Origin of the sequence: Chryseobacterium candidae (assembly GCF_004916905.1) — a bacterium.
In the GTDB taxonomy this organism is placed as follows: Bacteria; Bacteroidota; Bacteroidia; order Flavobacteriales; family Weeksellaceae; genus Chryseobacterium; species Chryseobacterium candidae.
In genome coordinates this window covers 1-95,178 of record NZ_SDLV01000061.1, presented here as the reverse complement: position 1 = coordinate 95,178, position 95,178 = coordinate 1, and the positions used below count along the sequence as shown (strand labels likewise).

94 protein-coding genes and 1 tRNA gene are annotated in these 95,178 nt (G+C 36.2%); 34 read left to right on the top strand and 61 right to left on the bottom strand.

The features are described 5' to 3' along the window. Positions 1-132: 132 nt before the first annotated feature. The 7 genes from EK417_RS20935 to greA form a co-directional block, all read right to left on the bottom strand. Positions 133-206: transfer RNA gene (locus EK417_RS20935), tRNA-Met, on the bottom strand. Positions 207-250: 44 nt separating this feature from the next. After that, positions 251-1,543 (bottom strand): TlpA family protein disulfide reductase, encoded by a 1,293-nt coding sequence (locus tag EK417_RS20930; protein WP_076596843.1) that lies wholly within the window; start codon positions 1,541-1,543, stop codon positions 251-253. 61 nt (positions 1,544-1,604) lie between these two features. Next, positions 1,605-1,835 carry a signal peptidase gene (locus EK417_RS20925; protein WP_076596844.1) on the bottom strand — a complete coding sequence of 77 codons (231 nt, stop codon included), beginning with the start codon at positions 1,833-1,835 and terminating at the stop codon, positions 1,605-1,607. Between the two features lie 5 nt (positions 1,836-1,840). Then, positions 1,841-3,808, bottom strand: coding sequence for a T9SS type A sorting domain-containing protein (locus EK417_RS20920; protein WP_136523252.1), 1,968 nt, complete (start codon positions 3,806-3,808; stop codon positions 1,841-1,843). A 74-nt stretch (positions 3,809-3,882) separates the two neighbouring features. Further along, entirely contained in the window at positions 3,883-5,070 is a 1,188-nt protein-coding gene (gene clpX / locus EK417_RS20915; RefSeq protein ID WP_076596845.1) for an ATP-dependent Clp protease ATP-binding subunit ClpX, read from the bottom strand. Between the two features lie 66 nt (positions 5,071-5,136). Next, the gene (locus EK417_RS20910) at positions 5,137-5,526 is read right to left on the bottom strand and encodes an HIT family protein (protein WP_076596846.1); all 390 of its coding nucleotides are present in this window, start codon (positions 5,524-5,526) and stop codon (positions 5,137-5,139) included. Between the two features lie 57 nt (positions 5,527-5,583). Beyond that, entirely contained in the window at positions 5,584-6,054 is a 471-nt protein-coding gene (greA, locus tag EK417_RS20905; protein WP_076596847.1) for a transcription elongation factor GreA, read from the bottom strand. A gap of 109 nt (positions 6,055-6,163) precedes the next feature. Here greA and EK417_RS20900 point away from each other — a divergent pair, with 109 nt between their 5' ends. The 3 genes from EK417_RS20900 (at position 6,164) to EK417_RS20890 (ending at position 9,006) form a co-directional block, all read left to right on the top strand. Continuing rightward, a complete protein-coding gene (locus EK417_RS20900; RefSeq protein ID WP_076596848.1) occupies positions 6,164-6,619 on the top strand; it encodes a hypothetical protein in 456 nt (151 codons plus the stop codon). A gap of 9 nt (positions 6,620-6,628) precedes the next feature. After that, the gene (dtd, locus tag EK417_RS20895) at positions 6,629-7,078 is read left to right on the top strand and encodes a D-aminoacyl-tRNA deacylase (RefSeq protein WP_136523251.1); all 450 of its coding nucleotides are present in this window, start codon (positions 6,629-6,631) and stop codon (positions 7,076-7,078) included. A 269-nt stretch (positions 7,079-7,347) separates the two neighbouring features. Next, positions 7,348-9,006 carry a S8 family peptidase gene (locus tag EK417_RS20890; RefSeq protein ID WP_136523250.1) on the top strand — a complete coding sequence of 553 codons (1,659 nt, stop codon included), beginning with the start codon at positions 7,348-7,350 and terminating at the stop codon, positions 9,004-9,006. Between the two features lie 86 nt (positions 9,007-9,092). Here the strand turns inward: EK417_RS20890 and EK417_RS20885 are convergent, their stop codons facing one another. The 13 genes from EK417_RS20885 to EK417_RS20825 form a co-directional block, all read right to left on the bottom strand. After that, positions 9,093-9,605, bottom strand: a complete 513-nt coding sequence (locus tag EK417_RS20885; RefSeq protein WP_076596851.1) for a hypothetical protein — start codon at positions 9,603-9,605, stop codon at positions 9,093-9,095. A 60-nt stretch (positions 9,606-9,665) separates the two neighbouring features. Then, the gene (locus tag EK417_RS20880) at positions 9,666-10,205 is read right to left on the bottom strand and encodes a hypothetical protein (RefSeq protein WP_136523249.1); all 540 of its coding nucleotides are present in this window, start codon (positions 10,203-10,205) and stop codon (positions 9,666-9,668) included. A 53-nt stretch (positions 10,206-10,258) separates the two neighbouring features. Next, positions 10,259-10,963: a DUF1361 domain-containing protein gene (locus EK417_RS20875; protein ID WP_136523248.1), complete on the bottom strand. Its 705-nt coding sequence runs from the start codon at positions 10,961-10,963 to the stop codon at positions 10,259-10,261. Continuing rightward, entirely contained in the window at positions 10,947-12,341 is a 1,395-nt protein-coding gene (locus tag EK417_RS20870; RefSeq protein ID WP_136523247.1) for a DUF4153 domain-containing protein, read from the bottom strand. The genes EK417_RS20875 and EK417_RS20870 overlap by 17 nt, the downstream gene beginning before the upstream one ends. 20 nt (positions 12,342-12,361) lie before the next feature. Further along, positions 12,362-12,685 carry a hypothetical protein gene (locus tag EK417_RS20865; protein WP_076596855.1) on the bottom strand — a complete coding sequence of 108 codons (324 nt, stop codon included), beginning with the start codon at positions 12,683-12,685 and terminating at the stop codon, positions 12,362-12,364. A gap of 9 nt (positions 12,686-12,694) precedes the next feature. Beyond that, the gene (locus EK417_RS20860; protein ID WP_136523246.1) at positions 12,695-13,180 is read right to left on the bottom strand and encodes a Coq4 family protein; all 486 of its coding nucleotides are present in this window, start codon (positions 13,178-13,180) and stop codon (positions 12,695-12,697) included. A 6-nt stretch (positions 13,181-13,186) separates the two neighbouring features. Further along, positions 13,187-13,522, bottom strand: a complete 336-nt coding sequence (locus EK417_RS20855) for a hypothetical protein (RefSeq protein WP_136523245.1) — start codon at positions 13,520-13,522, stop codon at positions 13,187-13,189. Positions 13,523-13,527: 5 nt separating this feature from the next. Then, on the bottom strand, positions 13,528-14,367 hold the full coding sequence (locus tag EK417_RS20850) for a metallophosphoesterase (RefSeq protein WP_136523244.1): 840 nt from the start codon (positions 14,365-14,367) through the stop codon (positions 13,528-13,530). A 24-nt stretch (positions 14,368-14,391) separates the two neighbouring features. After that, a complete protein-coding gene (locus EK417_RS20845) occupies positions 14,392-14,682 on the bottom strand; it encodes a hypothetical protein (protein ID WP_136523243.1) in 291 nt (96 codons plus the stop codon). A 63-nt stretch (positions 14,683-14,745) separates the two neighbouring features. Then, the gene (locus EK417_RS20840) at positions 14,746-15,036 is read right to left on the bottom strand and encodes a winged helix-turn-helix domain-containing protein (protein ID WP_076596858.1); all 291 of its coding nucleotides are present in this window, start codon (positions 15,034-15,036) and stop codon (positions 14,746-14,748) included. A gap of 93 nt (positions 15,037-15,129) precedes the next feature. Further along, positions 15,130-15,750 (bottom strand): hypothetical protein, encoded by a 621-nt coding sequence (locus EK417_RS20835; protein ID WP_136523242.1) that lies wholly within the window; start codon positions 15,748-15,750, stop codon positions 15,130-15,132. After that, entirely contained in the window at positions 15,750-16,367 is a 618-nt protein-coding gene (locus EK417_RS20830; RefSeq protein WP_136523241.1) for a hypothetical protein, read from the bottom strand. Before EK417_RS20830 ends, EK417_RS20835 begins: the two co-directional genes overlap by 1 nt. Positions 16,368-16,604: 237 nt before the next feature. After that, a complete protein-coding gene (locus tag EK417_RS20825; RefSeq protein WP_076596861.1) occupies positions 16,605-17,369 on the bottom strand; it encodes an enoyl-CoA hydratase/isomerase family protein in 765 nt (254 codons plus the stop codon). Between the two features lie 255 nt (positions 17,370-17,624). On the opposite strand from EK417_RS20825, the gene EK417_RS20820 reads away from it, so the two are divergent. Continuing rightward, a complete protein-coding gene (locus EK417_RS20820) occupies positions 17,625-18,176 on the top strand; it encodes a phage tail protein (RefSeq protein ID WP_076596862.1) in 552 nt (183 codons plus the stop codon). Between the two features lie 36 nt (positions 18,177-18,212). After that, complete coding sequence (locus tag EK417_RS20815; RefSeq protein WP_076596863.1) at positions 18,213-19,034, top strand: T9SS type A sorting domain-containing protein; 822 nt, start codon at positions 18,213-18,215, stop codon at positions 19,032-19,034. An 84-nt stretch (positions 19,035-19,118) separates the two neighbouring features. Here the strand turns inward: EK417_RS20815 and EK417_RS20810 are convergent, their stop codons facing one another. The 18 genes from EK417_RS20810 to EK417_RS20725 all read right to left on the bottom strand — a co-directional run bounded on the left by EK417_RS20810 (position 19,119) and on the right by EK417_RS20725 (position 35,873). Then, on the bottom strand, positions 19,119-19,805 hold the full coding sequence (locus tag EK417_RS20810; protein ID WP_136523240.1) for an SMUG2 DNA glycosylase family protein: 687 nt from the start codon (positions 19,803-19,805) through the stop codon (positions 19,119-19,121). 142 nt (positions 19,806-19,947) lie between these two features. Next, positions 19,948-22,443 (bottom strand): phenylacetic acid degradation bifunctional protein PaaZ, encoded by a 2,496-nt coding sequence (gene paaZ, locus EK417_RS20805; RefSeq protein ID WP_136523239.1) that lies wholly within the window; start codon positions 22,441-22,443, stop codon positions 19,948-19,950. 104 nt (positions 22,444-22,547) lie between these two features. Continuing rightward, positions 22,548-23,375: an alpha/beta hydrolase gene (locus EK417_RS20800; RefSeq protein ID WP_136523238.1), complete on the bottom strand. Its 828-nt coding sequence runs from the start codon at positions 23,373-23,375 to the stop codon at positions 22,548-22,550. A 57-nt stretch (positions 23,376-23,432) separates the two neighbouring features. Further along, complete coding sequence (locus tag EK417_RS20795; RefSeq protein WP_136523237.1) at positions 23,433-24,011, bottom strand: transposase; 579 nt, start codon at positions 24,009-24,011, stop codon at positions 23,433-23,435. A gap of 91 nt (positions 24,012-24,102) precedes the next feature. Continuing rightward, positions 24,103-24,696, bottom strand: a complete 594-nt coding sequence (locus EK417_RS20790) for an acyltransferase (protein ID WP_047429267.1) — start codon at positions 24,694-24,696, stop codon at positions 24,103-24,105. Between the two features lie 88 nt (positions 24,697-24,784). Further along, the gene (gene pcaF, locus EK417_RS20785; protein WP_136523236.1) at positions 24,785-25,990 is read right to left on the bottom strand and encodes a 3-oxoadipyl-CoA thiolase; all 1,206 of its coding nucleotides are present in this window, start codon (positions 25,988-25,990) and stop codon (positions 24,785-24,787) included. Positions 25,991-26,079: 89 nt separating this feature from the next. After that, positions 26,080-26,493, bottom strand: a complete 414-nt coding sequence (locus tag EK417_RS20780) for a PaaI family thioesterase (protein WP_110368065.1) — start codon at positions 26,491-26,493, stop codon at positions 26,080-26,082. Positions 26,494-26,502: 9 nt separating this feature from the next. Further along, positions 26,503-26,811, bottom strand: a complete 309-nt coding sequence (locus tag EK417_RS20775; protein WP_076596872.1) for a hypothetical protein — start codon at positions 26,809-26,811, stop codon at positions 26,503-26,505. A gap of 89 nt (positions 26,812-26,900) precedes the next feature. Continuing rightward, complete coding sequence (locus tag EK417_RS20770) at positions 26,901-28,037, bottom strand: 3-hydroxyacyl-CoA dehydrogenase NAD-binding domain-containing protein (RefSeq protein ID WP_136523235.1); 1,137 nt, start codon at positions 28,035-28,037, stop codon at positions 26,901-26,903. Between the two features lie 106 nt (positions 28,038-28,143). After that, positions 28,144-28,944, bottom strand: coding sequence for an enoyl-CoA hydratase/isomerase family protein (locus tag EK417_RS20765; RefSeq protein ID WP_110368063.1), 801 nt, complete (start codon positions 28,942-28,944; stop codon positions 28,144-28,146). A gap of 142 nt (positions 28,945-29,086) precedes the next feature. Continuing rightward, a complete protein-coding gene (gene paaD / locus EK417_RS20760; protein ID WP_034695803.1) occupies positions 29,087-29,551 on the bottom strand; it encodes a 1,2-phenylacetyl-CoA epoxidase subunit PaaD in 465 nt (154 codons plus the stop codon). Between the two features lie 3 nt (positions 29,552-29,554). Next, the gene (locus EK417_RS20755) at positions 29,555-30,364 is read right to left on the bottom strand and encodes an alpha/beta hydrolase (RefSeq protein ID WP_136523234.1); all 810 of its coding nucleotides are present in this window, start codon (positions 30,362-30,364) and stop codon (positions 29,555-29,557) included. Positions 30,365-30,370: 6 nt separating this feature from the next. Continuing rightward, entirely contained in the window at positions 30,371-31,120 is a 750-nt protein-coding gene (paaC, locus tag EK417_RS20750; RefSeq protein WP_076596878.1) for a 1,2-phenylacetyl-CoA epoxidase subunit PaaC, read from the bottom strand. Positions 31,121-31,255: 135 nt separating this feature from the next. Then, positions 31,256-31,537, bottom strand: a complete 282-nt coding sequence (gene paaB, locus EK417_RS20745) for a 1,2-phenylacetyl-CoA epoxidase subunit PaaB (protein WP_027373980.1) — start codon at positions 31,535-31,537, stop codon at positions 31,256-31,258. A 111-nt stretch (positions 31,538-31,648) separates the two neighbouring features. Further along, a complete protein-coding gene (gene paaA, locus EK417_RS20740) occupies positions 31,649-32,587 on the bottom strand; it encodes a 1,2-phenylacetyl-CoA epoxidase subunit PaaA (RefSeq protein ID WP_034695794.1) in 939 nt (312 codons plus the stop codon). An 86-nt stretch (positions 32,588-32,673) separates the two neighbouring features. Next, the gene (locus EK417_RS20735; RefSeq protein ID WP_110368061.1) at positions 32,674-33,759 is read right to left on the bottom strand and encodes a 2Fe-2S iron-sulfur cluster-binding protein; all 1,086 of its coding nucleotides are present in this window, start codon (positions 33,757-33,759) and stop codon (positions 32,674-32,676) included. Then, entirely contained in the window at positions 33,759-35,075 is a 1,317-nt protein-coding gene (locus EK417_RS20730; protein ID WP_136523233.1) for a phenylacetate--CoA ligase family protein, read from the bottom strand. The genes EK417_RS20735 and EK417_RS20730 overlap by 1 nt, the downstream gene beginning before the upstream one ends. A 219-nt stretch (positions 35,076-35,294) precedes the next feature. After that, positions 35,295-35,873, bottom strand: a complete 579-nt coding sequence (locus EK417_RS20725) for a TetR/AcrR family transcriptional regulator (protein ID WP_076596881.1) — start codon at positions 35,871-35,873, stop codon at positions 35,295-35,297. Positions 35,874-36,242: 369 nt separating this feature from the next. Between EK417_RS20725 and clpB the strand changes: the two genes are divergently transcribed. From clpB to EK417_RS20685, 9 genes are all read left to right on the top strand, one after another. Next, the gene (clpB, locus tag EK417_RS20720) at positions 36,243-38,837 is read left to right on the top strand and encodes an ATP-dependent chaperone ClpB (RefSeq protein ID WP_076596882.1); all 2,595 of its coding nucleotides are present in this window, start codon (positions 36,243-36,245) and stop codon (positions 38,835-38,837) included. Positions 38,838-38,975: 138 nt separating this feature from the next. After that, on the top strand, positions 38,976-39,128 hold the full coding sequence (locus tag EK417_RS21270; protein ID WP_168802051.1) for a hypothetical protein: 153 nt from the start codon (positions 38,976-38,978) through the stop codon (positions 39,126-39,128). Positions 39,129-39,328: 200 nt separating this feature from the next. Further along, the gene (locus EK417_RS20715) at positions 39,329-39,859 is read left to right on the top strand and encodes a hypothetical protein (RefSeq protein ID WP_136523232.1); all 531 of its coding nucleotides are present in this window, start codon (positions 39,329-39,331) and stop codon (positions 39,857-39,859) included. Between the two features lie 27 nt (positions 39,860-39,886). Then, positions 39,887-40,531, top strand: coding sequence for a hypothetical protein (locus EK417_RS20710; RefSeq protein WP_136523231.1), 645 nt, complete (start codon positions 39,887-39,889; stop codon positions 40,529-40,531). Positions 40,532-40,563: 32 nt separating this feature from the next. Next, positions 40,564-41,295: a sensor histidine kinase gene (locus tag EK417_RS20705; protein WP_228402594.1), complete on the top strand. Its 732-nt coding sequence runs from the start codon at positions 40,564-40,566 to the stop codon at positions 41,293-41,295. Further along, the gene (locus EK417_RS20700; RefSeq protein ID WP_110368055.1) at positions 41,292-41,933 is read left to right on the top strand and encodes a response regulator transcription factor; all 642 of its coding nucleotides are present in this window, start codon (positions 41,292-41,294) and stop codon (positions 41,931-41,933) included. The genes EK417_RS20705 and EK417_RS20700 overlap by 4 nt, the downstream gene beginning before the upstream one ends. Positions 41,934-42,181: 248 nt before the next feature. Continuing rightward, positions 42,182-43,186, top strand: coding sequence for a zinc metalloprotease (locus EK417_RS20695; protein ID WP_136523230.1), 1,005 nt, complete (start codon positions 42,182-42,184; stop codon positions 43,184-43,186). Between the two features lie 444 nt (positions 43,187-43,630). Beyond that, the gene (locus tag EK417_RS20690) at positions 43,631-44,644 is read left to right on the top strand and encodes a zinc metalloprotease (RefSeq protein ID WP_136523229.1); all 1,014 of its coding nucleotides are present in this window, start codon (positions 43,631-43,633) and stop codon (positions 44,642-44,644) included. Positions 44,645-44,752: 108 nt separating this feature from the next. Beyond that, positions 44,753-46,138, top strand: coding sequence for a phosphatase PAP2 family protein (locus EK417_RS20685; protein ID WP_076596888.1), 1,386 nt, complete (start codon positions 44,753-44,755; stop codon positions 46,136-46,138). 147 nt (positions 46,139-46,285) lie between these two features. Here the strand turns inward: EK417_RS20685 and EK417_RS20680 are convergent, their stop codons facing one another. The 3 genes from EK417_RS20680 to EK417_RS20670 all read right to left on the bottom strand — a co-directional run bounded on the left by EK417_RS20680 (position 46,286) and on the right by EK417_RS20670 (position 51,628). After that, positions 46,286-48,151: a M1 family metallopeptidase gene (locus tag EK417_RS20680; RefSeq protein WP_136523228.1), complete on the bottom strand. Its 1,866-nt coding sequence runs from the start codon at positions 48,149-48,151 to the stop codon at positions 46,286-46,288. Positions 48,152-48,257: 106 nt separating this feature from the next. Beyond that, on the bottom strand, positions 48,258-50,627 hold the full coding sequence (locus EK417_RS20675) for an outer membrane beta-barrel family protein (RefSeq protein WP_136523227.1): 2,370 nt from the start codon (positions 50,625-50,627) through the stop codon (positions 48,258-48,260). Positions 50,628-50,797: 170 nt separating this feature from the next. Continuing rightward, on the bottom strand, positions 50,798-51,628 hold the full coding sequence (locus tag EK417_RS20670; protein WP_076596935.1) for a GLPGLI family protein: 831 nt from the start codon (positions 51,626-51,628) through the stop codon (positions 50,798-50,800). Positions 51,629-51,745: 117 nt separating this feature from the next. Between EK417_RS20670 and EK417_RS20665 the strand changes: the two genes are divergently transcribed. Then, positions 51,746-53,068 (top strand): sensor histidine kinase, encoded by a 1,323-nt coding sequence (locus EK417_RS20665; RefSeq protein WP_136523226.1) that lies wholly within the window; start codon positions 51,746-51,748, stop codon positions 53,066-53,068. Next, positions 53,058-53,744 (top strand): response regulator transcription factor, encoded by a 687-nt coding sequence (locus tag EK417_RS20660; RefSeq protein ID WP_136523225.1) that lies wholly within the window; start codon positions 53,058-53,060, stop codon positions 53,742-53,744. The genes EK417_RS20665 and EK417_RS20660 overlap by 11 nt, the downstream gene beginning before the upstream one ends. A 5-nt stretch (positions 53,745-53,749) precedes the next feature. Here the strand turns inward: EK417_RS20660 and EK417_RS20655 are convergent, their stop codons facing one another. The 9 genes from EK417_RS20655 to EK417_RS20615 all read right to left on the bottom strand — a co-directional run bounded on the left by EK417_RS20655 (position 53,750) and on the right by EK417_RS20615 (position 62,151). Further along, positions 53,750-54,577, bottom strand: a complete 828-nt coding sequence (locus EK417_RS20655; protein ID WP_136523224.1) for an endonuclease/exonuclease/phosphatase family protein — start codon at positions 54,575-54,577, stop codon at positions 53,750-53,752. A 66-nt stretch (positions 54,578-54,643) separates the two neighbouring features. Then, complete coding sequence (locus tag EK417_RS20650) at positions 54,644-54,847, bottom strand: hypothetical protein (protein WP_136523223.1); 204 nt, start codon at positions 54,845-54,847, stop codon at positions 54,644-54,646. Next, the gene (locus EK417_RS20645; RefSeq protein ID WP_136523222.1) at positions 54,844-56,106 is read right to left on the bottom strand and encodes a S8 family peptidase; all 1,263 of its coding nucleotides are present in this window, start codon (positions 56,104-56,106) and stop codon (positions 54,844-54,846) included. Before EK417_RS20645 ends, EK417_RS20650 begins: the two co-directional genes overlap by 4 nt. 12 nt (positions 56,107-56,118) lie before the next feature. After that, the gene (locus EK417_RS20640) at positions 56,119-56,697 is read right to left on the bottom strand and encodes a hypothetical protein (RefSeq protein ID WP_110368045.1); all 579 of its coding nucleotides are present in this window, start codon (positions 56,695-56,697) and stop codon (positions 56,119-56,121) included. Beyond that, complete coding sequence (locus tag EK417_RS20635) at positions 56,697-57,392, bottom strand: hypothetical protein (protein WP_076596897.1); 696 nt, start codon at positions 57,390-57,392, stop codon at positions 56,697-56,699. The genes EK417_RS20640 and EK417_RS20635 overlap by 1 nt, the downstream gene beginning before the upstream one ends. 16 nt (positions 57,393-57,408) lie before the next feature. After that, positions 57,409-58,296, bottom strand: a complete 888-nt coding sequence (locus EK417_RS20630) for a DUF2589 domain-containing protein (RefSeq protein ID WP_228408052.1) — start codon at positions 58,294-58,296, stop codon at positions 57,409-57,411. Positions 58,297-58,658: 362 nt separating this feature from the next. Next, positions 58,659-60,599 carry a M1 family metallopeptidase gene (locus tag EK417_RS20625; protein ID WP_136523221.1) on the bottom strand — a complete coding sequence of 647 codons (1,941 nt, stop codon included), beginning with the start codon at positions 60,597-60,599 and terminating at the stop codon, positions 58,659-58,661. A gap of 83 nt (positions 60,600-60,682) precedes the next feature. After that, positions 60,683-61,564, bottom strand: coding sequence for an SDR family oxidoreductase (locus EK417_RS20620; RefSeq protein WP_076596899.1), 882 nt, complete (start codon positions 61,562-61,564; stop codon positions 60,683-60,685). Between the two features lie 176 nt (positions 61,565-61,740). Beyond that, complete coding sequence (locus EK417_RS20615; protein WP_076596900.1) at positions 61,741-62,151, bottom strand: DUF1573 domain-containing protein; 411 nt, start codon at positions 62,149-62,151, stop codon at positions 61,741-61,743. Between the two features lie 148 nt (positions 62,152-62,299). Between EK417_RS20615 and EK417_RS20610 the strand changes: the two genes are divergently transcribed. The 3 genes from EK417_RS20610 to EK417_RS20600 all read left to right on the top strand — a co-directional run bounded on the left by EK417_RS20610 (position 62,300) and on the right by EK417_RS20600 (position 66,627). Beyond that, positions 62,300-63,553: a sensor histidine kinase gene (locus tag EK417_RS20610; RefSeq protein ID WP_136523220.1), complete on the top strand. Its 1,254-nt coding sequence runs from the start codon at positions 62,300-62,302 to the stop codon at positions 63,551-63,553. 15 nt (positions 63,554-63,568) lie between these two features. Next, positions 63,569-64,252 (top strand): response regulator transcription factor, encoded by a 684-nt coding sequence (locus EK417_RS20605; RefSeq protein WP_136523219.1) that lies wholly within the window; start codon positions 63,569-63,571, stop codon positions 64,250-64,252. Positions 64,253-64,329: 77 nt separating this feature from the next. After that, complete coding sequence (locus tag EK417_RS20600) at positions 64,330-66,627, top strand: GH92 family glycosyl hydrolase (protein WP_136523218.1); 2,298 nt, start codon at positions 64,330-64,332, stop codon at positions 66,625-66,627. Between the two features lie 141 nt (positions 66,628-66,768). On the opposite strand, the gene EK417_RS20595 is transcribed toward EK417_RS20600, so the two are convergent. Then, the gene (locus EK417_RS20595) at positions 66,769-68,106 is read right to left on the bottom strand and encodes a dihydroorotase (protein ID WP_136523217.1); all 1,338 of its coding nucleotides are present in this window, start codon (positions 68,104-68,106) and stop codon (positions 66,769-66,771) included. 101 nt (positions 68,107-68,207) lie between these two features. Here EK417_RS20595 and EK417_RS20590 point away from each other — a divergent pair, with 101 nt between their 5' ends. The 8 genes from EK417_RS20590 to ribA all read left to right on the top strand — a co-directional run bounded on the left by EK417_RS20590 (position 68,208) and on the right by ribA (position 75,285). Further along, on the top strand, positions 68,208-69,662 hold the full coding sequence (locus tag EK417_RS20590; RefSeq protein ID WP_136523216.1) for a lipopolysaccharide biosynthesis protein: 1,455 nt from the start codon (positions 68,208-68,210) through the stop codon (positions 69,660-69,662). Positions 69,663-69,815: 153 nt separating this feature from the next. Then, entirely contained in the window at positions 69,816-70,832 is a 1,017-nt protein-coding gene (locus EK417_RS20585; RefSeq protein WP_136523215.1) for a sugar phosphate nucleotidyltransferase, read from the top strand. 105 nt (positions 70,833-70,937) lie between these two features. Beyond that, on the top strand, positions 70,938-71,783 hold the full coding sequence (lolB1, locus tag EK417_RS20580; protein ID WP_136523214.1) for a lipoprotein insertase outer membrane protein LolB1: 846 nt from the start codon (positions 70,938-70,940) through the stop codon (positions 71,781-71,783). Beyond that, the gene (locus EK417_RS20575; protein ID WP_076596909.1) at positions 71,780-73,342 is read left to right on the top strand and encodes a murein hydrolase activator EnvC family protein; all 1,563 of its coding nucleotides are present in this window, start codon (positions 71,780-71,782) and stop codon (positions 73,340-73,342) included. The genes lolB1 and EK417_RS20575 overlap by 4 nt, the downstream gene beginning before the upstream one ends. Before the next feature lie 31 nt (positions 73,343-73,373). Continuing rightward, on the top strand, positions 73,374-73,586 hold the full coding sequence (locus EK417_RS20570; protein WP_076596910.1) for a twin-arginine translocase TatA/TatE family subunit: 213 nt from the start codon (positions 73,374-73,376) through the stop codon (positions 73,584-73,586). A 15-nt stretch (positions 73,587-73,601) separates the two neighbouring features. Next, complete coding sequence (locus EK417_RS20565; protein ID WP_076596911.1) at positions 73,602-74,216, top strand: DUF4254 domain-containing protein; 615 nt, start codon at positions 73,602-73,604, stop codon at positions 74,214-74,216. Then, a complete protein-coding gene (locus EK417_RS20560) occupies positions 74,213-74,671 on the top strand; it encodes a hypothetical protein (RefSeq protein ID WP_079240316.1) in 459 nt (152 codons plus the stop codon). The genes EK417_RS20565 and EK417_RS20560 overlap by 4 nt, the downstream gene beginning before the upstream one ends. Before the next feature lie 17 nt (positions 74,672-74,688). Beyond that, the gene (gene ribA / locus EK417_RS20555) at positions 74,689-75,285 is read left to right on the top strand and encodes a GTP cyclohydrolase II (RefSeq protein ID WP_076596913.1); all 597 of its coding nucleotides are present in this window, start codon (positions 74,689-74,691) and stop codon (positions 75,283-75,285) included. A gap of 237 nt (positions 75,286-75,522) precedes the next feature. On the opposite strand, the gene EK417_RS20550 is transcribed toward ribA, so the two are convergent. Next, the gene (locus EK417_RS20550; RefSeq protein WP_110368037.1) at positions 75,523-76,071 is read right to left on the bottom strand and encodes a hypothetical protein; all 549 of its coding nucleotides are present in this window, start codon (positions 76,069-76,071) and stop codon (positions 75,523-75,525) included. A 116-nt stretch (positions 76,072-76,187) separates the two neighbouring features. Between EK417_RS20550 and EK417_RS20545 the strand changes: the two genes are divergently transcribed. The 5 genes from EK417_RS20545 (at position 76,188) to EK417_RS20525 (ending at position 81,183) form a co-directional block, all read left to right on the top strand. After that, on the top strand, positions 76,188-77,891 hold the full coding sequence (locus tag EK417_RS20545; protein WP_136523213.1) for a glycoside hydrolase family 3 protein: 1,704 nt from the start codon (positions 76,188-76,190) through the stop codon (positions 77,889-77,891). 26 nt (positions 77,892-77,917) lie between these two features. Continuing rightward, complete coding sequence (gene bshA, locus EK417_RS20540) at positions 77,918-79,066, top strand: N-acetyl-alpha-D-glucosaminyl L-malate synthase BshA (RefSeq protein WP_076596916.1); 1,149 nt, start codon at positions 77,918-77,920, stop codon at positions 79,064-79,066. 27 nt (positions 79,067-79,093) lie between these two features. Further along, positions 79,094-80,350, top strand: coding sequence for a DUF2851 family protein (locus tag EK417_RS20535; RefSeq protein ID WP_136523212.1), 1,257 nt, complete (start codon positions 79,094-79,096; stop codon positions 80,348-80,350). A gap of 94 nt (positions 80,351-80,444) precedes the next feature. Further along, the gene (locus EK417_RS20530) at positions 80,445-80,666 is read left to right on the top strand and encodes a PspC family transcriptional regulator (protein ID WP_027373948.1); all 222 of its coding nucleotides are present in this window, start codon (positions 80,445-80,447) and stop codon (positions 80,664-80,666) included. A gap of 4 nt (positions 80,667-80,670) precedes the next feature. Continuing rightward, complete coding sequence (locus EK417_RS20525) at positions 80,671-81,183, top strand: GNAT family N-acetyltransferase (RefSeq protein ID WP_110368090.1); 513 nt, start codon at positions 80,671-80,673, stop codon at positions 81,181-81,183. 51 nt (positions 81,184-81,234) lie between these two features. On the opposite strand, the gene EK417_RS20520 is transcribed toward EK417_RS20525, so the two are convergent. From EK417_RS20520 to EK417_RS20505, 4 genes are all read right to left on the bottom strand, one after another. Continuing rightward, positions 81,235-81,969 carry an SIMPL domain-containing protein gene (locus tag EK417_RS20520; RefSeq protein WP_076596918.1) on the bottom strand — a complete coding sequence of 245 codons (735 nt, stop codon included), beginning with the start codon at positions 81,967-81,969 and terminating at the stop codon, positions 81,235-81,237. Between the two features lie 80 nt (positions 81,970-82,049). Next, complete coding sequence (locus EK417_RS20515) at positions 82,050-82,862, bottom strand: carboxypeptidase-like regulatory domain-containing protein (protein ID WP_228402598.1); 813 nt, start codon at positions 82,860-82,862, stop codon at positions 82,050-82,052. A gap of 15 nt (positions 82,863-82,877) precedes the next feature. Beyond that, positions 82,878-83,684 (bottom strand): carboxypeptidase-like regulatory domain-containing protein, encoded by an 807-nt coding sequence (locus tag EK417_RS20510; RefSeq protein ID WP_136523211.1) that lies wholly within the window; start codon positions 83,682-83,684, stop codon positions 82,878-82,880. Position 83,685: 1 nt separating this feature from the next. After that, positions 83,686-84,432 (bottom strand): hypothetical protein, encoded by a 747-nt coding sequence (locus tag EK417_RS20505; protein WP_076596920.1) that lies wholly within the window; start codon positions 84,430-84,432, stop codon positions 83,686-83,688. Positions 84,433-84,614: 182 nt separating this feature from the next. Between EK417_RS20505 and EK417_RS20500 the strand changes: the two genes are divergently transcribed. Together EK417_RS20500 and EK417_RS20495 are read left to right on the top strand one after the other, a co-directional pair. Then, positions 84,615-87,755: a UvrD-helicase domain-containing protein gene (locus tag EK417_RS20500; protein ID WP_136523210.1), complete on the top strand. Its 3,141-nt coding sequence runs from the start codon at positions 84,615-84,617 to the stop codon at positions 87,753-87,755. Positions 87,756-87,888: 133 nt separating this feature from the next. After that, positions 87,889-88,113: a hypothetical protein gene (locus tag EK417_RS20495; RefSeq protein ID WP_136523209.1), complete on the top strand. Its 225-nt coding sequence runs from the start codon at positions 87,889-87,891 to the stop codon at positions 88,111-88,113. A 71-nt stretch (positions 88,114-88,184) separates the two neighbouring features. On the opposite strand, the gene EK417_RS20490 is transcribed toward EK417_RS20495, so the two are convergent. From EK417_RS20490 to EK417_RS20470, 5 genes are all read right to left on the bottom strand, one after another. Then, positions 88,185-88,694: a ferritin gene (locus EK417_RS20490; protein ID WP_110368030.1), complete on the bottom strand. Its 510-nt coding sequence runs from the start codon at positions 88,692-88,694 to the stop codon at positions 88,185-88,187. A 127-nt stretch (positions 88,695-88,821) separates the two neighbouring features. Next, entirely contained in the window at positions 88,822-89,271 is a 450-nt protein-coding gene (locus EK417_RS20485) for a DUF4890 domain-containing protein (RefSeq protein ID WP_076596924.1), read from the bottom strand. Between the two features lie 187 nt (positions 89,272-89,458). After that, positions 89,459-90,427 carry a hypothetical protein gene (locus EK417_RS20480; RefSeq protein ID WP_136523208.1) on the bottom strand — a complete coding sequence of 323 codons (969 nt, stop codon included), beginning with the start codon at positions 90,425-90,427 and terminating at the stop codon, positions 89,459-89,461. 139 nt (positions 90,428-90,566) lie between these two features. Next, positions 90,567-93,218, bottom strand: a complete 2,652-nt coding sequence (locus EK417_RS20475) for a 4-alpha-glucanotransferase (RefSeq protein WP_136523207.1) — start codon at positions 93,216-93,218, stop codon at positions 90,567-90,569. 125 nt (positions 93,219-93,343) lie between these two features. Further along, complete coding sequence (locus EK417_RS20470; RefSeq protein WP_136523206.1) at positions 93,344-94,510, bottom strand: T9SS type A sorting domain-containing protein; 1,167 nt, start codon at positions 94,508-94,510, stop codon at positions 93,344-93,346. Positions 94,511-95,178: the final 668 nt, after the last annotated feature.

Genomic DNA, 95,178 nt, shown 5'->3' with positions numbered 1-95,178 from the left:
ATTAGCTAAACTTTTTGCCTAGTCCCCAACTTTTGCGCTTGATCCCTTTTAAGCTTGATCCTTAAAAGATAAAGTGGCAATTTTTTTAAAAGTAAAAACCGCAATCATTAAATCAATGATTGCGGTTTATTGTAGCGAAGACGGGAATTGAACCCGTGACCTCAGGGTTATGAATCCTGCGCTCTAACCAACTGAGCTACCTCGCCGTTTTGGTGGTGCAAATATAGAAAATATTTCTTTACCTCCAAAATTATTTTAGCTTAAAATATTCTAAAACATCACCAACATGATCTGGCTTACTGATTATCTTATTGTTAGCATCTAAAATAAAATACGTGGGAGTTGCATGAATATTATACAAATCTGTGTAACTACTGTTCCATCCTCTCAATTCGGAATCATTCACCCAAGGAAATGCAGCAATTTTTTGGGTATATGAGTTCTTATCCACATCTAAAGACAGCCCTATAATCTGAATATTTTTTGATTTTAGATCATTATATTTTTCCAAAAGTTTAGGAAGTTCACTTTCACAGTGTGAGCATGTAGATGACCAAAAGACAACCACCTTTTTATCTGCTTTAATATCGTGTAATGATTTTGCAGTGGTATTAACGGGTGACTGGAACTTATAATTAGGAAAAACAGCCCCCATTTCAATATTCGCATTGGATTTCAATGTGGAAGCAAGCCTATCAGTGATGGTACATTTAAGATTTTTGGCAAGAGACAGATATTTACTCTTATATTCATCCATCTGATAGACATCAAAAATATCAATCAATTCTGACAATACAGTCTGGCCTCTTGGAGTCTCTACTTTTAAACGATCTAACAACTTATCAACAGAAGCCGTAACATTGGTATTCCCCCCTGAATTCAGATATGCTACCAATACAGGTCTCAATAATGATGAGCTTTCAAGCATATCACCTGATTTATCCAGAAAGTTGATTATTTCTTCCTGATCTGCCTTTTTAGCTGAATCCGGTGAATTGGAAAGAAACTTGCTGTAATTCGTATTATAATAAGCAATAAACGGATGTTGTGCTGCATCAATAGAACCTGAAGTACCGGAAAGTCTTTCAATTTCTGTTTTCAAAGCTTTTCCAAAATCAGTATTGTCTTTGTAATATTCTTTGATCTGTGCTAAAGCCGGCAAAATAAGCTCTTTCTTTTGTGAACCTTCTTGTTGTTTACTCATCAGATTATTGGCTTCATCCAGATACGTAACATCCTTTACTTTGCTATTCTGGATATCCAGTTTAATGCTGACATTTTTATTTTCAGAAATAAAGCTTACGGTATTATTAGAACCTGGAAAATAAACTTTCATCATCCCCATATAATGGTTGGGATATTTAAAAGTCCACGTACTATTCTTACTCTGTTCTTTGGTAACAATAATATCTTTTGATCCGTTTAGTGTATATAGAATGGCATCCTGGTCTTTAAAATCTGACGGAGTCTGAATTGTAACAGTAAATTGAGCCTGCAAAGCAAATGCAGCCAAAACCGCTGATAGCGTATAAATCTTTTTCATAGAGTAAAAATAAAAAAACTCTCCGACTAATCAGAGAGTTTAATATTATTTTAATAAAATTTTATGCTTTTACGCTCTTGTACTTTTTTGTAAAGTAAACAATAAATCCTATTGCCATGATACCCAGTACATATACATACATATCGATTGAGGATGCTGGTGCTCCCGGACCTCCACCTCCGGTTCCTGCCCTAGCTGCTGTTGCACCAGGTGTAGGCGGTATTTTCTCTGCATATGCAAATGATATCACAAAAAGCAAAAGAGCCGATACTAGTTTATTAATAGTTTTCATAGTTGTTATTTTAAGATTTTAGTGTTAATAATTACTCCTTTTTCAGAAACCACTTTTACAACATATGAACTTTTCACTGAACTATCAAGTTCAAGTACAAAATCCGTAGATGTATTTACTGCTTTCTTAGAGATAATAAGCTTACCACTCATATCATAAACTTCAATATCTGCTTTTTTCCAGCTTGGATCAAATCTAACTATATAATTGCTAATTGTAGGATTATAAACAACCATTGTTTTAGACAATGTATTATTAGTATCTTTAGTTATTAGCGTACCTCTGTTAGGCTCTCCATAGTATAAGTTATAAATCTTAGAACCTACAGGAACTACAGCTCCTTGTTTAGCTTCTTGCGGGGTTCCGTTAGCAGATTTATAGTAGAAACCAATTCCTGAAGATAACTGATGTACTCCTGCAGGAATCAATTCAGCATTTTCTCTGATTTCAAATTTATAAGATGTAATTTTCTGACCTGCAGTACCATAATCAAAATTATCCATTACGATATCCTTTCCTAAAAAGTTATTTTCATTAGCTTCGTTAATGTATAACTTATATTGGCCAGAGTAATTAGGATCTTGTCCGCCATTTAAGGCTTCTTCATATGTAACAAGACTATTGCTGTTATCTGTAGCCGCCTGTATTGATGTTGCATTAGAAACCTGGTGACCTGTTGTAGCGTTTGGAGTAACTACGTAATATACTCTTGCTACTTCTTTACCATTAGCATCTAAACCAATTACACCTAATTGTTTTACAGTACCGCTATTAGTTTTAAATGCCGATTTACTTGCATTTACATTATAATCCGTACCAGCTGCTCTAGCGGTATTACTAAATCTTCTGAGAGTGTTAAAATTTAAGGTTTGAGGAGTATTATCTCTTAATTTCATAATGAAAACCCCCATCGGTTTTACGATCAAATTATTAACATCTCCTACCGGAATATGTGTACTCACATCAAAGGTCATCGTAAGAGGATTCGTAAATGTACTTCCCACACCGGCAACATACTGAACAGTTCCGGGAGAATACTGAATTCCCCAAATATTACTGATAGCATTACCATCAGTAACTCCCCCATTTTCAACATATCCGATTCTTGACAAATCTAAATTCGTTAAAAAAGGATTTCCAAATTCGTAAATGTTCTTACCAAAGGTTCCAGCCCATAGACTGTTAGTTTCTTCAAACTGATCCCAAAGATAAGTATTGTACTTCTCATTGTATGAGTTGGTGAAATTACCGTTTGTACCAAAGTTAACTCCATTACCTGCGTTAACTAGGTTGGCAGTCGCTAAAGTAGAATACGGCTTACCATTAATTGTGTAGACTCCACTTGCTGCAGGAGGATTACTAAGATCTAAATTATTGTTTTTTGATCCCAGCATATAATAACCATGAGCAGTAGCTACATTAGTAGTTGTTGCAACAGGTTTTGTATCTGATACAACTGTAGCATTATTCCACATAAAAATAGCATTACCAGAATATCTTACCCCACTGAAAGTTTTGTTTAATTCCGGAGAAAGAGATGATAATACTTTATCATTAAAAGGCAAAGCCATTTGCTGGTAAAAATCACCATTACCATGCTTAGCATTTCTATACTCTTTACTAACAATACCTGTAACATTAGATTGGGATAATCCGTCAACGTATAGCTGACCATACGTAGAAGTAGCAAAGGAAGCAGGGGTATTAAGTCTTAAGATTATATTTCCGCCATCAGTCTTATCAGCACCACTGGCATCAATTGTTTTTAAGAGATCCGTACCAGATCCTACAACCATGATATTTCCATGTACGTCCAAAAGACCATTACCTTTTGTTTGTACACCTCCACCACTATAAACTAGGGTGCCTTCGCTCACATACATATTAGCATTAGTGTCAACATGACATAATATCTGCGCCTGAACAGAATAACCAATTGCTAAAAGACCTATAGCAAATAAACTTTTTCTCATTGTATAAATTATTTGTGTGTTAATACAATCTTCACCCGCAAAGGTATTATTATTTTTCTTAAAAAAAAAATTTTTTATCTATTAATCAAAACATTATCTTCAGTTAGGATAATTTCTTTCTCCTCTCCTATTGAAAACATATAGTCTTCTAGAACTTTTTCGGTGGTACCTCTAAGGCCTCTAGCACCTAATCCTTTTTCAATAGTTTCCTCTACGATTCTTTCAATTGCTCCGTCTGTAATTACCAAATCTGTGCCATCCATTTTAAAAAGTTCCACAAATTGATTCACGATAGAGTTTTTAGGTTCCTTCATAATTCTTACCAACGTCTCTTTCGTGAGTTTATCAAGGTAAGTAATGATTGGAAATCTTCCTAAAAGTTCCGGAATTAATCCGAAAGTACGAAGATCAATCGCATTAATATTTGTTAATATATATTCGTCCTCGTCAGTTTTATTGATTTTTTCAGAGCTGAAACCAATTGCCTGCTTGTTCATTCTTCTTTCGATGATCTCCTTGATCCCGTCAAAAGCTCCTCCTGCAATAAATAAGATGTTCTGAGTATTGACCTGGATATATTTCTGATCCGGATGTTTTCTTCCTCCTTGTGGCGGAACATTCACAATACTTCCTTCCAGCAGTTTCAGTAATCCCTGCTGTACGCCTTCTCCTGAAACGTCTCTTGTAATACTTGGATTGTCTGATTTTCTGGCAATCTTATCAATCTCATCAATGAAAACAATTCCTTTTTCAGCTTTTTCCACATCATAATCTGCTACCATCAGAAGTCTTGAAAGGATACTTTCGACATCTTCTCCTACATATCCTGCTTCTGTTAAAATAGTAGCATCCACAATACAGAAAGGAACATTAAGTTCTCTGGCAATTGTCTTTGCCAAAAGAGTTTTACCTGTTCCCGTCTCTCCTATCATGATAATATTTGACTTTTCAAGCTCCACTTCTCTGTTTTCGTCCTGAGCATGAAGCAATCTTTTATAGTGGTTATAAACAGCAATTGAAAGCTGCTTTTTCGCCTGATCCTGTCCAATCACATACTGATCAAGGAATTCTTTGATCTCTTTCGGCTTTTTAAGCTCATCCATGCTGTTTGCAGGTGAATATCCTGTTTTTGATGCACCATCTTTTACAATAGCATGTGCCTGCTCTATACAATTTTCACAAATAAAACCATTCTGCCCAGAAATCAGCATCTGTACTTCATTTCTTTTTCTGCCACAGAAAGAACATTGGTTCGAATTCATATGATATAATATATGTATATGTTAAAGAAAATCGTAAAAAATTACTTTTTTACGATTTTCTGGTTGTTAAGAATTAATTATTGAGTGTTGAATCTCTGTATATTCTTCGTTCGTTAATTTTAATCTTTCATTTCTGAAATTCATGTCTTCCATCTTATTTAAAGGAATCAGATGGATGTGTGCATGAGGAACTTCAAGCCCAACCACTGCTACTCCTACTCTCACACATGGAACTGCAGTTTTGATCTTCTTGGCTACCTCTTGAGCAAATCCCCAAAGGTTTTTGTATTCTTCACTTTCAAGATCAAAAATCAAATCCACTTCTTTTTTAGGTACTACTAAAGTATGTCCCTTCACCAAAGGCATTGCGTCTAAGAATGCAATGAAGTCTTCATTTTCTGCAATCTTATAAGAGGGAATTTCGCCATTGATGATTTTTGTGAATATAGTGCTCATTTTATCAGAAGTTTGGGTTAGATATTTAGAAGGTTAGAAATAAAAGGGAATATCAGACTATAATGAGATGTCTAATACTTCAAAAGACAGTTTGTTTCCGTTTGGTAAAGTAATTTCAGCAACTTCGCCAATAGCTTTTCCTAACAGCCCCTTTGCAATAGGTGTGTTCACAGAAATCTTTCCTGTCTTCAGATCGCTTTCGTTATCTGGTACCAATGTAAATACCTGCTCTTGCTTGGTAGCATTGTTTTTAAGTTTCACTGTCGTTAAGATGGAAACTTTTGAAGTATCTAATTGGCTTTCGTCTATAATTTTAGAAGTAGAAATTACGTCTTTCAGCTTGGAAATTCTCATTTCAAGCATCCCCTGAGCCTCTTTAGCCGCATCGTATTCTGCATTTTCAGACAAATCTCCTTTATCTCTTGCTTCTGCGATCTGCTGAGTAATTTTTGGTCTCTCTACAGTTTCCAACTGTTCCAGCTCAGCTTTCATTTTCTCCAGGCCCTCCTTAGTTACATAGCTTGCCATAATTTTCAAAATTTAGTTTTAGTATAAAAAAATAATCCGACATTTGCCGGACAATGTTTTCGTGTTGTAATCGTTTAACTTTTACAAATATATAAAAATTTAAATTGAAATGAAAAAAACTTTCTCAATCTTATCCATTTTCATTTTATTGATTTTCAGTAATTTAACCATAAACTCTTGTGGAAGCAGAGAAGATACGGTGAACTGCTTCCCCAATGTTCCTATCAATGTATCACTTAATCTAAACCTTCCTGCTTACTACGTTTTGAACAATATCAACGGCTGGATTTATGTGAATGAACAGCAATCTGGCACGAGAGGACTTATTATTGTTCGAACCGCAAACGGATTTAAAGTCTATGACAGGAATGCTCCACATATATGTCCTGATAATAACACCACTCTTGAGGTAAAAGACAATATTGCCATCATATGTCCGCAGGATGATACAAGATGGATCTTAAGTACGGGACAGCCGGAATCGGGAGCCAAAACTTCTCTGCCGCCTAAAACTTATCCTTACAGTTACGATGCCGCAAGTAAAATCTTAAATGTTTATTATTAAAAATATAAGATGAAGATCGTTATACAAAGAGTTTCTGAAGCCACTGTAAGAGTAGAAGGAAAAATTGTTGGAGAAATCGGAAAAGGACTAATGCTGCTTGTAGGCATAGATGAAAATGATGAAAAGACAGATGCTGACTGGCTTGTACAAAAAGTTTTAAACCTGAGAATCTTTGGAGATGAAGATGACAAGCTTAATCTTTCTGTGAAAGATATTTCAGGAGAAATCCTTTGCATCAGTCAGTTTACATTGATTGCAGATTATAAAAAAGGCAACAGACCTTCTTTCATAAAGGCAGCAAAACCGGATAAAGCTGTACCGCTTTTTGATTATTTTAAGGAAGAAACAGCTAAATCGGGATTAAGAACCGAAAGCGGAATCTTCGGAGCTGATATGAAGGTTTCTCTTATCAATGACGGACCGGTTACCATTGTAATGGATTCCATTACCAAAAGCTAAGCGGAGAAGATAAAGGGGCAAAACATACGCAATACGTTTCAATTTATTGAGCGTATTTTTTTTGGTTAGTAAGCAGAAAAATATCTGTCATTACACCTCACAGGTTTTGAAAACCTGTGAGGTGTACCATTCATGAACAAAGAAATCCTTTATAGAAAAGGAAGGAGTAAAAATTTAAAAAATAAATTCACAAAAATGTGATTTGTTTTTGTTTTATTATTATTTTTGATGCAAATAAAAACTGATTTACAACCATTTAACAAAATTATATGAAAACAAAAACCAACCTTTTCGCATTATTTGCGTTCTGTTCTACGCTGTCTTTCGGGCAGGACAGCCAGTCTAAAATGGCTGATGATCAAAATTCAATTATTTATGTATGTTTTTCAAAAGGCATCAATTCAGAAAAAACAGCTTTCAGCAGAAATGCTGATCTGGAAAGATTTTCAAGAGAAAACCACATCACATTTAAGTATGATCTGGACTTTACAGACAGCAAACTTGATGAAATGGCCAGAAGCAGCAAAGCCATCGGTAATTCCGGAGAGTCTGTGGAAAAGCTGAAAAGAATCTATAAGGCTGATATTCCTCTTCAGAATAAAGAAGCTTCAGAAAAAATCATTCATGCTCTTGAGAGATTTCCTGAAATAGAATATGTTTCCGTAATGAGTGCCGAACCTATCGAACCACCTTTGGTAAACGCTTTTGTGTCAACTCCTGATCTGGAAAGCCTGCAGACCTATCTGAATGACAATCCGGGAATCAATGCTAAATATGCATGGTCAAGAGGAATCACAGGACAGAATATCCGTGTGCGTGATGTAGAATATGGCTTCTATAAAACTCATGAGATGCTGTCTAACCAAAATTCAATACAACTTGAGTCCGGTTATTCTCCTAATGCAGGATTAGCCAATAATAATTACCGTGATCATGGAACTGCTGTGGTAAGTATTTTAGGTTCAGTAAAAGATAATACAGGACTTACCGGAGCTGCTTACAGTGCTTCTGAAATAAAAGGTTATATGGAATGGACCACTGTGGGATACAACCGGGCTTCTGCAGTGAGCAGATCTATTAATGCATCTCAGGCCGGAGATATTATTTTATATGAAATGCAGACTGGCGGAAAAGACGGTCAGTATTGTCCTGCGGAATATGATAAAGTAATCTGGGATCTTACCAAAGCCGCTACTGATTCTGGAATTATTATCATTGCAGCAGCAGGTAATGGAAACCAGAATCTGGATGATCCGTTTTATGCAGCCTATCTTGCAAGAGGAAACAGTGGTGCTATTATTGTAGGAGCAGGATCTCCTAATACTACCCATTCGAAATTAAGCTTCAGTACTTTTGGAAACAGAGTGGATGTTCAGGGTTGGGGAAGCAGTGTGATGGCGGCAGGTTATGGATATTATGCGAAATATGACAATGACAACAACAGAACTTATAATTATTTCAGCGGTACAAGTTCTGCAACACCGGTAGTTTCTTCTGCAGCTATTTTAATCCAGTCTTTTTATCGTCAGACTACAGGTCAGTATTTAACGCCTTCGGCAATGAAAAACCTTTTAATTTCAACGGGAATTCCTCAGGGAGGAACTGTAACGGGTCAAAAGATTGGCCCACTTCCTAATGTGAAGAATGCCATTCTTCAGCTGGAAAGTAAATTTGCAGCACCTGTTAAAACTTTATCTGCCTTAGAGGTTAAAATTTATCCTAATCCGTCCAGCAGTTCTATCGCTCTTAAAAGCAGTGAAAATAAAAAACTGGATGTAGAGATTATTAACCTTCAGGGGCGCACTGTTATCAAAAATTCAGTTTTGCCAAATGAGAAAATTGACATCTCACAGCTGCCAGCAGGTCAGTATATTATTAACATCAATGAAGGCCAGAGAAGAGTTGTTGAGAAACTGACAAAACTCTAAATAAAATATTTTTTTACCTATTTTACTTCATATCAAACCCTCTTCCAGAATACTGAAAGAGGGTTTTTAATAGTATTTTTATGTACTTATTTTGCAGGGACGCTGCTGAAATTAAGCGCCACTTTGATGTTCATATCTGAAGAAGTCTGATTCTTCAGCTCATACACTGTTCTTACAGTTAATCCTGAACTTTTTACAATTTCATCCAGGAATCCTGTATCATTAAGATCAAGATTTAAGCTGGAAGAATTGCTAGAGATATTGGAACGTGAAGCCACCAATCTTTCTCCTGTTCCGCTAGAAGAAACGTATATTTTTACAGTTTTAAAGGCACTCAGATTCCCTCCTGAAGGAGATGCAACAGAGATTTTCGCGTCTGAAATTCTTACGTCTTTAATCTTTGCATTGTTATTTCCTCCGAACCATGTCTGTACATTGGTAGCCGTTGCAGTGGAAGAAACTTCTTTATCTGCAGGAACTCCCGTAGATACCAAAACATTAGTTGTGTATGGAAATGTATTCTGAACCAATGACTGTACGGTTCCGCAACTTACAAGTACAGCTGAGGCAGCCATTGCTGTTAGAACTATATTTTTCATAATTTAAAATTTTAAACTTCAGAGTTTAGTTTACAGAAATTGTACCAAATTGATTAAATATTATTCAACCGTTACTGTGAAACTTCCTTTGGTATTTCCTGAAGCCATATTACTTTTTCCGATAATCAGCCACACTTCACCTTGTCCGGGAGTATCATAAGTAATTTCTCTTCCAAAAGGTCCGTCATAGTTTCCGTTAGGAAGCCTGATTTGATTGAAACGAATATTAAAATCTTTCTCTTTTGTTGAAATTTTCGCTTTAATATTGGGACGGTCGTAACGGGTCAGCTTTAAGACTAAATCCTGATCATCTTTCGTAAACTCTTCTCCAATTGTAAAAGGGAGCTGGTTAGCATCCACCGTTCTTATAATCTGACCATCTTTTTCATTTCTCATTACCCCTTTGCGTAAAACTTCCTTAGTGACCGGAGCATTGTTAATAATTGAATCTTTTTTTCTTAATGCTGCAGAATCTGCTTTTACTACAGAATCCGGCATTTCTGTTACCACTGCAGAATCTTTCTCCGGAACGTTTGCCACAGCAGGTTCTTTTTTACAGGCAACAATAATCAAAGGAATTAACAATAGGCTTTTTTTCATAATATTAATTTTAAAAGTGGATCAACATTTATTATGCTGAGCTCATTTAAATGCTAAAATTGTTCCATTCCGTTTAATGATTTATCTTCCGGCTGCAATTCTTTTTCATTATTGATTCCTGCCCATTTAAATGTAAAGTACATAAAGTTGAGCATAATTCCCATCAAAAGGGTGACGCCCCATGTTTTGGTATATTCCATGGGATAGATGAATCTTACCACAATATCTGAGAACAGACCAAAAGGATTGTTGAGTACATCCCAGCTGTTCCATCTCAAAAATCGGCCAAGATAAACCCCAAAGCTGCTCATGAAAAGGAAAAGCACAGTTACTCCATTGATAATATTTGTTTTTCCATAATCAGAAAGTCGTTTTTCAATATCATTAAGACTTATAAAACCACAGATCAGCCCCGTCCATGCATAGGAAAGAATCACAATCAGGTCATACCAGATTGGTATGCCATTTCTTGCTCTGAGATGAAAAAGATCCGTAAGAATGTAGGGAGAATTGGGGAAGAACAATATCCAGACTACTATAATAAAGATGAGTGAAATTGTACTTCTGATCCTAAAAGCAAGAATGAATGAACTTAATAATAAAGGAATCCACGCCAGAAAAAGATTCCAGTTGAGAAACAAAAATACTTTTGTATCACTGATATAATATCTGAAAGCAGAGAGACTGAAACAGAATATAGTCATCATTATCAACAATACATTAATTTTAAATCCTGAGGATTCAATAAGGTTTTTCATGATCTTCTATATTTATGGTCTGATAATACAAAATCTTTGAAAGGAAGGTTTTGGATCTCTCATTTTTCACTTTATCCTGCAAAGTCTTTTTTAGTTTCTGATCATTTTTTTCATCTGCATATTTCAGGAGTGCTTTTTCACTGAAGCTAATAGAAGTTCGGTGATAATTAACCGCAAAATCTTTTCGTTTCATATTCTGGGAAGTGATAAAACCACCCCAGTTGAAATAGCTGCATACAAGAACGGTTGCATAAAAATACCAGATCATTGTATTAACAAGGAAAATGTTTCTTTTTTGCTTTTGAATTTTAATATAAGTCAAAGCCAGGCCGATCAGTGATAAAAGAAGGAAAGCAAATACACCAAGTCTTTTATAGGTAAATGCATAATAAACAATATACTCATAGTTTTTAAGCGCTGCGGAAACAACAAGAACAGCATTGAGAAAAATCCATATTTTGGCTAATAGTTTCAGTGAACCTGCTTTTGGATCAAAATTAAATCCTGATTTAAAATAAAACATAATCACCAGAATTGCCATGACAATAGACATAATAACTGCGTTTACTCTTTCATGGGTTTCTTCTGAAAGCTGAACAGGTGTTTTTACGGCTTCATAAAACTGTTCATAATTGTAGGTAACAATAAAGAAAATCAATAGAATATTCAGCAAAACAAAAGAGATTACTCCACTCATTCTTTCTGCGTCAAGATCAAGAAAGGAATAAGTAGCTTTGGGAATCCGGGAATCTTTGCGGAAATCGTTATCCAGAACATGATTGTTTTTATAGATTAACTTTTCCACCGCATAATTCCAGTAATTAAAGGCAATAAAGAATCCTAACACAGAGAGACAGAATACCTGCCATAGATTAATATCCAGCTCATAATCTGTGAAAAGGGCTGCAAAATGGTCGCTTCCTGCAGAATATATCCCAAAGAAAACAGAAACCAGCACCAGCGGAATCAAAAAGAAAGCCAATGTCTTTTGCCATAGTCCTGAAAAGTTTTTCTTAGGCAGCCATTCATCAAAGCTAAAAAAACGACAGAAGGAAGTACAGCTATTCAAGATAAAAACCGGAATTAAAAAGAGGATCTTCAGTCTTCTGTTCTTTGATTTGTATCCCAGCAAAAGCAGCGAACTCATCACAGCAATAAATGATGTAAAATCTCCAAACCAGGCAAATGCAATACTGGAAAGAATACTTGTTGCAAAAAGAACATAAAATATTCCTGTTTTATTTTTTGCAGGTGTCCTGAAAAGGGTTAATGCTGCGTAGACTATTCCCAGGATTCCAAGGTTTAGCCCTACATCCTGTTCATAAAAGACGATAACAAAGAGAATGGCTGTAAGAAATATATAATGATGTGTTTTCATGAGGTTAATTATTTAAAGATTTAAAAGGTTGAAAGATCTGAGAGATTTGAAAGAAATTCAAAGTATAAAACGAGGTAGATTAAAGCAACAGGAACATTGAGCAACAGAAGAAGTACAGAGTTTCCGTTCCTTTTCTTTCCGGAAATATCACTCAGGTATTCCATCAATTCATATAAAATGATTAACAGATTCACTACTGCCGCGATCACCACATAGTAAAATCCGAATATCACGAGAAATTCAGCTTTTGTAATCCAAAATAAAAGCAGTAATAAGGTACCCAGCAAAAAGGAAATCAGAAACGTTTTTGCTCCCAGCGGACTGAATTTTATTTTTCTCATCATCTTTAAATTTTAATGGAGGATGGCTGTTTCTTTTTGTTGAATGAAGTCTTTCACATGTTCATAATTCTGCCATAGCAGTCCTTCAAAGTCCCAGTGATGAAAGGTTCTCATATTTTGTCCTTTTTTATATGCTTTGATATAAATTTTCACATATTCAGGAAGAATAATTGTTCCTAATACGATTGCAGCCAGAAGGTGCGCATTGAGTTTACCGTTTCCAAGCAACAGATACTGCATGGCAATTTCATCTTCAAAGTTGGTTCCGCAGCCGGTAATCAGATGGTGTACGTCATGATTTTCCATTTTGGGGATCATTGAAAAGCCATGTTTCCTGTAAAACTCTCCCAGTTTCCTGCCTAATGAATCTTCCTGAAATTCCAGCAGTTGCTTTTCATTGAACTGCCACTGTCTTTTTTTCTTTTTAAAATATTTTCTGTATAATTTTTGCGTTTTATCGTACACAAAAAGCAGAAACTGAACGCGTATTTTTTTCATAGTGAATTAATTAAAAATAACAAGATTGAATCCTATTATGGCATAAAGTATAGCTATAGGTATATTGATTAAGAGTATTGCCGCAGAATGTAAATAGGCTTTACGGTTAGATTTATTAGCAGCAGCACATATCAGCAAAATCAACATAATAACAAGGTTGAAAAGACTTCCATAAGTAATGAGCATAAATCCTAAATCTGCAAACCAAAACTCCTTTGTGAAAATATATCCGAAAAGACAGCTATTTCCAGCTAAAAAGAATATTACAAAAATGATTTTTCCAAAGTTTAAGATATTCTGATCTTCCTTTGTTTTTTGATTTATTATTTCTGAATCTTTCATCATTATTAAGTTTGAGTTAAGGTGAAAACAGTAATTTCCGGGCGTACCATAAATCTTATCTGGAAAGAATGTCCTATGGCCCGATTGATGTAAAGCATTCTTCCATCTTCCATATCTATTTCTCCCGACACATATTTTTTATTTTTTACAGGAAGAACCGGAGTAATAATACCGGGAATCCGACATTGCCCGCCATGAGTATGTCCGCTTAAAATCCATCCCTGATAGCTGTTCCAAATATCCAGATCACAGGCGTCTGGGTTGTGACACAATACAATATTGGCTTTTGAGGAGTCATATTCACTCATCACATCTAAGGGATAGAAATTAGGCGACCAAAGGTCTTCAAGTCCTATAAAATTCAGTCCATGGATTTCCTCCTGAGCATTTCTCAGCACTGTAATACCTCTGTCTTTAAGAATTTCACAGATACTATCTGAGCATTCTATATCTTTCCAATTTTCACCATAATCATGGTTACCGAGGATTCCAAAAGTGCCTGACGTTCCCAAAACACAATTTTCCATTACAGTTTCAAGTGCTTTTTGTTCTTCTGGTGTTCCCTTGTTTACATAATCGCCAGTATACACTACAAAATCCGGCTTAAACTGTTGGGCTTTCTGAAAAGATTCAATCAGAAAATTCCAGTCGAAACGATTTCCCACATGCAGATCTGAAATCTGCATCAATTTCTTTCCTTCAAGAATCTTTGGCAAGTTTTTAACAGGAAGTTTTCTTTGTACAAATTCCACCCAAAAAGGTTCTATCTGCCACGAATACAATGCCGGGAAAGCACCTGCCAATGAAAGATAAGCTAGTCTTTTAATGAACTCTTTTCTAGTCATATTAAATACTGAATAAATCCGGCTTTAGCTTCCCGCAAACGGGCTTCCGAAAATCCCTACTGCCAGCTCGGCCCAGATCAAAGCAAGAGCCAGCAAAATAAAAATGCAGATCAGGACTTTGTGGCTTTGCTTTTTGATTTTATTTCGGACCAGGTTAATGAGAAAAGCTGCTGTAAAAAGTAAAGCTCCTGCTATCAGAAAATCTGAAGCTGACCAGTTTACTTCTTTAGAAAATAGATTTCCAGCCAAAGGAATACTGAGTAATGCCAAAGGAAGAACATAAATTGTGAGTGTTTTTTGTTTTTGTGTCATCATTTTATTAATTTTATTACTTAAAGTACTTTGCAATTCAAAGTTAATTTTCAAAAAAATATAAGGCTATCGCCCTAATAATTTTTCCAGTGCATCCAAATGTTCAGTAAAAGCCTGTCTTCCACTTTGGGTAACGCGATAAGAGGTTTTAGGCTTCTTCCCGACAAATTCTTTTTTCACTTCTATATAACCAGCTTTCTCCAGAGCATTGCTATGGCTTGCAAGATTTCCGTCTGTAATTTCGAGCAGGCTTTTCATTTCAGAAAAATCAACCCAGTCGTTGACCATAAGAACGGACATAATCCCCAGTCTTACACGGCTTTCGAATTCTTTATTGAGCTGATTTATTTTGATCATTTTACTTTTTCTTATTTATTCTGAAACAGTCAAAATCTGACTATCTTTCATTTTTTTACTTCTCTGTAACTTCAGCCTAATGCAATTTTACAATTAAAAAATTAATAGTAACTTCCATATGTATACTGCTCCAATACTAACAATAAGAGATAAAAAAATTATCAACAAAGGCCAATAGCCCATAATATCATTTTTCCTCTCTGAATAAAATTTGGTTGCATCTACTAGATTGAGTTTTTTATTTACATGTAAGGCACTTAACTCCTTCTCTGTTTGAAAAGTTTTAACCTCATTTGTTTTTAAATCAACAAAAAAATATTCGCTGTCAGATGTCTTTCCAAAAACATAGCTACCCAACTCTTCCATTTTAGCCACTTGTGAAACCAATGTCAGCCCACTCCCATTATTAATACTCGCCTGTTCTGGTAAATCAATAAATAAAAGCTGATGGTCATTTTTCAAAGGAACATACCAGGCATCACCAATTCCAACATCCACTTTTTTATTATCGGATACCATGGACAAACCAATAATTCCGACAAAATAGAACGTATAAAATGCCACAAAAGGTCCTATAAATGCCAATATCATTTTATTCCTCTTTCCTTCTTTTTCACTTATAAAATAAGTAAGTAAACAACCTATAGCAGCACATATAAAACTGAAAACTGATATAGCAAAAAGGTGTATTAATATGACAAAACCGATTCCCATTATTTATACTTCTTATGCATGATCAATCCATAAACGATATGCAAAACTCCAAAACCAATAGCCCAGAACAGCAATCCCCATCCTAAAAAGAACAAAGAAACAAGTCCTAAAATAATCTCTAGATATCCTAAATACTTTACATCCGTTAATGTATATCGTTCTGCTGCTACCAGAGCCAATCCATAAAAAATAAGTGTAGCCGGAGCAATGAAAACAAAAAGATGATGATAAAGGAGAGCGAGACAAAAGACACCGCCTGCTAACAAAGGCACTGCAAAGGTAAACAAAAGTCTTTTTGTTGTGGCATCCCAGATCTTCAAACCTTTCTTTTTGCTTTTATGGGCAGTAAAAATATAACCGCTAAAGACTGCAACAACCAAAATAATAGCTCCAATCAGGACAAGTTCTTTCACTAAGGAAGGGCCTAAAATATTTCTGTCTCCATCAAAATAGCTAATTCCTTCTCTCTGAAAGACAAAATACACATATACAGCTCCAATAATTGCCGCTAACCCGGCCACAACTCCGGATAAGCCACTTAAAGAAATAAATCTGGAAGACCGTTCCATCATAGAACGAATGTGGGATAAGTCTTCGTGATAGTTTTTTGAACTCATAAAAAGAACTTTGAATTACAAAGTTATAAATTATTTTCAATTCGCCAAGTTTTTATTTAAAATTTTGGATATAATTCTTACCCGATATATTAGAATTATTTTAGCGGCATCTGAAAATCTAAAAACTGTATTCTTTTTTTAAAAAACCAAAAGGCACAAAAAATCCGTAGAAAACAAATATTTCTACGGATAAAGTCTGGATCAGAATCCAATTATTTTCTAGCCAGTAAAGACAAATTACTTTGCTCTTAACCTTTCTTTGATGGATTCAATATTTTTCTTAGCTGAGTCCTCAAGAATAAGACTTGCACTCATATGAATTCTTGCCGGCATTAGTTCATTGAAGTGATCTGTTCCTTCCCATGAAACCTTTTTAATTAATGACAAAGCATCACTGCTTCTTGAAGCTAAAGTCTTTAAAAATTTCTCCAGTTTATCATCCATTTCCTGAATACTATCAGAAACAGAATGATAAATATTATGCTGCTCAGCCCATTCTGCAGATCTGAAGTCTGCATCAATAGCCATTGCGGAGAATTGCGACTTCCCTATTTTTCTTTCAACATAAGGCCCAATTACAAAAGGTCCGATTCCAAGGTTGATTTCCGTAAGCGCCAGAGCTGAATCTTTAGTGGCAAAACAATAATCTGCTCCGCAGGCAATTCCAACTCCTCCACCGGTAGTTTTTCCCTGCACTCTTACCACTACAATTTTCCCACAGTTTCTCATTGCATTTAAAACTTTAGCAAAACCTCCGAAAAATTTTGTGGAAGCTTCCAGTTCCTCAATTGCTAAAAGCTCATCAAAACTTGCTCCTGCACAAAACGCTTTCTCACCTGCACTTTTTACTAAAATAGCTTTCACCTCTTCTTTTGCTCCTTCTTCAAGGATAGTTTCTGCCAGTTTTTCTAAAATTGCTCCCGGAAGAGAGTTGCTTTTTGGGGTTCCGAAACTGATTTCGGCAATATTATTTTTAATTTCTGATGCTACAAATTCGCTCATTTTTATTTTTATTGGATTCTTACAAAAATACGAAATATAGCTCGTTCAGAGAAACTTAAAATATAAATTTTCTTTTTGAATAAGCATACTTCAAGATGTTATTACGTAGAAATACGGAGTTTTAAATTTGGTATTTTCTACTCTAGTACCTCCTTGTTATTAATCGTTCCTTTGAACTGAGAATTAACAACCAAAAGGCGGAGTCTGAAAAGCCTGTAAAAGAGTAAGAAATCTAAAACTAAAAAAAATATTATCATGGACGAGTACATTGGAATTGTAAAATTATTTGCAGGGAATTTTGCCCCTAGAGGATGGATGTTTTGCGATGGAAGTTTAATAAGCATCTCAAGAAATTCTGCCTTATTCTCTATTTTAGGAACAACTTATGGTGGAGACGGCATCACTACTTTTGCTCTGCCCAACTTAAAAGGGCGTATGGCTTTAGGCGCAGGAAATGTAAATGCCAACGAATATTATCCTTTGGGCGCAGTGTCAGGTACTACACAAAATACACTTTTAGCATCAAACCTTCCAAGCGTAGGGGCAGGGTTTCAGCTTAAAGTAGCGAATAAAAATGCCAATTCATCTACTCCAACGGCCACTTCAACAATTGCTATCTCAGGAACACAGGTGGGAAGAGATTTCAATGCAGTACCTAGTTTTGTGAATAATGCTAACCCTGATACGGTTATTAATAATCAAAGCATTAGCTTCATCGGCCAAAGCCAGCCTGTGAATAATATGCCGCCTTATCTTGGCTTAAATTATATCATTTGTGTGGAAGGTATTTACCCACCAAGGGATTAATAGCCATACAACAACCTAACATTTAAAACAAAAATCATGAAAAGCACTACTTTTTTAGCAATCTGTAGTCTGCTCATTTCAATTTTCTCATTCGGGCAGACCAGTACAGAACAATTTGAGACAGAATCGAACGCAAGTACAAGCTTCACCGATAATGGGGTTATATTCAATATCATTTCCCATACAAGCGTTTTCGATATTCAGGGAAATTTTCCCGGAACTGGCTGGAACGGAACAGCCAATGACAACAGATATATTGATAATTCCAATGATTCTCAATTTCCGCCATCATTTAGTATTAAGACCACGTCTAATCTGTTTAAAGTAAACAGATTCTGGATGTATCTTTCTGCATTGAACCTGGATCTGAATGTGGCAGGAACACTTACTGTAACCGGAAAATTAAGTGGAGTAACAAAATTTACTCAAACAAAAACTACCGGATTTGCTACAAGTTTAGGTACTACAAACGGATTCACTTTGATTGACTTGACCAATTTAAACGGGCAAAACTACTCAAACATTGTGATTGACGAGTTGCAGATCACCGCGAACGGAGCCTTCCGATATGTAGGTTTGGATGCTTTCACCTGGGTAAAAGACAGCAATCTGGTATTGGGAACTTCGGAAGCTAAAAGCACTAAAAAAGACTTGACTGTTTATCCTAATCCAACCAGCGGGCCAATTTCTATCACTACAGAAAAAGCCAGTGAAGCTAAAATCTACAGCCTGGACGGTAAAATGCTGAAGGCTGTACCAACTCAAAAGGGAAATAATGAAATCAATATTTCAGAACTTCCAAAAGGAGTTTACATTATTAAAACAGCAACAGAGTCTACCAAAGTAATTAAGAACTAACTTCAGAAAATTAATCATAAGTTCCACATTCCCATAAAGATTCTAATTCATGAATGACAAATCCCTTTCTACGAAGGGATTTTGTCATTTCTGCAAAGCTATAATATACTTATCTATATAAATCTGTTTTTCTTTGGATTTATACTGTTGGATATAGCGTGGATGCTCCAGAACTGTCATTTTATCAAACAGTTTTGCTTCTTTGTTTAGTTTTGAAATAAAACCGGCATTCTTTTTACCAAGAATAAAAACTTCTGATACATCAAGATTGAGACTGATATGTTTCTTCAAAGATTCAATCATAAAATCCTTTACAGCTTCGAATAATTTTTTATCGTCATAATAATTAGCATTAAGCCAGCCATTTTTTGTTTTTCTAACGATAGCCAGTGGAAATGGAGAATTGATATAAATATCTTTATAGAAAAGATCAGCACCTCCATAGTTTTCAATCATATCATAGATGAAAACGGAAGAAATTTCATGAGTATGGGCAGATTCCATTTTGATTCCGCAGACACTTTCCAATCTTTTTGTATCGGTAAACGGAACTCCGGTTACTCCAGCTCCATGACGGCCTGGATTGATTCCGATAATAAATTTTCTTCGGGATGAATCATTATAATATTTATGATAAAACGTCTGCATTACCATTAATGTTTCAGGGTTTTCCAGATACGGATTCAGAACATCAAAACCTTCAGGTAAATTTCCTGTATAGCTCAGGTTTTCATTGAACTTTATAACATGGTCTGCAAAAGTTTTGCTCATAAAATCATTTTCTATTGTAAATAAACAACATTCCCATTTGCACTATCCATGCCAAGGTTTTAAACCTTGACATGGATAAAAATCTATCAAAAAATCCCTTTCATTTGATGAAAGGGACTCTAAATTTATATTTTATTCTGAATTAAATCAATCCAAATTGTTGGAAGTGGTGGGTAAAATGCTTTTTGTGCATCAGTTCCCACATTTCTTTATTCAGTTTTCCGAAAACGTAATTCATGTGTTCTGCCTGTGGATTTTCCTTGTAGTAGATCACAAACTTCTTAAGGTTATCCATGAATGACAGTTTTGCAGCTTCCAGGTTTTTGTGTCTTAGTTCAGGAAGTGAACCATCCTGCGGAAGGAACGGAGCGGTGAATTCTTTTGGCATTGCTCTGTGGTTGTAAAGTGAATCCTGCCATTTTTCAAGATGTTCCTCCGGGGTGAAGCATTTATCTGCTTCAGGCTCTCCAAAACTTACCAATAAAGCCTGCTCAAGATGTTCTATCATCTGCTGCGGAGACATTTTTCCCCAAAGTGCAGCAGTATTTTCCGTTAAACTGTTTACTATTTTCTGAACATTTTTCACATTCAGGTCGATGAAAGGTGATTGTTTTGCGACCAATGTTAAGATTGTTGCCACGCAAACCACCTCATCTCTTTGGTTTACAACCTCAACCAGCCATTTTACAACACCGGAAGGAATGTTTCTTCCTTTTACGCCTCTGTTGATTTTTTCTTTTGCTGTTAAATAAACCGTGATGGTATCTCCGGCGTATACAGGTTTGAAGAAACTGCAGTCTTCCAATCCGTAATTGGCAATAACAGGTCCTTTTTTACCGGAAACAAATAATCCTGCTGCTGCTGAAAGGATGAAATATCCGTGAGCAACAGTTTTATCAAAGATTGTACCTGTTAAACTTGTAGCATCTGTATGGGCATAGAAATGATCCCATGAAACATTGGAAAAGTTGACGATATCTGCATCAGTAACTGTTCTTCCTGCTGTTTCTAAGGAGTCTCCTACTTCCACTTCCTCAAAATATTTCTGGAAAGGATGCTTGTCTGAGAATTTTTTCTCTGCTCCCTGCTGATAAATCTTAGTGATTGCTTTCAGTACATCCGGAGATCCCTGGATTGCTGTTTTCTGTAGGAAGAAATGAAGACCGCTCAGTCCGCCCATTTCCTCTCCGCCACCTGCTCTACCAGGACCTCCGTGCATCAATGTAGGAAGTGGTGAACCGTGGCCTGTGCTTTCTTTAGCATTATCTCTGTTTAGTACAAAGATTCTTCCGTGCTGGGAAGCCATTTTCCATGAAGTTTCAGCGATAAAGTTCTCGTCATGAGAAACAATAGATCCCACTAAACTTCCTTTTCCTCTTTTTGCCAATGCAGCAGCTTCCTCAGCATCTTTATATGGCATTAATGTAGATACCGGCCCGAAAGCTTCTACATCGTGAGAGATATTTTTTTCGAAAGGCTTGTCGTTCAGGAATAGTTTCGGACTCATAAATGCTCCATTTTCGTAGTTAGCATCTACCAGTTCATGTTTCCCGTCATAGACAAGTTCTGTTTCTGATTTTAATAGATTTACTTTTCTCAGAACTTCTTCGTACTGCTGTCTTCCTACCAAAGATCCCATTTTGGTTTCCCTGCTTAATGGGTTTCCGATTTTCGTCTGATCCAAAGCTTTAGACAAAGCATTCTGAACGTCACCAATTAAGTGTTCGGGAACGATAATTCTTCTGATAGCCGTACATTTCTGCCCTGCTTTTGTCGTCATTTCGTTACGAACTTCTTTGATGAATAAATCGAATTCAGGAGTTCCCGGTTTGGCTTCCAATCCAAGGATTGAACAGTTCAGGGAATCTGCTTCCATATTGAAACGAACGGCATTTCCTGCGATAGATGGCAGTGATTTTAATTTTCTACCTGTGTGAGCAGAACCGGTAAATAAGACAGAGTCTCCATCCTGAACATAATCAAGAATATTTCCCGGCTCTCCGCAAACTAACTGCACAGCACCTTCAGGCAATATTCCACTTTCAATCATATCCTGAAATACCACATTGGTAAGATAAGATCCGAAAGGAGATGGTTTTACAATAGAAGGAACACCAGCTAATAAGGAGGTGGATAATTTTTCCAACATACCCCACACTGGAAAGTTATAGGCGTTGATCTGTACAGAAACCCCTTCACTTGGCGTTAAAATATGAGTCCCCAGGAAAGTTCCGTTAGCGGAGATCTTCTGAGTATCTCCATCTACCCAGAATGAAGTATTAGGAAGCATTCTTTTTGCCAATCCGGAATAGGTAAAGAAAGTTCCGAAACCTCCTTCAATATCCACCCATGAATCCACATGGGTAGCTCCTGTTTTGTATGATAAGTCGTAGTATTTTTTCTTTCTTTCCAGTAAATAAAGTGCTACTTTTTTCAGCATTTCTCCCCGATCATAGAAAGTCATTGAAGAAAGGTTTTTGTATCCTACAGTTCTCCCATAGTCAAGAGCCTGTTCAAAATTAAGTCCTTCTGTATCGGAAACAGCCACCTGCTCTCCTGTAACGGCATTGTACAAAGGAATTCCGCTTCCGGTACCTTCTACCCATTGTCCGTAGATATAGTTTTTTAACTTTTCCATAAAATATTTAATTTATCAATGTAGCAGTATAACAATTTACCAATTATTGGTTATTACGAATTTATTGTTACATTTTTACATTAGTATATTGTTACATTTATCTTTTATTTCGGTTCCTGATAGGGAAACATTTTCACTAATCCTTCATATAAGCTTCTGTGAAGAATGGTTGCATGATTGTCTGTTTCCATCATTTTATATTCCAGTGTCCAATTTTTCTTTCCTGCTTTTTTCAAAACATCGTAGAAAGCTTCAGCATCCTTTATCATTACAGGATGTTCTCCTTTCCCTACAGAAACATAAACAAACTTTTTCGTATCCGGTAATTTTGAAAGCAGTTGTGGGGTCTGTTTTAAAAGACTTTCGTCATCCCACCACAAACTTGGACTGATGATAAAATAATTATTAAACATTTCCGGTTTTTTCAAAAGGATTTCTGTCGCCAAAAGTCCTCCCAAAGACTGACCAAAAAGGTATTTATCTGTTGTTTTAAACTGACTTTCCACATAAGGCTTTAATTCCTTTTCCATGAATTCAATAAACTTATCAGAGTGCCCTGTTGTAGGATAATCTTTCTGCAAGTCTTTTAAATCCGTATGAAAAGTAAAGTCTCTTTTTCTGTCTACATTAGCAACTCCTATTACAATGGTTTCCGGCATGGAATACATCTGATTAAAGAATTGTACTAACCCTGTCACATGAATAAAATCTTCATTCATACTTCCATCCAACAGATAGATCACCGGATATGATTTTGTTTTATCATATCCCTGTGGAAGATAAATATTCAGCGTTCTGTCTTCATTTAATGTTTTGGACTTAATGATCCTCACTTCTCCTATTGTAAGCGGTTTTGATGTAACCGTCTGTGCTGAGAGCGTACACCCCACCGTAAACATCATGCTGCATGCAAGCGCAATTTTTTTAATCATATTTAATTTTTTAACCCTAACGGTTTTTAAAAACCCGTTAGGGTTGATTATTAGCAATTATTCAAAATTTAAAAAATCATATTCAACAGTCGACTTATGATAATTTCTAAAAATTTCTAGCGAATCAAAATACTGCATGATTTCCTTTCTATTCAATTTACTTTCTTTTTCAGGATTTACATATGAATTATATAAAGAATTCTTCCATTGATCAATTTTATTTACAAATCCGTGATTAATCGGATTATTATGGATGTAATGGAGAACTTTCAATAAATATTTCTCATCTGATATTTTCTTTCGTTTTACCGCATTCAGAAAAAGAGCCCCTTTTCTATTATATTTTTTGTTGTAAGCTTTAGCATAAGCATTCAATAAATTACCAAAATGCTTCATTAAAAACTGATGCTCATTTTCACTATTCACATCATCAAAATTCTTAAATCTTAGCAACAAATGAAAATGATTAGGTAATAGACAATAGGCATAGATATCAGCGACCGGAAGAATATATTTTTCTGCCTTTTCCAGAAAAAAATGATAATTTGATGGCTCACGAAAAATAACTTCAGTCCCGTTTACATGAGAGAAAACGTGATATACACCTTCAAATTCAAAATTTTCTGTATTAATCATTTTAAATCTGGTATTTTAAATTTTAAACCAAACGGGTTTTAAAACCCCGTTTGGTTTAATGATCAACAATTATTAAAAATAAGTTATACTATTATTTTATATCATCCCAGATGCTGTAATCCACAATTTTGGTTGGGATCTGCTGAACATATTCCGTAAAAGGCTCACAAGGCAGAATAGCTTCTTTTCCTTCTCTTGCCAGCTCCTGATATAATTTTGTTCCTTCTGTTTTCCAGTGAATCATTTCGTCAGAAACATCACGGATAATCTTTGCAGGGCTTCCTACCACCAGTTTTCTTGGTTCACATCTGAAATTGGCTGGTACAAAAGCGAGTGCTCCGACAATACTTTCATCACCGATATAAGCTTTGTCCATTACCACAGAATTCATTCCGATCAGACAGTTTTTTCCAATGTGTCCGGAATGGATGATTGCTCCATGTCCGATGTGTGCGGATTCTTCCAATATGGTTTCTATATTCGGGAAAACATGAAGAGTACAGTTTTCCTGTACGTTGGCTCCATCTTTAATAATAATTTTTCCCCAATCGCCTCGAATGACTGCGTTGGGACCGATATATACTTCTTCACCTATTTCTACATTTCCGATAATCACTGCCTGCGGATGAATGTAGGCAGAGGGTTTTATAATGGGACGAATCCCGTGGTATGAGTAGATGTTCATATTTTTTAATTTGAAAATATGAGAATGAGATAATTTGAAAATTAATAATGGTTTTAAACATTTTCAAATTAACTCATTTTCAAATTCATTATACTTTTTCAATCACCATCGCATACCCCTGTCCGACACCGATACAAAGGGTACACAATGCATATCTTTTATCTTGCTTCTGAAGTTCCATTGCAGCAGAACCTACGATTCTTGCTCCGGAAACTCCCAATGGGTGGCCGATTGCAATTGCACCTCCGTTCGGGTTTATTCTTGCATCATCATCTTTTAACCCTAAGCTTCTTGTTACCGCCAGTGCCTGTGCAGCAAATGCTTCGTTGAGTTCAATGATGTCCATATCTTCCAGAGAAAGGTTTAATCTTTTCAACAGCTTTTGTGTTGCTTCAACCGGACCGATTCCCATGATTCTTGGCTCAACACCTGCTACGGAAGATCCCAGAATTTTTGCTTTTGGTTTTAAACCATATTTTTTTACAGCTTCTTCACTTGCTAAAATCAAAGCAGCTGCACCATCATTCATTCCTGAAGCATTTCCTGCCGTTACGGTTCCTTCTTTTCTGAAAGCCGGACGAAGTTTTGCCAATCCTTCCATAGATGAGGTTGGTTTAATGAATTCATCTTTTTCAAAAACAATAGGATCGCCTTTTCTCTGAGGAATTTCAACTTTTACAATCTCTTCTGCCAGTCTTCCGCTTTCCTGAGCTTTTGTAGCTTTCTGCTGAGACCAAAGGGCAAATTTATCCTGATCTTCTCTGTTGATCTGGTGAATATCTGCTAAATTTTCTGCAGTTTCTCCCATTCCGTCTACCCCATACATTTCTTTCATTTTTGGGTTAATGAAACGCCATCCAAAAGTAGTATCAAACATCTGGCTGTCTCTACCAAAAGCTGCACTTGGCTTAGACATTACATAAGGAGAACGTGTCATATGTTCTACTCCTCCTGCAATATAAATTTCTCCTTCTCCTGCTGCAATGGAACGGAATGCATTGGCTACCGCCGACATTCCTGAAGCACACAATCTGTTAACCGTTTCCCCTCCTATTTTGTAAGGAAGACCAGCTAATAAAAGTCCCATTCTTGCAACGTTTCTGTTATCTTCACCTGCCTGATTGGCACATCCGAAAATAACATCCTCAATTTCCTCTACAGGGACTTCAGGATTTCTTGCTACTACTTCTTTGATTACAATAGCAGCTAAATCATCTGCTCTTACTTCTGATAATCCTCCCTGCAGTTTTGAAATGGGAGTTCTGACATAGTCTATGATGTATACGTTGTTCATTTTTATTTGCTTTAGGCTTTAAGCTATATGCAGTAGGCTCTATCAGCTTCAAAAAAGCTTACTGCCTATTGCTTCAAGCTTACTGTTTATTATAATTCTGTTACTTTTTTTCCGATTTTGTAAACTGTTCCTACAAATTTTGCAATCAGTTCTTCATTCTGGTTGGTAATTTTAATGTCATAAACAGCCGTTTTTCTGGTTTCATTTACCAAAATGCTTTCTGCTCTGAAAGTATCACCTTCTTTTCCTGCTTTGGTAAAGTTGATGATACAGTTTAACGCAACGGCAGCGTCTCCGGTATTGTTGGAAGAAAATGCCAGCGCAGAGTCTGCAAACGCAAAGGTAACTCCGCCATGAACCGTTTTCAGCCCGTTCAGCATTTCCTTCTTAATTGGCATTTCTATTAAACAGTAATTTTCTTTTACTTCAATCATTTTGATATTCATCCACTGGGAAAAAAAATCCTGATTGAACATATAATCTGCAACTTGTCTTGGGTTCATTTCTATTAATTATATGTTTGTTATTTCTTCATACAGCTCATCGGATAATCTGTCGTAAACACTCATGGTTTTCCCCAGAATGATCTGCTCGTATGAAAGTCTTTCTGAATCTGATGAATTTTCAGAGGGATAGGATGCATTTAGATCAATCCCGTTTTCGTTCGCCAATCTTTTGATCAACTCTTTATATTTTTCATTAAACTTTCCTAATAGCTCAAGCCTTTCCTGCTCATCAACAGAGGAGGCTTCCTGAGTTAAATACTGTTTCTCAATTAAAAGTCTGGTCTCCAGCTCTGCTCTGAATTCATCTATATTCATAATATCAATTTGAAAATTAAATAAATTTGAGAATTTGAAAATGAGAACTTGTTATAATCAATTTTCAAATTGGTACATTTTCAAATTATCTAATTCATTTTACGAAGTAATGGACTTTGTCTGTATCTTTCTTCCTGATATTCTTCGTAAAGGTTCTGAAGGGTTTCAGAGATTTTCCCATACCCGATTTCTTTCCCCCAGCTTAATAATCCTTTTGGATAATTAACGCCTTTCTGCATGGCCAGTTCAATATCTTCATCATTGGCAACGCCTAATCTTTTGGCTTCAACCGCTTCGTTGATCAGCATAGAAATGATTCTCAAAAAGATCTGCTGATATAAGGCGTCATCTTTCACGGCTAAAGGTTTTTCTGCTCCTTCGCTGTAATCGTAGAAACCTTTTCCTGTTTTTCTGCCGTGAAGTTTGGCTTCAGACATTCTTTGCTGTAATAAAGAGGGCTTGTATTTCGGATCGTAAAAATAATCTTTGTAAACAGTGGTTGTTACGGCAAAGTTGACGTCTACTCCAATAAGATCCATCAATTCAAAAGGTCCCATTTTGAAGTTACCCAATGTTTTCATGGCATCATCCACCTGTTCCGGTGTTGCGATGTTTTCTTCAACAATTCTAAGGCCTTCCCCATAATAAGGTCTGGCAATTCTGTTGACAATGAACCCGGGAATATCTTTAGCAATAACAGGAGTCTTCCCCCATTCTTTCATGAGGTTGTAGATTTTCTCTGCTAATGTTTTTTCTGTTAATAAGGACGGAATGACTTCCACTAAAGGCATCAATGGAGCGGGATTGAAAAAGTGAATTCCGATGAAACGCTCCGGTTTCTTGAGTTCTGCACCAAGAGAGGTGATAGAGATAGATGAGGTATTGGAACTGATGATACAGTTTTCTGAAACATAGTTTTCAAGTTCTGTAAACACCTTCGTTTTAATATCTTTGTTTTCAATAATTGCTTCAATGATTAATTCACAATCCTTGAAATCTTTCAATTCTGTAGCAATGGAAATATTAGCTAAAATTTCAGTCATTTTCTCTGCCGAAATTTTTTGTTTATCCACCAATTTGGTGAGCGTTTTTTCCAAACCAACTGTTGCCGTTTCTACTTGTTTTGCGTTGGCATCATATACCCATACTTTGCATCCGTTCGTTGCGGCTACCTGTGCAATGCCGATTCCCATGGTTCCGGCACCGATAATTCCTACATATTTCATAATGTAACAGTGTATCAATGTAACAATGTAACAATCATTGTCATGCTGAGCTTGTCGAAGCATCTCATTGATAAACTGCTACATTGGTACATTGTTATATTAGTTCTTATTTTCCTTTATAATTAGGTTTTCTTTTCTGTAAAAAGGCATTTACCCCTTCGATGAAGTCTTCTGTTTCTGCGGCTTCCTGCTGAAGATCTCCTTCCAGCTCAAGCTGTTCTTTCAGGGTGTTGTTATAAGAATTGGCAAATGCTTTTTTCGTAAGCTTAATGGCTGCTGTCGGCATGTTTGCCATTCTTTCAAGAATTTCCATAGATTTTGGAACGAATTCTTCTTCACTGAAAACTTCCGCTACAAGACCATAAGATTTAGATTCTTCTGCAGATAATTTTTTACCTGTAAATGCTAAATAATTGGCTAATTGTCTGCCTAAAAGCTTAGGTAAGAAGTATGTTCCTCCTGTATCAGGAATCAAACCGATATTTGAAAATGCCTGAGCAAAATATGCTTTCTCGTTAGCTAAAACGAAGTCAGAGATTAAAGCCAGCATAGCTCCGGCTCCTACTGCCGGGCCGTTTACTAAAGCGATAACCGGTTTTTTGCAACGGGTAACTTCCATTACCAAAGGGTTATAGTAGTCTACCACAATTTTTCTGATAATGTCACGATCATGGTGTTCTTTGCCTGCCACAAAAGCTTCATCCAGATTCTGACCTGAGCAAAATGCTCTTCCTCTTCCGGAAATGGCCACACATCTAACGGTTTCATCTTCGCTGCATTCTTTAACAAAATCTCTAAGATCTGATAAAGCAGGTTTGGTAAGAGCATTCATCGTTTCCGGTTGATTAAGATATGCGATTTTCAGCTTTCCGTCAAAATGCGTTTCAATATCAAGTTGTGTATACATAGTTTTTATTAATTTATTATTTAACAACGCACTAATTTAACAATATAAATCAATGTAACGGTCTAATAATTTAACATTCTAACAATTCCTTCGTTATGCTTTGCATAGCCGTAAAATTTGTTGTGTATGGGTTGATTATTCATCAATGACATTTAAAATAATCAAATGGCTCCAGGCAGTCTAAGCATTGATAAGAGGCCTTACACAAAGTAGACCCAAATCTGCTGATCTGTTTGGTATGCTCGGAACCACAGCGCGGACATTTTTTCGGTTTTCCGATGTGGTGTTCGTCTGCTCCTTTTTCGGGAGGAGTGATTCCGTAAACACGGAGCTTTTCTCTCGCTTCATCAGTAATCCAGTCTGTTGTCCAGATCGGAAACATCTTGGTGACTACTTTGGCATCCCATCCGTTTTCTTTCATCATTTTGATAATATCCTCCTCAATGGTAAACATGGCAGGACAAGCGGAATAAGTAGGTGTAATGATCACTTCACAGGTATTTTCACCTGTAATCTGTGCATCTCTTACAATTCCTAATTCCACAATATCAATAACCGGAATTTCCGGATCGGGAATGGTTTTTAATAAATCTAAAAGCTGATTCATATTTTATTTTTTATCAGAATCAAGGATTATTTTCATTGCTTTCTGATAATCTAAATTATCTGTTATGCCGTTGTGATACTGATCTTTTAATACAATCAGACGATCACCTTTTTTAAAGTTATTTTTAAGTTTTAAAGAGGCTTTATAGTTAATAACCTCATCTTTATCACCGTGAAAAATAACGACTGGTGACTTAACGGTTTTTAAATATTCACAAGTCTCAAAATTATATTTCAGTAAAAACTTTGGAAGGAATGAAAATTTCTGATTCATTTCATCTTCCATACTGTAATATGGTGCCTGTAAAATCAATAATCCTGCATTATGCATGGATGCTAATTTTGCAGCTAATCCTGTTCCTACAGAATATCCCAAAATAATAATTCTATTCTCAGGATATCGTTTTAAAAGCTCTTTGTAAGCATTCTCAACATCCGAAAAAAGCTGGTCTTTACTGTTAATTTTATCTTCGCTTTTTCCATATCCTCTGTAATCAAGTATAAACGTATCATAGTTCATACTCCGATATAATGGAGCTACTTCACCCCAACCTTTTATTGATCCTCCGTTTCCATGAAGATAAAAGATGACTCCTTTTGGGTTTTGTGCTTTGAATAAAACAGAGCTCAAATGCTTTCCATCCTGCATTTTAATGGGTGCTTCTTCAAAGTCACCATCAAATGTAAACTTGTAATTTTCGGGTAACTTTTCAGGATAAAAAATAATTTTCTCCTGATAGAAATAGATTCCAACACATAGTATCACATAGGCTGCAAGAAAAAAAGCCAATATCCCAAGAAGCAACTTCTTCATAATTTACTACCACGTACAGCCAGGATACGCTCTCTGCATATACTGAAGCTCACAAAGAATATATCCGAAATACTCTGTATGGTATCCTGTTCTTGATTTTGGCTGCATGAAAGGATTTTCCGGATATTCTAAACCGAAGTCTGCAAAATCTTTCTTTGTAATGGAAAGAAACTCTTCGTAAAGAACGTCTGCATTGGGAGCAATGTTCAAGGCAACAAGGTCGTCTTCACCTTCTGTTTTAGCAAAAAGCCCCTTTGTATATTCCCAGATATTTTCAATAGCTTTTACCAAACGGGACTTACTTTCTTCTGTTCCCTGCGCGAAGATTTTCATCCAGGATGCAGCGTGTGTATAGTGATATCTTACTTCTTTCAATGATTTTTGAGCAATGGCAGCTAATTCTTCATTAGCAGAATTGGATAAAGCTTCATACATCAGTTTTTGATATACAGACAATACATATACTTTAAGAATAGTCTGTGCATAATCTTCATTAGGAAGTTCTGTCCAATGTGCGTTAACGTATTCATGCTCGTATCTTAAAAATGCGATATCATCTTCGCTTTTGCCATTGTCAATCACTCGTGAAGCATAAACGTAGAAGTTATTGGCCTGTCCCAGTTCATCCAACGCAATATTCGTCAATGCAATATCTTCCTCCAGGTAAGGGCCTTCACCGCACCATTCGGACAAACGCTGTCCCATAATGAAACTGTCGTCTGCTAGTTTTAATAAATAATTATATAATGGGTTCATTATTTTTTTATTTGAAAATTTGAGAATGAGTTAATTTGAAAATAAATGAATCGTCTTAATTAAAAATTTGAGAATAATTAACTTGGTTAAGGTCATTTTCAAATTTTCAAATTAGTACATTTTCAAATTATTAATCTACATATTTTTTACGTCGTTTGGAATCTCGTAGAACGTTGGGTGACGGTAAAGTTTATCATCAGCCGGATCAAAGAATGCTTCTTTATCTACTCCCTCTGAAGTCACAATATATTTACTTGGAACCACCCAAACAGAAGTTCCTTCTTTTCTTCTTGTATAAACGTCTCTTGCATTCTGCAAAGCCATTTCTGCTGTGGGTGCCTGTACAACTCCAACATGTTTGTGAGATAATCCCGGTTTAGTCTGAATAAACACTTCCCACATATCTAAATTTGCCATAGTCAAATAAATTTAACAATGTATCAATGTACCAGTTTAACAGTGAGATGCTTCGACAAGCTCAGCATGACAAAGATTGTTACATTTCCACATTGGTATATTGTTACATTATTATATTACTTCTTTTTGTTGTTTCTCTGCAAAAGCAGCTGCTGCTTCTTTTACCCATGAATTTTCTCTTTGCGCTTTTCTCTTAGTTTCGATACGCTTTTTGTTGCAAGGTCCGTTTCCTTTTAAGATTTCCATGAATTCATCCCAGGGAAGTTCTCCGAAATCATAATGCTGTCTTTCCTCGTTCCATTTCAGATCTTTATCAGGAATGGTTAATCCTAAGAATTCAGCCTGAGAAACAGTAACATCGATAAATCTCTGACGAAGACTGTCATTACTTTCTCTTTTTACTCTGTAATTCATAGAGATTTTAGAGTTGGGTGAGCTGTCATCATTAGGTCCGAACATCATCAGAGCCGGCCACCAGAAACGGTTTAATGAAGCCTGAGCCATTTCTTTCTGTTGTTTTGTTCCACGGCATAATGCCATAAGAATTTCATATCCCTGTCTTTGGTGGAAAGATTCTTCTTTACAGATCTTTACCATCGCTCTTGAATAAGGACCGTAAGAATTCCCCATCAGCATTACCTGGTTCATAATTGCAGCACCGTCTACCAACCAGCCAATGGCTCCGATATCTGCCCAGCTTAAGGTAGGATAATTGAAAATACTTGAATATTTTGCTTTTCCTTCCAGCATATCATCATAGGTAGCATCTCTGTCTGCCCTGATGCTTCCGTCTCCTAACGTTTCAGTGGCAGAGTAAAGGTATAAACCATGACCTGCTTCATCCTGAACTTTTGCCAGAAGAGCCATTTTTCTTCTTAATGAAGGCGCTCTGGAGATCCAGTTAGCTTCCGGCAGCATTCCTACAATTTCGGAATGCGCGTGCTGTGAAATCTGACGAACCAATAATTTCCTGTAATCATCAGGCATTACATCTTTGGGTTCTACTTTATTTTCTTCGTGAACGTATTGAACAAATTTTTCTAAGTCCATAATTTTTTCAATTTAGCAATATACCAGTCTGGCAATGTACCAATGATTGTTACACTGGTAAATTGTTACATTGTTACATTAATTTTTTAAACATCATAATTTAGCATCACCACATTGGTTGTAGGGTGACACTGACAGGTAAGAACGAAGCCTCTGGCTACTTCTTCTTCGGTAAGCGCGTAGTTTTTCTCCATAAAAACCTCTCCTTCCAGAACCTGCGCCTTACACGTACAGCAAACGCCTCCTTTACATGCGAAAGGAACCGGAAGCTGATCTTTCAATGCTTTATCTAAGATACTCTCTTTTTTAGAATTAAGGTGGAACGAATATTCATCATCATCAATGATTACTGTTACCATGCTTTCAATATTGGCAATCGCCTTGAATTCATCACTCATTTCCTCCGTATTTTCTTCATCCGGAGCGGTGAAATATTCGAATAGCACCTGAATAGCAGGTACTTTTTTATCCTTTTTCAGATAGTCTGCAATCCCTTTAATCATTTCTGAAGGACCACAAATAAAATAAGTAGCTTCTTTTACATCAATATCTGTATATCTTTCAAATAGCTGTTCCAGTTTTTCAGCAGAAATTCTTCCTTCGAAAACAGGATCTTCATGCTTTTCACGGCTCACTAAATAAACTACTTTCAATCTGCCGTTAAAAGATTCTGCCAATTTATCAATTTCAGCTTTCTTCATCACGTGATTCATACTTCTGTTGCTGTAGAACAGATAAGCATTTGAATTCGGTTCCTGATAAAGGCTTTCTTTAATATTGGACAAAACAGGGGAAATTCCGCTTCCTGCAGCCAGCCCCACATAAGTTTTCACGTTTGAAGGGTGATAAGAAGTATTGAAACCACCCATAGGAGGCATTACTTCCAGCACTTCATCCATATGAAGATGTTCGTTGAAATAACCGGATACTTTCCCGCCTTCAAGCAGCTTCACCAATACTTCCAGTGTGTTGCCTTTTTCACTGGGAGCATTACAGATAGAGTAAGAACGTCTTTCTTCATTTCCGTTGATCATCATTCGGAAATTCAGATACTGTCCTTGTTTAAACCTGAACTTGTCTTTCAGTTCTTCAGGAATTTCTACCGCCACATTCACTGCTTCGGAAGTATCTTTCTGAACTTTAACTGTTTTAAGTTTATAAAATGAATTCATTATTTTTTTAGTATTCTATTAATTTTTCCACCTTCGCACTTCGGCAAACTGTCCTGGGCATGAACTTTCACTTTCGTAGTAATTCCTACCCTCTTTTTTATTTCGTTTTCTATATTTTTTCCAAAGTTCCCGACAAAATTAAAATAATCATCGGTATTTGATTCTATTTTTTGAGATTTTACCAATTCATCATCGATTTCAACATCAATATCCAAAGCGACACACATCTGTTCTTTCTCTACAGGCGTAAGATAGTAGTTTGGAACCACTCCTTTTACATAAGAAAAAGCATCTTCAATCTGGCTTGGATATACATTCACTCCTCTTACGATCAGCATATCATCTGCTCTTCCTACAACAGGTTTCATCTTCACCATTGTTCTTTTGGCACTTTTATCGTAATAAAGGCTGGTGATATCATTCGTCCAGTACCTTAAAAGAGGCATTGCTTTCTTGGTTAAAGTGGTAATGACCAATACACCTTCTTCTCCAAAAGGCACCGGCTGTTGGGTAACCGGATCTAAAATCTCAGGATAAAAATGATCTTCCCAGATATAAGCGCCTCCCTTCTCTTCAAAATCCTCCATGGAAACTCCCGGGCCGATAATTTCACTTAAACCATAAATATTGGTTGCATGAACACCTAATCTTTCTTCAATATGTCCTCTGATAATTTCCGTCCATGGTTCTGAACCCAGCACTGCATATTTTAGACTGATTTCGTCTGCAGAAATTCCTCTTTTTGTAAATTCATCTGCAATGGTTAAAGCGTATGACGGCGAACAGCAAATGACCTCCGGCTTAAAATCTACAATGAGATCTACCTGTCTTGCCGTCATCCCTCCCGAAATAGGAAGAACACTCATTCCCAGCATTTCAGCTCCGTAATGAAGACCTAAGCCTCCGGTAAAAATCCCGTAACCATACGCATTATGCAGCTGCATTCCTGGTCTTGCTCCTGCGGCATGTAAAGATCTTGCCACCACTTCACTGAAAAGGTCTACATCTTCTTTGGTATATCCTACCACAGTCGGTTTTCCTGTCGTTCCGCTTGAGCAATGAATCCGCTGAAGTTCACTTTTAGGAACGGTAAATAATCCGAACGGATAGTTATCTCTTAAATCCTGTTTGTAAGTAATAGGAAGTTTAGCGATATCCTCAATTGACCTTATATCCTGAGGAGATATTTGCAATGCATCAAATTTCTTTTTATAAAATTCCGACTTCTCCCCCAAATAGCTGATCAGGCTGATCAACCGGTCGGATTGAAGCTGTCTCAACTGATCCAGCTCCAGATATTCAACTGAAAAATCCATAAAACTAACTAACATTTGTTAGGTGTAAATTTAAAAAGATTTTGGAAGCTGGCAAAATTTTTATGATTTTTATCATATTTTGAATGATTCTAAATAAGAAGAAGTCATTAAAATGATGCTCACTGTCATTCTAAGCGGAACGAAGTGGAGAGAAGAATCTTTTAAAAATCTACATTCTATTACGAGATTCTTACTTTTCCAGAATGACAAACAGAATGGTTATTTTTTTTGATTTCCTAACAATCCAAAAAGAATTTTCTCCCTTATTTCGTCGGTAATTTCATCGGTAGAATCGCTGCTTCTTTTGAACCAGAAATAGGAATTATTTAAAGTATGAAGGATAAATCTTGTGGTAAATGACGGAGATTTTAACTCCCAGTTTTCAGCTTTATAGATCTCGGAAATCAGTTCCTCAACTTCCTGCTGGTAGTTTTTTCTTAATTCTACAAATTCGGGAAGTCTTTCTTCAAGATGTTTCCATTCATTGGAATAGATATGGGTAACGTCACGGTTTTTAAGAACAACAGAAAGGTGTTTATCCAATAGCAGGTTCAGTTTTTCCTTCGGTGCAACAGCTGTATTTTTTACTTCCTGAAGTTCATCGAAAAACTCCTGAGCAATGCCAAAGCAAATCCATTCCAGAATTTCTTCCTTTGAACGGATATGGGCGTACAGTGATGCTGCTTTGATATTGAGTTTGGTAGCAAGATCTCTTACTGAGCTTCCCATATATCCTTTCTCTTTGAAAAGTTCTACTGCTACGTTGAGTATTTTTCTCTGTTTTTCTTTTAGTTCCATCTGGTAAAATGCAAAAGTAATTATTCTGAATTAAACTGTTCATTTTTTGCTCAGAAAAAGAAAAAGACGCTTTATTTTCATTGTAATTATCAGGATACTTTACTCTACTATGACTATTTGTTCATGAATTTCAAAGAAATAATTGCAAAACCGGAAAATTTGTCAAGTTAAATTACCGTTAAAAATACAATATCCGGAAAATTTGTCCTATTTTTTTGTAAATTTAATAATTGAACAGTTTTTGCGATACACTCATCGAATAAATGATTAAATAATTGATGGCATTAAGAAACTGAGCCTCAGAATTTGGTTTCTTGATGTTTTTAAAAACTAAACTTAATACAAACCATTACTAAAAATATAAAAGATATGAACTTAAACCAATATACTGTAAAATCGCAGGAAGCCATCCAGGCAGCACAGCAGGTTGCTATGGAATTGGGCAACCAAAGTATCGAACCTCAACATCTCCTTGAAGGAATCTTCCAGGTGGATGAAAATATATCGCCTTTCTTACTGAAAAAATCTGAAGCAGATGCCAATTTGGTAAGAGAGCGCAACCGTGAAAATTTAGAGAAACTTCCAAAAGTGCAGGGAGGAAACATTTATCTTTCTCAATCTGCCAACAAAGTACTGCTGGACGCCCCCAATATCGCAAAGAAAATGGGTGACGAATATGTAACGATTGAACACTTATGGTTATCTCTGCTGGAAACTTCTTCTGAAGTATCCAAAATGCTGAAAGATATGGGCGTAACCAAAAACCTGCTGGAAGGCGCTATCAAAGAATTAAGAAAAGGAAGCAAAGCCACTTCTGCAAGTTCAGAGGAAACGTATCAATCCTTAAATAAATATGCTAAAAACTTTAACGAGTTAGCAGCAGAAGGGAAACTGGATCCTGTCATAGGGCGTGATGAAGAGATCAGAAGGGTTTTACAGATCCTTTCCAGAAGAACTAAAAATAACCCGATCCTTATCGGAGAACCCGGTGTGGGTAAAACTGCAATTGCTGAGGGAATTGCTCATAGAATTATCAGCGGTGACGTACCGGAAAACCTGATGGATAAAACGTTGTTCTCACTTGACATGGGAGCTTTAATCGCCGGAGCCAAATACAAAGGTGAATTTGAAGAGCGTCTGAAATCTGTTGTGAATGAAGTGATCAAATCAGATGGACAGATCATTCTTTTCATTGACGAGATCCACACTTTGGTAGGAGCCGGAGGCGGTGAAGGAGCAATGGATGCAGCTAATATCTTAAAACCAGCTTTGGCAAGAGGAGAATTAAGAGCCATTGGTGCTACTACGCTGAACGAATATCAAAAGTATTTTGAAAAAGATAAAGCGTTGGAAAGACGTTTCCAGAAAGTAATGGTGGAAGAACCGGATACTGAATCTGCCATTTCTATCCTTCGTGGTATCAAAGACAAATATGAGGCTCACCACAAGGTAAGAATCAAAGATGAGGCAATTATTGCTGCAGTGGAAATGTCTCAGAGATATATTTCTGACCGTTTTTTACCGGACAAAGCTATCGACCTTATTGATGAAGCTTCTGCAAAGCTTAGAATGGAAATCAATTCAAAGCCGGAAGAACTGGACGTTCTGGACAGAAAATTAATGCAGCTGGAAATTGAATTAGCCGCCATTTCAAGAGAAGGCAACCAGACCAAGATTGATCATCTTAAAGAAGATATTGCCAAAATTTCTGAACAGAGAAATGAGATCAATGCCAAATGGCTGAAAGAAAAACAGAAAAGTGAAGATCTTACCCAGATCAAAAAAGATATTGAATCTCTGAAACATGAGGCAGAAAGAGCTTCCAGAGCAGGAGATTATGCCAAAGTAGCGGAAATCCAATACGGAAAACTTCGTGAAAAAGAGGAAGAGCTTGCCAAAGTGGAACTTGAAATGCAGAATCATCAGAATGAACTAATCAAAGAAGAAGTTACGGCAGAAAATATCTCTGAAGTGATTGCTAAATGGACAGGTATTCCTGTCACCAAGCTGCTGCAGTCTGAAAGAGATAAGTTATTGAATCTTGAGGCTGAACTGCACCACAGAGTGGTAGGACAGGACGAAGCGATTCAGGCGGTTGCAGATGCGATCAGAAGAAACAGAGCCGGTTTGAGCGATGATAAAAAACCTATCGGATCCTTCTTATTCCTGGGAACAACCGGCGTAGGTAAAACCGAGCTGGCAAAAGCATTGGCAGAATTCCTGTTTGATGACGAGAACAATATGACCAGAATTGATATGAGTGAATACCAGGAACGTCACAGTGTGTCAAGACTGGTAGGAGCGCCTCCGGGATACGTAGGTTATGATGAAGGAGGACAGTTGACTGAAGCCGTAAGAAGAAGACCTTATTCCGTAGTGCTTTTAGACGAAATTGAAAAAGCGCATCCGGATGTTTTCAATACATTACTTCAGGTTTTGGATGACGGACGTCTGACGGATAATAAAGGGCGGGTGGTGAATTTCAAAAATTCTATCATCATCATGACCTCCAATTTAGGTTCACATCTGATTCAGGAGAATTTTGAGAATCTTACGGAGGAAAATCAGGATGAAATTGTGGATAAAACAAAAGACGAGGTCTTTGATCTTTTGAAACAGACTCTGCGTCCGGAATTCCTGAACAGAATTGATGAAATTGTACTCTTCCAGCCTTTAAGAAAGAAAGAAATAGGAAAAATTGTTCAGTATCAGCTGAGAGGATTCAATGAAATGTTATCCAAACGAAACATTATTATGACTTTCACTCAGGATGCCGTAGATTATCTGATGAATAAGGGATATGATCCTGCCTTCGGAGCAAGACCATTGAAAAGAGTGATTCAACAGGAAGTTTTAAACAAACTGTCTAAAGAAATCCTTGCAGGAAACGTAAACGATGGAGACCGAATTACTCTGGATTATTTTGTAGAAACAGGACTGGTTTTCCGACCTGCCGAACAATAAAATAGTTTTTTTCATATACATTATTTTTGTGAATAAGTGCTGCAGATTAAATCTGCAGCACTTATTTTTTTCACTTTTTATCCTAATTATGTGAAATAAACTTATCTTTACAATACTAATAACTAAAACAGAATCAGTATGAAAAAGCTTAAAAGAAACGATTTAAGGAAAATTGATGGCGGCCTTATCGCTCCTGTCATTATGTGTGACGAAAATATGAACTGCCCTGCCAATCTGTGCTGCACTTCAGGATACATTTGCAGGGACTGGAGAAAATATCCATGTATTTAAAGAAAAACGGGGAAATATACTTTCTCCGTTTTTTTATAGAATGAATTGAATTTTCTTTATCAGAAATTGTTATCCTTCACATACAATCCGTAAAATCACGGTAAAAATAACAGTGTAATTCCCAATTTGTGAATACATTTTCTCGAATATTTTTTACGAAATTTGCATATTAATTGAGTTTTACCGTAAACCACTAAGCTATGAATACAGAATCAAACAATCCATTACAACCTGGAATCATGTCAAACGGTCTTATCCAGGCTCTGATCGACAATTACCGTCAAAATCACCTTAATGCTATCAATACCAATTTAGGAATAGATGATGCTCATTCCATCTGGTTTGACCTTCCGAAATTAAAAAGCTTTATTGCAAAGATCGAAGAAGAAGCTGCAAAAGTAGATCCTTCTGCTTCTGAGGAAGATCTTGGAATCAGATTTTATTATGCCACTTATCCGAAACAGGAAAACTGGTCTATCATGGACTCTCACCCTGTTCCTGCAGAATATGCCGGAAAACACACCCTGGTACTGATTCCAACATTGAAAAAAGCCGATGAAACAGGGGAACTTATTGATTATGATTTCAATCCTTTCCAAAATACAGACAGCAAACCTTTAGCATTAAACACGCATTCTGCCAAAGGTATCGAACAAGATGATGACACAGGGCTTGGAGAAAATAATGGAATACTTGTTCCACCAAAAACTCCATTAGGTGAGTCTTTTTAATTGTAAATATAATATATTTAGAACTGTATGACAGAATTCCAGGAATTTGCACAAAAAAGTTTGCTTTGGGCTGAAGGACTTGCTGCAGTCATAGCCATTTTCCATTATAACCGTTTAAAAGAAAAACATTGGAAATTTTTTGTGTTTTATCTGGTATTTATTTTTCTTGGGGAAGCTTATGGCAAGTGGGGAAGCTTTGTACATTTTACAAAAGCTCAGTACTATAACTACCTTTTAATGCCAATTCAGTTCGTATTCTTTTACTGGTTATACGCTGCAAAATCTTTAGGAAAGCCAAAATTATTTTGGATAATATCTATTTTATATCTGCTTTCATTTATTCCCAACGAATTATATTTTTCCAAAAGTAAAATTGTATTTGCATTCAACTATACGTTTGGCTGTCTTATTTTGATGCTTTTGGTAATAATGGAGTATTACAAACAAATTACTTCACAAGAAATTCTCAATTTCAGTAAAAACAAAATGTTTTATATTAATCTTGGGATTACACTATCATATATAGGAACATTGCCTTTTATGTCATTTTTATCACTTCTGGTAAAATATAAGGAAATTTGGGACATATATTTTAGCTATTTCCTGATCTCAGTTTCAGTAATGTATATTTTATTTGCAAGTTCATTTATATGGGGAAAACAGAGCTCTTAATAGTTATTATTCTATTCAATATACTTTTTGTAATGTTTGTAACGGCAGTTTTGGTCTATATCAGAAGTTACAAACAACGCAAGAAGGAACACGTGAATGAAATAGAAAGAAAAAATGAACTTCATCAGAGAGAGCTCCTTTCTACCCAATTGGAAATTCAGCAGGCCACGATGCAGCAGATCGGAAGAGAACTGCACGACAACATTGGCCAGAAACTCACCCTCGTAAGCCTTTATGTACAGCAGATGCTTTATGAAAATAAGGTATCCGAGGCAAGTGAAAGAATTGATCAGGTTTCGCAGATTATCAATCAATCTCTGCAGGATCTCAGAAGCTTGTCAAAAACGTTAACGGATGACAACATCAACCAGAAGGAAATTGTAACTTTGATACAGGAAGAAGTAGATAATACCAATTCCTTTAAAAAATGTCATGTAAGTTTTGAACACAATTTTAAACAACTGGATTTAGGTTTTGTTCATAAGAATGTTCTTCTCAGAATTACTCAGGAATTTATTCAGAACAGTATAAAACATTCCCGTTGTAAAAATATTTTTATCAGCCTTAATACTTCAGAAGATATCCTTTGGGAACTTGATATTCGTGATGATGGAATCGGTTTTGATACTTCACAGATCAAATCCAATGGAATAGGCCTTACCAATATGAAAAACAGAGCAGAAATCATAGGCGCAGGTTTTCGTATGGAAAGCCAGGAAAATAGGGGAACTCAAATCAATATTATCTTAAAAAAACAGTCATGAAAAAATCTATTGTCATTGTTGACGACCATATACTTATTGCTAAAGCTCTGGAAGGAATTATTGGTAATTTCAGTGAATTTGAAGTGATCTATGTAAGTGAAAACGGGAAAGATCTTATCCAGAAATTTGAAGAGGGCAACCCGATTCCTGATATTATTCTTTTAGATATCAGCATGCCTATCATGGACGGTTTTGAAACGGCAGTATGGCTTACAAAAAACCACCCTGATATTAAAATTATGGCACTCAGCATGCAGGGAGATGATAACAGTGTAATTAAGATGATCAGGAGCGGAGCAAAAGGCTATCTGCTGAAAAACACCCATCCAAGAGATCTGGAAACCGCACTTACCAGACTTAATAGCGATGGTTTCTTTTACCCGGATTGGGCTTCCAAAATCATATTTTCCAATTTGAACAAAGAGACAGAAACTGAGATTGCAGTAAGAATTTCCGACAGAGAAAAAGAATTTCTAAAATACACAGTAACCGAACTCAGCTATAAGGAAATTGCAGACAGAATGTGCTGCAGCCCAAGAACAGTGGAAAGCTATCGTGACCAGCTTTGTGAAAAGCTGGATCTCAAAACCCGTGTAGGACTAGCCGTCTTTGCCATTAAAAATGGTTTCGCTAATTAAGTTTTACCGTGAAAAAATTCTTTTAAATATGATTTTAAAAGAAAATAATTTACACAAAAAAATTAAAAACCAAAAATGAATCAGCGAATTCATTTAAATTAAGCAAATATCAATAAATAAGCAAAAACACTAAATAAAACACAAGCAAAACAAGCAAAAATTAACCATAAATCAATAAAACAAAGAAAATTCTTGTATTTTAATTTTAAATAATATAATTTCATATTCTCAACCTAAATGATTTTGATATGAAAAAACTATTATTTGGAGCTTTTATGCTCAGTGTAATGGCTGCATGTAACAATGACAGCATCACCAATCAAAACGAAAACACAACTGACGAAGCAGTAACTACCGAAAGTCTGGTTCAAAGAGGCTGTGCTTCTGAGGAAATCAGACAAGAAGCATTAAAAAGAAGCCCTGAACTCCAACAAAGATTTGCAGCATTAGAAACCAACACAGAAAAATTCGCCAATGACGTGAAGTTTGGAAAAGTTCTTGCCGATGGTACTGTAGAAATCCCGGTTATCGTAAATGTCATCTACAAAACAACAGCTGAAAACGTTTCTAATACAAGAATTGCAGAACAAATTGCTGTACTGAATGCTGATTATTCCGGCACCAACACTGATGCCAGCAAAATCCCGACTGAATTCCAGACGGTAAGCTCAGGAAATACAAAAGTAAAATTCAGACTGGTAAACACCGTTAGGAAATCCACTTCAAAAACAAGCTGGGCAACTAATGATGATATGAAAAAAGCATCTAAAGGAGGAATTGATGCTACTAATCCTACCAATTACTTAAACTTATGGGTGGTTGGTAAAATGACCAGCCAGGGACGTACCATTCTTGGGTATGCCACTTTCCCTGAATCTGCAGGTTTATGGAATGACGGTGTTGTAATTGCCGCTCCATATTTTGGAAAAACCGGAGCTTCTTCACCTTTCAACCTGGGAAGAACCGCTACACATGAGGTAGGCCACTACCTAAACCTAAGACATATCTGGGGAGATGCCAATTGTGGAAACGACCAGGTAAGTGACACGCCTACACAAACTACAGCAAATTATGGAAAACCTTCTTACCCGCTATACAATACCTGCAGCGGCGTACAAAGATCCGTCATGTTTATGAATTATATGGATTATGTAGATGATGCTGCCATGTTTATGTTCTCTGCAGGACAAAAAACAAGAATGCAGTCTGTAGTAGCTTCTTCTGGTGCAAGATCCGGATTAAGAGTATATTAAAATTATAATCCTTTTACATATTTGAAATCTGTCTCAAGTCTGAGACAGATTTTTTTGTCTCCTACTTTGTTTTCATTTCAGAAATACAAATAATAATGAAAAATATTGAAATCAGATCTGCCATTGGACCTACTGGAATAATCTGCCAAGAAAATAAGTGTCTTCTGACTCTTTAAAAAAAACATTTCAGCCCGATTTATTATAAAAAACATTCTAAAAAACAGCAAAATACTAAAATTATTTACACCCAAAACATACTTAAATGTGAAATATAAAACAAGTAGTTGATTTTAACTAAATTCAATACATTCATCATTTACATGATTTAAATTCAATCAAACAGCCTATAAATTAAACATTCGTTAAGTATTTTTAAAAAATAGCTTGCATATTAATTTCAAATACTATAATTTCACATCCTCAACCAAATTATATTATAACGATATGAAAAAATTCTTATTTGGAGCCCTGGTTCTGGGCTTTATGTCGGCGTGCAACAACGACAACTTAACTCATCAAAACGAGACTTCTCCGGATCAGGAAAATACTGTTCCAAGTGCACTTAGAAGAAGCTGTCCGTCAGAAGAAATCAGACAAGCAATGCTTCTGAAAAACCCTTCACTCAAGCAAAAAATAGCTGATATTGAATTCAGTACTGAAAAATTTGCAGAAAATCTTAAAATAGGAAAAGTGTTGGCAGATGGAACTGTTGAAATCCCAGTAGTTTTTAACGTAATTTACAACACTTCTGCTCAGAATGTTTCTGATGCAAGAATTGCAGAACAAATTGCAGTCTTAAATGCCGATTATGGAGCAACCAATTCCGATATTACGAAAATTCCTTCTGCATTTAAACCAGCCGCAGCAGGTGATGTAAAAATCCGTTTCAAATTAGTAGCAACCAACCGCAAACAGAGTACAAAGACAGGATGGAGATCTGATCTGGAACAAATGAAAAAAGCCAGCACAGGAGGAATTGATGCCACTGATGTAACAAAAAACATGAATATCTGGGTTGTCAATTCAATCCTTGATGAAAACAACCAACCCGGAACCTTAGGCTACGCCTATTACCCTGAACATGCAGGGCAATGGTATGACGGTCTTGTCATAGGATATCAGTATATAGGTAAAACTGGTGCTTCTGCTCCGTTCAATTTAGGAAGAACAGTAACACATGAAGTAGGACACTACTTAAACCTTCCGCACCTTTGGGGATCATCTGATGCAGGATGCCAGACGGATTACTCTAATGATACCCCTACATCTCCCGGCCCTAACTATGGAAATCCTACTTATCCTCTGAACAGAGTGTGCGGAGGGGTAAGCCGTTCTCAGATGTTCATGAACTACATGGATTATGTGGATGACAAATCTATGGTTATGTTCTCTGCCAACCAAAGAACAAGAATGCAGGCTGTAGTAGCAGCATCTGGACCAAGAGCAGGGTTAAGGTAATCAAAAAGCTCAGCTAGAATATTATAATAATATTAAAATAGTCTATCTCAATTTTTGGGATAGATTTTTTTAATATTTTTACGCGATTTAAATTTCACTACTACCAAGATGAAAAAAATAGCATTAGCATCCGGAATACTATTGCAATTATGCTTTATTAAAGCACAGGATACTATTCAATCCCGAAATCTCAAGGAAGATCTGGCAGTCATCAATTCAGGGTATACTATTCAGGAGAAAACTCCTTTTTTCCAAAAAGAATGGGTAAAAAAATCAGTAGCTCCTGCCCTTCTTTTTACTGCAGCCGCAGCAACTTGGGGAGAAAAAGAAAATATTCGAGAGGTAAGAAACCGCTATCTTCCCAACTTCAAAGTCAAATATGATGATTATCTGCAATACGCTCCTGCTGTAGCTGTTTACGGATTAAAGCTGGCAGGTGTAAAAGGCCGTAACAATATTGGACGAGCTACTTTATCTTATGGTACAAGTTTAGCCATCATGGCAATTTTAGTTAATTCTATTAAGTATACAGCAAAAGTGGAACGTCCGGATGGATCCAAAAACAATTCTTTTCCATCGGGACATGCTGCTATGGCGTTTACCAATGCAAGCTTTCTCCACAAAGAATATGGTTTGGTAAATCCGGCCTACAGTATTGCCGGATATGGTTCTGCTACTCTTACAGGGCTTGGAAGAAATTTAAATAACAGACACTGGGTTCCGGATATTCTTGCCGGTGCCGGTATCGGGATTATATCAACAGAACTGGGGTATTTTTTTATTGACAAAATTTATAAAAACAAGGGGGATAATTTAAGTATGTTATCCAGAATACAGGGTAACGATTACCCATCTTTTCTTGCGCTGAAAATGGGGACTGCTTTAGGGACAACCAACTTCCTGAAAGAATCTGAACTGGATGATAAAAAACAAATAGGTTTTGAGGGCGGACTGGAGGGTGCTTATTTCTTTTCAAAAAAATGGGGCGTGGGGGCCGATATATCCTTCAGCAGCTTCCCTATTAAATCTCAAAGAATAACATTAGATGACGGGCAGGACTTTGGTGATCATGAAATCAAAACACAATCCATGGGATTTCTTTCTGCCGGCATAGGACCTTATTTTTCTCATGAAATATCAGATAAATGGCAGCTTACGGTAAAGATTACCGGAGGATACGCTGCTACTGCCAATGGAAAAGTATTTGTAAGAGGAGAGGGTATTGATGCTCCCAACCACGAGCTTCAGATAGCCAGCTACAAACCAAAACCAGCTTTCCGATGGAATACTGGTGCTTCTATGACCTACAAGTTCAACCCCGGATTAGGTCTTACTTTCTATACGGATTACAATCAGATCAATTCTACTATCCGCTATTACTTCAGTGATGATATTAAGGAAAGTGCTGAACTGGATCAGGAACTGAACAACCTGATTGCTAAAGAAAAAATCAATTATATTACACTAGGTTTACGATTGACTGCCTATTTTTAAAACAAGAAAGAGGCTGTCTCAAAAGTGTCATTCTGAACGAAATGAAATGTAGTGAAGAATCTCATATGTTTGGTTATCAATGAGATTCTTCCTTCGTCAGAATGACAAAAGCCAGATTGTTTGACTTTTGAGACAGCCTCTTTACTTTTATAAGCTTTTACGGTTGTCATCCGGAGTATAATCCATAAAGATATCTCCGTCCAGCTGTACCGATTTTATTTTCTTCTTAATGGGAATTACAAGGTCAGTCAGTTTTTGATCTTTTTCCCACACAGAAGGTGAAAAATGGAGTTTTTCTGTTGTTCCGTCATCATACGATAATAGAGCATCAAACGGAATGGCAAAGCCCCCTACATTTGCAACATTAATAGTAAGCATGTCATTCATCTGGGATGCACCTGTTACTTTTAAGTCAATATAATTATTGGTATAAAACCAATTCTGGAAAAACCAGTTCAGGTTTTTTCCAGAGCCTGTATTCATAGAATTGAAATAATCCCAGGGCACAGGATGTTTCCCGTTCCAGTTATCCATGTAGTGATGTAATGCTTTTTTGAAGAGTTCATCTCCTAAATAATCTTTCAGCGCCAGATAAGACAATGAAGATTTTACATAAGAGTTGTTTCCATATCCGGTACCGCTTACCTGTGTACTCATCGTAATCACTGGTTGATCCTGTTCTGCAGAAGGATCATTGATCCATCTTTTAACGCGGAAGTTTTTGTAAAATTCCTTGGCAGCCGCTTCTCCGTTTTCATCAATACCTATAAGATATTCCAGCGTAGTTGCCCAGCCTTCATCCATAAATGCATATCTTGTTTCATTGATTCCCATATAGAAAGGGAAATACGTATGGGCAATTTCATGATCTGCCGTAAGCCTTGCATCATTAAGATCATCAGGAATGCTGGTATCATTAATCATCATAGGATATTCCATATCTGCGTATCCCTGGATAGCCGTCATGACGTTGTAAGGGTATTCCACACCCGGCCAGTTTTTTGAGAACCAATCCAGATTGTAGCGCATCCAGTCTACATAATGTTCAAAATCTTTAGCTCCGTTTTTATATCCGGCCTGAACACTGGCTCTTTTTGTTCTTAACTGAACACTGGCTGCATCCCACACATAATGGTTACTCATCGCAAAACAAAAATCTGTAATATGGCTGGCTTTAAATTTCCAGACGTTCCACTTATTCTGCCTGGTTACTTTTCCGGACTTCATTTCCTGTTCTGTGGCAATATGCATCAGCTTATCACTTTTCAGAGAAGCTTTATATCTTTTTAAATATTCGGGCTGAAGGACAGCTTCCGGATTCAGAAAATCTCCGGTTGCCCAGACTACATAATTTTTCGGTGCGGTGATGGCAAAACTGTAATCATTGAAATCATTATAAAACTCCTGTCTGTCTGAGTGCTGCAGCATATCCCATCCGTTGTAATCATCGTACACGGAAATTCTCGGAAAAGAGTATGCCACATAAAATGTTTCAGGATCAATCTGCCCTTCTCTTCCACTCTGAACTGATAATGGATATTCCCACTCTATTTTAACCTCAGCTTTTGATTTAGCTTTCAGAGCTGATTTTAATTTTACTTTTTCAACCGTACTCCAATCATCACTGTTGATCTCATATTTTACATTGTTTACCGTAAAAGATTTAATTTTCAGTCCAGACGAAAGGAAATCCTTAGACACAAAACCAGATCTTGGCGACTGCGGCTTGTGAAGGTTATTCACAAATCGAATAGCCAGTTCATTCAGATGATCCGGGCTGTTGTTGGTATAAACAATGGTTTCTTTTCCGGAAACTACTTTTGTAGCAGCATCTACTCTCACCTCTACATTATAGACTCCTTTATTCTGCCAGTAGTTTTTTCCTGGCGCTCCGGAGATATCACGCGTTCCTCTTTCATACGCTTTTTTGATATTCCTCGGCATATACAATTCCTGAGCTGACAATTGCAGTAAAGAAACTGCGATCAGCATCCCGGAAAAAATTTTCTTCATAGCAATCTTTTTAAAGATAAGTATCAAAAATAACGAAAATACACCATCGTAAGACCATTATTTCACGATAATATTTCACAACAATTGACTTTTTAATTAAAATATTCTACAATCTATCCTGCTCAGCTGTCTTCTTAATTGTTTTTGCATTTTTAACCGATTGATTTCCAAAGTTGAATTTCAATGAAAATGTCACTCCCTGAGTATCGGTATAATCAAGAAAATAATTATCCTGATTCGCATATTTTGTGCTGACCTTCTGCCCCGTGGATCTGAAGATATCACTAAAAACAAGACTGGCTTCCAGTTTTTTACTAAAGAATTTTCTGTTCATTACAAAATAGGCTGACCACAGAGAAGATATCCTGAAAGTTCCCTGTATGCCGGGAGAATAGTAGCGGTGTCCCATTTCCATTTTCCAGTCGCTGCTTTTATCCAGCGTCAAGCTTGTGGAAATATTGGAAACCCAGTTCCATACTTTATTTTTATACAATATTCCATCAATTCCTTTGAAATAATTTTCGTTATGTTCAAGATTTTCAGAAAGGATAATATTCCACCAGGATTTCACCTGGAAATTTTTATACAAACTTACTCCGAAAGCTTCTCCTTTCTCAATATTGGTAAAATAATAGATCAGACTATTGGTACTTGGTTCCTGATAGGAAATTTCCATGGAAGGATATATTTCTTTTCTGTAGTACAAATCCATATTCCAGTCTTTCCAGGAATAAGTAAGATTAAGATTGTGGGTAATGGTTGCTTTTAATTTGGGATCTCCCTGATAATAGGAAAACAGATTGTAGTAAGATTTTGCAGGATTCAGCCATGAATAGGAAGGTCTGCTGATTCTTTTTCCATAGGAGAACCCAAATTCCTGTTTGTTTGCTGTGGTATATTGTGCATAAAAAGTGGGAAAAAATTTCCAGTAATTGGTCTTATTCAGTTCATAAGGTTCGGAAACTACGCCTTCAAGATCTGTCATTTCTGCACGGAGCCCTCCTTTGAAACTCCACTTCCCGATATCGTAGGCTAAGGAAGAATACAGGGCAAAATTGTGTTCTTTATAATCAAAAATACTGCTTTTTTCCGGTCTGTATTGTAATGCTCCGTTCTCGTTATCGGAGAAATCAAGTGTACTGCCGGTCTTTACAAAACTATACTTCGTTCCCGATTCAAGTTCCAGTTTTTCCCCTTTCCATTGATAATCGAATTGGGTGGAATACAGCTGAACATCTGCTTTATTCCGGGTAAGGAAGTTATCTTCTTTCGGTGGCTGTCCGGCAAAATTCAGGTAGGTGATTACATTCTGATATTTATCGGCATTATTTCCGGTAAAATAATTAATCCATGAAAGACTGCTTTTTTTATTCAGTTTTCTGTCTATCTGAAAGCTCACAGAGTTATTGATGGAACGGGAACGGTGATCATTGATAGTGGTATAATCAGATTCTACTCTATCCTGCTGGTTATAGATCAGCGTAGGAACATTGTAGGTTCCGAAGGACTTTGGAGAAAAATACCCTGAGTAGTTGAGGCTTAGATTAGTCAGACTGTCCAATTCATATTCCGCATTAAAATTCAGGGTATTCTGGTTATTGTTTTTATCCTTCCTGTTCATCGTACTCACCCATCTGGTTTGGCTTTCCGGATAGTTTACATAATCTGTTCCTTCCCGGTAGTACGTTCCCAGCCCTTTATAATAGCTTCCCATTAAGGAAAGTTTATCTTTTTTAAAATATTGTGAAACACCAAAAACGCCTTTCGCATATTGGGTCTGCACATATTTGGATGAAAGAATACCACGATAGCCTTCGATTTTATTCTTTTTCAGAACGATATTCAGTACGGCACTTCCTGAGGCTTCATATTTTGCAGGCGGGTTGGTCATCACTTCTACTGATTTTACGTCATCTCCCTGTGTATTTTCAAGAAGATTTTTAAGCTCATCCCCTGTCAGCATTACTTTTTTATCATTAATAGTCACCAGAATTCCGGTACTTCCCTTTACACTCAATACACTATTGTTGATGGTGACACTGGGTGTATTTTTTAGGATTTCCCAGGCATTGAGGGAAGAAATATTACTGTTTTCCACATTAAATTCCAGACGATCTACCTTTCTTTTCACCAAGGGCTTGCGTTTTGTCATCATCACTTCTTCTATTTCCTGAGATTCTTTTTTAAGAATGATATTCAGCATTTCAGGCTCTTTTAAATCTATTTTTTTCTCAAATAAGGAATATCCCTGATTTTTAATAACCAACTTCATCTCCTGTTCTGCGATATCCTCCATCACAAACTTCCCGTTCTCATCTGTTTTCAATTCTTTGATTAATTTATTTTGAGCATTATAAATTTCCACCTTTACTGATGAAAGCTTTTCGTTTTCAGTGTTCACTACTGTTCCTCCCAATTTTTGTTTCTGGGCAAGAATCAAAGCTGGAAAACACAGAAGAAAAAGAATTTTATACATATTTATTTTTTTATCCTAACAAAACCCCTGTTCTGTTCTATGGGTACAAAGTTCTATATTGATTATAAGAAACACGGTTAATAGAAGGTTAATGATTGGTTAATACCTTCTTCTTAAAATAAGAAAACCTGAATTCGGAAATTCAGGTTTTCAAAATCAATACAATATTTTTATGGATAAGGAATTATTTTATCCAGTTCTATTGGATTATAATATTTTTTTATGTTGATCTGTGTTTGCTTGGTCAATCCTGCAAACTCTTCTTTACTTTTGATTTGCTGCCCATTAATGCGTACATTCCAGTCCGGCTGAAATTCGGTTCTCATTCTGGCATAGGGATCATTATAAAACTCCAGATTCAGTTTCACCCATTTCTTAAAGTCAATGACAATAGGAGCCAATGAATAATGCTTTTCGAGAAAGCCTGTTGTATCATATGTTTTGGAAAGATTACTATTTCGCAAAAAAGAATATATAAAATCTTTCTTATCATCTTCCACATACAAAACCAATCCCGGAAGTCCTCTAAATTTATACGGTCCTTCAGGAATATTGATATCCGGAGTAAACCAGGCAGTCCAGTTTCTACCTCCAAACATGGCAGTTGCTTTTTGCAAATTATAACTGTTGATCTTTTTAGTATCAGCCTCTATTTTCCACTGAACATTATCCTCCGTTTCAAAAACATAATAATACGGCATCATTATAATCTGAACAAAGTTTTTGTTTTTATTGGAATTTCTTTTTCGTACAATGGTCTGTCCGGACTGGCTGGTATGCTGATAAGTCATTCCTCCATGAAGGATATTCAAAGAATCGCTTGCTAAAAATTCAAATTCATAAAATTTCACTTCTTCAGGATTGATATCCAGTACCATTTCTTCTTTATCATAACTTGCATCTTTAGGATCAGGCCTGTATTGAAGCTCATATATAAAGCGATGGGTTTGTGCGTTGATGATCATCCCAATCAACAGAATAAAAAAAAACATCTTTTTCATTAAATAGGCTTTTAATTGTCTAAAATTACCAAAAATCATATTAATCATCAGGTTAATAAAAGGTTAATGATAAAAGAATAATTTCTGTAAAATGACTAAAGTTTTATCTTTGTTTTAATGATAGCCAAGAGTAAAATTCTGATTTCGGTTTTTGCCGCATTGTTCCTGCTTTTATTGGGAATCCAGGTTTACTTTATGTATAAAACCTATCAGGTAAAAGAAAGGGACATTTACAGATCCGTGAATGACGGACTTACCAATTACACAGACAGCCTTGAGGATATTCAGGAGGTGAAAGAAAAAAATGATGATTCTCTTCAGGAAATCATTATCAGGTATCATAACAAGGAGATCAACAGAAAAGACTTTCTGAATCATTTCATAGAAAACAGAAAATCTGCCAGAGAAAGACTGATTCATTACATCGACAGCCGCTACCAGAAAGACGGTTACGAAATCTCTGCAAGAATACGGTATCTTTCTATTGTACATCTGCCAGACAGCTCAAAAGTAATTACCGAACCTATTGTTATTTTTGAAACGCAGGATAAGCTTAAAAATCCGCGTATTGCCAGTAACGGAAGCTGGGAAACCTCAACAACCAAAAGAGATGACACGGAAAAAGGCCACGTTGAAAAAAAGAATACTTTCCTTGTTAAAACCCAGACAGATTTTGAGATCAGAAATATAAAAGGTATCGTTTTCAAAGAACTTACCTTATTGATTATTTGCTGTATAATACTTCTTTCGGGAGTTCTTCTGCTTTATATTTTCACGATCAGAAATCTGATCCAGCAGCAGAAGCAGGTGGAAGTTCTCCACAACATTGTGGATAATATTTCACATGAGTTTAAAACGCCTATTGCTACTTTAAAAATAGCTTCCAAAGCATTAAAAAAAGAATGGAATCCTGAAACACTTCCTCTTATTGACAGACAGATTTCCCGGCTTGAAAGCCTGATGCTTCAGCTTCATAAAGATGAAATCCCTGATAAAATGACCGCTGTACAACCTGAGGACTGGAACTTTTTCATTCAGGATCTTTCTGTTACTTATCCAGATACTGATTTTAAACTTGAAAATACAGTTTCACAAGAGCTTCCTTTTGATAAAAACCTGATGGAAACAGTCATTAAAAATCTTTGTGAAAACAGTGTAAAATACGGATCATCGGCTATTCAAATACACATCCGCAATAATTCTCAACAATTGGAGGTCGAAGTTTCTGACAACGGCCAAGGTATGGAAACGAAAGAACTCAATACTATTTTTGAAAAATTCTACAGAATACAGAATAACAATATTCACAACAGCAAAGGTCTTGGGCTGGGACTTTATTTCGTGAAAAAGATCATTGCGAATTATGGCGGAAAAATAGAAGTTTCCAGTCAAATCTATAGAGGCAGTACTTTTAAAATATCAATTCCTTATGAAAACTAAAATTCTTCTGGCAGAAGATGATCCGGATTTCGGAATGATTCTTAAACAATATCTTGAATTGGAAGATTTTGAAGTCAGCTGGTTTCAGAATCCGGAAGATATCATACCATTGGTTCATGCTGATTTTCCTTTTCAGATCGGAATTCTGGATGTGATGATGCCCAATATCGATGGCTTTTCTCTGGCTAAAATGATCATTAAGGAAAAAAGTTATTTCCCATTGTTATTTTTAACAGCTAAAAATCAAAAAATAGACCGATTGACCGGATTGAAAATAGGTGCTGACGATTATATTGCCAAACCATGCGATCCTGAAGAGCTTGTTTTACGGATTAAAAACATTCTGAAAAGGACACTTCCCGCCGTTACAGAAAGTCAGATAAAAATAGGAGAATTTGTACTGGATACCACTAAGCTTCTATTGTCACATGCTAACGGAAACAATCGATTAACCATACGGGAACAGGAGCTGCTTCTGTATCTTCTGAAGCACAACCGATCCATCATTACAAGGGATAACATTCTGGATAATCTCTGGGAAACGAATGATTATTTTACCGGAAGAAGTCTTGATGTATTTATCAGCAGACTTCGTAAGTATTTCAACAGTGATCCTAAAATAAAAATCCAATCCCTGAGAGGAATTGGATTTGAAGTCGATTTTCCAACCAACTGATTTTTTTATAGAGAAAGATTCACAATCACCGGAAAATGGTCTGACGGATACAACAGATTTTCTCTTCTGTCGTTAATATGTCTGTGAGATCTGATCTTAAAACCTTGTGTAAAAATATAATCGATTCTGTCTTTCGGAACTTCATTCACATTGAAGCCTGTGAATGTTCCTACCGGGCCATAATGTTTCGTTTCTGAATGATAAAAAGTATCTTTCATATTCCGGGAAAGAATTTTAATCGGTTCGGAATCATCTGTCAGGTTAAAATCTCCGCTCAGCGTTACCGGAAGATTTTTTGGGTTCAGCTCTTTGATTTTTTTCAGGATCAGTTCGGAAGATTTTACTCTTGCCACATTTCCTACATGATCAAAATGAAGGTTCATCGCCAGAAATTCTTTCCTGGATTTTTTATCTTTAAATACAGCATAGGTACAGATTCTGTTCAGTGCGGCATCCCAGCCTTTTGAAGGTTTTTCCGGAGTTTCAGATAACCAGAACGTACCGGATTTTATAATTTGCAGCTTGTTTGTATCATAAAAGATGGCAGAAAACTCTCCTTTTTCTTTTCCGTCATCTCTTCCTACGCCTACATAATCATAGTTCTTCAATCCTGTTTTAATATCTTTCATCTGCTCCGGAAGGGCTTCCTGTACTCCGAAATAATCAGGATGATAATAGGTCAGTAAATCCGCAACGTCCTGTTTCCTTTTTGGCCAGGCATTGTCTTTATCCGACTCTACGTTCAGTCTGATATTAAAACTCATCACGGTAAGGTCTTGTGAAAATCCTAATGCAAAAAACATCAGAAACGCCATTGAAAATCTGAAATTCATATGTTATTTTATCAGTAAGAGACAAAAATAAAACTTCTCTGCGACAGAAAAGCTTTATTGATGTGATTATATTGTTAAATTATCTTTTTCTTCTTCTATAGACATAAAATACTCCTGAAATTCAGACTCCAAAACCGGCAACTGACTTTCAAGCTTTACCACTCCTATGGTTTTGTAGTGAGCAGCCAGTTTTATGCCTTTATTTTTGAGGAGAACTTCAAGCTTTTTAAAATTTATATCTTTCTTTAAAACTGCGAGGTAAGTGATCATACGTATATCTGTATTAAACCGTTTCCTATATCTCTGTATTTTATGCCTTCAATAGGTCTTGCTTTCTTTTCAATCAGTTCCCAGATCTCTTTTGCTGATTTATCGGGAAACTGTTCCATATACAACGCAGCAAGCCCGGAAACATGCGGTGCTGCCATACTTGTACCACTCATGCTGTAGTACAAATTACTTTTATTTTTTGCATTTTTAGGATAGGAACTGATAATATCTACCCCTGGAGCACAGACATTGATATTTCCCCCTGTAGACGGGTTGAGGCCTGCGTTTGAGAATCTGGCAATCTTCATTTGGCTATCAATAGCTCCTACGGCCATAATTGATTTTGAATTGGCCGGCATGGAAACAGGCTGTGGAATCTGCGGCCTGTTACTGTCATTGCCTGCAGCTGCTATAATAAGGCAGTTATTTTCCAACGCTCTTTCTCCAATGGTTTCAAAAAGAACGGAAGGCTGATCATCAAACTTCACAGGAGAAGCTAGTGAAAGAGACAATATTCTGAATTTCTTTGAAATGGCCCAGTCTATCGCATCAATCACACTGCTGGTAGTTCCTCTTCCATTGTCTGCGAGCACTTTTGCTATTTTCAGATTGCAGTCTCTGGCAATTCCGTAGCGCTTTCCTGTATCACGTCTGGTATTTCCAGTGGCCACTCCTGCGCAATGTGTACCATGTCCGTTGGGGTCTCTGTTCCAGTCTTCACCGTCTATGAAAGATTTTCCTTCAATTTGTTCAGCTGAAAAATCGGGATGGGACGTTTCAAGGCCGGTATCAAGAATACAGACATCAATTCCTTTTCCTGTATAGTTTGCATTTTCCAGTCCGATTGCTTTTAATCCCCATTCCATTTCAATGAATGATTTTTGAGGTAAAGGTTTGCTGGTTATGTATTTTTCAAGTTCTGAAATTTTTTCTGTGAGTCCGGCAGACTGTTTTTTAAGTTCATTAATCAATTGCAATTCATCGGCAGAGAAAAATTCTCTTTCTTTTTCGTAGTACATAATAGAATTTGATTCATCTTTTACTGCGCTTTTCAATTGATCTTCATCCATATTTTCCACCACCAATACCCCAAGATTTTTATAAAGTACACCATTGTCCTTGTCTATGACATCATAAGAACGGTTTTCTTTGGAGAGAAATTCTGAGGAAGTAATACTCACTTCCAGTTCTTTCTCTATTTTTTTGAGCGAATTTTTCTGCTGATCCTCTAGCAGAACAATGTATCTTCCGGTTTCCATAATGATCTTTTTTTAAATTAATTTCAGAAATACTTTTTCCAGAATGATGAAAATATCTTCCGGAATGATGGAAAGTCTGAGTTTTTTATTAATTCCGGATATGGCTGCATTCTGTACAACGAGTGAGTTCCAGAAGCTTTCAATTTTCGGTACGGAATTCATGTCTTTCAGCTTTTCATCATCCAGAATTCCATTCTGATATAATGAAACAATGATTCCTGAAATAAGTTCTTCCGCCTCATCAAGCTTCTTGTTTTCCTTCGTATATATTTCCATGAGAATATCATAAATGCTTTCCATTCCGTTGAATGAGAATCCTCCCAGAAGTTCTCGTCTTCCGGATACTATTTTCTCCATTTTAATAGGATTAAAGCCTCTTTTCACTGTCGCAATCATATTCATAATTTTCAAAACTTCAGATTCATAGCTGGTGTTTCCTTTGGTACGAAAATATTCCAGAACTTCGTTGAGAAATCCATCAAAACGGGTATCAAAGTCAAATGATTTAGACAGGTATAAGGACTGAACTTCATTGAACTGTTCCAGAAGCTCCTTAATTTTCTGTACTGTAAAGTGAATAAGTTCCTGCATTACTCAAAAGTTATCTGTTCTATTTCATTCCCGTCTTTGTCTTTATAAGACACAATTCTGATTCCTTCTTCCTCCATTTCTACATGGAGGTTGATGAATAACTTGTCTTTATCTTCCGCTGCACTGGTGTTGGGATCTATGTAAATATTATTCAGCTTGGCATTCACCAGGGTATATTTATTCAGTAAAACCTTTGAAAAGATTTCTTTCAGCTCATCGGTCTCATCGGTTCCTTCATCCTGAGGTCTGAAGATTCCGGAATTGAGAAGCTGGACTTTTTTTCTGAGATCCAACTTAAGGACTTCGACAGCAGGAAGCTTACCGAATTTCTGATCATTTTTTTCCAGTGTACTGAACAGTGTCTTAAACTCTTCAGTCTGAATCTGTTTTATAGTAATTTGAGGAATATTCATCCTTTTCTCCTTGTTCACAAGACGGATTCTCTCATTCAATTCTGTAACAAACTGATCCTGGTTCAGTTTAAAATTATATTTGGAATCTGAATCGATATCCGTGATTTTAATCGGGATATCCATCTTTACACTGGGCAGGGCATATCTCGGAACCTTAAAATATTTAAGGTATTCATGACGGGCATATTCTTTGGCAATAAGAACTGCATTTTCGTCTGCTTTTTTACGAGCCTGAATTATCTCGTTGTTGAGATAATCCAGGTAATCTGATAGTTTTATCATCTTTCGTAAAATCTAATTATTGTGAAAGAAGTCCAAGCACTTTTTCAAGCCCTGCTGGCATTTCGTCATTGGTTGCGCGTACTTTTACACCAAGAGAATATTCTTTTTCCACTTTGATTCCCGTACTGGAAGTTCTTTTATAAGAGACATCCACTTTAAATTTTACTGGCCCCCAGCCCCCAGATGCTCCTGCATCGATTTTAAATTCATCACTTACGTCTTTGGTGTACGTAGAATTAAGTTTAACATTAAAATCTACTTCACAGGTTTCAATTCTGAAGCTTGGGACATTCAGCAGCGCAATAAAAGGTACTGAAATTTCCACATCATCAGGAATGGTTTTTGGGTTGGTTGCACTTACCGGCTCATCTTCCTTAAAATCCGGGTTCGGAATATTTTTTTTGTATTTGAATTCTGCCATTCTCAGTTTTTTAGGACTGGCAGCATTGGCAGGATCTGTAAGTTCGAACCCAACTTCATTGATGAAATTAACAGTGGCAATAGATGCATTAGACTGTGCTTTTACACAGGCATCCAAAGGTCCGCCAATGATGGTAGCAAAATCAATACTTCCCAATTCTGCAGCAAAATCTGCGCTGGCAGCATCAGAGGTTCTGAAAATCTCTTCATCAGCAGCCATTCTACCGGCAATCAGTTTTATGATCTCAGAAGAGGCACCGGAGAAAGATTTTTCCCACTTTTCATCATAGTTCTTTTTGAACTCATCTACAATGGTTAATAATTCTTTGTTCGTCAATGAACTCAATTCTGAAGTTTCAATTCCTGATACTTTTTCGTACACTGCAGGAGTAAGCACTTTTTCTACTCCTGATAAAAGATCAATTAACTCATTTTTTGTTTTTTTGGCGTGGCTTGCTTCAAGCACTGATTTTAATGTTTCCATGTTGTTTTTGTTTTAAATTAATATTGTAAGACAAAATTATATTGCCGACCACCAAAACATTGCAGGAGAATCCCTTCACTTATCCCGGAAAAACACCCTAAAATAAAAAGCCTGAACTTACGATGGTAAGCTCAGGCTTTTGTGATGTATATTGCGGATGTTTATTTTATATAAACGTAAAGATGATATGAATTCTTCTTATTCTAAAGTAAGCTAAGAACGCAACAAGCTGCTGATGAAGCTATATGAATATGCGTTCGCTTAGAAAGAATCAATTTCATTGATTCCATCCTTTGCTCTCTTAAAAATATTACAGCATACAAATGAAAGCTTTGCGTTAAATTTAAATAGATCCAACATTTTTATGACGGTTTACGGCTATTGTTTTCCAGATTGATATCAGGAACAACAGAATTCGGGTCCAGCTTTACCTCATCAATTTCCTTGCTGGAATCTACCTTGAATGTCCATTCAGTATTTCTTTTCCAGACTTCAACAGGAATTTTCACCATCTGTGCAGTTCCATCTTTGAATTTCAACTGTACAGTAGTAGGCATCGGCATTTGCCCAATATTTTCAACGGTAATCTCAACTCCGTTTTTAAAGTCTCCGTTGATGTATTTTACGTTTTTAACAGCCTGATCAATTTTCCATTTATTAAAGAACCATCCTCTCCAGAACCAGTTCAGTTCCTCTCCGGAAACATTTTCCATGGTATGGAAAAAATCCCAGGGAGTAGGATGTTTAAAAGCCCAGCGATCTATATAGGTTCTGAATGCTTTGTCAAATTTTTCAGGACCCAGAATTGCTTCTCTTAAAACCTTTAATCCTGTTCCCGGTTTAAAATAAGCTAAAGCACCAATGCTTCTTTCTTTCATATTGTCCGGTCCTACCATTACAGGTTCCAGACTATCTGTCAACAGATACATTCCTGATCTTGCCAGATTCGGTTTACGGTAATATTCTCCTTTATTGAAAGCTTCGGTGGAAAGCCCGTTAATGAACGTGTTAAACCCTTCATCCATCCATGCGAAGAGTCTTTCATTAGATCCTACGATCATAGGAAACCAGTTGTGTCCGAACTCATGGTCTGTAACACCCCAAAGATCTTCTCCTTTGGAGTCCATATGACAGAAAACAATTCCCGGATATTCCATTCCTCCCTCATTTCCTGCTACATTGGTGGCAGCCGGATAGGTGTATTCATACCATTTTTTAGAATAATGCTCTATAGCAGCTTTCGTATATTCTGTAGATCTTCCCCATGCTTTGTCACCGGCACTTTCTGCAGGATAAGCTGAAATAGCCAAAGATTTCGTTCCACTGGGTAAATTTATTTTTGCGGCATCTAAAATAAATCCGGCAGATGATGCCCATGCAAAATCTCTGGTCTGATTAATTTTAAATTTCCAGGTCTTTGTACCGGAAGTTTTATTTTTACCGATTTCAGATTCAGGACGGATCATTACCGTTTTATCACTGTTTCTTGCCTCATTCCATCTTTTAATTTCTTCTTTACTGTACACTTCTTTCTCATTCAGAAGTTCTCCGGATGCCACTACATAATGATTGGCAGGAACTGTAATATTGGCTGTGATATTTCCATATTCCAAATAGAATTCCGAAGCTCCAAGGTAGGGTAATGTATTCCATCCTAAAACATCATCGTATACGCACATTCTCGGATACCATTGTGCTATGGTAAATATTTTACCGTTTTTAGTATCCTGTATTCCCATTCTGTCTGAACCATAATCAGGAGAAATAAAGGAATATTCAATTTCTATTTTGGTAACCCCTCCATTGGCTTTCAGCTCTTTGAGAAGATCAATCTGCATTCTCGTATCGGTAATGGTATATTTTACATCTTTCTTACCATCCAGTTTAACTGATTTAATGGTATATCCGCCGTTCAACTCTTCGCCATGAGCTCCATTTCGGCTTCCGGAAAGCGGAACTACTCCATTTCCTCTGGAGTCTTTCGCAAAAAGGTTCTGATCAAGCTGCAGCCACAGAAAGCCTAATTTATCCGGGCTGTTATTGGTATAGGTAATTTCTGCTGTTCCTGTAATTTCTTTTTTAGCTTCATTCAGGCTGACATTCAAATGATAATCTGCTGAATTCTGCCAGTAAGCATGTCCCGGTTGTCCGCTTGCAGAGCGGGTTGCTGTACCTGTCTGCGGATAAAAGAATGGCTTAAATGCTTCTACGTAATCATATTTCGGAGTCTGCTGTGCATATGCAGATCCTGAGAAGAGGACAACCGCAAGCGTCGAAACAAGGGTCGGAAGTTTAAAATTCATTTGAAAAGTATTATTTAGTGTATAGGTAAAAAAAACTCCCGGATTTGTTACACATCCGGGAGTTTTTTTATTATAAGTTTAATTTAATTTGATTTTTTGGCTTTTATCATGGCTTCCAAAGCATCCCACATTTCTTTAGGAATTGCTTCAAGCATATTGAATTCGCCGGCACCCTGAAGCCATTCTCCTCCATCAATGGTTACCACTTCCCCATTCATATATGCTGAATAATCAGAAACCAGATAAGCAGCAAGGTTGGCAAGCTCCTGATGCTCTCCTACTCTTCTCAACGGAACTTTTTTCTTCATATCAAATTTCTCCTGAAGATCTCCGGGAAGAAGTCTGTCCCAAGCTCCTTTTGTAGGGAAAGGTCCTGGTGCAATGGCATTGAAACGGATTCCGTATTTTGCCCATTCTACCGCTAAAGATCTGGTCATCGCCAGAACTCCGGCTTTTGCACAGGCTGATGGCACTACATAGGCAGAGCCTGTCCATGCATAAGTGGTTACAATGTTCAGTACAGTTCCCGGTGTTTTAGAATCTATCCAGTGTTTTCCTACGGAAAGGGTACAGTTTTTTGTTCCTTTTAAAACAATATCGAGAATGGAGTCAAAAGCAGAATGAGTTAGTTTTTCTGTTGGAGAAATGAAGTTTCCTGCTGCATTATTCAACAAAATATCAATCTTTCCGAATTCTTTCAGCGTTGCCTCTTTCATTGCTTCTACCTCTTCCCAGTTTCTTACATCACACGCTACGCAAAGCACCTTACCTCCGGTTTCATCTTCAAGTTCCTTAGCTGTGGTCTGCAGCTTTTCCAGATTTCTGGAAGTAATCACTACTTTAGCGCCCAGTTCAAGAAAGTATTTGGTCATCGCTTTGCCAAGACCGCTGCCGCCGCCTGTTACAATTGCTACTTTATCTTTTAGTGCCCCTTCGCGCAGCATAGGTTGTGTATATAGACTCATAAAATATTTTTTCTTAAAAATACTAAATATTGAAATGCAATCCTTTAAAATGGATTGATAAATAATGCTACAAATAATTATTCTCTCCCTATTTTTTAAAACCGGTAGACTTTTTTTAAATAAAATAGCCTGACAATTACTTACCAGGCTATTTTAATCTTGAAAAAAATAATGTATTAAGCTGTAACCACTCCTTTGAATGAAAGTGTCTTAGGAGTTTTGCTGTCACTTGTAGTAACGTTTACAGTCTTCATAAACGGACCAGCTGCTGCTGCATTATAGCTGGCTTCTACAAATCCTTTCTTCCCAGGCTGGATAGGTGTTTTGGTATAATCTGCAGTGGTACATCCGCAAGAAGGAGCTACATTTTGTATGATAATCGGTTTTGAACTTGTATTGGTGAATTCAAATCTGATCAATTTTGGTTTTCCCTGAGGAATATTTCCTACATCAATAGATTCTGATTTCCATTTAATGGCATCTGCAACCATTTTTACAATGGATGGAGCATCTGCAGTAAGTACATTAGCATAAAAAGGAGAGAATGCCAACACGGCTAAAAGAGCTGTAATTTTTAGTTTTTTCATGAGTATAAATTCTAATATTATTATATTTCGGTATGACAAATGTAAAGCAGACAGTGATTACAACTTGTTAACCGCTGTCAAACATTTGTTAACGAGTTGTTAATAATAAAAGATAAATAGATATTTTTGGATAATATTGTTTCAGGAAATGAAAATAAAAAGACTCAATATTATAATAACCCTGGGATTTGTTGCTATTATCGGGATTTTAATAGCACAGTTGATGTGGACGCGCCAGGCTTATAATCTTGAAGACAAAAAATTTAACCAGAAAGTCAATATTGCCTTAATGGAAGTCGCAGAAAAACTCTCAGGAGGAAAGACATCCTACACCGAAAATCCTGTACAGAATATTGCCAATGACTATTATGTGGTTAATATTAACAATGAATTTCATCCCGTAGTGCTGGAATATTATCTTAAAACAGAATTTACCCGTTTCCAGATCAATACAGATTATGTGTATGCACTATACAACTGCCACAGTGATAAAATGGTGTACGGAAAGTATATGACTACCCATCAGGAAAGCCCCGGCAACAAGGTAATCAATTTTCCGAAGCATAAAAATCTGATCTATTACTTTTCCATCCGCTTCCCGGATAAAACCACATACCTGATCAGTTCATTACGATTCTGGTATCTCCTTACATTTGCCCTTATCATCATCCTTTTGGTGTATGTATATTCTATTTATACGATCATTCAGCAGAAGAAGTTTTCGGAACTGCAGCGTGATTTTATTAATAATATGACTCATGAGTTTAAGACTCCTTTATCTTCGATACTTTTGGCTTCGGAAGCTCTCAATAAGCAGGAACTGGTACAGGATAATTCTAAACTGCAGACCTATACTTCCATTATCATCAATCAAAGTCACAAGCTTAACAGCCACATTGAGAAAATATTGAATATTGCTAAAAATGATGCGGCAGGACTGTCATTAAAGCCTCAAAAAATTCTGTTACTTCCTTTTATTCAGGAGATTGCTGATAATATTCGGCACAAAAACAAAGACCTCAGCATTGAGATTGATATTGAAAACAGTACTTCAGTAATGGCAGATGAATTTCACTTTACCAATATCATTTACAACCTGCTGGATAATTCTATCAAATATTGTGAAAGAAAGCCTGTGATTGAAATTTCAGCTTATAAAGATTCAAAAGGTTTATATTTAAAGTTTAAAGATAACGGAATGGGGATTCCTGCTAAAAATATTCCTCATATTTTCGATAAGTTTTACAGGGTACATACCAAAAGAAGTGAAGAAGTAAATGGTTTTGGGCTGGGATTATTTTATGTAAAAAAAGTAGTTCAGCAGCATCACTGGAAAATTTATGTGGAGAATAATGAAGACCCGGGAATTACCACAACGCTCTTCTTTCCGTTTTCAAATTAATCATGTGTAAGTATTATGGAGAAATCTAAAATTTTATATGCCGAAGATGACAAAACAATAGCTTTTCTGGTGGAAGACAGTCTGGAAAGCTATTATGACATCAGCTGTTATTCTGACGGTGAATCTGCTCTGGAAGCATTTAACAGTCGGGATTTTGATATCTGCCTGCTGGATATTATGATACCCGGGATGAACGGATTTGAGCTAGCACAAAATATCCGCAATAAAAATTCTGAAATTCCTATTATTTTCATTTCTGCAAAAGCTTTAAAAGAAGACAGAATCAAAGGGCTTAAAATTGGTGCAGATGATTATCTGGTAAAACCATTCAGTATTGAAGAACTGATGTTGAAAATTGAAGTTTTCCTTAAACGTACCAAGAAAACAGACGCTTCCCCTCTACAATATAAAGTGGGCAAATATGATTTTGATCCTAAAAACTATACCCTTCAAGGGATTGACAACCATATTACCCTTACCCAAAGAGAGTCTGATCTTCTTTTATATTTTATCCGCCACAAAAATCTGGTGGTCAAAAGACAGGACATTCTAAAGGCCATCTGGGGTGATGATGATTATTTTATGGGACGAAGCCTCGATGTATTTATTTCCCGGCTGAGAAAGGTACTGGCTGAAGAGCAAAACGTTTTAATAGAAAACCTTCACGGAATAGGTTTCCGTTTTTCTGAAAAAGAGTAAATAGTATTTAAACTAATTTAAAACACAACACTAAATGATGATTTCACTTTAATTTAAACTTTGAAAAATTGTCATTAATGAAAAATCACAAGTCTATTGTTTTTCTTTCTCTGGTACTTTTAAGTGCAAACTTTCATGCTCAAAAATTTGAAAAATTAGTACAATATGTCAACCCTCTGATCGGAACCGAAAAAATGGGACATACTTATCCCGGAGCTACCGTTCCTTTTGGTGCGGTACAGCTAAGTCCTGAAACAGATACTATTTCTTATGCGCTTAACGGAAAATATAATGGTGAGGTTTATAAATACTGCGCCGGCTACCGTTATGAAGATAAAACCATTGTGGGATTCAGTTCTACCCATTTCAGCGGAACAGGACATTCTGATCTCGGAGATTTTCTGGTGATGCCTACCGTAGGAAAACTTCAGCTGAATCCAGGAACAGCTTCCAATCCGGAAAGTGGTTACAGGAGCAGATTTTCGCATCAAAACGAAACAGCAGAAGCCGGATATTATAAAGTAAAACTGGATGATCACAATATCCTTGCAGAGCTGACCGCAACACCAAGAGTGGGAATTCACCGCTATACTTTCCCGAAATCTGATCAGGCTCATATTATTCTGGATCTGATGGCAGGCATTTACAATTATGACGGGAAAAATGTATGGACATACGTTCGGGTAGAAAACGGAAATATGATCACTGGCTACCGTCAGACCAACGGCTGGGCAAGAACCAGAACGGTTTATTTTGCGATGAAATTTTCCAAACCTTTTACATCGTACGGTCAGAAAAACTATGATGAGAAGCAGGTTTACAAAGGATTCTGGAGAAAATTCGACCAGAATAAAAACTTCCCGGAAATTGCAGGCAAGAACCTGAAAATGTATTTTGATTTTAATACCAATGAAAATGAAGTAATTGAAATAAAACTTGCGATTTCTCCGGTAAGCCAGACCAATGCTTTGGAAAACCTGGAAAAAGAAGCCGGAAATATTACCTTCGATGAGGCGAAAGCCCAGGCCCAGGACAACTGGAACAAAGAATTAAATAAAATTGTCATCAAAGGTTCTGATACGGAAAAAACGAATTTTTATACCGCCATGTACCATACCTTCATCAACCCCACCACTTATATGGACGTTAATGGAGAATATAAAGGACTGGATCAGAATGTTCATAAAGCAGATGGCTTTACCAATTATACCACCTTCTCTCTGTGGGATACTTACCGTACGCTTCATCCTTTCTTTAATATCATCCAGCCTCAACGAAATGGTGACATGGTAAAATCCATGATGGCACATTATAATCAATTCTCAATGAAAATGTTACCTGTCTGGTCACATTATGCCAATGACAACTGGTGTATGAGCGGCTATCACAGTGTAAGCGTTGTGGCTGACGCTATTATCAAGGGAAATTATCAAGGTGATCCTGAAGAAGCATTGAAAGCCTGTATAGAAACAGCTAATAAAAGGAATTACGAGGGCATCGGACAATACATTGATCTTGGATATATTCCGGCTGAAAAAAACGGAACATCAGTTTCCAATACATTAGAATATGCCTATGATGACTGGGCGATTGCTCAACTGGCAAAACATTTAAACAAAACAGATATTTACAATCAGTTTATGAAACGGTCTGAAAACTGGAAAAATAATTTTGACAAAACCATCGGATTTATGCGTCCACGTCTGGCAGATGGAAGCTTTAAAAAAGATTTTGATGTGCTAAGTACCCACGGACAAGGCTTTATTGAAGGAAACTCATGGAACTACAGTTTCTTTGTTCCACAAAATCCGGATGAGCTGATCACCATGATGGGTGGAAAGAAAAAATTTGCTTCAAAACTGGACGAACTGTTCACCATGCATTTACCTGATGAATTCTTTGCAGACACTGAAGATATTACACGGGAAGGAATTATTGGTGGATATGTTCATGGGAACGAACCTGCTCACCATGTTGCTTATTTCTATAACTGGGCAGGGCAGCCGTGGAAAGCACAGGCACAGATCCGCCGTATTCTGGAAATGCAATATAAAGCTACACCTGATGGGCTGGGCGGAAATGATGATGCCGGACAAATGAGTGCATGGTATATTTTAAGTTCATTAGGATTTTATCCTGTAGCTCCGGGATCAGAGAACTATTCTATCGGAAGCCCGGCGATTGATCACGCTGTACTGAATCTGGAAAACGGAAAAACTTTTGAAATTGAAGCGATCAATCAGAGTCCCCCAAATATATATGTTCAGAAAGTTCTTCTGAATGGAAAAGAGATTAAGAATTTTATTTTAAAGCATTCTGATATTATGAATGGAGGGAAACTTACATTTTATATGGGAAGTAAAGCAAAGAAATAAAAAAAGTAAAATGTAAAAAATATGTTTTGGCTGAAGCCAATGGAAAATCAAATATAAAGAGAGCGGGCTAAAGCCCGCTCCTATTGAATTATCACAATAATCTCAAGCTAATTCAAGATCATATGCTGCGATTTTGTCTTATTAATCTCTTGGTTCAAAAAGCAATCTCTCACCAAATTTCTCCTCTGCAATTTTTCCATTGTCATATATCAGATGTCCATTAACAAAAGTATGGGTAACTTTAGAGTGGAAATTCATTCCTTCTAATGGACTCCATCCGCATTTGTATAGTAAATTGTCTTTGGAAACCGTCCAGTCTTCATTTAAATCTACTAAAACCAAGTCTGCTTTATATCCTTCTCTCACAAAACCTCTTTTTTCAACTTTGAAAAGGATTGCCGGATTATGACACATCTTTTCAACGATTTTCTCAAGGGAGATTTTACCGTTTTTATAGTTTTCAAGCATTACGACCAGTGAATGCTGTACCAAAGGTGCCCCTGAAGGACATTTTGTATATACATTGTTCTTCTCTTCTGCGGTATGTGGAGCGTGATCTGTAGCAATCACATCTATTCTGTCATCCAGCAAAGCTTCCCAAAGGGCATCTTTATCTTTTTGAGTTTTTACAGCAGGGTTCCATTTGATAAGACCACCTCTTGTTTCGTAATCATCGTTGGTAAATGTAAGATGATGAACACATACCTCAGCGGTGATCTTTTTATCTTGTAAAGGAATATCATTTCGGAAAAGCTCCATTTCCTTTGCTGTTGAAAGGTGGAAAACGTGAAGTCTCGCTCCTGTTTTTTTCGCAAGTTCAATCGCTTTGGATGAAGATTTATAGCAAGCTTCTTCACTTCTGATCAGATGGTGGAATTTTACAGGAATATCATCCCCATATTCATCCATATATTTCTGTGTATTGGCTCTGATGGTAGCTTCATCTTCACAGTGCACAGCAATCAGCATTTTGGTATTGCTGAAAATGTTTTCCAGAGTTTCAGGATTATCAACCAGCATATTTCCTGTAGATGATCCTAAGAATAATTTAATCCCCGGAACATTTCTGGGATTTGTTTTTAAAACTTCTTCCAGATTATCATTAGTTCCCCCCATCATAAAACCGTAATTGGCATATGCTTTTTGGGAAGCAATTTCATATTTATCTGCTAATAACTCCTGGGTAACAGCGTTTGGAACAGTATTCGGCTGATCTATAAAACTGGTGATCCCTCCGGCAATGGCCGCTCTTGATTCGCTTTCAATATCGCCTTTATGAGTAAGTCCCGGCTCACGGAAATGCACCTGATCATCTATTACTCCGGGAAGAAGATATTTACCTGAACCATCAATGATCTGATCTGCATCTTCAGAAATTCCGGCAGTTATTTTAGAGATTAAATCATTTTCTATCAGTATATCGCTTTCAAAGACTTTTCCTTCGTTGACGATATTTACATTTTTTATAAGAACTTTCATTTCAATTTATTTCGCTGTAAAATTAAGATTTTAAGTTTTAATTCACCCCAAAATCGCAAAACGAATGCTTAAAGTTTTACATTTGCAAAAAAAAAACGACTTTGTATAAGAAACTATTAGGACAGACAGCGGTATATGGGCTTAGCTCCGTATTGGTCCGTATTTTTCCATTTATCATTGCACCCATCGTTACAAAGGCTTTCGGACCAGCTGCTTCGTCACCGTTTGTAGACTGGTATTCCATTGCAGGTGTAATTACGGTATTGCTTACACATGGCATGGAAACTTCTTTTTTCCGATTTGCACAAGAGGATAACATTGACAAAAAAACATTGATTTCAACCTGCTCAATGAGTATCATCAGCATGGGATTAATTTATCTTATTCTAGGCTATGTCTTCAGATTTCAGCTTGCTGAAGCCTTTGAAACTCCTGATCAGGTCAATTTTCTAATCATATTCTTATTTATTCTCTCATTAGATGCATTTTCCACTATTCCATCTGCTATATTGAGATTACAAGGCAAGCCATTCAAATATATGTTTTCCAAGGTAGCAGGTTCCCTGGTTTACTTTTTACTGGTTTTGTTTTTCATCAGATGGCTTCCTAAGCATCCTGAGGGAGTACTTGGGTTAAAATATAATCCTGACTTCGGGGTTGGATATGTCTTCGTTGCTAATCTCATCCAAAGTATAATTACCCTTTTGATTGTAGGAAAGGAATTCTTCAGCTTCAGCATTTCCAAATTTGATTTCGGATTATGGAAAAGAATTATAAACTATTCCTGGCCGGTAATGATTGCGGGATTAGCCGGTATAGTGAATCAGACATTGGACAGGCAGTTCTTGAAATACCTTCTTCCCGGAGAAGAAGCACGTCACCAGATTGGGGTATATGGAGCGGTCTACAAGATTGCCACCTTCATTACTGTTTTCAGACAAGCCTATCAACTGGGGATTGAACCTTATTTTTTTTCAAGTTTCAAGAACAAAGACTCTCACAAGACCTACGCTGTATTGATGGATGTTTTTGTCATCTGTAGCTGTATCATTTATATGGCACTCATGGTAAATCTTCAATGGATTTCAGAAAAATACCTGAGAAATCCTCTCTACTATGAAGGGATTGAAATCATTCCTTTTATAATGCTAGGAGCTTTATTCCTGGGAATCTACCTTAACCTTTCCATATGGTATAAGTTATCAGACCAGACAAGAGTTGGCTTATATATTTCTGTTATTGGAGCATGTATCACCATTCTTATCAACTTCTTATTCATTCCTCAATATGGATATTGGGCAAGTGCCATGGCAGCGCTGATTACCTTTCTGTCTATGATGATCATTTCCTATATTTGGGGACAAAAGCAATATCCTATTCATTATAATACAGGAAAAATACTGATGTATCTGAGCTTCACCATTATCGGCTCATTGATTTCATTCTATTATTTCAGAACCAATTATTTGATAGGCAACCTATTTCTCATATTATTCTTAGCTTTGGTACTTTTTAAGGAAAAGACGATAGTATCCAAAATCATCAAAAGACCTTAAACTTTGGTCTTTATTTTGCTTGTAAACAGTCCTATTGTTAATCTAAACAATTATTTAAAAAGATATAAATCATACTTCATCAAAGGTTTTAATTATTATCTTTAACCTAAATATTCAGAACAACTAACAAAACATCTTTTATACATATAATTTATGAAAATTATTGTCCCTATGGCTGGACGTGGTTCCAGATTACGTCCACATACACTGACAGTTCCAAAACCTCTTATTCCTATTGCAGGAAAACCTATCGTACAGAGATTGGTGGAAGACATTGCTAAAGTTGCAGGAGAAAACATTGAAGAGGTAGCTTTTATCATCGGAGATTTTGGACCTGAGATCGAAAGATCCCTTATTCAGATTGCTGAAAAGCTGGGAGCAAAAGGAAGTATTTATTATCAGAACGATCCTCTTGGGACCGCTCACGCTATCAAATGTGCAGAACAATCTATGCAGGGAGATATCGTTATTGCTTTTGCAGATACTCTTTTCCGCGCAGACTTCCAGTTGGACAAAAATTCTGACGGTGTAATCTGGGTGAAAAGTGTTGAAGATCCATCCGCTTTCGGAGTAGTAAAATTAGATAATTATGGTTTCATTACCGACTTTGTTGAAAAGCCAACTACTTACGTTTCAGATCTTGCCATTATCGGTATTTATTATTTCAACAGCGCTGAAAAGCTAATGGAAGAAATTAATTATATCATGGATAATGATATTAAAAACGGGGGCGAATACCAGTTAACAACAGCTCTTGAAAACCTCAGAGCTAAAGGCGCTAAGTTTACCCTTGGAAAAGTAAATGACTGGATGGATTGCGGTAATAAAAATGCTACCGTAGAAACCAACAGCAAAATTCTTGAATATGAAAGAGAGGCAATGACTCATTTTCCTGCTTCTGCTGTGATTGAAAACTCGCTGATCATTCAGCCTTGCTTTATTGGAGAAAATGTAAAAATATCCAATTCAAAAGTAGGACCTGGTGTTTCATTAGGAAACAATACCATCATTGTCAATTCAAACATTGAAAATTCCCTGATCCAGGAAAATACAAGAATTAATCATGGAAATCTATCCAATTCTATGATCGGTAATTCTGCACAATATTTCGGAGTTTCCAGAGAAATTTCTTTAGGTGACTATTCTGTTTTAGATTTTCTATCTAAATAAGGATATAAAATATTTAACTTAAACAACACATCATCAAACCACACAAAACATTTTGTGTGGTTTGGCGTTAATATTGCAACGTATTTTTTAATTAAAGATAAATACATGAAAAACTGGATCCCATTTCTTTTATTGCTTCTTGCCTTATCATCCTGTAAGACCCGTAATGCTGCCCAAAACAATACTGATCATACACGGGACAGCATTAATACTACCAAAGACAATGGAAATCCAAAAGATGCAAATGAACCGGTAAACGATAAACTTACTTTCTATGAACATGTATTAATTCCGCCAAAATTTGAACAAATCAAAATAGACAGCAAAGTAAGAGTAGAAACAGGAAGTTATGTTCCTACACTGGACGCAACCATCTATATTGAAAATGATAAAAAGGTGTGGATGAATCTTAAAGCATTATTCATCAATGCTGCCAGAGGTATTGCCACTCCGGAAGGTATAAAAGGACAGGATAAAATTAATAAAACCTATATAGATTCCGATTTTGACTATCTTAATAATCTGCTGAATGTTAATTTCATTGATTATAAATCATTGGAAAAAATCTTACTGGGAAGAACTTTTGTAAAAATCAACGACAGACAGTTTGATCTCACTCAAAATGCACAGGGTTTTAAAATGGTTTCCAATAAAAATCAGAAAATCGTAACGGATGAAAAAAACAGAGAATACAAAGTGGCACTCCAATACGACACCAATTACGATTTGTTAGCCGTCAATTTAAAAGATATTCTGTCATCAGATGAACTGGAAGTTTCTTACAGTGACTGGAATGAATACGAAGGAATACGCCTTCCGAAAAATGTTAAAATAATTATAAAAGGCTCAAAATCTAGTCAGATTTTACTGGAAAACACGAAATTTGACTTTTCGAGGATGGAAACACCTTATTCTGTACCATCCAGTTATAAGAAAATTGAGATTAAATGATTAGAAAATTTAGCTTTTTAATAGGTGTTTTGATGTTCGGACTGCACCAGGGACAGCAGACCAAAGAACAGCTGCAGAAGCAGAATGCCGAACTTAAAAAACAAATTGCACAAATAAATACCGATTTAGCTAAAACCAGAAGTGAATCAAAACTTTCCGTAGCCTATCTTTCTAATGTCAACCAAAAATTGGTTTTAAGAGAAAAGGTTTATAATAATACGCAGAAAGAAAAAAGATTCATTGAGGATGATATCTACTTACGTCAGCTGGAAATCAACCGTCAGAATAAAGAACTTGCCGTTTTGAGGAAAAACTATGCTGAAGTTTTGGTGAATGCTTATAAAAACAAAGGAGTACAGAACAAAGTAACTTTTATACTTTCTGCTAAAAATTTAGGAGAAGCTATACGAAGAGTTCAGTATCTGAAACAATACTCAGACTATCAGGATAAAAAAGCAGCTGAAATCACAGATGCTGCCAATCTTATCAAAAAGACCATCGCACAAAAACAAAATTCTGTAAAAGCGAAGGAATCTCTGTTGGTTAACCAACAGAAAGATCTGGCAACCATCAATGCCGAAAGAGCTCAAAAAGAACAATTAGTAGCCGAATTCAAGAAAAATGAATCCAAATTAACAGCCGAACTTAAGCAAAAACAAGTTCAGTCTAAAGCATTGGAAGGACAGATCAGAGCTATTATTGCAGAAGAGATCAGAATTGCCAAAGCAGAAGAAGAAGCCAGAAAAAAGGCGGAAGCAGAAAAAATACGTTTAGCAAAACTGGCTGCTGAAAGAGAAAAAGCAAGAATCGAGGCGGAAGCTAAAGCAAGAGCTGAAGCCCTTGAAAGAGAAAGAAGAATTGCAGAAGCTGAAGCTAAGAAAGCCGCAGACCTTGCAGCAAAAAGAGCGGAAGAAGAAAGAAAACGTAATGAAGAAGCAGCAAAGGCAGAAGCTAACGCAAGAGATGAAGCCAGAAGAGTAGCCGCTAAAAAAGCTTCTGATGAGGCGAATGCAAGAGCTAAAGAAGCTGCCGATAAACTCGTTGCCGCGAGAGCAGCAGAAGCAGCCCTTACAAAAAGAAAAGAAGAAGATAAAAAAGCAGCAGAGACCAAAGCCATGACAAGCTACGGAGTTTCCACCGCTACAGGAAACAGCTTTGCAGACAACAGAGGACGACTCAGTTATCCTGCAGACAGAGCCGGACAAATCACTCACCGTTTCGGAAGACAGCCACACCCGGTTTTCAAAAATATTACAGAAGAAAATAACGGGATCAAAATTTCCGTTCCTTCGGGTACACGCGCAAAATCAGTGTTCCCGGGATCAGTATCTTCAGTTCTCGCCAACAATGACGGAACTAAGACTGTAATCATTAAACACGGAAGTTATTTTACCATTTATTCCAACTTAGGAAACGTAAGTGTTTCCAAAGGACAGCAGGTTTCATCAGGAACTCCGGTAGGTACAATTGCTCAGGATTTTGATGGTGCTTATACACTTGATTTCCAAGTATGGAACGGAAGTACACCAGTTGATCCATTAGGTTGGATTTCATATTAAAAAAAGTGTAACTTTACAAAAATTTTAAGAGATGAATACACTAACAATACTTGCCTTATCTTGGCAGCACATCCTTATCGTAGCAATACTTTTGGTATTACTTTTTGGAGGAAAGAAAATTCCGGAATTAATGAGAGGAGTAGGTTCTGGAATCAAAGAATTTAAAGATGCAGTAAAAGAAGAAGATAAACCAGGTTCTGAAAACAAATCGGCTTCCAACAATAACAATTCTTCCAGCAACTAAAATTCCGTAGAATTAATGAAATTTACTGAGACTGCATGGAAAGTCTTCAATCAAGCTATTGAAGACTATCACGTGTCTGATGACGTTAACACTCTAATTAATAACCCGTTCGAAAAAGATAGTTTGGAACGGATTTTGTATGCAAAGAACTGGATTGATACCGTTCAATGGCATTTGGAAGATATAATTAGAGATGAAAATATTGATCCGGCTGAAGCTCTTCAACTGAAGAGAACGATAGACGCTTCCAATCAGAAAAGAACTGATCTGGTAGAATATATTGACAGCTGGTTTCTTAATAGGTTTGAAAATATAACTCCTAAACCTGAAGCAAAAATAAATACAGAAACTCCCGCTTGGGCAGTAGACAGGCTATCAATTCTTGCATTAAAGGTTTATCATATGTCGTTAGAAGCCAATAGAGAATCCGCTTCTGAAGAACACAGAAACAACTGCCAGGCCAAACTGGATGTTCTGCTTACTCAGAAAGAAGACCTATCAACTTCTATAGATCAGTTGCTTACTGATATTGAAAACGGTAATGTTAAGATGAAAGTGTACAAACAAATGAAAATGTACAATGATGAAAGTCTTAACCCAATCCTTTATCAAAAAGGGCAACAAAAATGAAACGACTATTTTTCTTTGGAGTACTTATCATATTAACATCTTCCTGCGCAACGGAAAAGCTTAATCTTTCTCCGTTGTCAAATAATTTTTATAGTGATGCTAAAGGTTCTGATTCAGACAGAAGCTCAAAGAAGAATTTTAATATCAATATCAAACAGAATGTCAATGCCTCTGAAATTTCAAACATGATCTCTACTTTTCCTAAGTTTAAAAACAACGGATTAAATGATGAGATTACCAGCTTGAAATACAGTCTTCAGAATTATTTATATGCTATTGATGCCAGCAATTCTGCAGGAAAAAGCAGAGCCCTTAAAAGCTTTGAAAAATCATATAAAAAAATTCAAAAGCTAAGGCAAAATCTTGACAGAGACGACGATGAAGTTCTTAACAGATATCTGGTTCGTTTAAAAACCAATATTTCTGTTATTGAAGACACTTTGCCAGGAAGTTAAAACTAATTGAACTATCAATGATTAAAATTCAGGCGGAAGCCAATGTTCCCACAGAGCACGGCACTTTCCGAATGATTGCTTTCTCCGAAAACGAAAACGACTGGATGCCCCACATGGCCATTGTTGCTGAAAATACAGATTTTTCAAAACCGGTCAATGTTCGTTTCCATTCAGAATGTATTACCGGAGAAGTTTTCCATTCAAAAAAATGTGAATGCGGCCAACAATTGGATGCTGCAATGAAATATATCCATGAAAACGGTGGAATTATCATCTACCTTCGCCAGGAAGGAAGGAATATCGGGATCATCAACAAACTGAAGGCATACTCACTACAGGAAAAAGGTCTGGACACTGTACAGGCTAATCTTGAACTGGGACTTCCTGCAGATGACAGAAACTTTGGTATAGCCATTGAAATCCTTAATCTACTGGAGGTAAAAGATATTAACCTTCTCACCAATAATCCTGAAAAGGTAAAGTATGTGGTAGACAGCAATATTCACCTTAATTCAAGAGTCCCGTTACAGATTCCTGCCAATGAAATAAGCAAGGGATACCTGCAAACAAAAAAAGACTTCTTTGGACATCTTCTTGATGACAATGATAACTAAATAAAAGAAAGCCTCAGAGTTACTCTGAGGTTTTTTTATTGATCCTTTTTCCGGCTCATACAGACTCAAAATTACCCTCTGAACATTTTGATACAGATAAGAAAATATACTTACATTAAAAGTTTTTTATTTATATGTGATAAATATCTTCCCTATTTTTAGCAATAAATCAAAAGCCCCGGAAGATATTCTCCCGGGACTTTTTTAATTATAAAAAACTGAAAAGATATTTCTAAATTATTTAGTCTTGATTTTAGACTCGTCGATATTGTAATATTTAATTACACTTTTATAATCGTTGTAATCTACGGCAGTACCTTTCGCCATTTTTGCTCCACCAGTTCCTGTTCCATTTGCAGGAAGAATAAGAACTCTGAATTTTTTATTCTGATAGTATGACGGATTCGCTGTCAAGCTGAATGTATTTGTAGAATTGATATTAATAGTAGCAGCATATTTACTGAAATCAAAAATATAATCTACAGCATCATTATTTCCATTACCCACATAAGATGTATAGGGAAGAAGTTTCCATACAGGAGAATCTCCATCAGTTCCAATCTGCATATAAATAAGCACCATATCGGATTGTACTAATGGCTTGTTAAAATCATCACTCCATCTGTAAAGATTGTCGGTAATTTTAGTAAAATTAGGGCTTATATCAAATGATTGGTTTATTGTATCATAATCTGTTCCTTGTACCACAACATCATCATTGTTATCACAGCTGTATGCAGTAAAACCTACAGCACCAAGGAATAAGAAGAGAAGTATTTTTTTCATTTCTATTAAAGTTTAGTTATTATACATATTGCGTATTCAAATCATATACCAAAAAACTCAAAAACTTTGTTTTCCTCACTTTTTTAATTGTATTTTTGTTCTTATTCAAAAAAGTCATGAAGAAATTATTATATACTTCACTCTTTATTGTCACATTGATAAACCCTAATGTGAAGGCACAATATCAGCCAAAAAATGTTTCCAAGGAAGATGTAAAAAAAGCTCAGCAATGGGTTGATACCACATATAAAAATCTTTCTCAGGATGAAAAACTAGGACAGCTTTTTATTGTGGCATTATATACCAACAGAGGAGAAGACTATATCAGCCAGGTAAGGAACATTGTTACGAATGATAAAATAGGCGGTCTGATTTTAATGCAGGATGATGCAGCAAGGGAAATTAATCTGGTGAATGAATTTCAACGAACCTCTAAAGTTCCTTTAATGATCGGAATGGATGCAGAATGGGGACTCTATCAGAGAATTGCCACGGCTCACAAATTTCCATGGGCAATGACATTAGGTGCTATTCAGGATAAAAAACTGGTGTATCAGATGGCTGCAAAAATTGCACAAGATTGTCACAGAATGGGTATCAACTGGGATTTTGCCCCTGTAGTAGATGTAAATACCAATCCTAATAATCCGATTATAGGGAACAGAAGTTTTGGCTCTGAAGTGAATAATGTAATCAGCTCTGCCCTATCCTATTCTAACGGTCTTCAGGATAACAATATATTAGCTGCTATTAAACACTTCCCGGGACATGGAGATACCAGCACAGATTCTCACCTTGATCTTCCTGTAGTTTCTCACGATATTGAAAGACTTAACACCGTGGAACTGGCTCCATTCAAGGCATTAATGAATAAAGGAATTGGCGGGGTAATGGTTGCTCACTTATATGTTCCAGGCTTAGAATCTGGAAAGGGAATCCCAGCTTCAGTTTCTAAAAATATTATTACAGGATTACTGAAAAATAAATTAGGATATAAAGGTTTAATCATTACAGATGCTCTGAACATGGGCGCTGTAGCGAATAAATACCAACCGGGCGAACTGGATGCTATGGCCTTTAAAGCAGGAAATGATATTATGCTTTTCTCTCAGGGTGTTTCTGAAGGTAAAAAACTGATCCAAAAAGCTATTGATAAAGGAGAAATTCCACAATCCAGAGTGGAAGAAAGTGTGAAAAAGATCTTACTAACAAAATATTTTCTTGGCCTTACCCAATACACTCCTAAGAACCCTGAAAATATCAATAAAGATTTAAATAACGATTCTCACACCCAATTGGTACAGAATCTTTATTCCAATGCCCTGACTTTATTAAAGGATGAAAAGAAATTACTTCCTCTTACAGGAAAACAGATTTATTATGTTCCTCTGGAAGAAGCGCCTTATCAAACTTTTGCCAACCGATTAGGAAACAATGCCATCATTAAAAAAGCTGGCGAAATTAATACGATTCCAGCGGGATCTACAGTTATTGTAGGTTTCCACAAAGACAATTCTACGGCTTATAAACCCTATAAAATATCCGCAGAATCTAAAAAAGTACTTTCCGATCTTACCAAAAATCAAAATGTTATTTTGAATGTATTCGGAAGTGCTTATGCATTAAAGGATATTGATATTTCAAAAGTTTCAACAGTTCTTGTTTCTTATGAAAACAATGACGATTCTATGAATGCAACTGCAGATGCTTTAAACGGAAAAACAAAAATATGGGGAAGACTTCCTGTATTGGTTAATGATCAGCTGAAGCCTGGAATGGGTCTAGATCTAAATGTGACAACCTCAACAAACACCAAATAATACAAAATTAAAACAATAATAATCTAATGAAAATAGGCATACTTTGCTATCCCACCTATGGAGGAAGCGGAATTGTAGCAACAGAATTAGGAATGTCCCTTGCCAATAAAGGGTATGAGGTACATTTCATCAGTTCTGCACTTCCTGCAAGATTAGACATTACCAACCCGAATATTTTCTTTCACAGGGTCAATGTTCAGACCTATCCTCTTTTTCAGTATCAGCCTTATGATATTGCATTAAGTTCGATGATCTACAGGGTTGTCAATCTTTACAAGCTGGATCTTCTACACGCACATTATGCCATTCCGTATGCATATGCCGCTTTTACGGCAAAACAAATGCTTAAGGAGGACAATAATGATATTCCGTTGGTGACTACTTTGCATGGTACAGATATTACCCTTGTAGGTCAGCACCCCAGTTATAAACACGCAGTAGAATTTTCGATCAATCAGTCTGATGCTATTACTTCAGTTTCTGAAAGTCTGAAAAAAGATACCCTTCAGTTTTTCAACATCAAAAAAGAGATTCAGGTGATTACCAACTTTATTGATAATTCTGAATTTGATGACTGTTCTGAGTGCCAGAGAACACAGTTTGCCAATCCTGATGAAAAGATTCTGATCCACGTATCCAACCTTCGCCCTGTAAAACGTGTAGACGAAGTGCTGCAGATCTTTAAAAATGTGGAAAAAAAGGTAAAATCCAAACTGATTATCATTGGTGAAGGCCCTGACATGGAAAAAGTAAATCAGTTTCTGGAGGAAAACCCTGAGCTTATTTCCAAAATACGTCTCTTAGGAAAGGTGAATGATCTTTATAAAATCTTACAGCTTTCGGATGTATTTCTTCTGCCTTCTGAACAGGAAAGTTTTGGTCTTGCGGCTTTGGAAGCCATGGCAGCTTATACGCCGGTCATCAGTTCCAATGCGGGAGGAATTCCTGAGGTAAATATTCAGGGAGAAACCGGATTTCTTGCTGAAATCGGAAATGTGGAAGCCATGAGCAACTACACCATCAAATTGTTAAGTAATGATGAACTTTTAGCCAAAATGAAGCAAAATGCGAAAGATCAGGCGATAAAATTCGATTTGAAAAACATTCTTCCTATCTATGAGAAAATGTATAGAACAACCATAGAAAATTTTAATAAGGAGCTGACGAAAGTATAATATTTCTATTATATTTACGTCATACTTATGACGGAAAAATTACTTCAATATCTTTGGAACTATAAGATTTTCAAATATTTTGACTTCAAGGATATTGAAGGAAATTCCGTTGAGATTATCCATTTCGGAAAATGGAACAAAAATGCAGGCCCTGATTTTCTTGATGCTAAAATCAAAATCAATGGCTTACTTCTCGCAGGAAATATAGAACTGCATGTACGCTCTTCAGACTGGATTTTCCACAATCATTCCCAGGATCCCAATTACCAGAATATCATTCTCCATGTTGTATTCCAGCATGACACAGACATTAATGAACTTAACGGAAAGCAGGTTTCAACGTTAGAGTTGCAAAATTATATCGATAAAAATATTCTTTGGAAATATGAAAAGCTTATAAATGGTGATGAATTTATTGCCTGTGAAAAAATTTTTGATCCGAAAAAAATCCCGTTGAATTTTTATGAAGAAAGTATCCTGAAAAAGCTGGATGAGAAATCTTCAGAACTTGAACAGAGTTTACATCTATATAAAAATAATTTTGAGGCTGTTTTATTTCACAGTTTTGCGTACTCATTTGGTTTAAAAGTAAATGCTTCTATTTTCAGGCAGATTGCAGAAAGTGTAGATTACAGTATTATCAATAAAATCCGTCAGAATCCTCTTCAGCTTGAAGCCCTGCTATTCGGAATTTCAGGATGGCTGGACGCTCCTAAAGACGGTCAGATGAAAATATGGAAAAGAGAATTCGATTTCGTTAAAGCCAAATTTTCCATTTCTGATGTAAAAATTCATCCTAAATTTTTAAGATTAAGACCTCCCAATTTCCCAACCATCCGATTGTCTCAATTAGCAGATCTTTACCAACATCAGAATTTGTTTTCAAAAATTATGGAAGCGAGAAGTGCAGAACAGCTGTACACAATTTTCAAATCTATAAAAGCCTCTGAATATTGGGATTTTCATTTTAATTTCGGAAGTATTTCCAAAGTACAGCCCAAAACATTGAGTAAAGATTTTGCAGATCTTCTCATTTTAAACACGGTAATCCCTTTACAATATGCTTATTACAGATATCATCAGGAAAAAATTGCAGACGACATTATTGAGCTTTACAAAACTGTTGCCGGAGAGAAAAACACCATTATTACAAGCTGGAAAAAACTTGGATTAAAGGTCAGCAATGCAATGGAAAGTCAAAGTCTAATTTATCATTATAAAACCTATTGCGAGCCGAAGAACTGCTTAGCGTGCGCTATCGGATTCAAACTTTTAAAAGGATAACCTTATTTGGGCACTTTTGTCAATCAAAAATCTTTGTCAAAAAAAATCCTTAACTTTGAGTATTAGATTCAAACTTTTAAATAACAATCTGAAAATGCTGAGTAATATCCGTCATAAAATGGAAAGAGAATGGTTTGGTGTTCTGACCAGAATGGGGGCTAAGCTGGGAATTCCTGTTTCTAAATTGAGAATTTTCTTCATCTATTCCACTTTTGCAACAGCTGGTTTTTTCTTTCTGATCTACCTGGGATTGGCATTCACCCTTTGGATTAAAGATATTTTCATCACCAGAAGACCTAGCGTCTTTGATTTATAAAATTATGGAATTTTTACCGATTATTTCCGCGGAAGATCCTGGAGTTCAGGAAATCTATAGTTCTTATAGTTCGACTTTTCCTGTAGACGAACAAAGAGATAAAGATCAGTTTGAAAGCTTATTTTCAAATCCTTATGTGGAATTCATGTCTGTTATCCATGAGTCGGAAGCTATCGGCTACCTCATCCTATGGAAGCTGAGTTCCTTTGTTTTTGTAGAACATTTTGAAGTGTTTGAAGCATTCAGAAGTAAAAAGCTGGGTTCTCATATTATGAATCATTTATCTGAAAGTTATCCAAGTATTATCCTGGAAATTGAACCTGCAGAATTGAGCGAAGATGCATCAAGACGGTATTCCTTTTATCAGAGAAATAATTTTAGCCTGATTGACACCACCCATGTACAACCTAGTTATGGTGAGGGAAAAAAATCTTTAAACTTATGGCTGCTTGCCAACTATACTCCTGAAAATATAGAGGAAGCTAAAAAAGAAATTCATGAAATTATTTATGCTTAAAATATAAAACGCCGGAAAGCTATTCCGGCGTTTTTTTTACTGATATTTATATTAATTTACTTCATACTCCAGTTTGATGGTAATACTGGCTTCTTTTTCTTTGGATGAAGTATTAAAAGTTCCGCCATAGGAATAATCTTCATTGGAGTTGGGTGCTGTAATCTGAATCACACCCATGGTTGCCTTTTTCAGATTTCCCAGACTGCTTCCTGAGTTTTCCGCAATTTTCTCAGCACGTTCCTTTGCATCCTTCGTGGCGCTGGCGATCATTTCCTGTTTCACTGTAGCCAGTTTGGTGTAGAAATAGGCTGGTGAAGAAGAAGTGAATTCAATTCCGCGGTTGATAATTTCGGTAATATTTCTGGATAAGTTTTCAATTTTCCCTACCTCTTTACTTTCAATAGAAACTTTTTGGGTAAGATTGTAACCGGAAAATTCTCCCTGAACATAATTTCCGTTTGAATCATTATAGCTTCTGAACTGTTTCTGAATATCTACCGAAGAAAACACGATCTCCTTCTGTTGTATTCCTTTTGAAAGCAGATAGTCATTGATTACTTTTCTATCCATTGCCAGTTCATCATAGGCCGATTTCAGGTCTACATTATTTTTGGAAAAACTTCCGGACCAGGTGATCAGATCGGATGTAAACTGTTTGGTTCCTAACCCTGTTACGGAGATGGTATTTTCGGATTTATTCCTGTTTTTAATAGCATTTCCTAAAAACCCGAGGCCAATGACAAAACCTAGTGCCGCAATCGCTACTGCAAAAATGTTTTTATTCATAAAATTTGTGAATTTGGATTGTTACCATAAGAGTGTATCAATTTTTATTCCAATATTTTAAGAATTTATTAACATTTAAATTACTTTTGATTTTGTTGTAATCGCTCTATAAAAAGAGGTGCTGTTTCTTCCAGCCTCAGCATAACTCCGGAAAGATTTCTTGCTTTTACGTAGGTTCTTACCTGAGGTTTTGCTAAAAATGAAAACTGAATAAATTCTGAAATTCTGTCACCAGGAATTCCGGCTTTGATAAAATATTCATCGTCTATTCTATCCCGAACCCAGGCGATATGTTCCTGAAGATCATCATATCTGTATTGTCTTTTCTGCCGTCTGGCTTTCCCGCTAATCAGATCATATACGCCCTGAACATTGAGGTTTCCTAAAAGTATGGGTAAAAGAACACTTTTCACTTCTGCCGGCTTTTCCCTCATTTTTCCTACGGGCTGCGGAAGACCAACAGCATCTCTTACCTGCTCTCCTTTATCTACTTTGGCCACTATCCGGGAATCTGTTTCCAGATCTCCGGTGAGTTTTTTTACAATTTTTACTTCACCCACATCTCTGGGAATCTGGCGAAGTGTAATAAACAGAGGTAAATTATTGCCATTGGTAAGAACTCTTCTGGAGACTCTGTTGAAATCTTCTTTTACAAATCTTAATTCATCGTTAGGATTGGCATCAATAGAAAATATACCGTCAGAATCAGAATATACTTTCTTATCAGTAGACATGTTAATCACGATCACTTTACTTAAATTTTCGCCATTGTCATCCACTATCCGCCCCGTTACTTTCTGTTGAGACAAAACAAAAGTACTGCAGAGAAGCAGCAGGAAAAGAAAGATTTTTCTTTGCTTTAATGTTTCAATATTTTCAGTGATATAAGCCAACTTTTAAGGTATATATTATTCTTGAGTTCCTTCCAGTTTATGTGTTTTACTGTATTCCCCGAAGGCAACTTTAAGTTCATATTCAACGACAGTGATACTAAAATCTTTTCGGTATCTTTTCGCCAATGAACGCGTTTTGTCGGCATACAGAAGAAATGCATCAATCTGTTCTTCATCCATTCCGTATTTTTTCAGGAAATTCAGATTCACTTCATTTCTGACTCTTTTGAGAAAATCCTGAGTTTCATTGTAATTCGCTTTGGTAACCTTGGGCTGTGCCAGTTTCTTTACGGCATTAAATACGCCAAACAAATTGACCTGCCCAGCATTGAAATCATGACCGGTAAATGTTTTAGATACGGTATTATCAGGTAAAGGCTGATTTAACGGGCTTCTCATATAGTCTTCCATATCTGATTTTAGAGCCTGAAGTTTTCTGGATTCATTATAGTGCTGATTATCTTTTGCCAGATCTCCGGTAGGCCTGTATTTAATTGTAACCTCTGGAATTTGAATTTCCATTTTCTTCAGCATAATATTGAACGGAGCATTGATCTCTTCTCTGGTCAATTTTTTATCAACACGGTAATATCCTTCTTTTACAAATCTGATCTCATCATTTTCTTTGGCTTCGATTTCAAATTTTCCGGACATATCACTTAGTACACTTCTATTTTCCGAAATATTAACAACAAGCACAGGTGCTAAATCCAGATCATCGCCTGTGATTACATTTCCTGATATTTTTTGTTGTCCCCAGAATTCTGAAGCAATACAAAAAAGCACCAAAAATAAAACTCTTTTGATACATCTTATTTCCATATTATCTTTGAGTTTGTGGAGCACGATAGGATGAAATTCTTGTCAGGACAAAACGCTGAAACCTGTTCAGATCCGCCTCACTGCAGAATCCGTATTTCAGGATTTTTTTCCTTTCGAAGCCACCTGCAAAAACATAATATATAAAATGGTCTATCAGAGGTTTCTCTATTTTAAGATTTGTAAAATAATCATCACCAAGGCTAGCTCTGATATATTTCATTAAATCTACATCATCCCATTTATTTTTAACTTTTCCTATAAAAAAGCCCTCCCCTTTCGGCTGTACAAATTCTCCGGGTTTTGCTGCCAATATTCTGGGATCTGATTTTTGAGCAATATACTGATCCATTTCTTTGATCAGTTTTTCAACCTTTTTCGGTTTATTGTAAAGTTTAGAATCTATTTTAAGGTTTCCGGTAAGCCCTTGTTTTACTTCTACTTCAGGAATCTGAATAGTCTGACGTACAAGACTTATATTCATGGGAGATTGTGTATTTTCCTGAGAAACTATTTTTGTAAGACGCTCATAACCCGCTTTTATAAAACGTAATTCATCTCCCTGCCTTCCGGAAATCATAAAATGGCCATCCCGGTTTGATACTACTATCTCATCGGTTCTTATATTTACTACATTCACATCCTGCATTTCAGTACCGCTTTCGGAAATGATCTTACCAAATATATAATTTTGGGCATGGATGTGGATAAAAAGAATAAAGGATAAGAAAAAGAATAGTTTAAGTTTCACAGGCTATTTTTTATAAAGCAAAGCTAAAATTATTTTTAATGTATTCCATAAGTTTAACCACAGTTAACGTGTTTTAATATTTCTTTTTAATTTTTACCATTTAAACTGTTAAATCGACTGATTAAATTGTTAAAATTTCTTTTAAATTTTAGCTAACTTGCAGTCTCAATTCTCTTTCAACAATGCAAAATTCTTACACAGTCATCAATGCTTCTGCCGGATCCGGGAAAACCTATGCCCTGGTACAAAGGCTTCTGATGATTTGTCTCCGCTATCCTAATCAACAGCAGTCGATCAGGAATATTCTGGCGCTTACTTTCACCAATAAGGCAGCGAATGAGATGAAGGAAAGAATTTTATCATGGCTGGGAAATTTTTCAGCTAAAGATTATGCTGAGAATACAGATCTGAAAAATATCCAGAAAGCATTTGAAGAACAGGGGGTGAAAATTACAATCGACGATCTTCACCAACGTTCTAAAAAACTACTGGACTATGTTCTCCACAATTATTCCACACTGAATATCGGAACGATTGACCGTTTTAACTCAAGACTGGTAAGAAGCTTTTCCTATGAATTGGGACTGGCGAAAAATTTTAATCTTGAAATTGAAGCTGAGCCGTTTCTGATAGAAGCCGTTGATAAAATGCTGGATCAGATTGGTGAAAATGAAACGATCTCGAATTCTTTCATGGATTATGTAGATTACAGTCTTGAAAACAATGAAAGAATCAATCTTAATAAAAATCTTTATGATTCTGCGAAGGAATTTGTAAAGGATATTCATTATGAACATCTGAAAAGCAATAAAAGTTTTGACGATGCCAATTATGAGAATATAAAGAATACACTTCGTAAAGAGATTGTTCTTAATAAAAAGCAATCTGCAGAGCTGGCCGCAAGTTCTATTGAATTATTCAAATCAAGAAATATTGATATTGAAGATTTTGCTCAGGGTAAAAACGGAATCGGGGGCTTCTTTACTAAGGTTATAGATTTTTATCAACAGAAAAGAGCAGGTTTTCCTTTTCCGACGACTCAGGAAGAATCTGTTATCAATAATTACAGGAAGGGAGCTTCTTCAAAGTCGAAACATAAAGAATCTGAGATTTTTGAAATTCTGGATCAGCTTCTGGACAACCGTATGAAACTTATCATTCTGTATATTGAAACCCAAAAGAAAGAGAAAGTTTTGTCTGCTCTTCTTCCTTTAAAGGTAAACAAAGATATTCAGGATGAGCTTCAAAAAATTGAAGAAGAGAACGATCTTGTTCTTCTTTCCAAGTTTAATATTCTGATCAATGAAAATCTTAAAAATGAACCTTCGGCTTTTATTTATGAAAAGGTGGGTGCACAGTTTCAGCATTATTTCTTTGATGAGTTTCAGGACACTTCTGAACTGCAGTGGCAGAATTTTGTACCGCTGAGAGATCACAGTGTTTCTACAGAGAATACTTCATTTACATTGGTAGGCGATCCCAAGCAGAGTATTTACAGATTCCGTGGCGGCGAAAGTAAACTGATGCTGGATATTATCAACAAAAAAGAATTTTCACCCAAGGAAGCTGATCTTCTGGTATTAAAAGATAACTGGAGAAGTGCCAGAAACATTGTACAGTTCAACAATGAGCTGTACCGTTTTCATTCTGAAGGGCTACTTGAAGAGCATCAGAATATTTTCGGGGCAGATGCTGAGCAAAATCCAAAATCCAAAATGGATGGACGTGTAAAGGTAAATCTGATCGAAAATCTCACGAATGAAGAATTTTATACCGATACTTCTGAAAGAATGCAGAAAGATATTCAGGAATGCCTGAATAATGGTTTCAAGTTTTCTGACATAACGATTCTTTGCCGTGGAAATTTTGATATTTTCAGTTATTCTCAAAAACTGGGAAGCTTAAAAGTTAAGTATAAAGGAGAAGAAACCAATATTAAAACGATCTCTGATAAAGGGCTTACGCTGGAACTTTCCAATACGTTAAAGGCTGTTATTGAATTTCTTCGCTGGGAACTCAATCCAAAGAATAAACATTGTCTGATCATGATGATGTATCATCTGAATACATTGGGAAAAATTCATATGCCGGATTTTACTTTAGGAATGAAAGAAATTCTGGATATTGAAGGCCACGAAGAAATAGTAGAGTTTATTCAGCAAAAATATTCACTGCAGCTTAAACAGAACAACTTCCCGAGATTCAATCTTTATAATTTTATAGAATATTACATCAACGAATTTTCTGTTGAAAATAAAGAAACAGACTTTTTACTGAACTTCCTGGAAATGCTTTTCAACTTTACACAGAATGCGGGTGCCAGTACTAAAGAGTTTCTGAAATATTGGGACGAAGAGGCTTCTTCTTATACCATTCAGGCTTCGGAAAATATTGATGCAGTCCAGATCATGACCATCCACAAGTCTAAAGGATTGGAATTCCCGATTGTTTTTATTCCTATGATGAACAAAAACCGGGACAGTGAATTTACCAGCTGGTTTGATACCAACGAAAATGAAGCATTAAAATCGGTCAACATCAATCAATTCAGTAAAAACCTGGAAGCTTATGATGATGAAATTCTGTTTTTCAATACTAAAAATTCTTATAAAAACCTGATTGACAGATTATGTCTTCAGTATGTTGCGACGACAAGACCTGTTGAACAATTGTTTTTTTATCTTCAAAAAGCCAATAAGACTTCTAATAATCTGGAGCTTTTGGAATTCCTTCAAACAAAAAATCCCGAACAGGCTGATGAGTTTGATGTGTATGAAGTACATCCTGAGATGCTGAAGAAATATTCAAAAGAGAAAAGTTCCTCTTTTAAAACCCAGAATATTGAGAATCTTAAGAATATTAATGAAAAAAGTACATCTATCAAGATTGCAACACCTTCAAAAAACTATCAGGTACGAAATGAAAAGGTAAGAATCGGACTTTTTGTTCATGAACTTTTATCGAAGATCAATACCGAAAGAGATATCGTGAAAGTATTGGATGGTTATGCTTTGGAAGGGCAGATTACACTGGAGGAGAAAAATGAGATACAGGTTACGCTGCAGGAAATTGTCAGAACTTATGCAGAATTCTTTGATGAAAAATGGGAAGTAATCAATGAAAAAGACATTATGATCTCTGAAAAAGGAGAAAGCCATATATTCAGACCTGACCGTATTTTAAAGGGTGAAGAAGGGTATATCATTGTTGATTTCAAAACTGGTGAACAAAAAGCCAAGGATGAGGCACAGGTAGAAGGTTATAAAAATATTCTTGAACATCTGGGCAAAAAAGTACTCAAAACCCAGATTATCTATCTATAATTTAAACATTTCCAAAAGGTTACCATCATAATTCTTGTAAAAAAGCTTTCAAAATAAAAAAGGTTTTATTATTTTTATTCAGTACGAATAAAATTATAGTTTTTGATTATATTTTGATTTCAACTAACCAACCATGAGAATATATTTAACCTCCTTTTTACTAAGTCTGATCATAATGTTGTCTTCTACAGTGGTCAATTACAATATTATTGATTGTCTGGATCCGCCTGTTCCATCAGATGGTCATCATTATATGCCTAATGAAAACATTGCAAACTCATTGTTTTTAAGTTTTGTATTGGGAGCAGTAGTTTTTATTTCTGCTGTGAGAATCCAAAGGCAGCCGTATAGGAAATAGCTATGTTATCATGACAAAAAAACCGCTATTCCTGAGGATAACGGTTTTATATTGTGTAGATTTTTTCAATCTTAAGCGGTTGTACCAGGAGTAAATACTCTCTGAGACAATTCCTGATCAAAAAGGTACAATGCCGACGGGTTATCACATACCATTTTGATTTTTGTTACGTATTGAGAAGCACTTGCTTCTTCTTCTACCTGTTCGTTGATAAACCATTGCAGGAATGATGTAGTTGCAAAATCTCCTTCTTCGTTTGCATTTTTTACAATATTGAAGATACTTTTAGTTACAATTTTCTCATGTGCCAATGCTTTCTCAAAAATATCTGTTGCATTTTCGAACTCGTGTGGAGGCTTTGGAATTTCTCCAATGATAATTTCTCCTCCCACATCATTCAAATAATCAAACATTTTATCTGCATGCATCAATTCCTCTTTGCTCTGTACTCTGAAATAGTTGGCAATTCCATCCAGGTCTTTTCCAGAAAACCATGCAGACATTGAAAGATAATATTGAGCGGCGTATTGTTCGTGGGCGATTTGTTCGTTAATTAATTTTGCAATTTTTTCGCTAACCATAAGTATTAAATTTATAGTCAAAAATAGGGAATAAAAGCCCGAAATCAAAAGTTTTAAAGAAAATTAATAGAAAAAGGATGGAAAACCATCCATCCTTAACACATTAAAAAACTAAAATTACAAACTGTTATTTTACTTCAGCAGTTCCCGTATTCATAGGCTTTTTCATCATTTTTCTTTCTTTCATAGCCATTTTCATTTTCTCTGCTTTAGCTTTTCTGTCAGCCTGCCATTTATCATATTGATCAGGAGTAAGGACTTTTTTCATATCAGCATCCATTTGTGCTCTTTTGGCGTGCATTTCCTGCATTTTAGCCTGTCTGTCTGCCTTATGCTTGTCAAACTCTGCCATCATTTCAGCTTTTCTTTTGTCCTGAAGAGCCTTTATCTGAGCTACCTGAGAAGGGTTAAGATTAAGGTCTTTTTGCATCTGATCCAAACGTTCCTGTTGTTTCTGTTCCATTTTCTGCTTCATTTCAACAGCTCTTGCCTGTCTGTCTTGTGGAGTTGTAGTCTGTTGTGCCATTGCAAAACCTCCCATTCCGATAAATGCTATTGCTAAAACTAATTTTTTCATCTTTTTAAAATTTAATTAATTGTTATTTTGTTATTATACCTTTTTGATTATGAATAAAATCATAAGTTAAATTGCTATATTCATAAATAATGTTAAATTTTAATAAAAACAAAACAATAAAACAACAAAAAAAAGGACAGATTATAAAAACCTGCCCTTCACACCACTTAAATATAATATATGAAAATTAATTCCTTACTAAACTGCCTCTAAAACCTCCACCGCTATTGCCACGGTTTTCTTGTCTTGGTGCAGCATTTTCAGACTTCTGTCTGAAACCTCCATTATTTCCTCTGAATCCGCCATTATCTTCTCGTTTGGGAGCTTCTCTTCTTACATCACTATTTCCTCTAAAGCCACCTCCATTATTATTTCTGAAGCCTCCGTTATCTGTATTTCCTCTGAAACCGCCTCCATTGCTATTTCTGAAACCACCGTTATTATCATTTCTGAAACCGGAGTTATTGTTATTTCCGTTATTTCCGCGGAACCCTCCCGAATTCCCGTTGCTTCCCGTGTTTTTGAAACCATTATCCGGTCTGCTGTCTCTTCTGATAATATCAAATGTAGGATTATTCATTCTGCGGAATCTTGATCTGTCTACCCTGTAAATATTGATATTGATATTTCTATATCTAGGCATTACCGTATATCTAGGCACATAATAGGTTCTTCTGTAATTCTGGAAATAGACTATTGGGCTGGAGCCCCTGTAATAATTATTCTGGAAAACCACAAATACTCGTGGTCCTAAGATTCTTTCAAGTGCATAAAATCTGTCATAATACCATCTGTCCGGATTATATCTGTAGAAATTATTCCATGCTGTAAAGCTTGCATACAGGTTATTCAATCTCATAATCTGATCTACCTGCCATCTGCTTAATCTGTTTTGTATGAAAAACCCGTTCCAGTCGATATTAATAATACTTCCTCTGTAGTCATTATAATAGCTTTGGTAATAATTACTTGGATAATAGTCCTGCGGATAATTGTAATAATAATCGTCAGGGAAATAATTTCTATCATCTTCGTCACTATAATAGCCTCCTTCATTCTGATAATAACCGTCATCATCCCAACCATTATTCGGATACTGCTGAGCCGAGGTCAAAACGCCTAACCCAAAAGCTAATCCCAAAAATATTTTTTTCATCTCTATAGTCGTTAATTGGTTAATATATAGCCGAATATCTTAATTCTATCCTTTTGATACAAATAAAAAAAAGAAGTTAAATCATAAGATTAAACTTCTTTTAAAATATCCTTAACCAACTGATAGTCAATTGTTAATTTTATACTCTCCCACTATCTTTTATCCAATGGGCAATTTTTTGGTTGAAAGATTTTCTTTCTTTCAGATCTTCAAGCTTTATATGCATTCTGTAACGCCAATAATGTGGAAAAACTGCGGGGTTGTTGATTCTTTCATTATCGATTTTCTTATTGGTAAGCTCTTCATCTGTCGCCAGAAACTCCTGAATCGGGAAAATAGCAAGCATCGCCTCATTATACAGATGCTGTTTCATGATAATCTCTGCAAGATGAGGAGTAAGATCTTCCGGAGCTTTTCCGTATTGTATCAATTGTTGATTGTAATATTTCTGTGTCAATACAGGATCTTCTTTCCACCATTGTCTTAATGTTGAACTGTCGTGGGAAGAAGCTGTCACTACATTCATATAGCTTGCATTCTTAGGATTATAGAACGGAATATTTTCAGAAGGCATTCTCTGTACTTTAAGTGCAATAATAGCCAATTCATTCATCACAACGGGCACACACGCAGGAACCATTCCCAGATCTTCACCACAAATCAGCATTTTGGTAGCATTCAGGATAACCGGAAGTTTCTCCATGGCTTTTTCCAACCATAAATGATCCTGTCTTCTGAAGAAGTAGTCATGATAGAGGTCATAAATACTCTTCTGTTCCGATTCCGGAAGGTATTGATAAGATTCTGTATTGTATACATTAAATCTCGGATGATAAACCGTTTTCCCATTTCTTTCTTCTGTTAAAAACAAAACGTTGGCACAAAGGGAAACCAATTTTTCTTCAAGAGAGCCATATGATTTTTTCTTAAAGAAGTTAACGAGTTTTCTCTGGGTATCAAATTCTTCTTTGAAAGTATACGTACCATCTTCATTACGGTTCATCAACTCAAGAGCTTTTCCGCTTTCTTCTCCGAAATAATCCCATAAGATCTTATTATTGATAAAAGGCTTACAATACCTGTCAACATTGAACGGAATCTGCCACGCTTTAAATTCCTCCTCAACAATAGGAACAGCCGGATAAAAGTATCCTAAAATTCCCTGTACGGCAGAAACCGGCATTCTCCATATTCTGAAGAAACCTAAAATATGATCAATTCTCATGGCATCAAAATACTGTTCCAATGCTTTGAACCTGTTTTTCCACCATTTGTAATCGTCTGCTTTCATAGCTTCCCAATTATAAGTTGGGAACTCCCAGTTTTGTCCAAGTTCTGTAAACTGGTCAGGCGGTGCACCAGCCTGGAAATCCATACCGAATAATTCAGGTTCTGTCCAGGCTTCTACAGAATATCTGTAAATTCCAATAGGAAGATCTCCCTTCAACGAAACTCCCAGGTTATGAGTATAATCAACAGCATCTTTAAGCTGTACATGCAATTGGTATTGTACCCAGGCATGGAGCATTGAGGTATCATAATCTTTATTTTTCGTTGTAAAAAACTGTGAGATCTTTCCGGCAATATATTTCTTATGGGTCTTCCAGTCGTTGAAGTTAGGTGTTTTGTATTTATCTCTCAAAACACAGAACGCGGAATAAGGAACAAGCCAGTATTCATTATCCTTGATGAATTTTCTAAAATTTCGGTCTTTATAAATTTTATCTTTCTCCTTGTTGAAAACAGCTGTCAAATATTTCCACTTGCCTTCAATCATACTTTCATAATCGATGAGATCCAAAGAATTTAATTTCTCTTTTTCAGACAGATACTCATCAACTAATTCCTTCGGTAAAGAGTAGTCAAGGTTTTCTAAAGAAATATATTGTGGATGTAAAGCATAAACAGACACTGCGGCATATGGGTAAGAATCCGTCCATGAGTAATTAGCGGTTGTATCATTGATCGGGAGAATCTGAATAATTCCCAAATTGGTTTCTTTTGTCCAATCTGCCAGTTTTTTAATATCTGTAAATTCTCCCACTCCAAATCCGTTTTCGCTTCTCAAAGAGAATACAGGAATTGCCACACCGGCATCATGATACATCTGATAACCTTTAAATCTGAAATAATGATTGGAAACCACCTGCAAAACGTCAGATAATTGATTAGCTACCGTAAATCTGTTTTCCCCGGTTTCTACATCTATTACTCTATTTTCTTTCGTATCGTAAATACAATATTTAAATTGGATAAATTCATTCTCCGGGATTTCAACAGAAGCTTCCCACATTCCAAAATCCGTCTGATTCAGATGAACAACTTTGTCATAGTTCCAGTTTCCTAAGGATGCTGTATTTCCAAAAAGAACAATCCTCCAATCCGGATTATAAATTGGAGCTTCAATTCTGAAAAGGTGGGTATGTTTTTTTAAAACCGTAACTTTTTCAGGAATAAAATCGTGCAGCTTATTGTAAAGGATTTTGTTATTTAAATAATTTTCAGGAAAGTTTTTGTTATTCCATTCATCAAAAATGATAAACTCCTTGTAATTATGTGGAAAACTCAAATGATGACCTACAAATTCTTCTCTTACTACATTTCCTTTTTCATTCACTACGCGATAATGATAGGAAATAAATTTTGAAAAATAATCTACCTCGCATTTCCATAACCCATTATCCGCATAAAACATAGTATGGACATGTAAGGTATTCTCCTCTTCACCAAATACCAGTTGTAAATTTTCTCCAGCATTTACAATATATCCTACATTAAAGTATAGTTTCATCTATATTTTTTTTATAAAAGTACATTATAATATCGAAAAATAAAACTTATTGAATATCAAATAATCATTAAAAGACCTTTTCAAAATGTTTGAAAAGGTCTTTATATCTTGAATTATAATTTTAATTATTTTGTTATAAGAATCTTCTTATTGAATATTGCTTTTCCTGATTCATCAGCAATATTTACAATATACGCTCCGGTTACCAATCCTTTAAGGTATACTTTTTCATCCGATGAGCCATCTTTCACAGATAAATTCTGAGTCATTACATTTTGACCTGCCATATCAAATATATTCAATTTAATGATGCCTTTTATATTCTTATTAACATGAACGTTGATATAGTGTTCATCAACTCTTGTTGGATAGATATCAAGATTAGAAGCAAGAGTATTTAGTGCTGAGGATTTATCATTAGCAAAATATTTACTTGCCAAATCGTAAATATGAAGTCCCTGTTCTCCCGGAAGCTGTTTAGCCTGCAAAGTTGTCAGATCTACCTCATATAAAGCACCTCCTTTAGCACTTGCTATTATCACTTTTCCCTGGGCATTTACTGCTGAACCATTTACTGAATAGTTATCAGGAATACCTGTAATTTTACCTATAAATTTAGCATTCAAATCCTTTGTCGCAATTTTAAAAACATTCCCTGAAGCAGCAAATACATAGAAATTATTATCTGTATCAGCAATCATATCACCACCAAAACCAGTCTCCATAGCTGTAAAAGAATTTCTTCCGTTAGAAGGATCATCTTTAATAATTCCAAGATCATTTACGGTGTATTGCCCGGCTTTTTTGCTGATTTCCAAAAACTGTGTTCCCGCATTATTTACAGCATAAATATTACCGTTATATCCGGTTGTCATTCTGGTAATATGAGATTTAATATCACAGCTTGAAATTTTTGCCACATTATTCTCAACCAATCTAATCTCCTTAGTCTGAGGATTTAAAATATAAACATTTGATGAAAACATAGGCATGTACACCAGATTATTATTCGAAGAGTCGTAAGCAAGTGCCGCCATAGTGATTGATTGAGAGTTATCATAAGAACTTCTATCTTCAGCTACAATGCCTTTTCTAGTCTGTGAAAACACCTTAACTGATGAATCAGCTGTGAAAATTTTCTCCCCGGAAATTCCGTTAGCAGCATCAATTGTTCGGAAATCATTAAAAGTAATACTTTGAGTATCTTTTCCTGTAATCGCAAAGAAATCCTGTTGTGCATGTGCATCCACACCTAATAACAGCAAAAATAAAGGGAATAAATGTTTTTTCATACTATTTAATTTAGATTCATAATGTATTTGATCTTACTAAATTACACAATTTTGAATTACCAAAAAATAAAAAATCTCTAGTAATTGAATAAAACAGATCATAAATTAAAAGATATGGTCATAAAGACCTTTAGCTACTCATCTATTTGTGTTGATTTGCATCTACAGACATCTAAAAATTTCAGGAGCTGTTTCCCGCTATCCATTCATACTCCTCTCGCCTGTGCTTTCCCACACTCAAACCCAGCAACTCTCCAACACAAGCTGTGGGGTAACCATTTCTATCGGGGCTAGGATGATGAGTGAACCATCAATGATAAGTTATTAATGATGTGACAAGGTCAGGGTACAGGTTCCGTGGTTATCTTTTCCAATGGCGTCTTTCTTTTTATTTGGCCTGCTTCTTTCCTACTGTGTCATTCCGCAGGAATCCAGCCAACTTTATTAGAGTCTTTAAAGGATTTAAAAGGTAAAAGTAATACTTGAGTTATGTGCTAATACTTTGTTCAGACTCCTGCGGAGTGACAACTGGAGTGTATGCTGTCCATCATAAGGACGAGTGATTAATGATAGTTGATAATGGATAAGTGATAAGTAAGTGATCGTTGATGATTGATGGTTTATGAATAATCGATGTATTGTTTATCCTCTATTACTCATTACCCATT

Excerpts from the sequence above, each read along its gene's own strand:
- EK417_RS20930 (WP_076596843.1), bottom strand. The coding sequence starts at position 1,543 with ATGAAAAAGATTTATACGCTATCAGCGGTTTTGGCTGCATTTGCTTTG.
- EK417_RS20925 (WP_076596844.1), bottom strand. The coding sequence starts at position 1,835 with ATGAAAACTATTAATAAACTAGTATCGGCTCTTTTGCTTTTTGTGATA.
- EK417_RS20920 (WP_136523252.1), bottom strand. The coding sequence starts at position 3,808 with ATGAGAAAAAGTTTATTTGCTATAGGTCTTTTAGCAATTGGTTATTCT.
- clpX (WP_076596845.1), bottom strand. The coding sequence starts at position 5,070 with ATGAATTCGAACCAATGTTCTTTCTGTGGCAGAAAAAGAAATGAAGTA.
- EK417_RS20910 (WP_076596846.1), bottom strand. The coding sequence starts at position 5,526 with ATGAGCACTATATTCACAAAAATCATCAATGGCGAAATTCCCTCTTAT.
- greA (WP_076596847.1), bottom strand. The coding sequence starts at position 6,054 with ATGGCAAGCTATGTAACTAAGGAGGGCCTGGAGAAAATGAAAGCTGAG.
- EK417_RS20900 (WP_076596848.1), top strand. The coding sequence starts at position 6,164 with ATGAAAAAAACTTTCTCAATCTTATCCATTTTCATTTTATTGATTTTC.
- dtd (WP_136523251.1), top strand. The coding sequence starts at position 6,629 with ATGAAGATCGTTATACAAAGAGTTTCTGAAGCCACTGTAAGAGTAGAA.
- EK417_RS20890 (WP_136523250.1), top strand. The coding sequence starts at position 7,348 with ATGAAAACAAAAACCAACCTTTTCGCATTATTTGCGTTCTGTTCTACG.
- EK417_RS20885 (WP_076596851.1), bottom strand. The coding sequence starts at position 9,605 with ATGAAAAATATAGTTCTAACAGCAATGGCTGCCTCAGCTGTACTTGTA.
- EK417_RS20880 (WP_136523249.1), bottom strand. The coding sequence starts at position 10,205 with ATGAAAAAAAGCCTATTGTTAATTCCTTTGATTATTGTTGCCTGTAAA.
- EK417_RS20875 (WP_136523248.1), bottom strand. The coding sequence starts at position 10,963 with ATGAAAAACCTTATTGAATCCTCAGGATTTAAAATTAATGTATTGTTG.
- EK417_RS20870 (WP_136523247.1), bottom strand. The coding sequence starts at position 12,341 with ATGAAAACACATCATTATATATTTCTTACAGCCATTCTCTTTGTTATC.
- EK417_RS20865 (WP_076596855.1), bottom strand. The coding sequence starts at position 12,685 with ATGATGAGAAAAATAAAATTCAGTCCGCTGGGAGCAAAAACGTTTCTG.
- EK417_RS20860 (WP_136523246.1), bottom strand. The coding sequence starts at position 13,180 with ATGAAAAAAATACGCGTTCAGTTTCTGCTTTTTGTGTACGATAAAACG.
- EK417_RS20855 (WP_136523245.1), bottom strand. The coding sequence starts at position 13,522 with ATGAAAGATTCAGAAATAATAAATCAAAAAACAAAGGAAGATCAGAAT.
- EK417_RS20850 (WP_136523244.1), bottom strand. The coding sequence starts at position 14,367 with ATGACTAGAAAAGAGTTCATTAAAAGACTAGCTTATCTTTCATTGGCA.
- EK417_RS20845 (WP_136523243.1), bottom strand. The coding sequence starts at position 14,682 with ATGATGACACAAAAACAAAAAACACTCACAATTTATGTTCTTCCTTTG.
- EK417_RS20840 (WP_076596858.1), bottom strand. The coding sequence starts at position 15,036 with ATGATCAAAATAAATCAGCTCAATAAAGAATTCGAAAGCCGTGTAAGA.
- EK417_RS20835 (WP_136523242.1), bottom strand. The coding sequence starts at position 15,750 with ATGGGAATCGGTTTTGTCATATTAATACACCTTTTTGCTATATCAGTT.
- EK417_RS20830 (WP_136523241.1), bottom strand. The coding sequence starts at position 16,367 with ATGAGTTCAAAAAACTATCACGAAGACTTATCCCACATTCGTTCTATG.
- EK417_RS20825 (WP_076596861.1), bottom strand. The coding sequence starts at position 17,369 with ATGAGCGAATTTGTAGCATCAGAAATTAAAAATAATATTGCCGAAATC.
- EK417_RS20820 (WP_076596862.1), top strand. The coding sequence starts at position 17,625 with ATGGACGAGTACATTGGAATTGTAAAATTATTTGCAGGGAATTTTGCC.
- EK417_RS20815 (WP_076596863.1), top strand. The coding sequence starts at position 18,213 with ATGAAAAGCACTACTTTTTTAGCAATCTGTAGTCTGCTCATTTCAATT.
- EK417_RS20810 (WP_136523240.1), bottom strand. The coding sequence starts at position 19,805 with ATGAGCAAAACTTTTGCAGACCATGTTATAAAGTTCAATGAAAACCTG.
- paaZ (WP_136523239.1), bottom strand. The coding sequence starts at position 22,443 with ATGGAAAAGTTAAAAAACTATATCTACGGACAATGGGTAGAAGGTACC.
- EK417_RS20800 (WP_136523238.1), bottom strand. The coding sequence starts at position 23,375 with ATGATTAAAAAAATTGCGCTTGCATGCAGCATGATGTTTACGGTGGGG.
- EK417_RS20795 (WP_136523237.1), bottom strand. The coding sequence starts at position 24,011 with ATGATTAATACAGAAAATTTTGAATTTGAAGGTGTATATCACGTTTTC.
- EK417_RS20790 (WP_047429267.1), bottom strand. The coding sequence starts at position 24,696 with ATGAACATCTACTCATACCACGGGATTCGTCCCATTATAAAACCCTCT.
- pcaF (WP_136523236.1), bottom strand. The coding sequence starts at position 25,990 with ATGAACAACGTATACATCATAGACTATGTCAGAACTCCCATTTCAAAA.
- EK417_RS20780 (WP_110368065.1), bottom strand. The coding sequence starts at position 26,493 with ATGAACCCAAGACAAGTTGCAGATTATATGTTCAATCAGGATTTTTTT.
- EK417_RS20775 (WP_076596872.1), bottom strand. The coding sequence starts at position 26,811 with ATGAATATAGATGAATTCAGAGCAGAGCTGGAGACCAGACTTTTAATT.
- EK417_RS20770 (WP_136523235.1), bottom strand. The coding sequence starts at position 28,037 with ATGAAATATGTAGGAATTATCGGTGCCGGAACCATGGGAATCGGCATT.
- EK417_RS20765 (WP_110368063.1), bottom strand. The coding sequence starts at position 28,944 with ATGTATACACAACTTGATATTGAAACGCATTTTGACGGAAAGCTGAAA.
- paaD (WP_034695803.1), bottom strand. The coding sequence starts at position 29,551 with ATGAATCAGCTTTTAGATTTATTAAAAACCATTCCCGATCCGGAAATT.
- EK417_RS20755 (WP_136523234.1), bottom strand. The coding sequence starts at position 30,364 with ATGAAGAAGTTGCTTCTTGGGATATTGGCTTTTTTTCTTGCAGCCTAT.
- paaC (WP_076596878.1), bottom strand. The coding sequence starts at position 31,120 with ATGAACCCATTATATAATTATTTATTAAAACTAGCAGACGACAGTTTC.
- paaB (WP_027373980.1), bottom strand. The coding sequence starts at position 31,537 with ATGGCAAATTTAGATATGTGGGAAGTGTTTATTCAGACTAAACCGGGA.
- paaA (WP_034695794.1), bottom strand. The coding sequence starts at position 32,587 with ATGGACTTAGAAAAATTTGTTCAATACGTTCACGAAGAAAATAAAGTA.
- EK417_RS20735 (WP_110368061.1), bottom strand. The coding sequence starts at position 33,759 with ATGAATTCATTTTATAAACTTAAAACAGTTAAAGTTCAGAAAGATACT.
- EK417_RS20730 (WP_136523233.1), bottom strand. The coding sequence starts at position 35,075 with ATGGATTTTTCAGTTGAATATCTGGAGCTGGATCAGTTGAGACAGCTT.
- EK417_RS20725 (WP_076596881.1), bottom strand. The coding sequence starts at position 35,873 with ATGGAACTAAAAGAAAAACAGAGAAAAATACTCAACGTAGCAGTAGAA.
- clpB (WP_076596882.1), top strand. The coding sequence starts at position 36,243 with ATGAACTTAAACCAATATACTGTAAAATCGCAGGAAGCCATCCAGGCA.
- EK417_RS21270 (WP_168802051.1), top strand. The coding sequence starts at position 38,976 with ATGAAAAAGCTTAAAAGAAACGATTTAAGGAAAATTGATGGCGGCCTT.
- EK417_RS20715 (WP_136523232.1), top strand. The coding sequence starts at position 39,329 with ATGAATACAGAATCAAACAATCCATTACAACCTGGAATCATGTCAAAC.
- EK417_RS20710 (WP_136523231.1), top strand. The coding sequence starts at position 39,887 with ATGACAGAATTCCAGGAATTTGCACAAAAAAGTTTGCTTTGGGCTGAA.
- EK417_RS20705 (WP_228402594.1), top strand. The coding sequence starts at position 40,564 with ATGTTTGTAACGGCAGTTTTGGTCTATATCAGAAGTTACAAACAACGC.
- EK417_RS20700 (WP_110368055.1), top strand. The coding sequence starts at position 41,292 with ATGAAAAAATCTATTGTCATTGTTGACGACCATATACTTATTGCTAAA.
- EK417_RS20695 (WP_136523230.1), top strand. The coding sequence starts at position 42,182 with ATGAAAAAACTATTATTTGGAGCTTTTATGCTCAGTGTAATGGCTGCA.
- EK417_RS20690 (WP_136523229.1), top strand. The coding sequence starts at position 43,631 with ATGAAAAAATTCTTATTTGGAGCCCTGGTTCTGGGCTTTATGTCGGCG.
- EK417_RS20685 (WP_076596888.1), top strand. The coding sequence starts at position 44,753 with ATGAAAAAAATAGCATTAGCATCCGGAATACTATTGCAATTATGCTTT.
- EK417_RS20680 (WP_136523228.1), bottom strand. The coding sequence starts at position 48,151 with ATGAAGAAAATTTTTTCCGGGATGCTGATCGCAGTTTCTTTACTGCAA.
- EK417_RS20675 (WP_136523227.1), bottom strand. The coding sequence starts at position 50,627 with ATGTATAAAATTCTTTTTCTTCTGTGTTTTCCAGCTTTGATTCTTGCC.
- EK417_RS20670 (WP_076596935.1), bottom strand. The coding sequence starts at position 51,628 with ATGAAAAAGATGTTTTTTTTTATTCTGTTGATTGGGATGATCATCAAC.
- EK417_RS20665 (WP_136523226.1), top strand. The coding sequence starts at position 51,746 with ATGATAGCCAAGAGTAAAATTCTGATTTCGGTTTTTGCCGCATTGTTC.
- EK417_RS20660 (WP_136523225.1), top strand. The coding sequence starts at position 53,058 with ATGAAAACTAAAATTCTTCTGGCAGAAGATGATCCGGATTTCGGAATG.
- EK417_RS20655 (WP_136523224.1), bottom strand. The coding sequence starts at position 54,577 with ATGAATTTCAGATTTTCAATGGCGTTTCTGATGTTTTTTGCATTAGGA.
- EK417_RS20650 (WP_136523223.1), bottom strand. The coding sequence starts at position 54,847 with ATGATCACTTACCTCGCAGTTTTAAAGAAAGATATAAATTTTAAAAAG.
- EK417_RS20645 (WP_136523222.1), bottom strand. The coding sequence starts at position 56,106 with ATGGAAACCGGAAGATACATTGTTCTGCTAGAGGATCAGCAGAAAAAT.
- EK417_RS20640 (WP_110368045.1), bottom strand. The coding sequence starts at position 56,697 with ATGCAGGAACTTATTCACTTTACAGTACAGAAAATTAAGGAGCTTCTG.
- EK417_RS20635 (WP_076596897.1), bottom strand. The coding sequence starts at position 57,392 with ATGATAAAACTATCAGATTACCTGGATTATCTCAACAACGAGATAATT.
- EK417_RS20630 (WP_228408052.1), bottom strand. The coding sequence starts at position 58,296 with ATGGAAACATTAAAATCAGTGCTTGAAGCAAGCCACGCCAAAAAAACA.
- EK417_RS20625 (WP_136523221.1), bottom strand. The coding sequence starts at position 60,599 with ATGAATTTTAAACTTCCGACCCTTGTTTCGACGCTTGCGGTTGTCCTC.
- EK417_RS20620 (WP_076596899.1), bottom strand. The coding sequence starts at position 61,564 with ATGAGTCTATATACACAACCTATGCTGCGCGAAGGGGCACTAAAAGAT.
- EK417_RS20615 (WP_076596900.1), bottom strand. The coding sequence starts at position 62,151 with ATGAAAAAACTAAAAATTACAGCTCTTTTAGCCGTGTTGGCATTCTCT.
- EK417_RS20610 (WP_136523220.1), top strand. The coding sequence starts at position 62,300 with ATGAAAATAAAAAGACTCAATATTATAATAACCCTGGGATTTGTTGCT.
- EK417_RS20605 (WP_136523219.1), top strand. The coding sequence starts at position 63,569 with ATGGAGAAATCTAAAATTTTATATGCCGAAGATGACAAAACAATAGCT.
- EK417_RS20600 (WP_136523218.1), top strand. The coding sequence starts at position 64,330 with ATGAAAAATCACAAGTCTATTGTTTTTCTTTCTCTGGTACTTTTAAGT.
- EK417_RS20595 (WP_136523217.1), bottom strand. The coding sequence starts at position 68,106 with ATGAAAGTTCTTATAAAAAATGTAAATATCGTCAACGAAGGAAAAGTC.
- EK417_RS20585 (WP_136523215.1), top strand. The coding sequence starts at position 69,816 with ATGAAAATTATTGTCCCTATGGCTGGACGTGGTTCCAGATTACGTCCA.
- lolB1 (WP_136523214.1), top strand. The coding sequence starts at position 70,938 with ATGAAAAACTGGATCCCATTTCTTTTATTGCTTCTTGCCTTATCATCC.
- EK417_RS20575 (WP_076596909.1), top strand. The coding sequence starts at position 71,780 with ATGATTAGAAAATTTAGCTTTTTAATAGGTGTTTTGATGTTCGGACTG.
- EK417_RS20570 (WP_076596910.1), top strand. The coding sequence starts at position 73,374 with ATGAATACACTAACAATACTTGCCTTATCTTGGCAGCACATCCTTATC.
- EK417_RS20565 (WP_076596911.1), top strand. The coding sequence starts at position 73,602 with ATGAAATTTACTGAGACTGCATGGAAAGTCTTCAATCAAGCTATTGAA.
- EK417_RS20560 (WP_079240316.1), top strand. The coding sequence starts at position 74,213 with ATGAAACGACTATTTTTCTTTGGAGTACTTATCATATTAACATCTTCC.
- ribA (WP_076596913.1), top strand. The coding sequence starts at position 74,689 with ATGATTAAAATTCAGGCGGAAGCCAATGTTCCCACAGAGCACGGCACT.
- EK417_RS20550 (WP_110368037.1), bottom strand. The coding sequence starts at position 76,071 with ATGAAAAAAATACTTCTCTTCTTATTCCTTGGTGCTGTAGGTTTTACT.
- EK417_RS20545 (WP_136523213.1), top strand. The coding sequence starts at position 76,188 with ATGAAGAAATTATTATATACTTCACTCTTTATTGTCACATTGATAAAC.
- bshA (WP_076596916.1), top strand. The coding sequence starts at position 77,918 with ATGAAAATAGGCATACTTTGCTATCCCACCTATGGAGGAAGCGGAATT.
- EK417_RS20535 (WP_136523212.1), top strand. The coding sequence starts at position 79,094 with ATGACGGAAAAATTACTTCAATATCTTTGGAACTATAAGATTTTCAAA.
- EK417_RS20530 (WP_027373948.1), top strand. The coding sequence starts at position 80,445 with ATGCTGAGTAATATCCGTCATAAAATGGAAAGAGAATGGTTTGGTGTT.
- EK417_RS20525 (WP_110368090.1), top strand. The coding sequence starts at position 80,671 with ATGGAATTTTTACCGATTATTTCCGCGGAAGATCCTGGAGTTCAGGAA.
- EK417_RS20520 (WP_076596918.1), bottom strand. The coding sequence starts at position 81,969 with ATGAATAAAAACATTTTTGCAGTAGCGATTGCGGCACTAGGTTTTGTC.
- EK417_RS20510 (WP_136523211.1), bottom strand. The coding sequence starts at position 83,684 with ATGGAAATAAGATGTATCAAAAGAGTTTTATTTTTGGTGCTTTTTTGT.
- EK417_RS20500 (WP_136523210.1), top strand. The coding sequence starts at position 84,615 with ATGCAAAATTCTTACACAGTCATCAATGCTTCTGCCGGATCCGGGAAA.
- EK417_RS20495 (WP_136523209.1), top strand. The coding sequence starts at position 87,889 with ATGAGAATATATTTAACCTCCTTTTTACTAAGTCTGATCATAATGTTG.
- EK417_RS20490 (WP_110368030.1), bottom strand. The coding sequence starts at position 88,694 with ATGGTTAGCGAAAAAATTGCAAAATTAATTAACGAACAAATCGCCCAC.
- EK417_RS20485 (WP_076596924.1), bottom strand. The coding sequence starts at position 89,271 with ATGAAAAAATTAGTTTTAGCAATAGCATTTATCGGAATGGGAGGTTTT.
- EK417_RS20480 (WP_136523208.1), bottom strand. The coding sequence starts at position 90,427 with ATGAAAAAAATATTTTTGGGATTAGCTTTTGGGTTAGGCGTTTTGACC.
- EK417_RS20475 (WP_136523207.1), bottom strand. The coding sequence starts at position 93,218 with ATGAAACTATACTTTAATGTAGGATATATTGTAAATGCTGGAGAAAAT.
- EK417_RS20470 (WP_136523206.1), bottom strand. The coding sequence starts at position 94,510 with ATGAAAAAACATTTATTCCCTTTATTTTTGCTGTTATTAGGTGTGGAT.